Genomic DNA, 104,517 nt, shown 5'->3' on the forward strand with positions numbered 1-104,517 from the left:
AGTCCGGGTTCGGACACCACTACTCTAAATAACCCACATCAATATGAGGGGGAGCATTCAGCCCCGCTTTCCCGGATGCGGCTACGTCTAATCCGGGCCACTGCTCCAGGAAATTCTTTATATAACTGCAAAAATAAAAGTCAGAGAATTCCTGATGCCTATGACATGATCAAAACGGTTAACATGCATCGATAACTGTTTGCAGAGTTTAATTCAAAGAAGCTGAAACAGTTTCAGTTGTGGTTGAACCACAGCTACATTCCGCGCATAAAACTGAACGGGTTATAGCAAGAGCAAAGCCCTATTACTTACGCGATGAGGGATTATGTATGACGTGGGTGTATGAGCAGAGTACAGGAAACTTAAGCCACAATGGCAGCTATGTAGCAAAAGGATACGCAGGAAAAGGGGCTGGGAAAAATAATGCCCAGATGGAAGGAACGCCTGACACAGGTCCTCTTCCGCGGGGAAAATATTCAATAACAGGCCACCCGTTTCACCATCCACATACCGGAGCATATTCACTCCGACTGCACCCCAGCCCGGAAAATACCATGTATGGACGTTCAGGATTCCTGATCCACGGGGATAGTGTAAAGCACCCTGGCACAGCGTCTAATGGCTGTATCATCTTACCGCTGTTTATTCGCCAGAAAATATGGAGTAGCGGAGATAAGTCACTTGAGGTTATAAAATGAAAAAATACATCATCGGGCTGCTGGCTATTATGCCGCTCTCAGTACTGGCATCATCTCCGGACTGCCATTCATGGCCAATGAACATGGCGGAAGCATGGATGAAGAATGCTGGCATAGTTGACCTCGCTAACCTGGACGAATCAAAAACAGAAATAAAACAGTTGGCATCAGAGAAGAAGGGTAAGGATCTTTACACCCAAATTTATCACTTTGTCTTTCATGATAAATCAGGCGGTCAGTACGAAGTTATTACTCAAAGCGATGCTTCCAGTACTGAATGTTCAATCAGTGAAGTAAACAGTTTTTTGGTTACCAAAAAGGATTTAACTCACTAGCCTCAATAGAACCAGCAACATTTTCCATTACCGCTCCTTTCACCAGAGAGGAACGCAGGTGATTGGCTCCTTATCCCCCTCTCCCCCGGCCGGAAAATCGGTATGAGGGGGAGCATTCAGCCCCGCTTTCCCGGATGCGGCTACGTCTAATCCGGGCTACTGCTCCCCTATTTTAACTCTATAGACTCACCAAACATCCCATTCCCTCATCAATAAACCATATAAAAATCATGCCATTGTGGAAATATTTTTTAACATAAACTGTTTACATGGTAACGATAATTCATATCATCTTGATAATCACTATCACCGCTAAGGTGATGCGTTTGCGGCACAGGAGAATCAATGCCGCCGTACCTTTGATTAATCAGGATTATCACAATAATGAAACCTCGTAATTTTTGGACATTAAGTTCTTGTTTACTGATGATATTAAACGCTCATGCCGCAGCTGAAGGTCAAAAAGAAGAGACACTGGTGGTGGCCGCCAGCCGTGCGAATCACAGCATTACTGACATGGCGCAGACCACCTGGGTCATTGAACAAGCTGAAATTGAACAGCAGGTTCAGGGCGGGAGAGAGTTCAAAGAGGTACTGGCGCAATTGATTCCCGGTATGGATGTCAGCAGCCAGGGGCGCACCAATTACGGCATGAACATGCGTGGCCGTTCAATGATGGTCATGGTCGATGGCGTACGTTTAAACTCCTCACGCAGCGACAGCCGCCAGCTTGATTCGATCGATCCATTTAATATCGCCCGCATTGAAGTTATCTCCGGCGCCACCTCTCTCTATGGTGGCGGCAGTACCGGTGGTTTGATCAATATCGTGACCAAAAAAGGCCAGCCGGAAACAGAAGTCGAATTTCAGACTGGCATGAAGACGGGCTTTAACAGCCATAACGATAATGACGAGAATATCGCGGCGGCGGTCAGCGGCGGCAACGACAATGCCTCCGGTCGCCTTTCGGTGGCGTATCAGCGATTTGGCGGCTGGTATGACGGCAAAGGCAACGAGGTCAATATCGATAACACCCAGACCGGTCTGCAGTACTCAGACCGTCTGGATGTCATGGGCACCGGCACGCTGAATATCGACGATCATCAGCAGTTGCAGCTCACCACCCAGTATTACAAGAGCCAGTCCGACGGCAAGCACGGTCTGTTCCTGGGCGAGAATTTCTCGGCAGTGACCGGTTCCGGCAATGCCTACAACAAAAATAATCTCGACTCCGACCGCATTCCGGGCACCGAGCGCCACCTGATCAATCTGCAATATTCCAACACTGATTTCTGGGGGCAGGACCTGCTCGCTCAGATTTACTACCGCGATGAAAGCCTGACGTTCTACCCCTTCCCCACCCTCTCTGGCGGCCGTGTTACCAGTATTGGCGCATCGCAGCAAAAGACCGATTTCTACGGCGGCAAGCTGACCATCAACAGCAAGCCACTGGAGGATTTGACGCTGACATGGGGTGTGGATGCCGAACATGAAACCTTCGACGCCAACCAGCAATTTTTCGACCTCAACAAAGCGGCTGCCAGCGGTGGCATGAAGCTGGACAACGCTTATAACGTCGGGCGCTACCCGGGTTACAGCATCACCAACCTCGCCCCCTTCCTGCAAACCAGCTATGACATCTCCGCTATCACTCTGAGCGGTGGCGTACGTTATCAGTACACGGAAAACCGGGTCGATGACTTTATTGGTTACGCGCAACAACAGGCCATTGCCACAGGCAGAGCTACCTCGGCAGATGCGGTGCCAGGCGGGAAAACCGATTACAACAATCTGTTGTTTAACGCAGGTATCCTCGGTCATCTGACGGATCGCCAGCAACTGTGGTTTAACTTCTCACAAGGCTTTGAGATCCCGGATCTGGCGAAATACTACGGCTCCGGCACCTACCAGTTGAGCAATGGGCACTATCGCCTGGTCAACAGCGTGAACGTCAACGACTCAAAACTCGACGGTATCAAAGTCGATGCGTATGAGCTGGGCTGGCGCTACACCGGAGATAACCTGCGCACCCAGATTGCCGGTTACTACTCGCTTTCTGACAAAACCATCAACATCAATAAAACCGACATGACCATCAATATCGAAGATGACCAGCGTCGTATCTACGGTGTGGAAGGTCAGGTGGATTATTTCTTTACCGACAGCGAGTGGAGCACCGGCGCGAACTTTAATGCTATCAAATCGCAAACCCGCGTCGACGGCAAATGGGAAAAACTGACGGTCGATAGCGCCAGCCCGTCGAAAATGAGTGCCTGGGTCACCTGGGCACCGGGCGACTGGATGCTACGTCTGCAAAGTACCCAGACCTTTGATCTCTCTGACGAAGCGGGTAAACACATCGATGGTTATAACACCGTTGACCTGTTAGGCAGTTATCTTCTGCCCGTGGGTAAGCTGAGCTTTAGCGTCGAAAACCTGCTGGATGAAGATTACACCACCGCCTGGGGACAGCGCGCGCCGGGCCTTTACAGCCCAACCTACGGCGCTGAGAATCTCTATACTTACAAAGGCCGCGGTCGTACTTTCGGTCTGAATTACTCGGTCGCATTCTGATAGTCACTGCCGCCTGCACTGCGGGCGGCAGTGGTTGCGTATATGATCTTAAACCCCCGCCGTGCAGCCGGACAGGCGCTGAGTCTTTCGCAGAGCGCCATTTTCAGTCTGGCATGCACTGAGCATTGAGTGTCTCTTTGCACACCCAGCTTTTCAGCTATCTCCCTTACTCAAACACCTTATTACCCAGCGTCAGCGCCTTATCCAGATACGCCTTCCCGCTTCCCAGTTCCGATAGTAGCAGTAGCTCAGACGCTTTCACCTGTGCGCCGCAGTAATCAAAAATACCGTGGGCGATTTGTGCGTTAAAGGCTGCGGTAAAACCATGCCGGTCATAAGCACCCTGGCTTGCGGCACCAAGACCAATAATATGTACCGGCAGGTGCCCCAACTTTTTCACTATTTCCCCTTCGGCGGTCTCTTCATAGGCCCAGCCGTTGGTAAACACGCGATCAATCCAGCCCTTGAGCAGCGCGGGCATCGACCACCAATAGACAGGGAATACCAGTACCAGCGCGTCGGCCTTATCAATTCGCGCTTGCTCTGCGACAATATCCGCAGGGACGGGCGCGGTAAGCCTGAACGCGGCAAAATCTTGCGCGTTGAAGGTCGGGTTAAAACCTTCGGCGTGCAGGTCGACAATCTCTACAGTGTGTTGTGATTGAGCAGTGATCCCTTTCGCCACGGCGGCTGCGACGCTGTGGGTCAGAGAATGGGTATCCGGGTGAGAAACGACGATTAAAGCATGCATCTGGCGACTCCTGGTTGCGGGATAGCGTAAGGAAACGTACTCTTATATACCAAAGGTAACCTACTGGTAGTAAGTTACCTTTGGTATATAAGCATGTCAACGGAGAATTTCTACGATGAGCAGTCAGAGCACGCGCCAGCGTTTATCAAGGCAGGAACGTTATACCCAGCTGATTGAGGTGGCCTGGCAAATCATCCGGGAAGAAGGTACAGAAGCCCTGACGCTCGGCCACCTCGCAGAACGCGCCGGGATCACAAAGCCAGTGGTTTACGATCATTTCACCACTCGTTCAGGGCTGTTTGCCGCAATCTATCGGGAATATGATCTGCGTTCGACGGCGCGGATGGATGAAAAAATTAGCCAGACGGAGCCAGTACTGGAGAAAATCGCGGCGGTAATTGCCGATGCCTGGATTGAGTGCGTGTTGTTGTCCGGTCGCGAAATGCCAAGCGTTATTGCCGCGCTGAGCGGCACGCCGGAACTCGAACAACTACGCCAGGAGTACGCCACAGCGTTTATCGAAAAATGCCGGACGCTGTTTAGCCCTTTCTGTCAGGGCCATACGCTACAGACCCCGGCACTATGGGCGATGCTCGGTGCGGCTGAGGGGTTATCGTGGGCGGTGGTAATAGGAAAAATCAGCGCGCAACAAGCGAAGGATGAACTGGTTCAGGGGATCGTTTGCATGGTCAACGGGACTAAAGCGCGCGATTAACAGCAATCAGGCACTCATCATCCCCCTCACTATTAACAGCGAGGGGGAGGGTTTATCAGTCGTAGCTGGCAACCACTTCTATTGAGGCGTCTGCACGACCCGCCTGAACGGCGCCGGTAGTACGAATATAGCGGGCGGCCATGTTTATTAATTGAGACGTCGTTTGACCTGTATTACCGTAATTCGTGGTATTCACAATATTTGGTTGATTTAAGAGGACTTTACTTGTCGGATCACCTGTTGTTGGCTGTACCGACGCTGTGCCCCAGGCAAGTTGAATACCGTAACCTTCTGCGCCACCAGCCCGTAAACCAATAATGCCACGGCTGGAGTCAATAATTCCGGTACGTGGATATACCGTAATAATTAACCCAGAATTCGCTGTATTTGCGACTCGACTTATAACGGCATTAGGATTGGCAACATTCAAATTATCATAATAGGCGACGTTGGTTGTGCCCGACCCTCCATATCCCCACGTTGGAGGGCAATTTATTGTGAAACTGACGTCTTTCCAGGGCGAAGAATTCGGTATATCTGCGGCGTTAAACTTACCCAACTCCACTGTCTTATTAGCAAGGTCACACGTTCCAGGGTAAATAGTAAAACCACCACTTAAAGAAACTGAATTCGTGGTCCAGCTGTTTGCCAAAGGAGCTTCACCGTGGTTAGGCAGACCACTGGCCCAGGTATCCCCGGCGGTAAGAATTTGCAGAGCCTGAACCACCTTAATATCATCGAACTCAAGCATACCGCCGCCGTTAAGCTGGGCGGAATTGAATTTCCCTGGAATCTTCCACAGTTTTACCTTAACCGTAAAGAAGGCGCTCCAGGTAAAATTACTTGTCGATAATGTCCAGGTGCTTCGATTCAGTGCGCCTTCAGCATAGCCACCGAATGATTTTTGGGTAATATTAGTATCAATAAAGGAGATGCCTAAGCCATCGATTTTCGTAGGGAAAATATATTCATTACCGTATTTAATGGGTGTTTTCCCGGTAGTGCTATAGGCATATTCCATCCACCCCAGTTGCACACCGTTTGCACTGGCCCGGCAAGTCGTCCCGGAAACTCCCCACGCAAAATAATTGTAAGTATAAAGTTCCCGATACGTTGTCGTATCTCCAGAAAGGCCTGCGGTTATTTTATCCGATGCCGATGCGGGCAAAGTAAAGGATATGGGATTGACACCACCTGTGCATGTCACCACGCGAGCATAAGCAATATTAGTTAAAAACAGAAAAAATAAAACCAACAACCCTGTTCTGCGCATAATCGTCACCCTGACAATATTTTTCCCTCGGAATATATTAACTAAAAAACGCCTGTTGTCAAAAAAACATCCGTTTATTATAAAAACATTCATACAAATTATGAAAGCTTGATAATCAGCTCACCGAAATGATAAACAGAACAAATGAAAAAATAACCACCACCTTGATAAATATACATATTTTCCATCTTGCATGAAAGATGGATAAAATACACCTCACATAAATATATAATAAAAACATATATTACATTATTAATGCAACATGTACAAAATACATCAATTAAAACAAGTTAAATCATCACCTAATATATAGAATCATTTACTCATCCATTTGAAACATATTTTCTGAAATATGAAGAAGAGAGATGTCTCATTTCATGATTATCGATGTGATAAATTATGAAGACATTGACAGTGGAATAAACAAACTTGAAAAAAAACGTCAGGAAGATCGTACGCTCTAACCGAAAAAATATAACCACGTGAAAGAACCAGGTTGTTCCTTTACGTGGTTGCGGTGAAGAAAACTGCTGAATCAGCCAGCCGGTGTGGGGTCGATGTTTTTATTACGCAGGCGCAGAGTGGCCGGCAAAATTCGCTGCTGTTCGGTAGGTTCATTGCCCTCAATCAGTTGCGTGATGAGGTCAAAACAGTCGTATGCCAGGCGCGGGATATTCTGCTCGACGGTATCAATACTCAACGAAAGCGAGTCGTAGAGATAGTGATCGTCGAAGCTGGCGATGTGAATATCGCTTTGCAGTAAATGGTGCTGGCTCATATAACGCAGCACACCCTCAAGCAGCCCGCATGCCGCAGTAAACAAGGCTTTGGGTGGACGACCCAGTTTTGCACAGAGGGCGGCAAACATTTCGTAGCCGCTGCTGGGGTGATAGTTGCCATGAATAATCCACTCGGGGCGTAACGTCACCCCCGCTCTCTCCAGCCCTTGCGTGAAACCTGCCAGACGGTCTTTGGTTGGCGACAATCGCGGTTGCCCACCTAAAAAGTAGATTTCATCAGGATTCGCACGGGCCAGACGTTCAACCAGATCGGCGGTGGGTGTCACCGCATCGGTAATCACCAGCGGCAAAGGTGTGCTGTTCATGTGGCGGTCAAACAGTACTACGGGCAGTTGCTCGCTGAGTTTCAGGTAATCGGCGTCATTGAGCATGCTTGAGGCAACAATCAGCCCGTCCACCTGGCGGGAGACCAGATTGTTGACCACCACCGACTCCTGGCTGGCGTTTTCATCGGTGCAGGAGATAAGAAGCTGTAACCCCGCCTCGCGGCACAAGTTTTCCAGCTCATGAGAAAAAGCAGCAAAACCGTGGTTGGTTATCTCAGGAACCACCAGCCCCAGCGTGTGGCTGCGATCCTCGCGCAACAGCCGGGCATGAATGCTCGGCTGATAATGGTGCTGCTGAGCAAGGGAAAGCACACGTTGACGGGTTTCCTGCGCCACGCGTAACTCTTTACCTCGTCCATTGAGTACCAGACTGGCGGTGGCTTTTGAGACACCCGCCAGCGCGGCAATATCAGTGATGGTAACGCGTTTTGTTTTTCTCACGACAATGCATCGGTTAATGAAACAAGCCGCTATTCTACCATGCAAGGGCGTAACGACCAGTATTGCACCCGCAGTTCGCCACTTCCGCTAAAGGTTATTTGCGCAGGATGTGACGGGAAGTAGCGGCTGCTCATTACGCCAGCTCCCTCATTAATGAAGATCTCAACGCTGGAGCTGTCGCATAAAATCTGCAGCACATTTGCCTCTCCGTCCCAGTAACGGGAGAGCCATTCGCCATTTTCCAGGCTACGGCGGTCAAGGCGCAGCTGGTTTTTTTGCCAGTGCAGAATAAGCGTATCGCCAAAATTCAGCTTCAGCTCGCCTTTACTCTCGACCAGTAGTTCCAGGCTCCGGGCGTCAATCCCCGGCGCGTCATCCGCACGTCCTGCAAAACACTGCTCATCTTCGCGCAACGCCTGCAATTCCCTGATCGGCTGTTGATACAATTTACCGTTATGGGTGGAAAGCTCACGCACGCAGGTCATTTGATGGATCCAGCCCTGCGCTACCGTAGGCTGGCGCATCTCCTCGCCATCCGGCACCCCCATCCACCCCACCAGCAGACGTCGACCATCAGCGCTTAACGTGGTCTGCGGAGCGTAAAATTCAAATCCGGCGTCAAGTTCATGCAGCGCGCCATGTTTAAACGTTGCCTGTTCAAGGGAGAATGTCCCGCTCAGGTACGCGCTCGGGTGTGTATTGAGGAAACGGTGCGCGTCACGGGCAACCCCTTGCGGGCAACAGATGAGGAAGGTGTCTGCCCCCAGCGTGAACAGGTCCGGGCACTCCCACATGTACCCTGCCTCCCCTAAACCACCGAGGCCGCTCCCGGCGAGCTCACCGAGCAATTGCCAGTGATGCAGATCGTCGGAGCGTAGTAGCAGCACTTTACCGCGCTGCGCCAGATCCTGCGCGCCGAGCACCATGTACCACTGGTTTTCGTGCCGCCAGACTTTCGGGTCCCTGACGTGCCCGGTGTACCCCTCCGGCAACGGAATGACTGGCCCGAGCTTATCAAACCCGCCTTCGGCGTTCTGTACCGCCAGACACTGCCAGGCCGTGCGTCCGCCTTCGGCGAATTTCACATTACCGGTATAACACAACGTCAGTTCGCCCTGGTTATCTACTGCGCTGCCTGAATAGCAACCGCTGCGGTCATACTCTTCTTCCGGCATAAGCGCTACCGGCTCATGCTGCCAGTGCAGTAGATCCGCTGAACTCCAGTGTCCCCAGCATTTGTGATTATGCTGACAGCCGAGCGGGTTCCATTGATAAAACAGATGAAACCGCCCCTGAAAATGGATAAAGCCGTTAGGGTCATTCAACAGCCCCGTCGCCGGGGCCAGATGCCAGGCCGGATAGTGACTGTCCTGCAGTGCTTTCGGTTGGCCTTTCAGTACTGACAGTAAAATCTTCGGCAACAGGGTTGATGACGTCATTATTCTGAGTCCGTTTTGTATTTAAGCAGGTAAGAGATAACGAAGGCGACGCTGAACGCGATCACCATCCCGACAGCATAATTCAGTAACGAGCTGGCCTGCACTATCGCCATGCCCGGAATGCCTGTCAGCCCGACAGCGGTCATATAGACATGGACCGAAACCACCCAGGCACCGCCAGCCGCACCACCAATCAATGCCGCAATAAAAGGTTTTACAAAACGCAGGTTGATACCAAAAATCGCGGCTTCGGTAATGCCGAGGACCGCAGAAAATGCCGACGGTAAGGTAATGGCTTTGATTTTGGCATCTTTGGTTTTAAACCACACCGCCAGGCAAGCGCCACCCTGCGCGACGTTGGCCATCGCCCAGATGGGCAACAGGAAGTTCACACCAATAGACGGATTGCCCAATAACCCGGCTTCAATCGCATGGAAACTGTGGTGCACGCCGGTAATAACAATCACCGAATAGAGACCACCGAATAGCAGCCCTGCCAGCCATCCGGCATGGGTGATGAGAGTGCTCAGCACAAAGGAGATACCGTCACCCAGCGCCCGACCCGCCGGGCCGATGACCAGCAGCGCGACAAAACCAGTGATAATAACTGTCAAAAACGGCGTCAGAATCAGATCCAGCGCGTCCGGAATAACCCGGCGCAGCTGCTTTTCCAGGATGCTCATAAACCAGACGGCAAGCAGCACCGGAAAGACCGTACCCTGATAACCAATCATCGCCACTTCGATACCAAAAAAGTTCATGGTATGGAACCCGGCAGCCACGCCCCAGGCATTGGTCAGGGCCGGATGCGTCAGAATGCCGCCCAACGTCGCGCCCAGGAAGGGGTTACCACCAAATTCACGCGCTGCGGTGAAGCCAATCAGGATAGGCAGGATAATGAACGCCGCCGAGCTGAACATATCCAGCATGATGTAGAGTGCATTTTCCGGGTTCACCCAGCCGTAGGTTTTCACCATGCCCAGCAGGCCCATCAACAACCCTGAGGCCACGATGGCGGGGATTATCGGGACGAAAATATTCGACAACAAACGGGCCACGCGCTGGAACGGATTCAGTTTGCGGGCAGCAATAGCGGCAGCATCAGACTTACTCGTTTCGCCAATGCCCGCCTCTTTGATAAACGCCGCATATACTTTATTCACCACACCAGTGCCGAAGATAACCTGCAACTGTCCGGCATTGCGGAAGCAGCCTTTCACCCCCTCCACTTTGCCTATTGCCGTGGTGTCTGCTTTTGCATCTTCCGCCAGCACCAGCCGCAGGCGCGTGGCACAATGCGCAGCACTGACGATATTGTCCTTGCCGCCCAGCAGCGGTAAGAGCGACCGGGAAATCTGTTCAAAGTCCATATAAGCCCCTGTTTTATGGAAATTTGTAATAATTAGCGCGTTATGAAGCCCCGTTGCGGGGCTTCATTATCAGAACCAGGTTTCCATCTGCACGCCGAAGGTCCATTCGCCGCCAGATTTAAAGCCGTTGCTACCCAGAGCATCGTCGCTGGCATAGTTGTCCAGCTTGTGATCCCAGTCCATCCAGGAGGCGAAAAGACGCAGCTCCGGACGTTTCAGGAACTCACCCACATCACCCGCTTTCAATGTTGGCGCAACGGTGAGTTTGTAGAAGCTGCCGTTGACCGCGTTGCGGCTGTTGTAGCCCTCTGGTTTGAGATCCATGTACTGATAGCTGCCTTCATACTGCATCTCGAAATTCTGGGTCAGTGCCTGAATCAACCGCATGTTAACAGTCGCCCACTCGTAGCTGTCGCCTTTGACGTAACGGTCTTTGCTGCTTTGCGCCAGTACCGCAGGGGCAATGTGCCAGCCACCACCCAGCGGCGTCATACCATAGGTCGCCAGACGCCAGGTATCCGCCTGAGGTAACAGCGCGCCATCAGCCCCTACCGTTTTCACCTCGGCCCCCAGCCCATGACCGTAAAGTAGCGCCGTTTTCGACATCCCCTCACGCAGGCCATAGAAACTCTCGTTGTGCAGCCCTAACAGCGCATGGACACCGGTGTTAGCCGCATCGCTTTTCACTTTGTTGCCATCAAGATCGAGTCGGTCGTTGTTGTCTTTTGCACGCATACCGCTGACCATTGCCTGTACCGGGCCAAAGTAGTTGTTCAGCGTCAGGATGTAGTTTTGGGCATTATTTTCACTGTTTTCGATATCGCCAAACGTGCGGCCATAAAGTGAGAAGTTACTGCGCGCGTTATCGCTCCACTTCATGTCATAGATACCGGCCCCGGTTCCGGCGAGGAAAATTACGTCAGAATCGAGCCAGTGAATGTCGAAGTTATCGCGGTCAAAGCGTTTCCCGGCCCAGACGGTGGAATCTTTAAACGCACCGGTGAAGGTAGGCAGATGGCCCAGTTCGGTAAAAGCCTGACGCAGGTTAAGGTCGCTGCTGGATGCCGTCCAGTCGTTATAGCTACGCTGCCCGTCCGCCAGCATCACTTTAAAACGCGTGGTGGCACCGTTAGCCAGCGTCTGTTTATGTTCAAGGTTCATCTCGACGTAAGTATCCGGTTCGTTACCCAGACGCCCAACATGTCCACCCGTTTCACCGGCTGGCGTCATCCCTGGGCCACCCTGGGTTTTCGCTGCGGAGTCGCTCATCAGCAGTCCCGAACGGGCATAGCCATGGAACTCAAACCCACCTTCCTGTGAGGATTTCTGCTCCAGTTGCGTGGTGCGCTGCGCCACCTCTGCCGTAGTGGTTTGCGTCTTTTGCTGCTCAGTAGCCAGATTTTTTGCTTGTAACTCAGCGGCTTCTGCTCGTTTTTCAGCGTCCGAGGCCCGTTGTTCTGCGGCCTGCAGACGTTGTTCCAGCGCGGCAAGACGCGCCTCGATGCTACCGGTTCCCGCATCTGCCGCAAGGGCAGAACCCGACCCCATTAATAAACCGAGCGTGACCGCGAGTGTGCTTTTTCTCATTGTATTTGCGTCCCTAAGAAAGAGGTAAGAAGACTGAATATTTTGCTAAACCGGTTTAGTCGCGAATCATAATAGTGGTTAATTTCAACCTGCAAACAAAATAGCTAAACCGGTTTAGTGAATGTGAGGAGGGTCGCAAATCGTTCGGAAAATCAGTCCTGAGGAGCCATCAAAGCCGCCAGTTGGGGTAACGCGGTCATTGCCCCTTTCGCCGTGGTCGCCAGCGCACCGCATCGCTGCGCATACCTCAGGCCCGATGCCAGATCCACTTCACTTTGAGGTAAACCTGTTTGCGCCAGTTGCCACAATAGCCCGGCCACAAAGGCATCACCCGCGCCGGTGGTATCCACGCTTGCCACGGGCACGCTGGGGTAATGGAAAATGACGCCCTGCAATAGCGCCAGCACGCCGGCTTTACCCTGGGTAACAAGCAACAGTTTGATAGCAAAACGTTCTGCCAGTGTTTTCATAGCGATGCGTAAATCCGTGGAGGCCATCATAAAAGCCAGCTCTTCTTCCGAGAGTTTGACCACATCAGCCAGCGCGAATGCATGTTCCAGACACTGTTGCAGCATCTGCGGATCCTGCCAGAGATCGGTACGAATATTAGGATCAAAACAGACGAAACCACCTGCTTCGCGTATGCGCTGCATGGCGAGTAATGTAGTGGTCCGCGAAGGCTCAGCGGAGAGCGCAATAGAACAGCAATGTAACCACTCCTCCTGACGGAAGGCCGGCAAATCATCGGCCCGCAAGAAAAGGTCGGCGCTGGGGCGCACCATGAATGTGAAGGAACGCTCGCCTTCGTCATCGAGGGCAACGACAACGGTTGATGTACGCTGTGATTCGTCAAAGGTCATAAAATCTGTGTTCACCTTTTCCCGGCACAGCGTGTTGTACATAAATTTGCCAAAAGGATCCTGCCCCACCCGGCCAATAAAACCGCTTTTCCCTTCCAGTCTTGCAATGCCAACGGCGACATTAGCCGGGGCTCCGCCCGCGCACTGCATTAATCGCCCTTCACCCTCAGGCAATAGATCAACAACGGCATCACCCAGACACCAGACTTGAGCTGACATGACTTTCTCCCAGTAGAATGTATGGCTAAAATTTAATTAAACCGGTTTAGCAAAGCAAATCTATTCTATTGCCAATGCAAAATGAGTGCGCTACAGCAACAGCAAGGTCCCGGCTGGCGGTCTGTTTTGAAATTGGCTTTTTGGGCGGTTTAGCCGCTACCCCTGCCAAATTCATCAATTCCAGTGCCTCACGAAATCACATCCTGATATTCTCTTCTGTCATCGCAACCTTCACATCTGCCACAACATCGTGCTAACCATCAGGAGTCAACATGAGCCAACCGTTACATGCAAAGCCGCTGGTCTGGGGGCACGGCCCACGGACTTTCGAAGTATTCCTGGAACCCACCTGCCCGTTCTCCGTGCGCGCGTTTAATAAGCTGGATGCGCTGCTAAAAGAGGTGGGTGAAGACAAGGTGACGGTAAAAATTCGCCTGCAGTCGCAGCCATGGCATTTATTCTCAGGCGTCATTGTGCGCTGCATTCTTGCCGCCTCCACGCTGCCCAATGGACGCGATGCCGCGCATAAGGTGATGCAGGCGGTTGCCGATCATCGGGAAGAGTTTGAGTTTACCGACCACTGTAGCGGCCCGAATATGGATGCCACACCGCAGCAGATCATTGAACGTATTGAAAATTATAGCGGCGTGACGTTAAGCGAAGCCTTTGCGCGCCCGGAATTGCAGACGGAAATTAAATGGCACTGTAAGTATGCGCGCCAGAACGGTATCCATGTCTCCCCCACTTTTATGGTCAACGGACTGGTACAGGCAGATCTCGGCAGCGGTGATGATATCAGCGCCTGGGCGGCGCGTATCCTGGCCTGATAAGGACGGGGAAAATACGCCCCCATCCGACGGCTGCTACACTGCTTCAACACCTTAACGAAAAGGCAGGTCAACATGTCAGAAAACAACTATCAGCCCCCCAAAGTCTGGACGTGGGATAAGTCCGGCGGCGGCGCATTCGCCAATATCAACCGTCCGATTTCCGGCGCGACCCATGACAAAGAGTTACCCGTCGGTAAGCACCCGCTTCAGCTTTATTCGCTGGGTACGCCAAACGGACAGAAAGTGACCATCATGCTGGAAGAGTTACTGGCGAAGGGCGTAAAAGAGGCGGAATATGACGCCTGGCTCATCCGCATTGGTGAAGGCGATCAGTTCTCCAGTGGCTTCGTGGACGTGAACCCGAACTCCAAAATTCCGGCGCTGCGTGACCACTCAACCACCCCGCCAACGCGCGTGTTTGAGTCCGGTGCCATTCTTCTCTATCTCGCGGAGAAGTTTGGTCACTTCCTGCCCAAAGACCCCGCCGGGCGTACTGAAACACTGAACTGGCTGTTCTGGCTGCAAGGCTCTGCGCCGTTCCTCGGCGGCGGCTTTGGCCACTTCTACAATTATGCGCCGGTGAAAATCGAGTACGCCATCAACCGTTTTACAATGGAAGCCAAGCGCCAGTTAGATGTGCTCGACAAACAGCTCGCTAAATACAAATTCGTGGCGGGTGACGAATACACTATTGCCGATATGGCCATCTGGCCGTGGTATGGCAACGTGGTGCTGGGCAGCGTTTACAACGCCGCCGAGTTCCTTGAAGCCAGTGGCTACCAGAATGTTGTGCGCTGGGCCAAAGAAGTTGCCGGGCGTCCTGCCGTAAAACGTGGACGCATGGTTAACCGTACCTTTGGCGAACCAGGTGAACAGTTGCATGAACGCCACGACGCCAGCGACTTCGATACCAATACCGAAGATAAACGCAACGGCTGACCCCGCTTCCCGGACGTCAAACGTCCGGGAGTTTTCCCTTCCAATCCGGCCTGACACTGTTTTTCTCACTTCATATTTACATCCCCGCAGATAACCAGTAAGAATGCCTTTTATTTATCCAAGTCACGCCAAATGTCTGAAAATGCGCTAAAACAGCAAATCCAGAATCTGAAAAAGCATAACGCCCGTCTGGTGCGTATGGCGCGTGATGCCCGTAATAAGCTCAGCGCGGCGCTGGATGGCACCGGACTCTGTTTATGGCAACTTGATGTGCCAAGCGGAAAACTGATTATCTACAACCGTCGCTGGGGATCGATGCTTGGCTATCAGCCAAAGGAGCTTAGCGCCCACTTTGATGTCTGGAAAGAGCACTTGCATGAAGACGACCGCCAGCGCGTTCTGGATGCGTTTTACGATCACCTGCATGGCAAAACCCCATTCTATGAAGCACTGCACCGTATGCAGCATAAAAACGGCACCGTCACCTGGGTGCTGGACCGCGGACGTGTCACTGACCGGGACAGCGACGGCAAGCCGTTAAAGGTCACCGGCACCCATATCGACATGACCAAAGAGAAGCAGTACGAAGAGCAGCTTGCAGCCCTGGCGAACCACGACCCGCTGACCGGACTGGCGAACCGTCACGCACTCATCAACCACTTCGATATCCTCAAAACCGCAGGCCCGCTGTGTGTGGCGTTTATCGATCTGGACGATTTTAAAGTCGTTAACGATACCTTTGGTCACCGCAGCGGTGATGAATTGCTGATACAGTTAAGCCAGCGCCTGCGCGAGGCCTGCCCGGAAGGATCGGTGGTAGGGCGTCTGGGGGGCGATGAGTTTGTTCTGCTGCTGCCGTTCGCGCTCAACAGCCTGCTTACTAACAGCACTGCGCATAATTGCCTGCGCGCCGCGCTCACCCCGTTCGAACTGGACAATGGCGATGCCCGGGTAGGAGCCTCCATCGGCATTGATGAAGTGCAACGCGACGACGATTTTGTGAACGCGCTGCGGCGCGCTGATCAGTCGATGTACCAGATTAAGCATACCGGTAAAAATGGCGCAGCCATTGGCCACACGCTGCTATCCCTCTCGTACCGGCAGGCGGAGCCAACATGAAAATTACACGCCAGGCATCGTTAATTCAGCTACTGGCAGAACATGTGACATTGACCACCGACGCACTGGCAGACCGGCTTGGCGTCAGCAAAGAGACTATTCGTCGGGATCTTAAGGCTCTGCAGACTCAGGGGAAAATTGTCCGTCGCCACGGCCGGGCGCGCTTACTTCATACGCCGCAACAGAATGATGGCGAGCCGTTTTACACCCGCCGCAAAAGCCACTATGCCGATAAAGCCGATATAGCCCGCCACGCCCTGAACTGGATTGAGAAAGGGATGACGCTGGCCCTGGATGCCAGTTCGACCTGTTTTCATCTGGCGCGTCAGTTACCGGATATCCCGCTGACGGTATTTACCAACAGCCTGCCCGTTTGCCAGGAGATGGCGCGCCGCCAGCATATTAATCTGATTTGCTCCGGCGGACGGCTGGAGCGGCAGAATCGCTGCTACGTGAACCCGGCTCTGGTCGCGATGCTGAAATCGCTTGAGGTCGACCTGTTTATTTTTTCCTGCGAAGGGGTGGATGCCAGCGGGGAGATGTGGGATTCCACGAAATATAACGCCACCTATAAAGCGCACCTTCTGCGCCGGGCGAATCAGTCTTTATTGCTGATTGATAAGAGTAAATTTTACCGGGCCAGCGAAGCGAAAATCGGTAATCTGGCGCTGGTCACGCAGATGATTACCGATGCCAAACCCGGTATGGTTCATCTTTGAGGTTCGGTGAAGTCCATATCCAGTTCGCGCAGGGCTTCCAGCGTTGCCAGAGCCTCTTCCTCATCAATCACACTCATGGCAAATCCCACATGCACCAGCACCCACTGACCAAGCAGCGCGGCAGGTTCGCTTTCACACACCAGCATAATATTCACGTCACGGCGAACGCCGCAGACATCGACCTGCGCCAGATGATGAACGCTTTCACCGACGCTAACCACCTGGCCGGGCACACCAATACACATAGTTACTCCTGATCGACTTCGATACTTTTGATTTGCATGCCGCTGTCGTTTTCCCGCTGTAAACCGGGACTTTGGCAACGCGGGCAGACCTCTTCCCCGCTCACCTCAACGCTTTCATTACAGTTCCAGCACCAGGCCAGCGAAGGACGGTGTGACAGGTGCAACTGACACCCTTCTGCCACCGTTCCCCGACAGGTTATCTCAAAGCCAAAACGCAGCGCGCTCTCCTCGATACAGGCAAACGCCCCCAGCTCCAGCCAGACGCCCGTTACCCGCTTTGCCCCATGCTGCTGAGCCTGTTGTTCAAGAATCTCAACCAGGTTCTGGCACAGGGAAAGCTCATGCATACTCGCCGCCTTTAAGGCCGGCAAACAGGGCACGGCGGCTGAGTTGCGGGTCACGCACCGGCAGTGAAAGCACCATCCGCAGGCAGTCCTGGGCCAGTGCTTTTCCCTGTCCGACGGTGAGATCATGCGCCAGCGGCGACATCAACGAACAGGCGCAGTACTGGGATACCCCGTCCAGTTCACCGACGGTAAACATCATCTCACCAAAGGGAAGTTGCAGGCCCAGCTTCTCCCCCACTTTTCGCGCCGGCCAGGACTGTTCCGGGCCGGGAAAGATAGCAAGGCTCAACATCCAGGGCGTCAATACGCAGCCGATCCATTGCCCTTCAAACAGCGTAAAGCCGGGGACAAAAACCGGCATAGTCGGATGCAAAAAGGGCAAATCCTGCATCTCTTCTGCGGCAATACGCGAAAACGCAGCTTCCACCAGGCTATGCGGGGATTGTTGAAAACCGGAGAAATCACACATATGCACTCTCCCGCAATGCCGGGGTAACACCGGATTCGTGTAACGCCGCAAGCACCGCCTGTACCGCGGGCTCCAGACTTGCCTCAACGGTCGGGGTAAGTCCGATGTTGGGTTCCAGCGAGTGGGGAATGACCCCCACCAGCGTAATTTTGTCCGGGAATTCGCCCGTAAAGCGCAGGGCGGAAAGGACATCAGAAAGCCCCAATTGATGGGGCGAAATTTTATTGTTGAACAGCACGGGCACCTCTTCATCACGCAGGATAAGCAGCGCGCCAGGCTCGCTTTTGCGTGACACGATCGCATCAACGATGATCAGATGGGTGCGATTCGCCATAGCCTCCAGCAACTCCATGCCAGCAGTGCCGCCATCCAGCACCTCTACGCCTTCTGGCATAACATAACGCTGTTCCAGTGCTTCAATAACGCGAACGCCAATGCCTTCATCGCTCAGTAAAATGTTACCGACACCCAATACCAAAATACGCATCACAACACCTTCACCGAGACAACATCGTTGCCATCCGCATCGACTACATGCACCGCGCAGGCCATACAAGGGTCAAACGAGTGGATGGTACGCACGACTTCCAGCGGTTTGTTCGCATCCGCAATCGGGGTGCCAATCAGCGACTGCTCGTACGGCCCGACATCGCCATTCGCATTACGCGGACCGGCATTCCAGGTTGATGGCACTACCGCCTGGTAGTTGCTGATTTTCCCGTCTTTGATAACCATCCAGTGCGACAACATACCGCGCGGTGCTTCCAGGAACCCCACCCCTTTAAACTCTCCCGTTGCGGGAATGTCCGGCTTCACAAAGGTCACGTGGTCGCCTTTACCGATATTGGCAATCAGCGCGTTGTACTGGTGCTGCAGAATATGCTGTAGCTCGCAGGCGTGAACGGTGCGTCCAATTACCCGCCCCAGGGTGGAGTGCAGTTGTTCTACACCAAGCGTTTTCCCGGTGAGTTTCTGGTAAATAGCGATGATATCGTTAAGTTTTTCCCAGGTTGCTTCCCGTTTCGCGGCCAATTTATTGAGCATATTCGCCAGCGGGCCGACTTCCACCGTTTTGCCATAGAAGGTGGGAGATTTTACCCAGCTGTATTTGCCTTCGTCCTGCCAGCCCGTATAGGCAGGCACGGTCGTCCCTTCCCACGGCGCCTGCGGCTCCTCATCTTTATACCAGGCGTGTTTCGCGCTCTCCTGAATTCCCTTGATCAAGTATTCATCACTGTGGGAGGTGATTTCACGGCGGGTAGACAGGTCACCGTTAGCAATGTAGCCGCCGGGGAAAAGGAAGCTGCCATTGCGGGCATCGGTGGGGAATTCCGGCGCGCTCAGATAGTTAACCGCGCCTTTGCCCATTGTAAGCCATTCCGGGTAGAACGCCGCGATCACCGCCGTATCGACCTTGTAAACCTGCTCGACAAAGTCCTCAAGGCGGTCAATGAAAGTTTTGATGTACATCAGGCGCTCAAGATTGAGTACGCCCAGTCCATCGAGATTAATCGGGTTAGCCACGCCGCCAACAGCCAGGTTCTGGATATGCGGGCTTTTGCCACCGAGCAACGCCACCACGCGGTTGGCATCACGTTGACACTCCAGCGCCTGCAGATAGTGCGCCACGGCAATCAGGTTAATTTCCGGCGGCAGTTTCATCGCCGGATGTCCCCAATAACCGTTGGCGAAAATACCTAACTGCCCGCTGGCTACCAGCGTTTTGATTTTCTGCTGCACTTTGGCGAACTCTTCGGCGCTATTAAGCGACCAGCTCGAGATGCCTTTTAGCAATGCCGAGGCTTTTTGCGGATCGGCCTGCAGAGCAGAGGTGATATCTACCCAGTCGAGTGCGGAAAGCTGGTAGAAGTGCACGATGTGGTCGTGGGTAGTATGCGCCGCCAGAATAATATTTCGAATGTACTGAGCGTTCAGCGGCACATTGATTTTCAGTGCGCTTTCTGCCGCACGTACCGAGGAAATCGCATGGGTGGTGGTGCAAACGCCGCAAATGCGCTGCACGATCATCCACGCATCTCGCGGATCTCGCCCTTTCACAATCTCTTCCATTCCGCGCCACATGGTTCCCGATGCCCAGGCTCGGGAAACCACGCCGTTTTCAATTTCGCAATCAATGCGTAAATGACCCTCAATACGGGTCACCGGATCGATGGTGATACGTTGACTCATGCTTTACTCGCCTCATGGCTTTTTGATTGTTTTAACGGGGGAATTATGGGTAACAGGCGGATAAGTAGGATGTACGCGCAAATCTCCGTTGCCACAAAACCAATGGAAATGATCAGCTCTTCAGCCGTTGGGAAGTAGTGGTAGCCATCGCCGGGGTTGAATGCCAGCAACGAGTAGGACAACCGCCACAGCGCACAACCCAGCAGCATGCTCACGGCACCGGTAAACAGGAACCGGGCGTCGCTGCGCAGGCGTGGAACACGAAACACCACCAGCGGGAAAGTCAGCAGCAGTATTTCGGCCCAGAACATCAGGCTGTAACCATCCCCGGCAAACGCGAGTGACAGTTTGTTACGCCAGATAAGCTCGCCAAAGCGCGCCACCAGAAACAGTACCAGCAGCACGCTCAATGTACCGGTGAGCTTCGAGAACAGATGCCGTTCATCAGGCCCGTTGCCTTTCAACCCGGCCTGGAGCAGAGAGCCTTCAAAAATGAGGATTGAGAAGCCCATAATAAACGCCGTCAGCAATGAGAAAAGCGGCAGCATTTCATAGCTTTGCCACAGCGGATGCACTTTATGCCCGGCGGCAATCATCAGCGATCCCATAGAAGACTGGTGCATGGTGGGCAGCAACGCTCCCAGCGCAATAACGAAAAACATCACTTTATTGAGCCGTTTTAGCGACACCTTCCAGCCCAGGCGCTCCAGCAACGCGGGGGCAAATTCCAGCGCCATCACGCCGATATAAATCGTCATGCAGACTGCCGTCTCGAACAGCACCGAATTGACGTTAAAATGGCCCGGAATGTAGAAATATGGCAGGTTCCAGTAGCGACCAACGTCGACAGTAATGGACAGCCCCCCCAGCGAATAACCGAACAGGCTCGCCAGCAGCGCCGGACGCACCAGCGGGTGGTATTCGCCACGATTAAAGGCATAGACCATCCAGGCGAGCGCCCAGCCGCCGCAGGCGAAACCGGTGCCGATCAGCAAGTCGAAAGCAATCCAGATCCCCCATGGATAACCGCCATTCAGATCGGACACAGATCCCAGACCGAAAACCAGACGTTTGAGAATAAACAGCCCGCATAAAACGATTAGCGGCCCAAACATGTAAATCGGCTTACTGAGTAACTTTCCGCCAAGCGGCTGCGGATCATGATGCATCGTCATCCCCTCCCTTGTGGTCATCGCTTCGGGTATGGCGGTACACCAGCGTGGTCAAGCCCGCAAGCACGGCCAGCGGCAACATCATGCCCTTATACACCGTATGCTGAATGTTTTCTGAACGCGCACCGGTCGAAACATCATCCAGCTCCGGCAAACCCAGACAGGTATAAGGTACGCCCGTCAGTACCATAACCTGCGTCCCACCGCCTTCATGTTCACCATAAAGATGGGGGTGGTATTTTGGGACTTCGCGAACGTTAGGATCGTTGGTATTCAGTGTCTGGCGCGGGTATGAATATTCACTGCCGGGTTGCAGTTTCAGGCGCTTTTGCGCCTCGGCCATTAACGCTTCACGCGTACCGAAAATCACCGCGCCGGTCGGACAGACTTCGACACATCCCGGCAGCCCCCCTTTGTTGAGCCGCTCCACGCCCACCTGATTACAGAGTTCACATTTATGCAGCGCGCCAAAGGGATTGTCGTAGTCGTACTTGGGTACGTTGTAGGGGCAGGCAACCATGCAATAGCGACAACCGGTACAGACGCTGGCGTCGTAATGCACAATGCCGGTTTTGGGATCTTTTTTCAGGGCCGAAACCGGGCAGACAGAAACACAGTTAGGATCGACGCAGTGCATACACTGTTTTTTGATGTAGGCATAACCGTCTGTCGGCTGATCTTTATGCTGCGCCGTACCACTACGCCATACCTGGATAATATTGTTGGTATAGGGAGTTAGTTTGGCGTTATTAGACCAGGTCTGTTCGCCCTGCGGGTTACGCGCCGGGAAGTTGATGTCCTGACAGCGGGTGACGCACGCCTGGCAACCGACGCAGAGGGTGGAGTCGTACAACATTCCCCACGCGCCCGGTATTGCCGGACGGTTATGCACGGCGGCGGAAACGGGCAATGCTCCCCCCGCCAGTAGCGCTCCGCCTGAGGCCACCTTCAGAAAGTTACGTCTGTTCACGGTCACTCTCCCTGTGAGTCAGCGTTGTTTTTCTTTTGCTGGCGGCCCAGCTCGCGCACCGTCATTACCCCGACGCCTGCCAGTAATCCCACCACACCACCAAGCAGACCGACAGCGGAAGCCGACATCACGCCGCCTTCTTTACTGTTGACCTGTGGTTTATCAACACGAGGTGTTGTGTTCTCAACGTGCGCCAGTTGGTGGATGCCTTTGTGGAAGCCCACACCCTCTTCGTTGCAGCCATAGCAAGGGTGGCCAATGGAAACCGGCCAGACGCCGCCCACATCGCAAAATTGCAGTGTTGAACAGTTACCCCAGGTTTCCGGACCTTTACAGCCTAAATGGTAGAGACACCAGCCTTCACGATGCCCCTCATCGCCAAACTCTTTGGCAAAGCGTCCGGCGTCGAAATGTGGACGTCGTTCGCAATGTTCATGAATCAGGCGACCATAGGCAAAGAGCGGACGATTTTTCGCGTCGAGCTTCGGCGGTTTGCCAAAGGTGATGATGTGCGCCACGGTGGCGAGGAAATTGTGTGGGTTTGGCGGGCAGCCCGGAATGTTAATCACCGTTTTACCGGGCAGCACATCTTGCAGCCCCACCGCCCCGGTTGGGTTGACGCCGGCAGCGGCAACGCCGCCCCATGCCGAACAGGAACCAATCGCGATAATCGCCGCGGCATTTTCCGCCGCTTTACGGATATGGTCGATAATCGGCTCGCCCGCTACCATACAGTAAATACCGTTGTCTTTTAGCGGAATCGACCCATCCACCACCAGAACATACTGCCCTTTATAGGTTTCCAGAGCGTGATGTTTGTTCTCTTCAACCTGGTGACCAAACGCAGCACTCAGTACTTCGTGGTACTCCAGCGAGATGGTTTCCAGCACCAGGTTTTCAACGGTGGGATGCGTTGCGCGTAACAGTGATTCAGTACACCCTGTACACTCCTGCGCGCCAATCCAGACCACGGGTGGGCGCTTGTTCTGGGTAACGGCCTGCGCCATCTTCGCAGCAGCATTGCTGCTAAGCCCCATCGTGGCCGCCAGCGCGGTACAAAGCTTCATAAAATCGCGACGATTAATGCCGCAGGAGGTAAAAGACGTCAGTTGAGGAATTTCGTCAGCCATGCATTGTCATTCCTTTGCCAAAAATTAACCCTGCTTTTACCCTGTTTTTAGATAAGAGTTGTGCGTGTGCGATCAAGTAATCACACAAAAACTGGGGCTATATATAGAAAAAATTCAATATCGGAGCAACAGATCACATTGATTTGCGAAATGAAATAAAAAAAGCCGCATCCGGAGATACGGCTTCTTAAAAGAGGTAAATATGGCTGAAAGCATTCGGCAATGAGCTTAACGTTCGCCCCGATAACCCGCCATAAAGAAACGGATTACCGTGCTGGAATGACTCTCACGAAAAAAATCCATGATCATCTCTTTATCCAGCCCATAACGGCGCGTCAGCACACCTGCCTCCCAGGCGCTTAGCTGCCTGTCACCGGTTTTTTCGAACATGCGATGCGAAAAACCGAGCACAAAACCGCGTTTATAGTCAGAACAAAAATGCGCGACGCGACTGGCCTCATCCGCCTGTGTTGCCTTAAGCCCTGCCATCAAGCCTTTGCCAAAATGGTTTTCCATTCTTACTGCCCCCAATCGGTATATACATAACTATATAGCGATGTATTGAGCAGTGATAGCGTTATTTAAAACGCGACCCATTCATCTGCCGAAGCCGCGGCTTTCTTAGCGGTACCGCGCAGTGCAGGGGTTTTCACTGACGTCGGCGCTGCGACGTTAACCTGCTCATCAGCAGACAAACGGAACTGTTGTACAGAACGCTGCAACTCTTCTGTTTGACGCTCAAGCGCAGCCGCCGCAGCAGAAACTTGTTCTACCAGCGAGGCGTTCTGCTGGGTGACGCTATCCATCTGCGTGATGGCGGTGCCCACCTGAGAAATGCCTTTGCTCTGCTCGGCGGATGCGGCCGCAATCTGTTTCATGATGGTGGTGACTTCGCTAACCGCACGCAGAATACCTTCCATCGTCGTGCCGGTGTCATTGACCAGTTTGGCTCCTTTCTCCACGCGGCTGACGGAGTCCGCGATCAGCGACTCGATCTCTTTCGCCGCGCCCGCGCTTCGGCTGGCGAGGTTGCGCACTTCGCCTGCCACTACCGCAAAGCCACGCCCCTGCTCGCCCGCACGTGCCGCTTCAACGGCGGCGTTAAGCGCCAGGATATTGGTCTGGAAAGCAATGCTGTTAATGACCGTGGTGATTTCGGCAATTTTCTTCGAGCTTTGAGAGATACCATCCATCGTGCTGATAACTTCATCTACCAGCGCCCCGCCTTTGCTCGCCGTGGAGGAAGCGACATCGGCCAGTTCACTTGCCTGGCTGGCGTTGTCGGCGTTCAGTTTTACCGTCGCCGTCAGTTGTTCCATGCTGGCCGCCGTCTGTTCCAGCGCTGCCGCCTGTTCTTCGGTTCGGGAAGAGAGGTCATTGTTACCGCTTGAAATCTCCGCCGCACCGCGCCAGATATTTTCACTGCCGTTACGGATAGAGCTGACAGCATCACGCAGGCTATCCTGAGTCGCACGCAGTAAGGGCACAACACGCCCTACGCAATTGCGGCCAAAATCGGGGATTGGCTGGCTAAGGTCGCCCTGCGCCATTTTCGTGAAATGATCACGGATGGCATCCAATGGCCTCACCAGCATGGCCACCAGGTAGCGGTCAGTAAATAACAGAATCAGTAACCCCAGCACCATTGCCACGATAATAATCACACGGGTGATGTGGGTCTGGGTGTCAACCATCACGCGAGTTTCATCGAGACTGGCGCCAGCCGCTTTGTTAAAGCTGTCCGTGATGGCGCCAAATGCCCGGCTCAATGCTGGCGTCACGTTGTTTGCCTGCTGACGATAGGCTTCAACCGACCCCTGCTGGGCCGCCTGCATCTGCGGTGTGATGCCCTGATCAAGCAGCGCCTGCCAGGCCGCGATCACCTGCTCTGATACCTTCGGATCCATCGGTCCTGGCGAGATAGCTTTAAATTCGGTGAGTTTTTTCGCCATGTTTTCAAGCGACTGCTGCGCAGGAGCAAAATCGACTGCGCCGCCTGCTGTTTTTGTCTCCATCGCACGACTCAGGCGCGTCACAAAACGGAAGTATTGGTCATTACCCTGGCTAAGTAATGTCATTTGAGACACCAGTTGGCGATCGACTTCATTGCCATCTGATACTTTTGAAAGCGAGAAAACGCTATACAAACCGACACCGGACCACAGCAGGCCAAAAAGGCCCAGGATCACCAGCATGACGATTCGGATAGTAAAGTTTTGAAGCATACGCATAATTATTTCCTTGCAGTGAAGGGACATGCTTACTCGAAAGTGAGAGTTAATTCCTTTATCGGCACCGTTCAGGAAACATGTATGGTTCAAAGTAAAAAATTGATCACAAAATGTGCAATAATTATCCATATGAAAAGATGACTTCTTACTGCTTACGGATGTTATTTCTTGACAAGAAAAGGCGATTTATCTTTCATTTCTTAAGGTTAGCAACCTAACTACACCGCAGGTAACTGCTTTATATCATGAGAGAAATATATTTCCCCCCTCAGTTCTGCAACGTAGATTAAATTAACGCAATTTCCATAAATAAAATAAAAGCCTTCCACGATCACCTTTAAAAATTATAATAGCTGTCAGAAAATAAAGAAAAGCATGCGCCCCACAAGTGGATTAAAAATAAAAAAAAATGCTAAAAAAAATATAAAAATCGCATTAAATATGTCGCCAGAAATAATCAAAAAGGGGCATTAACTCCGCATTATGAATGCCGTAAAGGCATATTTTTATTAGCCGTCATAGTGACAAAATACGGTATTTACCGCAACGCCTGCAGTAAGCCATAACACGCTGATTAAAAAGAAATAAACTACATAGCACGCTGCGCTAAACGCGACACAAACCAGGCAGCATGGCGAGGCGCGTGGGATACAAAATGTTATTTCACACATATTCGGATAAATATACTTTATCGTTTATCCCTCTCACGGTTGCAGCGATTCCCGAACCCCATAATCTAAGAATTTTCTCAGAAAAGTTGCGCATCTTCCGGAAAAGCCCGTCGCCTGCATCATCGCCAGTGCTGGCGATATGAAGCATTTGCGCAAGTCTATTTTGCCTGACCGTGACGCTTTAAGCGCTATAATGCAGCGTAGGTCCGAGTTTCCTCACCGGTTTACGTTTCGACCATCCATTCACCACCTTATAATTTTGCAATGAAATTATTATCAGAAGCGAGGCTGACGAAGAGATTTATCACATCAGCCAGGCAAGGCATGCCGTCGTGTGCTTGCTCAACAATCATCCGCATTAAAAACACAAAGTCTTGTTGTGACACGGTGGCAATATAGAATAAAAACATTGTTTCAGCCCTACACCTACAAGAAAGGAGACACCATGTCCTGGTTTGCCAACCCTGCTCGCTATGAGCAGATGCAGTATCGTTACTGCGGTAAGAGCGGCCTGCGCCTGCCTGCATTATCGCTGGGTTTATGGCACAGCTTCGGCCATGTTCATGCCCTTGATTCCCAACGCGCCCTGTTGCGTAAAGCCTTTGATTTAGGCATCACCCATTTTGACTTAGCCAATAACTACGGGCCGCCTCCAGGTAGCGCAGAAGAGAACTTTGGTCGTTTGCTGCGTGAAGATTTCGCCGCTTACCGCGATGAGTTGGTGATATCCACCAAAGCGGGTTACGACATGTGGCCCGGTCCGTACGGTTCCGGCGGTTCCCGTAAGTACTTACTCGCCAGCCTCGATCAAAGCCTGAAACGCATGGGGCTGGACTATGTCGATATCTTCTATTCGCATCGTGTCGATGAGAATACACCGATGGAAGAGACCGCCGCAGCGCTGGCCCAGGCCGTACAGAGTGGTAAAGCGCTTTATGTCGGCATCTCGTCTTATTCAACGCCGCGAACCCAGACAATGGTCGCCTTGCTACGCGAGTGGAAGATCCCCCTGTTGATCCACCAGCCTTCTTATAATTTGCTTAACCGCTGGGTCGATAAAACGGGCTTACTGGAGACGCTCGAAGCCAATGGCGTTGGCTGTATCGCCTTTACCCCGCTGGCTCAGGGGTTGCTGACCGGAAAATACCTTAACGGCATCCCGGAAGGGTCGCGGATGCAGAAAGAGGGGAAAAAAGTTCGCGGCCTGTCGGAAAAAATGCTGACCGAAGCCAACCTGAGTAGCCTGCGATTGCTCAACGAGATGGCCAGCGCGCGTGGTCAGTCCATGGCGCAGATGGCGCTGAGCTGGCTATTGAAAGATCCTCGCGTCACCTCAGTATTGATCGGCGCAAGCCGTCCGGAGCAACTGGAAGAAAACGTCCTGGCGTTAAATAATCTGACGTTCAGTGAGCAAGAACTGGCACAGATTGATAAGCATGTCGCCGACGGTGAACTCAACCTCTGGCAAGCCTCCTCCGATAAGTAAAACAAGAAGGGGGCGCAGCTCCCTTCCTTTATTACCATTCAGGTGGTTTATGAGCGATAAAGAGAAAAATTCGCCATATTCACCCCGGCATTGACGCACTTTCAGCGGGTAACTCCCGTTATCCCGCTTTTTATCCCCGCTAATCACCGCATTGCCCTCTGGTTATTTATAGCATCATAAGTCATATCGACTGTATAACCAGAGGCATTCAGTATGTCGTTAACGTCAGAGCCGGAAGCTCAATCGTTGCCATTCCTGGGAATGGCGCCGTTTTTACGTATGAGCATCGCAGGTGTTGACTTCTCCTCAATGACACAAGAAATGATCGCTCTTGCGGAAAAAGCGCCGGAAGATGCGACCCTGTGGATGAACCTGGCCATCGCTATGATGAGCCTAAAGCACGAAGAGTCAGGTCTGCAAATTCAAAACCAGGCGCTGCAAATGCAACGCGTCTACCACTGGCATGCGCGTCAGCCGACGAAACTGCGCGTACTGCTGCTGATGGTGCCGGGTAATCTTTCGGCCAATATTCCGCTCGACTGCCTGCTTGAAGACAGCGACATCGATCTTATCCATTATTATGTTGATCCCGGTGCGCCGCACCCGTTGACCTCCCCTGTGCCGGAGCACGATCTGGTCATGGTGGCCATCGGCGCCAGCGACGAGCAAGCTGCCGTTTTACAGCGCCTGGAAAACGTACTTCACGACTGGCCGAAGCCGGTTCTGAACTCACCTCAAAATGTCCCCAATTCTGAGCGTCACAACGCCAGCATCCTGCTGCAAAACGTGCCCGGTCTGGTGATCTGCCCGGCGCTACATATCAGCCGCCAGTCCCTGCAGTCTGTGGCTGCGGGAGAAAAGTCCGTGTCTGATATCGCCGACGATCACGCATTCCCGATTATTCTGCGTCCTGTCGGCAGCCACGGTGGCCATGGTCTGCAAAAAGTGGATGACCGTGAGGCCGTCGCGTCCTATCTGCAGCACCACGAAGGCGATATGTTTTTTCTGTCGCGTTTCGTTGATTACAGCAATGACGACGGGCTGTTTCGCAAAATGCGCCTGGTGCTGATCGACGGCAAAGCGTATGCCTGCCATATGGGCGTGTCGTCCAACTGGATGATTCATTACGTCAACGCAGGCATGTACGAAGACGAAAACAAGCGCGCCCAGGAAGCTCGCTTCCTGAACGAATTCGCTGATTTTGCCGCACGCCACCATGATGCCCTGGAGGCAATTAGCCAGCGCACAGGCCTTGAGTATATCGGTATCGACTGTGCCGAGACGCAGAGCGGCGAATTACTGATTTTTGAAATCGATCCGGCGATGGTCGTACACGCCATGGACGACGAAGAGATGTTTCCCAACAAGCAGATTCATATGCATAAAGTCAAAACTGCGATGCGGGAAATGTTGTTACAACGAGCCGGTAAAACGCGCTAACCCATTTATGCTACACAGGTATGAACATGTCATTGAATCCGAATAACGCACTGAATTTCTCCGGCGGCCCGGGCGCGCTGCCCGAAGTGGTTTTAAACCAGGTCCAACAGGCGATCATTAATGTCCCTGAGGCGGGACTGTCCATTCTTGGTATCAGCCACCGGTCAGACTGGTTTGAAAATGTGGTGCGCGAAACCGAAAACAATATTCGCACGCTGTTGGGCCTGCCTTCTGACTACCACATCCTGTTCCTGCAAGGGGGGGCGACACAGCAGTTCTCTATGGTCCCGATGACCATGCTGCGGGGGAAAAAACACCCGGCAGAATATTTTGATACCGGCTACTGGAGCCGTAAAGTGGTGACCGAAGCCATGCGTGAAGGCCCGGTTCGCGTCATCTGGAGTGGCGAGCAGCATGGTTATCGCCGTCTGCCAACCGATGAAGAATTAGATTTTTCACCGGACGCGCCCTACATTCACTATGTCTCGAATGAGACGGTAGAAGGTCTGCAATTCAATCGCATTCTGGGTCGCGACGATGTGCCGCGTGTCTGTGATATGTCTTCTGACTTTTTGTCGAAGCCGTGTGAAGCGGATAAATTCTCGCTGATTTATGCCCATGCGCAGAAAAACATTGGCCCGGCAGGCGTTACCATCGTACTGGTTCGCGACAGCGTGGTACAAAACGCCCCGGATAACCTGCCGTCATTCCTGGATTATCGCCGCCAGGTTGAGTCTCATTCGAACTTCAACACCCCGCCGGTCTTCGCCATTTATGTTGTCTTGCTGGTCACCCGCTGGCTGCTCAATGAGGTCGGTGGGCTGGAAAACATGACGCAAATCAACCAGCAAAAAGCGAAATTGCTGTATGGCCTGATTGACGGTAGCAACGATTTCTACCGTCCGTGGGGTGAAGCGGCCTTCCGCTCTGATATGAATGTTGCATTCAATTTGCCGACCAAAGATCTGGAAGCGTTATTCCTGAATGAAGCAACGGCCGCCGGCTTCTCCGGCTTGGGTGGTCACCGCGCCATTGGCGGCGTGCGCGCCTCAATCTATAACGCGCTAACGCTCGGAGCGGTAGAGAAACTGACCGGTTTTATGGAAGATTTCCGTTTTAAACACCACGCGAAATATTAATCCCCCTTCACCACTGCTGCTCCGGCAGCAGTGGCTCGTCAGGGCGAGTTACACCTCTGCCGGGTCAATCTCCGGACGCTTATATTCTGGCCATACCAACACGACCAGTTCCGGGTAGGCTTCCATACTGAACTCGCGAAAACACTGGCGCAGGTTCAAAACGTCAAGGTCGGAGTACATCACTTTTTCGCCGTTTAAACAGCGCTTTTTAATATTGTCATAATACTTGTACACAGCGGAATTGAGATCGCTGCAACGGCGCTGTGCCTCAAATAACCCTGGTACGCTATTAAGTTCCGCCATGTTCATACGCTTAATCGTCGCATGAAGAAAATCGATATATTCGTGATTTACTCGCCAGTACCACACCGGGGTAATGGCATTCATTAGCATTGCGAAATGGTCTTCACCCTCCTCTTTGGACAGAGGCTTAGCTTGCTGGGCCAACGTTTCAGTTTCATCTACGGACGGCTTTTTATTGTTTTCGCGCATCAATAAAAGTACGCCGCCCGTTAACAGCAATAAAATGACAACAGAATAATAAATACTGTTCATGTGCAGGCTCCATTTTTTTTGATTTTAAAAGTGCGTCATGATATTGTCAACGAACCTCACGCCCAAACTTCGCCTACCTTATTGATATTTAAGGATATTAGAAATGCTCCCCGAGAATCTTGTCCCGGCTCGATTTCACATTTCTGTTACGGAAACAGAACCGGGAGAAGCAGAAAAAGATACTAATTTAACTCAGGGAAAAAGAACGCTCTCTGATTATGCCAGCGATATATTGGCGAACGCCAATCGTACCGGGCAGTCGCGGAATATGTTGCTTGAAGAGCGCGATCGTCATATAAAAGACCGATTATATCGTGTGGTAAAAATCGAAACTTTTGCCCGCCTGCTGAACGACTTGCAAGCCGAAGGCGAGATTGATGCTCAGGCATTAAGCCAAATAATTACCGAAAAGACCAAACAAATTAATGAAGCCGGAAATGAAATTTGGCTTAATCTCATTACCCGTGAAAAAGATACGCCTTTGTTTTATAAACTAGGGGATGAATGACGTGGAGAAAATAGATAATAACGACGTTTATTTGACTGTAGACAATCAACCCAGCGACGAATTTATCTTAAAGCAAAATATTGATGCACTCATTCAAAGTAAGAATGCCACCATCCAGCGTATTGCCCATGAGCTCATCTCCATCCCCGCAGCCCTTGTGCGGCTAAAGTGGCAAAATCGCCGGGAAATCTATGCTTTTCAGGTGAAAGAGGAGATCTACGGTGCGACCATCAACGCTATCGTGCAAGAGCGTCCTGAACTGCTGGAAAAAGTAATGGCCAGACTGGAAGCCAATTACCAGCATATTCTTGCCAGAGAGACAGCAACCCTGCGTATCAGCCGCAAACTTGCCGATGCAGAATACCGTACCGCGGTTGTGACTACCGTCGCGCCTGAGGAAAAAACCACGCCAGAAGACGCTGAAACGCCCCTTTCCTCAGAGCCTGCGCAAGCGCAGAAATAACCTTATAAGCCCTCCAGTTATTATCAATAATTATTCACCATATTTGATTATTTACTGAATAATCCCCACGTTTAACGTGTTCTAAAGTACAAATTAAACACTCCTAAAATAATGCGTTATATCGTTAGCTGAGCGGAATGCTTAAATGAAAAAGGCCGGCCCACAGGCCAGCCTTAATTAGCAAACGCGAGGGTTACTTCGCGGCGGCGGTCTCTTCTCCGACCAGCCCTATTTTGAGATATCCCGCGCGATGCAGGGTATCCATCACCTTCATTATGGTTTCGTAGTCAACGGTCTTATCTGCGCGGAAGAAAACCGTCGTATCCTTCTTGCCTTCGGTGACAGCATTAAGCTGAGTAACCATCGTTTCGTCGGTCACCGGCTCGTTACCAATGAACATGGTGTTATCCGCTTTTACGGACAGGTAAATCGGTTTTTCCGGGCGCGGCTGCGGCTGGCTGGTAGAGGCCGGCAGATTAACTTTCACATCTACCGTCGCAAGCGGCGCGGCCACCATGAAGATAATCAGCAGAACCAGCATAACGTCGATAAACGGCGTAACGTTGATTTCGTGCATTTCGCCGTTATCGTCGAGGTTTTCGTTAAGACGCATTGCCATGGGGCATCAACCTACTCGTAGTTTCTGGGCGGCGTGGACGGGTTTCGCAGAAGCGCTGGCAGCCAGGTCCAGGTCGCGGCTTTGCAGCAGCAGAACCTGTGCGGCAACATCACCCAGCGTCGCTTTATAACCGCCGATCATGCGGGCGAAGATGTTATAGATAACCACCGCTGGAATCGCGGCCACCAGGCCGATCGCGGTCGCCAGCAGCGCTTCCGCGATACCCGGCGCGACCACAGCAAGGTTAGTGGTCTGCGTCTGGGCAATACCGATGAAACTGTTCATGATACCCCATACGGTACCAAACAGCCCCACAAACGGGGAGATGGCGCCGATAGTCGCAAGGTAACCATTACCACGGCCCATATGACGGCCCGTAGCGGCAACGCGACGTTCCAGACGGAAACCCGTACGCTCTTTAATACCTTCGTTGTCTTCGCTACCTGCGGACAACTCCAGCTCATTTTGGGCTTCGTTAATTAACTGCGTACTCAGACTTCTGGCATGGAAAGAGGAGGCAATTTCACTGGCCTGATCCAGCGAACGGGCATCGGCCAATAATTGCTGTTCACGTTTAAGACGGCGTTTATGCGCAATCATCTCAGCGCTTTTACTAAAGAAGATTGCCCAGGTGACCACTGATGCCAGAATCAACCCGATCATCACAATTTTTACTACGATGTCGGCATGTTGATACATACCCCAAACGGAAAGATCCGCCTGCATCAAATTATTACCCACTGTGTATCTCCACGACGCATATCACAAAATCTGAGCATAATAATATCAAAACATCGTCGAATTGATAGTAGTTCTCATTAGTATTTACATACTGCCGCAATATCCCCGCGTTTTCCTTGCGCTCACGCAGTAAAAAAGTCTCATAGCTGAGTATTCATAAAATTTTATGCTTTATCAGAACGAGTATCGATGCATCACCTAGCATTCATGGTAGTCTGGACATCCAGACGTATAAAAACAGGTTAAGCGAACATGACGGCGAAGCATATTGATACTGCTCTGGTTAACGCGGGGCGCAGCAAGAAATACACGCAGGGTTCGGTGAATAGCGTTATTCAGCGAGCTTCCTCTCTGGTTTTCGATACGGTCGAGGCGAAAAAGCAGGCCACGCGCAACCGCGCGAAGGGCGAGCTTTTTTACGGACGTCGCGGCACGCTGACCCATTTCTCGTTACAGGAAGCCATGTGCGAGCTGGAAGGTGGCGCTGGCTGTGCCCTTTTCCCCTGCGGCGCAGCTGCGGTAGCCAATACCATCCTGGCGTTTGTCGAACAGGGCGACCATATCCTGATGACCAACACGGCCTATGAACCCACACAGGATTTCAGCACCAAAATCCTCGCCAAACTGGGGGTAACCACCAGCTGGTTTGACCCGATGATCGGCGCAAGCATTGTGCGTCTGATACAGCCCAACACCAAAATCGTATTTCTCGAATCACCAGGCTCGATAACCATGGAAGTCCATGATGTGCCGGCAATCGTGCAGGCGGTCAGAAGCGTTGCGCCCGAGGCGATCATTATGATCGACAATACCTGGGCTGCGGGCATTCTCTTTAAGGCGCTTGAGTTCGATATCGATATTTCTATCCAGGCAGCCACCAAATACCTGATTGGTCACTCTGATGGCATGATTGGTACCGCGGTTTCCAATGCCCGCTGTTGGGATCAACTGCGCGAGAATGCCTATCTGATGGGGCAAATGGTCGATGCTGATACGGCGTATATGACCAGTCGCGGCTTGCGTACCCTTGGCGTACGCCTGCGTCAGCATCATGAAAGCAGCCTGAAAATCGCACAGTGGCTGGCTTCGCACCCGCAAGTCGCGCAGGTTAATCATCCGGCGCTGCCAGGTAGCAAAGGACACGAGTTCTGGAAGCGCGATTTTAACGGCAGCAGCGGTCTGTTTTCCTTCATTCTGAACAAGCGCCTTAACAATGAAGAGATGGCGGCCTACCTCGATAATTTCTCGCTGTTCAGCATGGCCTACTCATGGGGCGGGTATGAATCATTAATTCTGGCAAATCAACCGGAACAGATCGCGGCTATCCGTCCTGACGGCGGCGTGGATTTTAGCGGTACGCTGATTCGTGTTCATATTGGTCTGGAAGATGTTGATGATTTAATTGAAGATTTGGCTGCAGGCTTTGAGCGCATCGTATAAATTGTTATCTGCTGGTTGAAAATTCTCATTACGCCAGCAGAATACTCTGTATTAATTGCGCCTGGGATCAAGGTGTTTCGGGCGATAAGCGGGTACAATAGCCTTCTCTAAGCGGTACCACAGGAAAGTCCATGGCTGTAATTCAAGACATTATCGCTGCGCTCTGGCACCACGACTTTGCAGCGCTGGCGAATCCACATATTGTTGGCGTCGTTTATTTAGTGATGTTTGCCACTCTCTTTTTAGAAAACGGATTGCTTCCAGCCTCGTTTTTGCCTGGGGACAGTTTGCTTTTATTGGCTGGCGCGCTGGTGGCGCGTGGTTGCATGGACTACCTGTCGACACTCGTAATCCTGACTTCTGCCGCCAGCCTGGGTTGCTGGTTGAGCTACCTGCAGGGGCGTTGGCTGGGGAATACCCGCGTGGTGAAGGGCTGGCTGGCGCAGTTGCCGGAGAAATATCATCAGCGGGCGACCTGCATGTTTGACCGACACGGTTTGCTGGCGCTGTTGGCTGGGCGCTTCCTGGCGTTCGTGCGCACCCTGCTGCCAACCATGGCCGGGATTTCAGGTTTATCCAGCCGCCGTTTCCAGCTTTTCAACTGGCTGAGCGGCCTGCTGTGGGTCGGCATGATCACCACGCTGGGCTACGCCATCAGCATGATCCCCTTTGTAAAACGCCACGAAGATCAGGTGATGACATTCTTGATGATTCTGCCGCTTTTCCTGCTGGTCGCCGGGCTGGTGGGAACACTGGCCGTGGTGATTAAGAAAAAATACTGCAGCGCCTGATACTTTTCCTCTTTTCCTTCTCCCAAAAGGAGAAGGAAAATCAGCCTCCCTGCATCATACGAATACGCGCCGCATCTTCCCCCGGCGTGACGCCAAAATAGCGTTTAAACTCGCGGCTGAATTGGGATGGACTTTCATAACCCACCCGAATGGCCGCAGCGCTGGCCTTCATACCATCGTGGATCATCATCATCCGTGCTTTGTGCAGACGGTAGCTTTTGAGGTATTGCAACGGCGAAGTGCTGGTCACCGATTTAAAGTTATGGTGAAACGCAGAGACGCTCATATTCGCCTCAGCGGCCAGTTCGTCGACGCTCAGGTTTTCTGTGTACTGGCTCTCAATGCGTTTAAGCACCCGGCTGATTAAGCTGAAATGGGTCTGGCGGCTGACCAGCGCCAGTAATGCGCCGCCACGCGGCCCGGTGAGCACGTGATAGAGCAGTTCACGAATGATCTGTTTACCCAGAATACGGGCGTCCAGCGGGCGTTCCATTACGTCGAGTAAACGTTCCGCCGCACACAGAATTTCCTCGGACAGGGTGGCTGAGTTGATACCACTTGCCGCCATCGCGGGCTGGAAAGATTCATCTTCGCCGATATCCATCAACAGTTCCTGTAACTGCAGAATGTCGACGTTAAGGCGTAATCCCGCCAGCGGAACTTCTGGCGTTGCATAGGTTTCGCACTCAAACGGTAAAGGTACGGTAAGGAGTAAATATTCATTGGTATCGTAGCGAAACACACGCTCATTGATATAACCAATTTTATGGCCCGAGAAGAGAAAAACGATCCCCGGCTGATACATCACCGGGGTACGGGTTCCCGGCTCAGTGCCGTAAAGCAAACGGATATCCGGAAGCAGCGTGCTGAGATAATTTTCATTATTTTTCAGTGTTTTTACTTTTTGCGTTAATACCTGGCAAATCTCGTCACGGTTCATAATTCGCCGCTCCTTCACTGTTTTTTGACCGCTACAGTGTGCAATCTTTTGTGCGGTTTCTCCAGTGACCTGGAGAAACAGGCAAGACATCGGCAGAAATGTGCATTGAGAGACAAGCCCGCCACGGCCACAATTAATGCCATCGGGCAGCATCCTGCCTGCTCTTCTATCACCCACCTAAAGGGAACGAGCAATGAACAACTTTAATCTCCATACCCCTACCCGCATCCTGTTTGGTAAAGGCGCGATTGCCGATTTGCGTGAACAAATTCCGACAGACGCTCGCGTACTGATTACCTACGGCGGCGGTAGCGTGAAGAAAAACGGCGTGCTGGATCAGGTATATAGCGCGCTGGAAGGTCTGGATGTACGGGAATTCAGCGGCATCGAACCCAACCCGTCTTACGAAACCCTGATGAAAGCCGTCAAAATCGCCAAGGATGACAACATCACCTTCCTGCTGGCGGTCGGCGGCGGCTCTGTACTGGATGGCACCAAATTTATCGCCGCAGCGGCCCATTACGCCGATGGCGTGGACCCGTGGGAAATTCTGCAAACCTACGGCGGCAAAATCACCAGTGCGATCCCAATGGGCTCCGTGCTGACCCTGCCAGCCACCGGTTCCGAATCCAACAAAGGCGCAGTTATCTCCCGTAAAACCACCGGTGATAAACAAGCATTTATGTCTGAACACGTTCAGCCGATTTTTGCCGTGCTGGATCCGGTATACACCTACACCCTGCCGCCGCGTCAGGTGGCAAACGGCGTTGTCGATGCCTTCGTGCATACCGTTGAGCAATATGTCACTTACCCGGTGAACGGTAAAATTCAGGATCGCTTCGCTGAAGGTATTCTGCTGACGCTCATCGAAGAAGGCCCGAAAGCGCTGAAAGAACCGGAAAATTACGATGTTCGCGCCAACGTCATGTGGGCGGCCACCCAGGCGCTGAACGGCCTGATTGGCGCGGGCGTGCCGCAAGACTGGGCGACCCATATGCTTGGCCATGAACTGACGGCAATGCATGGCCTTGATCATGCCCAAACGCTGGCGATAGTGCTCCCTGCTCTGTGGAATGAAAAACGCGACACCAAACGCGCCAAATTGCTGCAATACGCAGAACGCGTCTGGAATATCACCGAAGGTTCCGAAGACAGCCGTATTGATGCCGCTATCGAAGCAACCCGTGGTTTCTTTGAACAGATGGGTGTACCGACTCGCCTGTCCGGTTACGGTCTGGACGGTAGCTCCATCCCGGCGCTGCTGGCAAAACTGGAAGAACACGGCATGACAAAACTTGGCGAACATCAGGATATTACCCTTGATGTCAGCCGTCGCATTTACGAAGCGGCACGCTAAGCTTTTTACTCCGCTGCCTTTCGTTTTTGGACTTTTCGTCCAGACTTAATGCACACAACCTTACCGGGACGTGTCCCGGTAAGCTCATACAGGAGGAATGCATGACACATCCAACCGTGATTAAGCTTTCGGACGGCAACCTGATGCCGCAGCTGGGTCTTGGCGTGTGGAAAGCGGGCAATGAGGAAGTGGTTTCCGCCATTCACAAAGCGCTGGAAGTAGGCTATCGCTCTATCGATACCGCTGCCGCGTATAAAAATGAAGACGGCGTTGGCACGGCATTAAAAAGTGCAGGCGTTGCGCGTGATGATCTGTTTATTACCACAAAACTGTGGAATGACGATCAGAAACGCCCACAGGAAGCATTGCAGGAAAGCCTCGACAAACTCCAGCTTGATTATGTTGATCTCTACCTGATGCACTGGCCGGTCCCGGCTATCGATCACTATGTTGAGGCCTGGAAAGGAATGATCAAACTCCAGGAACAGGGCCTGGTGAAGAGTATTGGGGTGTGTAATTTCCAGATTCATCATCTGCAGAAGCTGATTGATGAGACGAACGTGACCCCGGTTGTCAACCAGATTGAGCTGCACCCTCTTTTGCAGCAGCGTCAGTTGCATGCCTGGAACGCCACGCACAAAATCCAGACCGAATCCTGGAGCCCACTGGCACAGGGCGGCGAAGGGGTATTTGATCAGAAAATTATCCGCGAACTGGCGGATAAATACGGCAAAACCCCGGCACAGATTGTGATTCGCTGGCATCTGGACTGCGGTCTGGTCGTGATCCCGAAATCCGTTACCCCGGCACGCATTGCCGAGAACTTTGACGTCTGGGATTTCCGTCTCGATAAAGACGAGCTGGCCGAAATCGCTAAACTCGATCAGGGTAAACGTCTTGGCCCTGACCCGGATCAGTTCGGCGGCTAATTCTTCCTACTCCTCCCAGCCCGGCGCCCCGTCGGGCTTTTTTTTGCCATGAAATCAGAAATATCAAGAAACAATTTAACCACAGTTTTAGTGCGTATTTATTCACATCTGAAGCGCAGCATAATTTATGCTGCAACGACATAATTACTCACGCTGATTATTGTTTCGCGATGTTTTATTTACATCATGTATAGGGATGACTTTATGGCTGAAAAAAATATGTCAGGGGTCCGATGGCTCCCTTTGATTATTATTGTTGTTATCGCCACCGGTCTCTGGCAGGTGGCGCCCCCGGAAGGACTCAGCGCCCAGGCCTGGCACTCCGCCATTGTCTTTGTCGCGACCATTGCCTCGATTGTCGCTAAGGTGCTGCCTATTGGCGCTGTCGGCATCATCGGCATCACCGTGTTCGCCCTCACTTACGCTGCCGGTGATAAAACGGCCAATGGTGCGATCCTCACGGCACTGAGTGAATTAAACAGTTCTCTTATCTGGCTTATCGTCGTCGCCTTTATGATCGCCCGCGGTTTTATCAAAACCGGGCTTGGCCGACGCATCGCACTACAAATGATCCGCCTGCTTGGTAAGCGCACGCTGGGGCTGGCTTACGGGCTGGCGTTTGCCGATCTGATCCTCTCCCCCGCCATGCCAAGCAATACCGCACGATGCGGGGGCGTCATCTACCCGATTGCCGACTCACTGGCTCGCAGCTTTGACTCCCGTCCGGAAGATGAATCGCGTAGCAAAATCGGTACCTTTCTCATTACCTGTATCGGCAACGTTAACGATGTCACCGCCGCGCTGTTTATGACCGGGTATACCGGCAACCTGCTGGCAGTGAAACTGGCGGCAAACGCTGGGGTGACATTGACCTGGGGCGGTTGGTTCATCGCCGCGCTGGCCCCTTGTCTGGTCTCCTTGCTGATGGTGCCGGTACTGGTTTACTGGATAACCCGTCCCGAAATCAAACACACTCCGGATGCGCCCGTCCTGGCACAGCGTGAACTGGCATTGATGGGGAAAATGAGCCGGGGCGAATGGCTGATGCTCGGCACCGTCCTGCTTCTGCTGATACTGTGGATCTTCGGCGATGCGCTGGGCGTAGATCCGACCACGGCATCCTTCGTCGGCCTGTCGGTGCTGTTACTTTCCGGCGTGCTGAGCTGGGAAGATGTAAAAAGCGAGAAAGGAGCCTGGGATACGCTAATCTGGTTTGCGGCGCTGCTGATGATGGCAAACCAGCTGAAAAAACTGGGCTTCACCACCTGGTTTGGCGGCGTGATTGGTGAAAGTATCGGTAACGCGATGGGCGGTACCAGTTGGGTGATAGTGCTGTTGCTGTTGAACGCGGCCTACTTCTACACCCACTACTTTTTCGCCAGCGGTAATGCGCAAATCGCCGCGCTGTATGCTGTCTTCCTCGGCGTAGGTATTCATCTGAGTATTCCCGCCGCGCCGATGGCGCTGATGCTGGCGTTTACCAGTAGCCTCTATTGTTCACTGACGCAGTACACCCACGCACGCGGCCCTATTCTGTTTGGCGCCGGCTACGTGCCAACCGGCATCTGGTGGCGAACAGGGTTTTTAATCAGCCTGTTCAACCAGGCCGTGTTTATGGTCATCGGCCTTGCCTGGTGGAAAATGCTGGGGCTGTACTGATTAGCCCTTTACGCCCGGCTTCACGGCCGGGCTGATTTGCGTAGTCTCACTCTGCCGCGCGGGATGCCAGCATATTTTTATACGGTACACGCTGGCAGATATCCGGCGTTGTGCCCTCTTTTTCTGTTGGCAGCTGCGCCTGAGGTAACGTACATAACACGCCCACTTCCGACGGCCCCGAACCGTAAGGCCCACTCAGCCCATATGAGAGCAAAACATCGTATTGCTGCCCCTGCGCGCTGATAAGCAACCGGGAAAGGTTAATCTTATCGATTGGCCCAATGGGTAAAAAGAACGACCATTCGTGCTCACCGGCAAAAGCGAAGAAACCTTTGCTATCGGTCACGGTGCTGGTGCCGGGACGATGACTTTTCAGCGTAATAGTGGCCGCAGGTATGGGTTTTCCTGAGCTATCCAACAGGCGGCCTTCCAGGGCAGGTTGAGACTGGGTGTAGGCAACGCACCCGCTTTGTAATAGCGCTAAAAGCGCGACACCCGGCCAGAATCGTGTTGCCATCACTCGCTCCTTGAATTCAGATGAACATCTCTTCGTATATCAAGACTTACGCCTGCGCAAAGGCAATGCTACTCTGGGTAGAGTGCCCCACAAGAAGAATCGACTATGCGAAAACTATTAGTATTGCTTTTTATTTGCAGCTTTTCCGCGTTTGCTGAGTCACCTCAGCGTAGCGTGGAATTGCTCTATCAGCACTATAAGGATAATCAAGCCGGCGTTATTTTTGATGCTTCCGGCAAAGATCAGGTGATTTCCAGTCGACTCATGAAAGAAGTCGCCGAAGATCAGCGGCTGACGGCTGAGGGGGATGTGGGCTATCTGAATTACGATCCTATCTGCAATTGCCAGGATTATGACAATCTGGTGCTGGAACAGGTCAATATCGTGCCCCATGATAGCCAGCACGTTGACGCCGTGGTCCGCTTCCGCCCGTTCAGCGATGGGCCGGAGACCGTGACACAGACGCTCTCGCTGGTGGATGAAAATGGCCGCTGGCTCATTGACGACATCGTCAATGAAACCCAGAGCTTATATCAGGGGATTAAAGAGTATAACCGGGAGCGGCAGCAGGAAGCGTTAAGCGATAAAGCGGATGATAAACATGCCGCCAGCACACCTTCTTCCCAGCCTACTCCCTAGCAGAGTGGCAGACACGTTGGCGCGTTCCCGGATGCGGCGCAAGCGCCTTATCCGGGCTATAGCCCCTCTCCCGAAGGGTAAGGGGCAGGTGAATCGTTAGCTCGCCTTACGCTTTACCGCTTTTTTCGCGTTATCGTTTTTCATTACGCTGCTTTTCACCGCACCACTCTTCACCGTTTCACTTTTCACCGCCCCCTTTTTCACAACGCCGCGCGTTGCGGTTTCGTTGCGTGGGGAGCCATTCTGACGCTGATGAGCAATCGGCGTGTGCTTGGTCAGCGCCGGACGGGTATTACGACTCTGACGGCGCGCTTCACGCATTTCATCCAGCGTCGGAGCGGGTACCAGGCAATCACGACGTGAACCAATCAGGTGCTTTTTACCCATCTCCTCCAGTGCCTGGCGGATCATTGGCCAGTTCGCCGGATCGTGATAACGCAGCAGCGCTTTATGCAGACGACGCTGTTTATCACCCTTCGGCACCACCACATCTTCACTCTTATAGCCAATCTTACCGAGCGGGTTTTTCCCCGTGTAATACATGGTCGTCGAGTTGGCGAGCGGAGACGGATAGAAGTTCTGCACCTGGTCGAGGCGGAAACGGTGCCGTTTGAGCCACAGCGCCAGGTTAACCATATCTTCATCACGCGTACCCGGGTGCGCAGAGATAAAGTACGGGATTAAATACTGCTCTTTACCGGCCTGTTTCGAGAAGGTATCAAACAGCTCTTTGAAACGGTCATAGCTGCCCATGCCCGGCTTCATCATCTTCGACAGCGGCCCTTCTTCGGTATGTTCCGGCGCAATTTTCAGATAGCCACCCACGTGGTGAGTTGCCAGCTCTTTGATATAACGCGGATCTTCTACGGCGATGTCGTAACGTACCCCGGAGGCGATCAGGATTTTTTTGATGCCTTTCAGATCGCGCGCACGGCGGTATAAATTGATCGTCGGCTCATGGTTGGTATCCATGTGCTGGCAGATATCCGGATAAACACACGACAAACGCCGGCAGGTTTGTTCCGCACGCGGCGACTTACAGCGCAGCATGTACATGTTGGCCGTCGGGCCACCCAGATCGGAAATAACGCCGGTAAAGCCCGGAACCGTGTCACGAATTGCTTCGATCTCATTAATGATCGAATCTTCCGAACGGCTCTGAATAATGCGTCCTTCATGTTCAGTGATCGAACAGAAGGAGCAGCCACCAAAGCAACCGCGCATAATATTGATGGAGAAACGGATCATTTCGTACGCCGGAATACGGCTGTTACCGTAGGCCGGATGCGGAACACGCTTGTACGGCAGGGCAAACACACTGTCCATCTCTTCGGTAGAAAGCGGGATCGCTGGCGGGTTAATCCAGATGTAGCGATCGCCATGTTTTTGCATCAGTGCGCGAGCACAGCCGGGGTTGGTTTCATGATGCAAAATACGCGAAGCGTGAGCATACAGTACTTTGTCGCTTTTGACCTTCTCAAAGGAGGGCAGCAGCACATAGGTTTTTTCCCACGGTTTCGGACGCGGCGGCTGAACAACAATCGCTTTCGCTTCGGCTTTCTTCGGTTCGACAGGCTTATTATCCGCGCACGGTAAATCTTCACCATAGGGATGCGGAATTGGGTCGATTTTACCCGGCATATCAATAATACGTGAATCCACGCCGCTCCAGCCTGGCAGCGCTTCTTTCACCATGATCGCGGTGTTACGGACATCGCGAATCTCTGAGATGGGCTCGCCCTGTGCCAGGCGATGCGCCACTTCCACCAGCGGACGCTCGCCGTTACCGAACATCAGCATGTCGGCTTTGGAATCCACCAGCACTGAACGACGCACGGTATCGGACCAGTAATCGTAATGGGCGGTACGACGCAGGCTCGCTTCAATGCCACCGAGAATAACCGGCACATCTTTCCAGGCTTCTTTGCAGCGCTGGGTATACGCGAGCGTCGCACGATCCGGGCGTTTACCCGCCACGTTATCCGGGGTGTAAGCATCATCATGACGCAGCTTACGATCCGCCGTATAACGGTTGATCATCGAGTCCATGTTGCCTGCGGTCACGCCGAAAAACAGGTTGGGTTTCCCCAGACGCATAAAGTCGTCTTTGCTGTTCCAGTCCGGCTGGGCAATGATGCCAACACGGAAACCCTGAGCTTCGAGCATCCGACCACAGATCGCCATACCGAAGCTCGGGTGATCGACATACGCATCGCCAGTGACCAGAATGATGTCGCAGCTATCCCAGCCGAGTTGATCCATTTCATCGCGGGACATAGGTAAAAACGGAGCCGGACCAAAGCAGGCCGCCCAGTACTGGGGCCATGAAAAAAGGTCGCGATCCGGCTGGATCAGGGATATTGCGCTCATCTTGCTTCCAAAAAAGTGGCAAAAAAATAAACAAAGGGCGTGGATTATACGCTGGATCAATACATGAAATGAAGGAATATGTGTGGGGCTTTCCCCCTCGCCCCGGCGGCGCTTCGCTTACCAGGGCTACGGTATGGTTTTCTCCTCTTCCCCTGTGGAGAGAGGGGGATTATGCCGCCGGATTCACCAGCAACTGACCAATCGAGCCGCGATCCGCCATCTCCAGCGTCTGACTGCCATACTGGAACGGGAAATGCGGCCATGACGGTTGCCCGTAATAGACCAACAGCTCCACCTGGCCATCAACCCACACGGTATCTTTCCAGCCACGGTCTTCCGGGAACGGCATGGCACCGTTGACGTTACGCACCTGGAACTGTACGCCTTCCATATGGAACGATTGCGGCATGTCGGCACGTACTGTCCAGCGCTCCCACGAGCCCTGCTGGGCGGTGATGTCGATACGTTGCGGATCCCACAGTTGCCCGTTGATCCCCGGATCGCTTCCCAGCGTAATATCGCGGCTACGCACTGGTGTGCCGGTCATGATGTCCGATGGCAACAGCCGCATCGGCAATGTATCGGTAACCAGCGGCAACAGTCCGGTAGGACGCAGCGTCAGCACGAGGGTGGAAATCAAAATACTGGAGGGCTCAAAAAAGCCGCGCAGACGATCCATGATGCCAGCGGCTTCACCGCAGGTAACCGAAACCTCATCACCATTGGTCATATCAACCAGGACTTCGCGCCGCTCACCCGGCGCCAGCGCCAGTTGTTTGATCGACACCGGAACCGGCAAAAACCCCTGATCGCCGGAGATCACGTGCAGAGGACGTCCATCGCTCATCTGCAACTGATAACGACGTGAGTTGGAGGCATTGAGCAGACGTAAACGTACCCAGCCGCGCGACACTTCGACAAACGGACTTTGCGCGCCGTTGACCATCAGGGTATCGCCCACGAAGCCGCCGCTGCCTGGCTCGCTGTATTCCGGCGTACCAAAATTATCCAGCCGTTTATCCTGGATAATGATCGGAAAATCATCCACACCGTAGTGGTTCGGGATGGGCAGAGATTTACTGACGTCATCTTCCACCAGCCACATTCCGGCGAGGCCATTGTAGACCTGCTGCGCGGTTCGGTTCGGCGTGTTGGCGTGATACCAGAGCGTGGCGGCGCTTTGCCGAATCGGCAACACCGGCGCCCAGTCGTTATTCGCGGTCATCATCCGCGCGGCGCCGCCAATCAGTGGCCCGGGCACCTGTAGCCCGCTCACCGTCATGGAGACATTTTCCGCCAGGCGGTTACTGTAAATCATTTTGACGTCATCGCCGCTCCAGACCCGAATCGTCGGTCCAAGATAACGCCCGTTTACTCCCCAAACCTGAGCGCGCGTTCCGGTGGCAAATGACCAGTGCGCGCGCTGGAGTGTCAGGAAAAGGGGCTGCCCGCGACGGGATTCAATTAACGGAGGTATCGGCAGCGGCGGCTGCTGCCCGGCGGCGTTCGCCCTCAGCGGTATCGCGCCTGCACAGAATGCAGCTCCGGATACCTGGATAAATTGACGCCGACTGAGTGACATAATTGCTCCGTGTAAAAACTGAATAAACCGCGCGGAAAATCATTTCCCGGCATCAATATAGCAAAAGGATTAGACCCGTCCCGTGGCCTCGCGCTCAGCCACTTCTTTGTCCAGTTCATCGATTTTCGTTTTCATCAGCTCATGGCAACGCGCGGCCAGTTCACGAATCTGATCTTTACCGTAGCCGGTGGTATCGATTGGCGGCAGCATTTCGACAATCACCAGCCCGTTTTTCAGGCGGTTAAGATTGATTTTATTCGACGTACCAGACACACAAACCGGGATGATCGGCACACCAGCGGCAATGGCCGCGTGGAACGCGCCCGTTTTGAATGGTAGTAAACCACGCCCACGGCTTCGGGTCCCTTCCGGGAACATCCAGACAGAAATATTGCGTTTCTGAATATGCTTTACCACCTGGGCGATGGTGCCGTGCGCCTTTGCCCGGTTATTACGATCAATCAGCAGATTGCCCGTTAACCAGTAAAGCAAACCAAAAAACGGCACCCACAGCAGGCTCTTTTTGCCGACGGTGACGGTAGGGGGTTGCACGATGTTAGACGCGGTGACCATATCGTAGTTGTTCTGGTGATTCGCGATATATATAGCCTTGCCATGCTGCTGGTAACCCTGCGGGAAACGCTTTTCAACCTTTAAGCCGAATACCGGCGCCAGCCGGCCGAACATATGCCCGAAGGTAGCAACATGCTTCGGATTACGCGGGCTGAACAGGCAGTAAAGAGAACCAAAGACACACACCAGAATGGAATAAATAACAACGATAATGAAGCGAACAATAAATAGCATAGCTACCTCGAAAACCCATCCCTATGTCCATAAACACTAGCCTGCAACGCTCAGGCCTGGTGAGATGCGGGGGCGTAAAAACGTATTGTTAATCGCAACTCTGGAATAAACAACGCTTTTACGGGAAAAATTAGTCATTCCCCCACGGATGAGCGGGGGATGAATGCAGAACGGTTACTCTTCGCTGTTTCCGGCGCTGGGGCGGGACGGCGAATCAATCTCAACGCGGTCGATACGCTGTAACCCGCGCATCAATGTCCCACGACGACCACGTTCCCCCTGCACTTTCTGCAGTTCTTCCGGGCGCAGTTTGATTTTACGTTTACCCACATGAATCGTCAGCGTGCTTTGCGGCGGCAGCAGATAGAGATGCGCCAGGCCGTCTTCGCCTTTTGCAGCTTCCGCCGATGGAATGCCGATGATCTTGTTGCCTTTGCCTTTTGACAACTGCGGCAGATCGCCCACCGGGAACATCAGCATGCGCCCTGCCGTGGTGATCGCCAGGAGCATATCCGCGTCGTTTTCAATTTCCAGCGGCGGCATCACACGAGCGTTGTCCGGGAGGCTGATCAGCGTTTTACCCGCACGGTTGCGCGCCACCAGATCGTTGAACGTGCAGACAAAACCATAGCCAGCATCGCTCGCCATCAGCAGTTTCTGGTCTTCGTTAGTCATGACCATGTGTTCAACCACGGCACCCGGCGGCAGGGTCAATTTACCGGTTAACGGCTCCCCTTGCCCGCGCGCGGAAGGCAGAGTAATGGGGTCAATGGCGTAACTGCGCCCGGTCGAGTCGATGAAGACCACCGGCTGATTGCTCTTGCCTTTCGCCGACGCCTTCCAGCTGTCGCCCGCTTTATAACTTAAGCCCTGCGCATCAATGTCATGGCCTTTGGCGCTACGCACCCAACCCATTTGCGACAGCACGATAGTCACCGGCTCAGACGGCTGCATATCGTGTTCGTTCATCGCCTTCGCTTCTTCGCGCTCATGCAGCGGTGAACGGCGGTCGTCGCCAAAGGCATCAGAATCCGCCTGCAACTCTTTCTTGAGCAGATTGTTCATCTTGCGCTCAGAGGCAAGGATAGCCTGCAGTTGATCGCGCTCTTTTGCCAGCTCGTCCTGCTCACCGCGAATTTTCATCTCTTCGAGTTTGGCGAGGTGGCGCAATTTCAGTTCGAGGATGGCTTCGGCCTGGGTCTCGCTGATGCCAAACCGCGACATCAGAACCGGCTTCGGCTCATCTTCGGTGCGAATGATATGAATCACTTCGTCAATATTCAGGAAGGCCACCAGCAGACCTTCAAGGATATGCAGGCGCTTGAGCACTTTCTCCAGACGGTAATTCAGGCGGCGACGTACCGTATCGCGACGGAATGTCAGCCATTCGGTGAGGATTTCCAGCAGGTTTTTCACCGCCGGGCGACCATCCAGACCGATCATGTTCAGGTTAATACGGTAGCTTTTTTCCAGATCGGTGGTGGCAAACAGGTGATTCATCACCTGCTCCATATCCACGCGGTTGGAGCGCGGCACAATGACCAGACGGGTCGGGTTTTCATGGTCGGACTCATCGCGCAGATCATCCACCATTGGCAGCTTTTTGTTGCGCATCTGGGCGGCAATCTGTTCGAGTACGCGCGCACCGGAAACCTGGTGCGGCAGCGCGGTAATTACCACTGCGCCGTCTTCTTTTTTCCACACCGCACGCATCCGCACGGAGCCACGCCCGTTCTCGTAAATTTTACGGATCTCAGTTCGCGACGTGATAATTTCCGCTTCGGTCGGATAATCCGGCCCCTGGACAATATCCAGCAACTGGTCAAGGGTGGTTTTCGGCTGTTCAATCAGGGCGATCGCCGCTTTTGCTACTTCGCGCAGGTTATGCGGTGGAATATCGGTCGCCATCCCGACCGCAATGCCGGTGGTGCCGTTGAGCAGAATGTTCGGCAGGCGCGCAGGGAGCATCTTCGGCTCCTGCAACGTACCGTCAAAGTTCGGTACCCAATCCGCCGTGCCCTGCCCCAGTTCACCCAGCAGCACTTCTGCGTATTTCGACAAACGGGATTCGGTATAACGCATTGCGGCGAAGGATTTCGGATCGTCCGGCGCCCCCCAGTTCCCCTGCCCGTCAACCAGCGGATAACGGTAAGAGAAGGGCTGTGCCATTAAGACCATGGCTTCGTAACAGGCGCTGTCGCCATGTGGGTGATATTTACCCAATACGTCGCCCACGGTACGAGCGGATTTTTTGAATTTGGCGCTGGCACTCAGCCCCAATTCAGACATAGCGTAAACAATGCGACGCTGAACAGGTTTCAGGCCATCACCGATAAACGGCAACGCACGGTCCATGATGACGTACATGGAATAGTTCAGATACGCGTTTTCCGTAAATTCATGTAGCGCAAGGCGCTCTGCCATATCGCTCATTAAGTGTGATTCCTCAACGTGTGCGTCCGCCTTTTCGGCGGCAATATTGCCGCAGATACTACCCTATCTGTGACGTTAAGGCATAGTGATGCGCATACAAAACCGATCGCGCCGGGGGACTTTTGTCTGGTCAGGAATCATTTAGCCATTTATCCACATGGCAGCGGCCGCCGAAGGCTGGCGACCGCGTTATGCTTATGCGAGGGGAAGATAAATATCGGTCTTGAGTTCGTGCTCAGGCACCTGATGCACAAGATTCAGATAATGAAAAAAAACCGGGAAGTCACGCACGGTTTCGCCACTCTCCGGCAGCCAGTGCCGATAGAGGTGATACACGCTCTCACCTACGGAATCGAGAGAGCCATGGTGACGGATGACCGCGCAGCGCCCGCCGGGGATCTCTCCATTTTCTACGCCAAACGTATTCGCCGGCACTGTCTGCTCCACGGCCGCGCAAATATCAAAGCGGAACGCGTCTGCAGGCACTGATGCGGGATCGTCCCACGCAATACCGTAAGTCGGATAACGCTCAACCGGCGAAAGTCCACTGCTTCGACGCCACTCAATAAATGTCGCCGCGCTGGCATTCACCCGTGCCGGGTCGCCCCGGTGTCTGAGTATTGCCACCGGCGTGGTCGGGAATACGACTATCTTGATCTCTTTCATCGTTCGCTCCTGTAAAACGTTTTTCGGTACGCGTCGGTGCCAGTTCACCCAGTCCGGTTCGAGACGGAACTGACGGGGGCTGGCGCCTAACGCCGTTTTGAAGGCGCGACTGAACGACTCCGGATTTTGAAAACCGGCATCCAGGGCAATATCGATAATTTTATCGTGCGGATTAAACGCCAGCCGCCATGAGGCGTGACGCAGCCGCAGCCACTGAATATAGCGATAAAGCGGTAACCCGCTCCAGGCCGTAAACATCCGGTGAAAGTGGAAAGGCGAGCAGTGCGCAATCGCACTCAACGCCTCCAGTGATAAAGGCTCATCCAGATGACGTTCAATATAGTGACAAACCATTCTGAAACGTGCTGAATAATCCGCCTTACGCGTGTCGTTCATCGCATCCTCCTGAGGCTCTACTTTGGCGATTCGGCAGACGTTAATCCTGACCGATCTTGCGTATTACGCGCGGTCGTTTCAGTACGACACCTGAGAACGATTATTGCTCTAAACGCAAAAGTCTTTGCACGCTTTGCCAATTTTGTCACCGACGGATGCGGGATAAAATAACCGGCATTAACGTTTCGCTAAGGACAAAAAAATGAGCAACATCCTGATTATCAACGGCGCTAAAAAATTCGCCCACTCCAAAGGCCAACTCAATGACACCCTTACCTCCGTCGCGGAAAGTTTCCTGCGCGACAACGGGCACGCTGTAAAAAGCGTACGTACCGACGGAGATTATGATGTTAAAGAAGAAGTGCAGAATTTTCTCTGGGCCGATGTGGTTATCTGGCAGATGCCCGGCTGGTGGATGGGCGCCCCCTGGACTGTGAAAAAATACATGGACGATGTGTTTACCGAAGGCCACGGCTCGCTGTACGCCAGTGACGGCCGTACCCGTTCTGATGGCGCGAAAAAGTACGGTTCCGGTGGTCTGATTCAGGGTAAAAAATATATGCTTTCTCTGACCTGGAACGCCCCGCTTGATGCATTTACCGATGAAGAGCAGTTCTTCCATGGCGTCGGCGTTGACGGTGTTTATCTGCCGTTCCATAAAGCGAATCAGTTCCTCGGGATGGAAGCCCTGCCGAGCTTTATCGCGAATGACGTGATCAAAATGCCAGATGTGCCGCGTTATATTGAGGAATATCGCAAGCATCTTGCGGAGATTTTTGCTTAACTGTGAAGCTGGACTTAGAAGGAGTTAACCATGTTGACAGTGATTGCTGAAATTCGTACCCGTCCTGGCCAGCACCATCGCCAGGCGGTCCTTGATCAATTCGCAAAAATTATCCCGACCGTGTTGCAGGAAGAGGGGTGCCATGGCTATGCGCCGTGGGTTGACCATGCCGCAGGCGTCAGTTTCCAGACGAGCGCACCGGACTCCATCATCATGGTGGAAAACTGGGAAAGCGTGGCGCACTTAGAAGCACATCTGCAAACGCCACATATGAAAGCCTGGAGCGAAGCCGTGAAAGGCGATGTTCTGGAAACGCATATCCGCATTCTGGAACAAGGGGTTTAATCCCCTCATGTACCCCGAACTTGTCTCGGGGTTTCCCGGATGTGGCGTAAACGCCATGTCCGGGCTACACAAGAGACAGGCCAGACGCCTTTACAATATCGCAAAAGCCACGTGCCCCGCCTTGCAATTACCCATGTCAAACGAAAGGTTAGAGATTTTCATTTCACAGGGGTAAATCACGATGACGGTATTACACATGCAGCATCGGAGCCAGTTTACCATCCGCAGACGTTGGTCTCTTCGTCTGATTCATAGCCACGCACGATATTAATCAGATCCTTGACCGCATCCGCTGCTACGGTGGCATCCTGCAACTCGGCCAGCGCAGAGAAATCTTTATCCACTGACACGCCGTTATTGTTATTGGTCACCGTCAGAATAAAACCCTGCTCGCTTGCGCTCTTGTCCGCCAATGTTTCAACCAGCTCTGCTACCGCCGTGACGGCGATATCCGGCACATAAAGCGCCATCGGTTTCAGATACACTTTCTCTGCGGTTGTTTTGCTGCCGCGGTTTGTGACGGCCAGAGAATAGCCTTTGTTTTCCGTTGTCATGACATCCACCTCACCCTTCAATCAGTACGTTGGGATCGACCCAAAAATCGACGTTGAATACCGTATCGTCTGATAGCGCTTCAATGCGATGCCACTTTTCTGCCGGAAATACGCCAAACTGACCGGCTTCGATGGTCAGCGTTTCCACCGGCAGCGGGCTGGTTTCGTCGGCATAGCCGTAATAGCGAATCGCCCCCTGCATAACACACAAGCGTGGATTTACCCCCTGTCGCGTCCCGGCATCCAGATGGCGTTGCCATATAGAGGCGGGCGCAGTCTCTTTAGTCCATAACGGTGTTGATCGCACGTGCACATAATGTGTCGGTATAACAATACGTTGCATGTTTCATCCTTAATAAAGTGAATGTCGGTTGAAACGATATATTGCAAATAAAATACACCTTTAAGGAGAGAATAAAAGCGTTGAAGCGGCGTTGTACAACATGAGGGGTAGAGAGGGGGTAGACCGGGAAGAAGAGAGTTAAAGGGGTATTAAAAAGCGCATCCGGGCCATCCGGTTGCGCCGTAACACGCCTTATCCAGGCGCCCCTGATTTCAGTATCACAGGGTTCTGGCGATGGGGTATCGCCAGTTTCAGAACATTACGCAGACTGTTTTTGTAACGCTTCCCACAGGCCCACCAGGTAAGTGACACCCAGTGCGCGATCGTATAATCCATAGCCCGGGCGCCCGGTCTCCCCCCAGATAAAGCGACCATGATCCGGGCGAATATAACCATCGAAACCATTGTCATGCAGCGCTTTCATCACATTGTACATATCCAGAGATCCGTACTGCGATGGATGTGCGCACTCATAAAAATCTTTATCTTTTATAAGCTTAATATTACGCACATGGGCAAAATGAATACGCTTGCGACGGGTAAATTCAGCCAGAATTTCGTAGACATTGTTTTCAGGGTCTTCTGCAATTGACCCCGTGCAAAGAGTGATGCCATTGGCTTCTGAATTCACGGCGTTGCAGAGCCAATCCAGATCCTGACGATTTTTGACCACGCGCGGCAGGCCGAAAATAGAGTACGGCGGATCGTCCGGATGAATAGCCATTTTGACGCCAACATCTTCACAAACCGGAATCACTGCCTTAAGAAAATAAACTAAATTTTCACGCAGTTTTTCGTCATCGACCTCTTTATAACTGGCAAATAATTTCTGTACCTGCGCCAGTCGTTCCGGTTCCCAGCCAGGCAGCGCAAAGCCGTTTGAATGACTGAGCACTTCACTGACCACCTCTTCCAGGCTTTTATCAATATCCTTCTTCTCAAATGCCATGGTCAGGGAGCCGTCTGGCAGAACATAGTTCATGTCAGTCTTCATCCAGTCAAAAACAGGCATGAAGTTGTAGCAAATGACTTTCACGCCATACCGCGCCAGATGTCGAATGGTTTGCTGGTAATTGGCTATGTAACGATCGCGGCTCGGCAGACCAATTTTAATGTCGTCATGAATATTAACGCTTTCGATAACCTCCATTTTCAGCCCGGCAGCACTGGCCTGGCCGACCAGCGCTTCAATCTTATCTTCGGGCCAGATTTCGCCTACCGGGACGTCGTACAACGCGCCGACTACACCTTCGACGCCCGGAACCTGGCGAATATACTCCAGAGAAACCTTGTCCTCTTTTGGCCCAAACCACCGCATTGTCATCTGCATAAAACAACCTCAACCCGAATGAATAAAAATATCTACCATACTAGTAGATGATGAGTGGTACAGTAAAACGACGAGCTTCAATAATCAATAGATTTTGTAAATCAATAAGCGAGGTTAAATAGATTAAGTAGTATGTTAAGCATCCGTTAATAACTAACCCGTAAACGCGATTAAAACACCATTTCAAAATTTGACCATCTTCACATAATTAAAAACTAATCTAGTATGGTAGTAGACTGAATGTTTTTTAGGTATACCGTAAATACAGCTCAGTTAATGCATCTCAAGAATTCCCTCAGGTAAAAATTTCAGGAGCAAGTCGGTCATGACGTTGATTAACGACGATTTTATGATTAACAGTCGCGCAGGAAAAATGCTATATACGCGCTATGCTAAGAAACAACCGATACTGGATTATCATTGTCACCTTGAAGCGAAGGATATTTTCGAAAACACCCCCTTTCGCGATATCACCCATCTCTGGCTTGAAGGCGACCATTACAAATGGCGAGCTATGCGCGCCAATGGCATTAAGGAAAAATATATTACAGGCAATGCTTCTGCTGAGGAAAAATTTGAGGCCTGGGCTAAAACAGTTGAATCCAGCTTTGGCAACCCATTATATCACTGGACGCACCTTGAATTAGCTCACTATTTTGATATTCACACTCCGCTAAGCCATAGCAACTGGCGCGAAGTAATGAATGAATGTAACAACAAATTGAAAACCAGTGATTTTACTCCGCGCAAACTTATTACGCGGTCGAATGTTGAGATTATTTGCACGACAGATAAACCTCTTGATGATCTGAAATATCACCAACTTCTTAAAAATGAGAAAGGATTCACAACGCGCGTTCTGCCGACATTTCGCCCTGATGAATTATTCGAAGCGGATCCCATCCGCTTTAGCCAATTTATTGATCAGCTCAGTGAAATAAGCTCAGTCACTGTTACGCATTTTTCATCGTTCATTGCTGCCATTGCCGGGCGTATCGATTTCTTTCATGAAGTTGGCTGCCGCATTTCCGACCATGGTCCGTTGGAAGTGAGCTATCAGCGCGTCAACGATGATCAGGCAGAGGCGCTTTTTGCAGCCCGTATGGCGCAACAGGCGCTTTCTCCTGAGGGGATGCAGGCATGGAACAGCATTATGCTGGTGAAACTTGCCGCCCTCTATAAGCAAAAAGAGTGGGCGATGCAGATTCATTTCGGTGCTATCCGCAATAACAATATGCCGCAATATCACGCCATTGGCATTAATAGCGGTTTTGATTCAATTGCCGACCAACAAAATCTGGCTGCTAATTTAAATGCCCTGCTCAACGCAATGGTGGAAAATGACGGCTTGCCTAAAACCATTATCTACAACTTAAATGCTGGCTACAACGATATTGTAGCATCCGCATTGGCTAATTTTCAGAGTGGCGAAGAAGGGATTAAATCACCCATGCAATTCGGTTCTGGATGGTGGTTTAACGATACCCAGCGAGGCATGCTCAATCAATTAACGACATTATCCGATCTAGGATTGCTTGCTAATTTCATTGGCATGCTTACTGATTCCCGTAGTTTTGTTTCTTATACCCGCCATGATTATTTCAGACGTATTCTTTGCAATCTTATAGGCGGTTGGGTGGACCGGGGCGAAGTACCAGAGGATATGGATATTTTATCCAGTATGGTCAAAGGGATTTGCGCTGATAACGCCCGTTCTTATTTCAATTTCTGATTTTACTATCGAGATAAAACATGAAAAACTCAGAAAGAAAAATCACCATCCCTGTCAGTATCGGTTATGGCCTTACCGATATCATGGGGGGTGGCGCATTTACCGTCATTGGCGCATGGCTATTATTTTATTACACAACTTTTGTTGGTCTCTCACCATTACAAGCGGCTTCCATCGTGGCAATAGCGCGAATTGTCGATGCAATAATCAGCTTGTTCATGGGATCATTCACCGACCATTTTTATAAAAATACACTTGGTAAGAAATTTGGCCGTCGCCGGTTTTTCCTGTTGATTGGTTCACCGTTGATGCTGGTTTATGCCCTTCTTTGGCTTAATGGCATGAACTATTGGTTCTATCTCAGCGTTTATCTCGCCTTTGAAATTATCGCTGCCATGGTGCTTATTCCGTGGGAAACACTCCCGTCTGAAATGACCAAAGATTTCAACTCCAGGACCAAACTTTCTACAGGGCGTATGTTTCTTTCCGCAACGGGCACCTTTCTCGCCACATTTATTCCGGGTCTGCTGATTGGCTACCTTGGTGAAAAGAGTGCGGAAGCCTACCTGATAAACGGCATTGTATTTGCCGTGGCTTTTATGGTTTGTGTATTTATCTCATGGAAAGTGACCTGGGAGCGCGAATTAACGCCGGAAATGCTTGCCGAACTGGAAAGCAACCGCTCAGCTTCACGGGTCAATATTTTGGGCCTTCCTGAGAAACTCCCGGTTCAAACACATAATTCAGGATCCTGCTGGAGAGAGTAACCCAGTGATTTTGCTCTTCGCTTAAGCCCATCTAGTACGCGACTACGGTAGCGCTCTTCATAATAATCTGCGCCAGGATCGACATATTTCTGTCCATACTTCAGGGCATTGTAGAACAGTATTGCCAGTTTTCTTGCCGTTGCAGTGACTGCTTTTGCTTTCCCGATACGGGATGATAATCGACGATAAAAAGCGCCCAACGCGGTATCGCTCCGGCCAATTGTTGTGGCTGCCAGTCTGAGTGCGGCAGCAATTCGACTGGATGAACGCCGTGTTTTCGAGGACAGCACTTTTCCACCGGAGATCTTATTTCCCGGGGACAAACATAGCCACGAGGTAAAATGGCTCGCATCCGGCCAGCGGTTCATGTCAGTACCGCATTCTGCAATGAATTTTAGTGCCAGATAAGGTCCGAACCCATGTATCTGTGTCAGATCTGCCCCTGTAATTTTCCAGAGTAATGGTCTGACATCAAAGGAAAGCTGATTGGGTTGTTTTGTACGATGTCTGGCGGAGGGCAATACCCCTTCCGGCTCTTCAATTCCGGTACTGAGCTGCAATAATGAGGTTTCGATTTGATCATCACATTCGCGGATCTTTTCCTGGTAAAAATCGAAAAATGCAACCGACTGTTCAAGTGCAAAAAGATGCTCAGGCTGCCAGTTCCCTGTCAGTGCCTGCCGAAGTACTTCTGGCGTCTTTTTACATCTCACATCACGATACTGGATCAACATTGAAGGATCGCGCTCACCACTGATGATAGCTCTGACGATTGAAAGACCGGTAACGCCAGTGATATCCGATACAGCATGATGTAATTGCACATTCATCTGCATCAGCGCCTTCTGCATATGCTGGATATGCGCAGCCCGGTATTCAGTCAGGCGTTCCCGTTGCCTCAGATAAGACCTGAGTACAGAAATGTCGTGTTCAGGTCTGAAACTGGCACGGAGAAGACCAAATGAATGCAGTTTCTGCAACCACTGGGCATCGTTGACATCGGTCTTGCGACCGGGAACATTTTTTGCGTCTCTGGCATTAACAAGGATCACCTTGAAACCCGCAGCTTCAAGGATCTCAAAAGCAGGCAACCAGTAAACGCCGGTGGACTCCATGGCGACGGTCGTAATGTGACAGGTTTTGAGCCAGTCAGACATCCGCTGAAGATCGCCAGTAAAACTTTGAAAAGTCCTGACTGGTTCGGTGTCAGCATCAGGCGGTACGGCGACAACGTGGAACTCAGCGCCAATATCAACGCCCGCAGCATGAGGATGGACAATAGACATTCGGGAGGATTTTTTCATGGAAATCTCCTTGCTCATTTTCGATGAACGAAGGAGGGGACGACGGAGAAATCACCTTCCTGAACGGGATCAAAGTCACCACTGTCGGATCCGCCACAGTCCCTGAACCATGTTTTTTTACGGGGTCATACCACCAAAAGGCCGACGGCTGCTTCCTTCGCTAAATTAGCCTGCCAACTTTTCCGGGGAGTTTCTGAGATTCAGGACGGGGTTTCACCCATAGACAGTTTTTAAGGATTACGTGTCAACGCTGAAAGTCAGAGCTTTCCGTAAACATCTGGCCATCTATCTGCTCTCCTTTACCGCTAAAGATATTTACAACACCGTTTTTGTATTTTTCTGTGTCTATTGCCTGCAAGTTTCTTCTGCATTTGCGGGAAGCCTGCTGTCGATGAGTATTATCGGTCTGCCCGTTACGCTGGTGGCCGGTTTCGGCATCATCAAATTTGGCCCGTCAAAATTGTATGTTTTTGCCTATAGCCTGATGATGCTTTGCCTTGGCGGCATTCTGCTGATTTATCTCTTCCCGACGGAACAAAAAGCCCTGTTACTGATTATCCTTGCCGGTTTGTACCAGGTGGGCCGCTGTGTTCTGGAATTCACGCCGTGGAACGTCTTTCCGTTTATTCCGGACATTGATGAGATGATTACGCGTCAGCGCCGTGAAGGCCTGTTTGCTGCGGTGATGACCTTCTCTCGCAAAACCACCGTCGCTATCGCGACCTTTATTGTCGGTTTTATTCTGCAGGAAGGCGGTTTTGTAAAAGGCAGCCAGGTTCAGCCAGAGCAAGCTGTTCATACCATTGCCACGACGCTGTTTATCGGTACCGCAGGCTTGCTGGTGCTCGCTTTATGGCAGGCATTGACCTTCCATCTGAATAAACAGACTCACAAAGTGTTTGTTGATGAAGTAGAAAGGTTGAAAAAGAACGGCTCACGTGCAGCCGTAACGGCTGAAACGCGCAACATTGTGGAAGATCTGACCGGGGTAAAATATGAAAAACTGTGGCCTGAAAGTGCCCCTGAAACAAAACGCCTTTCACCAAAACAGAAAGCGATAATGGACTAACTGAGGCAAACACTCTTCAGGCCACCCGGCCTGAAGAGTCTCAATTGTTTAAACTTCAATATCCGCCATATCGCCTTTTTCCTGTAACCAGTTACGGCGATCTTCCGAACGTTTCTTGGCCAGCAGCATGTCCATCATCGCATTGGTGCGTTGGTCGTCATCGTCACTGATAACCAGCTGCACCAGGCGGCGGGTATTCGGGTCGAGTGTCGTTTCGCGCAACTGCATCGGGTTCATTTCACCCAGGCCTTTAAAGCGCTGCACGTTCGGCTTGCCTTTCTTACGCTTAAGCTGCTCCAGGACACCCGTTTTCTCTTCTTCGGTCAGGGCATAGTAAACCTCTTTACCCAGATCGATACGATACAACGGCGGCAATGCAACGTAGACGTGACCGTTCTTTACCAGTGTCCGGAAATGTTTCACAAACAGCGCGCACAGTAACGTCGCAATGTGTAGTCCATCCGAGTCAGCATCCGCCAGAATACAAATCTTGCCATAACGCAATTGGCTCAGATCGTCACTGTCGGGATCAATACCGATCGCCACAGAGATATCATGCACTTCCTGGGATGCCAACACCTCATCGGAGGAGACTTCCCAGGTATTCAGGATTTTGCCTTTCAGCGGCATGATCGCCTGATATTCACGATCGCGTGCCTGCTTGGCAGAACCGCCCGCCGAGTCCCCTTCCACCAGGAACAACTCGGTCCGGTTGAGATCCTGTGCGGTACAGTCCGCGAGTTTACCTGGCAGCGCCGGGCCGCTGGTGAGCTTTTTACGCACCACTTTCTTCGCGGCGCGCAGGCGGCGCTGGGCACTGGAAATCGCCATTTCCGCCAGCATTTCTGCGGCCTGCACGTTCTGGTTGAGCCACAGGCTAAAAGCATCTTTCACCACGCCGGACACAAAGGCCGCGCACTGGCGCGATGACAGACGCTCTTTAGTCTGGCCGGCGAACTGCGGATCCTGCATCTTCACCGACAGCACATATGCACAGCGTTCCCAGATATCTTCCGCCGAGAGCTTCACGCCGCGCGGTAGGATATTGCGGTATTCGCAAAATTCGCGCATCGCGTCGAGCAGCCCCTGACGCAAACCGTTTACATGGGTACCGCCCTGCATGGTCGGGATCAGGTTAACGTAGCTCTCCGTCAGCAGCTCACCGCCTTCCGGCAGCCAGAGCAGCGCCCAGTCCACCGCTTCGGTTTCAGCAGCAAAGTTGCCAATAAACGGTTTTTCCGGCAGGGTCGGCAGGCCGTTCACCGCTTCGGCAAGATAGTCGTTCAGACCGTCCTGATAGCACCAGCGCTGTTCGGCGTTGTTCACCTCATCTTTGAAAGTGATTTCCACCCCAGGGCACAGCACGGCTTTCGCTTTCAGCAAATGGGTCAGACGAGAGACGGAAAAACGCGGGCTGTCGAAAAACTTCTCGTCTGGCCAGAAGTGGACGCTGGTGCCGGTCGCGCGTTTCGCACAGGTACCGACAACGCTGAGGTCGCTGACCTTCTCGCCATTTTCGAAAGCGATATTATAAATCTGGCCGTCACGCTTCACATTCACTTCCACGCGGCGAGACAAGGCGTTGACCACGGAAATCCCTACGCCGTGCAAGCCACCGGAGAACTGATAGTTCTTGTTGGAAAACTTGCCGCCCGCGTGCAGACGACAAAGAATCAGCTCGACCGCTGGCACGCCCTCTTCCGGGTGGATATCCACCGGCATACCGCGACCATCGTCAATGACTTCGAGAGATTGATCGGCGTGAAGAATGACATCCACGCGCTTCGCGTGACCTGCCAGCGCTTCGTCCACGCTGTTATCAATAACTTCCTGACCAAGATGGTTGGGACGGGTGGTATCGGTATACATCCCCGGACGGCGGCGAACCGGCTCAAGCCCGGTGAGTACCTCTATGGCATCAGCGTTATAGGATTGCGTCATGGTGTGTTCGTAGATAATGACCGCTTCGTTTCCCCGTTGGCTCAATGGAGCCCAAGGAAATCGACAATCTGTGTGAAATGATTCTCAAAGCCCACAAATGCATGGTTACCGCCCTCTTCAACCGTCTGACGACATGCGTCGTAATACGCCACGGCCTGGCGGTAATCCAGCACTTCGTCCCCTGTCTGTTGCAGCAACCAGATTAAATCCGGCGCGTCCAGCGGGTCGACTTGCATCACTTTGAGCTCGTAAATATGGCGAGACTCTAGCACATATTGCTCCCCGGTGTAGGGGTTCTCGTTGTTACCGAGGAACTCCGCCAGCAATTCAAACGGGCGAACGGCAGGATTCACCACCACCGCTGGCAGCGTAAAACACTGAGATAACCAGGTTGCGTAGTAGCCCCCCAGCGACGAACCGACAATACCCAGCGGTTGCCCGCCATGCTGCATCACTAACGATTCCAGCAATTCTGCTGCCTGCGCAGGGTAAGCGGGCAACTGGGGAACGACAACGTCGATATCAGGGTGATATTCAGCCAGCCAATGACGCAACTGCGTTGCTTTCGCAGAACGCGGCGAGCTGTTAAAACCATGCAAATAAAGAAGCGTGGCCATCAGTATCCTTCTGACGCGGTATCCGGATTGAACCGCGTGCTTTGCAAACGACAGACCTCAGTTTGCAGGCTTCCGTCCGGGTACAGATCCAGCCAGCGCCAGCCAGGCGCGATTGTGTCGAGAGTGAAGTTGGCACAATGCGGTTTAAACTGCACACAGGTTGATGGCGTCGCTAACAGGCGACGGCCATTCCAGTCGAGGTCCAGCTCCTGGTGAATATGTCCACATAACAGGTAGCGGACATGAGGGAAACGCGCCAGCACGTTATCCAGCTCTGCGGCATTGCGCAGGCTGTGTTGATCCAACCAGCTACATCCTGAAGGCAGCGGGTGATGATGTAACAATAGCAGCGTATGACGTTCAGGGCTGGCACTCAGTTTTTTTTCCAGCCAGTCGAGCTGAAATTCACTCAGTTCACCGTGTGGAACGCCAAACACCTGGCTATCAAGCAGGAGAATTTGCCAGTTATCGCCAGTGATTACCCGTTTGGAGGAGGAAATTCCTGCTTCCTGCAGTGCGGTATACATCGCCGGTTGAAAATCATGATTGCCTGGTAGCCAGACACAAGGCGCGCCAAATCTTGCGATGCCCTCAGCAAAATGCTGATAAGCCGCAGCGGTCTGATCCTGCGCCAGGTCGCCCGTGGCGACAATCAAATCACACTCACGCTGCTGGGCCTGAATGGCATCCAGTACGGCCTGATAGCTTTCCCAGGTATTCACACCTAACAGCGTTTCATGTTTTTCGGCAAACAGGTGAGTGTCAGTAATTTGTAATATCCTGACTCTGGCCCCACCAGCCAGAGGAAGGTTTAACAGGCTTTCCAAATGGTGTCCTTAGGTTTCACTACGCTAACAAACCGGAATCGCCATTGCTCCATGTGCTAAACAGTAACGTAGCCAGTCGGCCAGAAACTGATTAATTTGATGCTTTTCGTCGCGTTGATGCAACTTTTTATTCGGGTAATCATAACGCGCTTTAAAACGAAAGATCTGCTGACTCGAACACACTTCGGCTACCATCGCGTCGTGATACAGACGCACTGTCATTGACGGCAGGCTCCAGTAACTCACCGCGGGCAGGGTCTGTTCGATTTCCACAAGCGTAGTGTAGCGGGTGGATTCGACAATCGTTAACCGGTATTGCGCATTCGCCACCTGATAGCTCACTGTTTCGCCTGTCTCGTCGTTACGCGGCAGCAGGCGGCGGAGCTGTGCGAAATTGGTCTCGCACAGGCGCATCATTTCAGGGAAGTCAGGTGTATAACGCTTCATTTTTTCCACTCGTTTCGTAAGCTCTCATAATGCAGTTGCAGCCATTGCAGGGCGATGACAGACGCTGCGTTGTCGATTTTCCCCTCTTCTACTAACTGATAAGCCCGTTCCCGGCTCACCACATGAACACGAATATCTTCGTTTTCATCCACCAGGCCGTGAATACCTTCGGCCTGCGTGGCATCCACTTCGCCAACCAACAAGGATAAGCGCTCGCTGGTGCCCCCTGGGCTTGCCAGATAGCTCAACATCTTCTTCACGCGCCCCACGTTCAGCCCGGCTTCTTCTACCGCCTCGCGTCGAACGACATCTTCAACAGACTCGCCCTCTTCGATCATGCCTGCGACCATCTCGAGCAACCACGGGCTTTCGCTGGTATCAAACGCGGCAATACGAATCTGTTCGACCAACACCACTTCATCCCTTACTGGGTCAAAGGGTAGCAAGACTGCGGCATGGCCGCGTTCAAAAATTTCACGACGTACCTCACCGCTCATCTCACCGTTGAACAAACGGTGACGAAAACGGTAGAGATCGAGCGAAAAAAAACCGCGATAGAGCGTTTCCCGTGCAATAATTTCTACATCGTTTTTTGTGAAAGTCACAGCAGAGGTTTCTGGCTTACTCATGCGGATATCCTGTTATTAATTAATGTTGATTTTGTGGTTTTCAAGCCTGTTTGACTGCCGTTTCAACTGCCATGTGATAGATTGGGGCAAATTTACGTCGGATGGCACTTTACGCCAACCTTCAGCGGTGGCGCTCTCTGTTAGAATCGGCGAATATTTCTGAATTTAGATCAGCGCTATTCATGCTTCACAACAAGGAATGCAAATGAAGAAATTGCTCCCCATTCTTATCGGCCTGAGCCTGACAGGTTTCAGCGCTATGAGCCAGGCAGAAAACCTGTTGCAGGTTTATCAGCAGGCGCGTTTAAGCAACCCCGATCTGCGTAAATCCGCCGCCGATCGTGATGCAGCTTTCGAGAAAATTAACGAAGCGCGCAGCCCGTTACTGCCACAGCTGGGTTTGGGTGCGGATTACACCTACAGCAATGGCTACCGCGACAGCAATGGTGTGAACTCCAATGCCACCAGCGGCTCCCTGCAGCTTACGCAAACCTTGTTTGATATGTCTAAATGGCGTGCGTTGACGTTACAGGAAAAATCCGCGGGCATCCAGGATGTGACGTACCAGACCGACCAGCAAACGCTCATTTTAAATACCGCTACCGCTTATTTTAACGTATTAAGCGCGATTGACTCGCTCTCTTATACCGAAGCGCAAAAACAGGCTATCTACCGTCAGTTGGACCAAACAACCCAGCGTTTTAATGTGGGTCTGGTGGCTATTACTGATGTACAGAACGCCCGTTCACAGTATGACACGGTACTGGCTAACGAAGTGACCGCCCGTAACAACCTCGACAATGCCGTCGAGTCACTGCGTCAGGTCACCGGTAACTACTATCCGCAACTGGCATCCCTGAATGTTGATGGTTTCAAAACAGACAAACCGCAGGCGGTGAACGCACTGCTGAAAGACGCGGAAAGTCGCAACCTGACGTTGTTGCAGGCACGTTTGAGTCAGGATCTGGCTCGTGAGCAGATTCGCCAGGCGCAAGACGGTCACCTGCCTACGTTGGATTTGACCGCGTCCACCGCAGTATCAAATACGTCTTACAGCGGCTCCCGCACAAACAGCGCCCGGTATGACGACAGCAAAATTGGCCAGAATAAAGTGGGTCTGAGCTTCTCCCTGCCGCTGTATCAGGGCGGGATGGTGAATTCACAGGTGAAACAGGCACAGTACAACTTTGTTGGCGCAAGCGAGCAACTCGAAAGCGCGCACCGCAGCGTCGTGCAGACTGTCCGTTCCTCCTACAATAATGTGAATGCCTCCATCAGCAGCATCAACGCATATAAACAAGCCGTTGTTTCTGCACAAAGCTCACTGGATGCGATGGAAGCAGGTTACTCCGTGGGTACGCGTACCATTGTGGACGTACTGGACGCAACTACCACGCTGTATAACGCGAAGCAGCAGCTCTCCAGCGCGCGCTATAACTACCTGATTAACCAGTTGAATATCAAATCTGCTCTCGGCACACTGAATGAACAGGATCTGCTGGCGCTGAACAACACACTGGGTAAACCTGTCTCAACCTCGCCGGAAAATGTCGCCCCGGAAAACCCGGAGCAAGAAGCTCGCGTTGAGAAGATGGCAAACGGACAAGCGTCGCAGGCACAGCCAGCCAGCGTACGCAAAACAACGCGTTAATTCGTTTTTCCCGCATTATCGTTACGGGGGCACTTAGCCCCCGTATTTACGTAAGGCAACGTAAAGATCCCCCCTGCTGACCCGCAGCCTGCTTCATTTTCAGACACTCATCCACTATCCTGACCTTTTATTAATACCTGTGGGTCTCGGAAGACAAATATGAAACGGACAAAGAATATTAATCATGCGATGTTTCGCAAAAGCTGGGGCGCTCGTCACCTGACGCCCGTGGCGCTGGCCGTGACTGCCGTCTTTATGTTGGCAGGGTGCGAACAAAACGATGAAACGGTAAAAATGTATCAGAATGCCGATGACTGCTCTTCGGCAAACCCGGGCAAAAGCGCCGAATGCAAAACCACCTATGACAACGCGCTGAAAGAAGCAGCACGTACCGCGCCGAAATACGCATCTCGCGAAGACTGTGTGGCTGAATTTGGCGAAGGCCAGTGTCAGCAAGCACCAGCTCAGGCTGGCGTGGCGACGGAAAACCAGGCGCAGGCACAACAGTCTGGCGGTAGCTTCTGGATGCCGCTAATGGCGGGTTACATGATGGGCCGCCTGATGGGTGGCGGCGCGGGTTATGCCCAGCAGCCGCTGTTCAGCTCCAAAAACCCGGCCAGCCCGGCCTATGGCCAGTACACCGATGCCAGCGGCAAAAGTTACGGCGCTGCCCAGCCAGGGCGTAGTGCAACAGTTTCGAAAACCGCGATGGCGCCAAAACCGGCCACCACCACCACCGTCACACGTGGCGGCTTTGGCGAGTCGGTGGCCAAACAGGCTTCAATGCAGCGTAGCGCCAGCGGCACCTCAACCCGTTCAATGGGCGGCTGATGACCATGGAAAGAATAACTATTGCCGAACGGCCCGACTGGCGCGAGAAAGCCACCGAGTATGGTTTCAACTTTCACACCATGTACGGCGAACCATACTGGTGTGAAGACGCCTACTATAAACTGACGCTCGCCCAGGTCGAGAAACTGGAAGATGTTACCGCCGAGCTCCATCAGATGTGTCTGCAGGTTGTGGACAAGGTTATCGCCAGTGACGAATTGCTGGCGAAATTCCGCATTCCCAGGCACACATGGGGCTTTGTGCGCCAGTCGTGGAAAACCGGACAGCCGTCGCTTTATTCACGCCTGGATCTGGCATGGGATGGTACCGGCGAACCTAAGCTGCTGGAAAATAATGCCGATACGCCAACCTCACTGTATGAAGCGGCATTTTTTCAGTGGATTTGGCTGGAAGATCAGATAGCGGCGGGCAAACTGCCGGAAAGCTGCGATCAATTCAACAGCCTGCAGGAAAAACTGATTGAGCGTTTTGCCGCGCTACGCGAGCAATATGGCTTTAACCTGCTACATTTCGCTTGCTGTCGCGATACCGTCGAAGACCGCGGTACCGTGCAATACCTGCAAGACTGCGCCGCCGAAGCCGATGTGGCCAGCGAGTTTCTTTATATCGAAGATATCGGCCTCGGGGAAAAAGGACAGTTTACCGATCTGCAGGATCACGTGATCAGTAATCTGTTTAAGCTGTATCCGTGGGAGTATATGCTGCGCGAAGTTTTCTCAACCAAGCTGGAAGATGCGGGCGTACGCTGGCTGGAACCCGCATGGAAGAGCATCATTTCGAACAAAGCACTCCTGCCAATGCTGTGGGAGATGTTCCCGAACCATCCGAATCTGTTGCCCGCCTGGTTTGCCGAAGACGCGCATCCGGAAATGGACAAATACGTGCTTAAGCCTATCTTCTCTCGCGAAGGGGCGAATGTGTCCATCATCGAAAATGGCAAAACGGTTGAAAAAGTCGAAGGTCCATACGGTGAAGAAGGAATGATCGTCCAGCAGTTCTGCCAGTTACCCAGATATGGCGACAGCTATATGCTGATTGGCAGTTGGCTTATCAACGATCAACCCGCAGGTATTGGCATTCGTGAAGACCGGGCGTTGATCACTCAGGATCTGTCGCGCTTCTATCCGCATGTCTTTGTTGAATAATGTGCATCCAGAAGCCCTGGGCGCACTTACCCGGGGCTCCTGAGCCGTCGCCCGGATAAGGCAACCGCCGCATTCGGGAATATCCCGGGTACGCATACTGTACGCTTACCCGGCAACAAAGCCTTAGCCTATCTGCACCGACAACATACTGAGGCTGCCCATCTCAAGACCGTCTACCGGAATCGAGATACTCTCCACCCCATCCCACGCCCCCAGCACATAGAGCAGCGGCAGGAAATGGTCCGGTGTCGGGTTAGAAAGTGAACCGCCTTCATGTTCCAGATAATTAACCAACGGATGTTGCTCGGTCGGCCCTTTCCACGTCAGGTTATCCTTCACAAATTCATTGAAAGCGGTCGCCCACGGATAAGGCGAGCTATCGCCATGCCAGCGTGCCGTGCGCAGGTTATGCACTACGTTACCGCTCGCCACCAGCATAATGCCTTCATCACGCAGTGCTGCCAGCTTACGCCCCACTTCCATATGCCATGCCGCCGGTTTGGTACTGTCGATACTCAACTGCACCATCGGAATATCGGCATTCGGATACATTTTGATCAACACGCCCCAGGAGCCGTGGTCAAAACCCCATGCTTCTTTATCCAGAGTAACCGGCACGGGTGATAACAGTTCAACCAGATGCCGGGCCAGCGCAGGTGAACCCGGAGCCGGGTAATGGGTGTCGTACAGCGCCTGAGGGAAACCGCCAAAGTCATGAATTGTCTGCGGCGCTTCCATCGCCGTTACCCCGGTACCACGCGTAAACCAGTGCGCTGAGACAACCACAATAGCTTTAGGACGCGGCAATGTTTCGCCAAGCCGAGCCCAGGCGCGGGTATAAACGTTATCTTCCAGAACATTCATCGGGCTGCCGTGGCCCAAAAACAGTGCTGGCATGCGAGGTGCAGACATGATGATATCCTTACTGAGTGTGTCATATTTGATGAACACACATTACGCTTATTCCCCGGGTGATGAACTCAGATTAGCATGATGAAGATATTCAGAATTTTTGAATGTAAGGATTGCGTAAAGGTAACGCAACGGCCTCGCTTTGGCATCCATTAATATTTAACATTAATGAGAAGCATTATCATAAGGAGAGAGAGATGTCAGCCCCACTGATTCTGACGTTACTTGCCGGCGCTGCCACCTTTATCGGCGCCTTTCTGGGGGTTCTTGGCCAGAAACCGTCAAACCGTGTACTGGCATTCTCGCTGGGATTTGCCGCCGGCATTATGCTGCTTATCTCCCTTATGGAGATGTTACCAGCCGCACTGGCAACTGAGGGCATGTCACCCATGCTGGGCTACGGGATGTTCGTCATTGGCCTGTTGGGCTATTTTGCTCTTGACCGTATGCTCCCCCATGCGCATCCGCAGGATTTAATGCAGAGCGCGTGTTCACAGCACCCTGCCTCCCGCAAAATTCAACGTACGGCGATCTTATTAACGCTGGGTATCAGCCTGCATAACTTTCCGGAGGGCATCGCCACCTTTGTGACAGCCAGTAACGACCTTGAACTGGGTTTCGGTATTGCCCTGGCGGTAGCCTTGCACAATATTCCAGAAGGCCTTGCGGTTGCCGGCCCGGTTTATGCGGCAACTGGTTCAAAGGGCACGGCAATTTTTTGGGCGGGGATTTCCGGGCTTGCAGAAATTCTTGGTGGGGTTCTGGCCTGGCTGATTCTGGGAAGTCTGGTCTCCCCGATGGTGATGGCGGCGGTCATGGCGGCGGTTGCCGGAATTATGGTCGCGCTCTCTGTCGATGAACTGATGCCGCTGGCAAAAGAGATCGACCCCAACAACAACCCAAGCTATGGCGTGCTTTGTGGGATGTCAGTGATGGGTCTTAGCCTGGTTGCGCTACAAACAATGGGATTGGGTTAATACATACAGGCGTTGCTCGCGCCTATTGAGCAACGCCGCTTCCGGAGGCCGCCTCAGCTTTCACCTGCTCTTGCTCCTTTGCTTGCATCGACTGGATGATCTTTAACGCGCGCTGGTATCCTTCCTGTTGCGCATCACGATCCTGGCGAAATGCCCTGCAATTACGTCGCAAGCACATGATATGTGCGAACATCACGAACACAACGACCAAAAAACCGCACCAGTAAATCAGCATATCCCTTCCTTATCCCGCTGGTTATGCGAGCCATTACGTCATGGATACCACTTTATAAGTAGCAAGCCGATGTCGCCATTAGCGAGATCAACAAAGCGGAGAAATGAGATATTTTCAGCAAGGGACTAACAAGGAAATAAAAAAATCCGAAGCAGGCGGTCCGGCTTCGGATTCTTTGCAAAGCATAGCTATCGCTTAGCTTGCTTTACGCTCATGCTCCAGACGATAGGCCACCAGATCTTCAATAGTGACAACGGCCATGTTGTGCTCGCGTGCAAACTTGATACATTCCGGCGCGCGCGCCATGGAGCCATCATCGTTCGTCAGTTCACACAGCACACCAGCCGGTTTGAACCCTGCCAGGGAGACAAGATCAATCGTCGCTTCGGTATGGCCACCGCGAGTCAACACGCCACCCTGCTGCGCACGCAGCGGGAAAACGTGGCCCGGACGATTCAGGTCAGAAGGTTTAGCGCCATCAGCAATGGCAGCACGCACGGTGGTAACACGGTCAGCCGCAGAAACCCCGGTAGTAACCCCTGTAGCGGCTTCGATGGTAACGGTAAAGCCGGTACCGTAAGCGCTGGTGTTGTTTTCAACCATCATCGGCAGATCAAGTTGTTTACGACGATCTTCGGTGATGCACAGGCAAACAATACCGCTACCGTGACGGATGGTCAGCGCCATCTGCTCAACGGTCATGGTTTCAGCAGCAAAAATCATATCGCCTTCATTCTCGCGATCTTCATCATCGAGAACCATCACACCGCGACCTTCGCGCAGTGCAGTTAAAGCATTTTCAATACGTTCGAATGGCGTGCCAAAAGAAGAAAGCAGCGTCTGATTCATGGTAAAAGACCTCAATAAAGTTATGGTTACCAGAATCAGGGCAGTCTTAGGAGTATAAAAAAATAACGCGAGCGGGCCTCCAGGCCCAACTGAATCGTTACTCTCTCCCATCCGGACTTTAACCGTCGGCCCCGGAATTACACCGGATCTGCTGACCTTTCGATTTTCATCAAAAGCGCTCGCGGGCTTTCAGCGTAGGCTGATTTACCGCCGGTGGGGAATTTCGCCCCGCCCTGAGAATAAGCGGGATAACTATAACGCTATTGATTACCTTCGGCAACGCGAAACCTTCAAACAAATCTGGTTTATCGTTATGGCATATCACACTACAATAATTGTCAGAACCTATCCGAACAGGGAACTTACAAATGATTGACCCGAAAAAAATTGAACAGATTGCGCGTCAGGTCCACGAATCGATGCCAAAAGGGATCCGCGAGTTCGGGGAAGATGTTGAGAAAAAAATCCGCCAGTCCCTGCAGGCGCAGTTGACCCGTCTTGACCTGGTCAGCCGCGAAGAGTTTGACGTACAGACGCAGGTACTGTTGCGCACGCGTGAAAAACTGGCACTGCTTGAGCAACGTCTTAACGAACTGGAAAACCGCAATGCCTCAGCAGAGGTGAAACCGGCCCCGGCGATCCCTCCAGTTGATTCGTCGGAGACGGGCGCGTAAGCTCACGCCAGCGTCCCTGAGTCTTTGCCCGCAAAGGGGTAATCAATAAAGTGTCCTTGATTACCCCTACAATATTCCGGTAGTCCCTCTGCCTTTTTGTTACTTCCCCATTCGTGATATTATTGCCTTCGATACTAAAGGCCTTATTTGCCTTTATTAAAAATAATAACCCAAGGAGAATATATGGATATTTTTCCTGAATACTACTCACCTTACTTTTTCTCCCTCACATTGGTGGCGCTTATAGGTATCGTGGAAATTGTCTCGCTGTTCTTTGGGAATGTTATTTCTGGCGTCATTGACTCACATTTAGGTGATTATGACGGAGTCGCTTCCGGCCATTTGAATCAATTTTTCCATTACCTTAATTTTGGTCGCGTTCCCGCGCTGGTTGTCCTTTGCCTTATCGCCGGGTGCTTCGGACTGTCTGGTATTTTTTTGCAGCATCTGAGCGTCACACTGCTGCAGACCCCGCTTCCCAACATAGCCCTTATCCCATTTTGCCTTATTTTCTCAGGTATTAGCACACACTACACCGGCAAGTTTTTGGGGCGCTGGTTACCGGGAGATGAAACCAGCGCAATCACAGAAGATGATTTTATTGGTGCCATGGCCATTATCACAGGTCACAGCGCGGCACCTCAACGCCCCTGCGAAGGAAAATTTAAAGATAAATTTGGACAGGTGCATTATTTACTTCTGGAACCTGAAGAGGGAAAAACCTTTAAACGCGGTGATAAGGTTCTCATTATTTGTCGGTTGTCCGCCAGCCGTTATTTGGCGGAGTTGAATCCCTGGCCAAATGAATTGTAAAAACAAAAGGAAATATTATGGAAAATCTATTGAGTCTATTTCCCTCATGGATGAGTTATGCTCTGGCAGTCGTTTTTATCCTGTTGGTCATTGGGATTATTTTTGCCCGATTATATCGCCGGGCCTCGGCTGAGCAAGCGTTTGTACGAACCGGTTTAGGCGGACAGAAAGTGGTAATGAGCGGCGGCGCGATTGTGATGCCCATTTTCCACGAAATTATTCCAATTAACATGAATACCCTTAAGCTCGAAGTAAGCCGTTCTACGGTTGACAGCCTGATCACTAAAGACCGTATGCGCGTTGATGTGGTTGTTGCCTTTTTCGTACGTGTAAAACCGTCGATTGAGGGGATTGCCACTGCCGCACAGACGTTGGGTCAGCGTACATTGTCGCCAGAAGATCTCCGTGTGTTAATTGAAGATAAATTCGTTGATGCCCTGCGTGCTACAGCCTCCCAGATGACCATGCATGAATTACAGGACACCCGCGAAAACTTCGTTCAGGGCGTACAAAACACCGTGGCGGAAGATCTTTCAAAAAACGGCCTGGAGCTGGAGAGCGTTTCGTTAACCAACTTCAACCAGACGGAAAAGGTGCATTTCAACCCGAATAACGCCTTTGATGCCGAAGGTCTCACCAAGCTGACGCAGGAAACTGAGCGCCGTCGTCGTGAGCGTAACGAAGTCGAGCAGGATGTGGAAGTGGCGGTACGTGAAAAGAACCGCGATGCCTTAGCACGCAAACTTGAGATTGAGCAGCAAGAAGCCTTTATGACGCTTGAGCAGGAGCAACAGGTGAAAACCCGCACCGCCGAGCAGAATGCCAAAATCGCCGCCTTCGAAGCAGAGCGTCATCGTGAAGCCGAGCAAACACGTATCCTTGCGGAACGGCAAATTCAGGAAAGTGAAATCGAGCGTGAGCAGGCGGTACGTTCCAGAAAAGTTGAGGCTGAGCGTGAAGTTCGCATTAAAGAGATCGAACAGCAGCAGGTGACGGAGATTGCCAACCAGACGAAATCCATCGCCATTGCGGCTAAGTCAGAACTTCAGTCACAGGCGGAAGCAAAGGCCAATGACGCACTGGCGCAAGCCGTCCGTGCTCAGCAAAACGTAGAAACCACGCGGCAGACCGCCGAAGCCGATCGAGCCAAACAGGTTGCGCTGATTGCTGCCGCTCAGGACGCGGAAACCAAAGCAGTTGAGCTGACAGTGCGCGCCAAAGCCGAGAAAGAAGCGGCCGAATTGCAGGCCGCAGCCATCGTAGAACTGGCGGAAGCAACGCGCAAAAAAGGGCTGGCGGAAGCCGAAGCGCAGCGCGCGCTAAACGATGCGATTAACGTACTTTCCAACGAACAAACCAGCCTCAAATTCAAACTGGCGCTTCTGCAAGCACTGCCTGCTGTTATCGAAAAATCCGTTGAGCCGATGAAGTCTATCGACGGAATCAAGATCATTCAGGTGGATGGGCTGAATCGTGGTGGCGCGACTGGCGAAGTGAGCGCGGGAACCGCCAGCGGCGGGAACCTTGCGGAACAAGCGCTCTCTGCCGCCCTCGCCTACCGAACCCAGGCGCCGTTGATTGATTCGCTGCTTAATGAGATTGGCATTTCCGGTGGCTCGCTGGCCGCCATGGCAACGCCGTTAAATGCATCACCAGCGGTCGGGCCAAATGAAGAAATCGCGGTCACAACGATAAAAGAAGAAACGGTAAAAGAGGAATAGTTTCTTCCCGCCTTATGTAACCTCATCCCCGGCCCATAAAGCCGGGGATTTTTTATTCTGAACGCGTTTTTTCAGTGCGTAATGTTCGGAACGGGCCATTTTGCATGAACGATCCAGTAATAAAACATCCGAGGGGAAAAGCTCTTGTCCCTGTCGAGACACTCACCAACAATCGCGGGGTCAGCAAGGGGCTGAAACGGAAAAGCCCCTCGTGAGAAAGGGGCTTTAATAGGGAAAGGGTTATGATGAAGCACATCATCATACTGATTGTTCTGTTAACGATAAGTTTCGCAGCTTACTAACAGCCAATCAGAGGGGGAGAAATCCCCTCTCACCCTTGTTCCTTTAATTAGGTCGAAAAAGCAGCACCGTCAACAGCGAGGAGAGCGACATAACGAGATGTTCGATGCATCTCCCGCATTGCTTACTTCTCGCTGTCTTTCTGGATTTTCCTGATGATGTTGGTCGTCGAACAGCCATCTTCAAAGTTGAGTACCAGCACTTCACCGCCGTTGGCCCACACTTCTTCACTTCCGGCAATCTCTTCTGGCTTGTAATCCCCGCCCTTCACCAGCTTATCCGGCAGAACAGAGGCTATCAGACGCTGCGGCGTATCTTCTTCAAACGGCACCACCCAGTCCACGGCTTCCAGCGCACTCAGAACAATCATACGTTGCTCAAGCGGGTTTACCGGGCGCGAATCCCCTTTCAGACGTTTGGTGGATGCATCGCTATTCACTGCGACAATCAGACGATCGCCGAGCTTACGGGCATTCGCCAGATACGACACATGGCCCGCATGCAGGATGTCGAACACGCCATTGGTCATCACCACTTTTTCGCCACGTTTGCGTGCTGCAGCGACGGCGTCGCGCAGTTCTTCTTCGGTCATCACGCCAAAGCCCGTCTCCGAGCGTCCGCGCACTGCGTTTTCCAGTTCGATAGGTGAAACGGTAGAAGTCCCGAGTTTACCCACCACCACGCCCGCAGCCGCGTTTGCGAAGAAGCACGCTTCTTCCAGCGAATTACCTGCGGCAAGGGTAGCCGCCAGCACGCCAATGACCGTGTCACCCGCGCCGGTAACGTCATACACTTCCTGCGCCTGCGTCGGCATATGCAGTGGCGCTTTGCCCGGCTGTAGCAATGTCATTCCTTGCTCAGAACGGGTAACCAACAGCGCGGTCAGGTCGAAATCGGCAATCAACTTCATACCGCGTTCCACAATCTCGTCTTCGTCTTTACATTTGCCGACCACGGCTTCAAATTCGGAGAGATTCGGCGTCAACAGGGTCGCGCCACGGTAGCGTTCAAAATCGGTCCCTTTCGGGTCGATCAGTACCGGCACGCCTGCATCGCGCGCCAGCGCGATCATCTGCTGAACGCTTGTCAACGCCCCTTTGGCATAATCGGACAGTACCAGTGCGCCGATGCTGCTCAGCGCCTGATTAATACGCTCATGCAGCGGCTCAGGATCCACGCCATCAAAGCCTTCTTCGAAATCGAGACGAATCAGTTGCTGATTACGCGACAGTACGCGCAGCTTGGTAATGGTGGGATGAGTGGGAACAGAAACGAAGTCGCATTTCACGTTGACGTCCGCCAGCGCCTTGCTCAGTGCACGCGCCGCATCGTCAATACCGGTCAACCCGACCAGACGCGCGCCCGCGCCCAGAGAAGCGATGTTCATTGCCACGTTAGCCGCACCACCCGGACGCTCTTCAATGGTTTCGACCTTCACCACTGGCACCGGCGCTTCCGGTGAAATACGGCTGGTTGGACCATACCAGTAGCGATCCAGCATCACATCGCCTACGACCAGCACTCCCGCTTGATTAAACTCTGGCAGCGTTACTTTCATTCCTGTCTCCTGAGAGATACAAAATTTGCGCGCGATAATAGCACACTTACGCGTCCTCGCACGGCTCCACCAACCACTTGTTCCAGCAGGCTCGCACCATCGCGCGCTCAGCGACAAAACATGCCTCCGGTACATGACCCGGCAACTCCTGTAGCGCCAGATGGTGCAGCTCATCACGCAACGTTGTATAGGCGGTGGTAAGCGCCTGCGCTTCCTGCTCTTCCATAATGCCGTTTTGCGCCAGCCCTTCCAGAATGCGGACATTGTCCGACCAGCGCGTCAGTTTCGGTTTTGTATGGGCATAACGCAGCACCAGATACTGAGTGATAAATTCGATATCAGTGATACCGCCCTCATCGGCTTTGATATCAAAGCGATCTTTGTGCTTATTGCTCAAGTGGGCGCGCATTTTTTCGCGCATCTCGCGCACCTCGGTTTTTAACGTCGCGCCGTCACGTACGGTCATGGTGATATCGCGACGGATAGCATCAAATTGGGCGTTTAATTGCGGATCGCCATAGACCACGCGGGCGCGTACCAGCGCCTGGTGTTCCCACGTCCAGGCCTCAGTGCGCTGATAGTCGGCAAAGGATTCGGTTGACGTTACCAGCATTCCCGCCGCGCCGGACGGGCGCAAGCGTGCATCCACTTCATACAGAATGCCGGACGAAGTGCGCGTACTGAACAGATGCATCACACGCTGGGCAAGGCGCAGGTAAAACTGACGACCATCGATTTCGCGCTCGCCATCCGTCATCACATCCACCGGACAGTCATGAAGGAAAATCAGATCCAGATCGGAGCTATACCCCAGTTCCCAGCCGCCCAGTTTGCCGTAACCAACCACCGCAAAACCACGGCCTTCACGATCGCGTAAGTGTTTCGGTTGCCCGTAACGTGAAACCATCAGGTTCCACGCCTGCTGGACCACGGCTTCGATGATGGCTTCGGCAAGCCAGGTTAAGTGATCGCTCACTTTCATCACGGGGAGTGTGCCAGCGAGGTCTGCTGCCGCCACACGCAACAATTGCGCCTGTTTAAACTGGCGTAACGCCTCCAGTTGCTGCTCTTCATCATCATCCGGCACACGCAGCAGATACTGACGTAGTTCATCCCGGTAGGCATTCATCGCCGTGGGCTGATAAAGCGTATTTGGGTCGAGCAACTCATCCAGCAACAGCGGATAGCGCGCCAGCTTGCTCGCCACCATTGGCGAAGCGGCACAAAGTGAAATCAGATGCTTACGCGCACCGGGATATTCGCTGAGCAGTTCAAGGTACGTCGTACGCGTGACAATTCCCGTTAACAGCGGCGTCACGCGTGACAGCGGCACAGGGGCGTCCTCGCGGGAGCATACATCGCTCAATAGATGCGGCATCAGGTGATCGAGCACCTGGCGGCCTCGCGGGCCAATGGTGCGCTTATCCATCTCTTTGCGAAAATCAGCAATCATCGCCACCACACGGCGGCGATCATCGTCAGAAAGATGAGCCAGCACGGGCGTGCTATCATCTTCCTGGAACGCATCCTGCCACAATTCCCCCCATTGCCCCGAGAGCGCATCCCCCTGATCTTCGGCTTCATCATCGCCAATCAGGGTGTTGAATATGCCTCGTACGGCGGACATTTGCTTTTCCAGCTCAGCGGTCAGCATTTCCCAGTCGGGCACACGCATTCCCCAGGCCAGACGCGCCCGATTGAGTTCATCTGACGGCAGCGTCTGCGTTTGCTCATCATTAATGCTTTGCAACAGGTTTTCCAGGCGACGCAGATACAAATAGGCCGTGCGCAGCGCCGGTGCGTCGCCTGGCGGCAACAACCCCAGCTTATCGATAGCCTCCAGCGTCGGTAACAGTGCGCGGGACTGCAGCGAGGGCTCACGCCCACCGCGTATTAACTGGAACACCTGAACGATAAATTCAATCTCACGGATGCCGCCCGCCCCCAGCTTGATATTATCTTTCAGACCACGGCGACGCACTTCACGGGCAATCATCCCTTTCATATTGCGCAGAGACTGAATAACGCTGAAATCGATATAGCGACGGAAAACGAACGGCCGCAGCATCGCCCGCAATTCACTGGCGTAAGCATCGTCCTTATCGCCCATAATGCGCGCTTTCACCATCGCATAACGTTCCCAGTCACGCCCCTGCTCCTGATAATAATCTTCCAGCGCGGCAAAACTCAGTACCAGCGGACCACTGTCGCCAAACGGGCGCAGACGCATGTCTACGCGATAGACAAAGCCATCCTGCGTCGGCTGGTCGAGCACTTTGATCAGACGCTGTCCCAGACGAGTAAAGAACTGGGCGTTATCGAGTTCTCGACGCCCGCCGCGCGTTGAGCCGTTTTCCGGCCAGGCAAAAATCAGATCGATATCGGATGAAAAGTTGAGCTCCCCGCCGCCCAGCTTGCCCATGCCGAGGATCAGCAACGGCTGCGGTTCCCCCTGCTGATTGCACGGCGTTCCCCACTCGCGGCAGCAGGCATCATAGAGCCAGTCACGTGCAGCGACGATCAGGGTCTCCGCCAGTACGCTTAACTGCTGCAACGTCTCCTCTTCGGCCACCAGCGCCAGCGACTGCGCCCAGGCAATGCGCACCATCCTGTGACGTCGGAACAGACGCAGCGCACGCATTAATGATGCCTCATCTGCCACGCTCTCCAGCGATTCGCGAAGAGTTTGCGCATACTGCTTCCACTCGTCCGCCTGTGGCGGCGCACTTTCCAGTTCGGCCAGCCAGTCGGGATGCGCGGCAAGACTATCCTGCACGAAATCGCTGAAAGTAAGCACTAACTGCGCTTGTTCACTAAGCGGCGTTTCGCTGAACGACGCAGGCAAGCGGGCCTGTACAGTTTGCCAGTGCTGCTGGAGCTGTGGAGAGTGCGGCATCATCGATGGGTATCCTTGACCGGGTTAGCGTTGTCCACTGTGCAGCCAGAAGGGCTGCTGACAGATTGCTTCGTTACGGAAATGTTCGATCTCAATACGCTGGCGCGTCTCAATGGCGTGGAGCAATCCTTGCCAGTTTTCCAGCCAGGCATTGGCCTGTACTGCGTCGTAATAGCCAGCAAGCAACAGCACACTGTCTATTTCTCGTGCCAGACGCGGCAACTGGTCGCGATAACTGTCGCCCAGCGGATGCGCGAACGTACTTTTGAGTTCGGCGGCGCAGCGGGACAAATGGGTATCGGCAAAACGCTTGAAGGAGTCGGCAAATTTCGCCCGCGCTTTGTCATCCAGGAAGGTGCGCCAGCCCTGGGAAACCAGCCATTCTGTCAGCAACAGTTTCGCCGTTGCCGCCTCAGCGCTCCATGCGGCCGTCGCTGCGGAGACATCTGACGTCAGCGTCGCTTCCGCCTGGGTCAGCAAATCGCGCAGGCGAGCGCTCGCTTTGCGCGGCACAATGCCGCCGAACAACATGAGAGTATGACGAATGAGCGTAATCGCAGACTGGACATCCGCTTTTGCCCGGTTATCGCCGCGAACCCACAGTTCCTCATGATACTGCCATTGCGAAAGCCCCAGCTCCAGCGCGGCGGTAAAAGCCTGCTCCGTTGTGGCTTTCGCTTGAACCTTGAGTATTGGCGTCGGGCGACGATGGCGTTCGGCATTCCCCTGCGCCAGATGATAGCCGCGCGCCGCCTTACTCAGGCTTCCCTGACGCAGCCCTGAAAGCGTCACGAGCTGACGGGCCAGTTTGAGGATATCCGCCGGATCGCCGCTGAGCAGTTCAAGCTCAAGCTCGCAGATCGGTTCAGCCAGCTTGCCAGCTTTAATTTCCCCCAGGTCCAGCCCAATCTCAATACGGCTTTCCCCGGCATTAACCAGCCATTTCTCCCGATAAAAATCGGTGCTGAATAGCGGCTGTGCCTGCGTCTGGAGATCTTCTGGCAACACGCCGTCAGGCCAGACTTCCTGCGGGAAGCGAGCCAGGTCCAGCTCCGGCTTATCCAGCGCAATATTATATTCAGGGCGTTGATGTAACCCGCCGACCACGCGTCCGGCGATTTTCATCGTCATTTCGTACTGACCATCAAAGCCGCGTATACGCAGACCCATATCATGACGACGCAGCCAGTTATCCGCCGTTTCGTAATAGATGTTGAGTAACTGAGTGGGCGCTACGCGATCGTCGGTGAGCGAATGAAGATGGTTACGGAGCGTTTCAACGCTGTCGGGATGTACGTAAAATTTTAATTCGATTTCCTGAGCCATGGCTTTGCACTTATGGTTATGTCACATCAGTGAAAATTTCGGCGAACTAACGCGCCCGATGTTTGTCAGTAGATAGTATTTTGTGTCAGATTGCCATGCAATGCGCGATCTGATGGGTGTAAAAGTTCACTTATGCGCTTTGTTCGACCCGGATGATTCCGATTGATGCCGCCTGCCAGCTATCGTCAGACTGTTGGCACTGTTTTTATTCACGCTTAAAGATAATAACGACGCCTGATGCTTAAATTACGCCTGATTGGAATAACCTTATTTGCGCTTAGCGTTTCCACATTGGCTCACGCCGAAGAAAAACGTTACGTCTCTGATGAATTGAACACCTGGGTACGCAGTGGCCCGGGAGATAACTATCGCCTCGTGGGTACCGTAAACGCCGGCGAGGAAGTGGAACTGCTGCAAACCAATGAAGCGTCTAACTACGCTCAGGTTCGCGACAGCAGTGGCCGTACGGCCTGGATCCCGCTAAAAGAGCTCAATACTCAGCCCAGCCTGCGCACACGCGTGCCAGAACTGGAAAATCAGGTGAAAACCCTCACCGATAAGCTCAACAATATCGATAATACCTGGAACCAGCGCACGGCAGATATGCAGCAAAAAGTGGCCGGTAGCGATGGGGTCATTAACAGCCTGAAAGAAGAAAACCAGAAGCTTAAAAACGAGCTGATCGTGGCGCAGAAGAAAGTGAATGCCGCTAACCTCCAGCTCGATGACAAACAGCGCACCATCATCATGCAGTGGTTTATTTATGGCGGTGGCGTATTGGGCGCGGGCCTGTTCCTCGGTCTGGTGCTGCCGCATTTAATTCCGCGTCGTAAAAGCAAAGATCGCTGGATGAACTAAGCTGATTAGCCATCTTCTCTACACTTACGTATTATCTGTCGGCAAAAATAGAACCTGTCTTAATTCCGATAAGTCAGGTTTATGAAAAGTCACAGATGTGAGGAGTCAGGCGGCGTGAAGAGTTATCTGGTCGGTGGTGCAGTTCGCGATGCGTTGCTGGGTCTGTCGATCAAAGACAAAGATTGGGTGGTGGTTGGCGCCACGCCAGCAGAGATGCTTGACGCGGGTTACCAGCAGGTAGGCCGCGATTTTCCCGTGTTTCTCCATCCGCAAAGCCACGAAGAGTACGCGCTTGCCCGCACCGAACGAAAATCCGGTTTCGGTTATACCGGATTTTCCTGCTATGCCGCGCCAGATGTGACGCTTGAGCAAGATCTGCTGCGCCGCGACCTGACCGTCAATGCACTTGCGCAAGATGATGATGGCAACATTATCGATCCCTACGGCGGTCAGAGCGATTTGCATCACCGTTTGCTGCGCCATGTTTCCCCTGCATTTGCCGAAGATCCGTTGCGTGTTCTGCGCGTGGCGCGTTTTGCCGCTCGCTATGCGCATTTAAGTTTTCGCATTGCCGACGAAACTATGGCGCTTATGCGCGATATGACCGCCGCCGGTGAGCTGACGCATCTAACCCCTGAGCGTGTCTGGAAAGAGACGGAGAGCGCTCTCAAAACCCGTAATCCGCAGGTCTTTTTCCAGGTGTTGCGTGACTGCGGGGCGCTAAAAGTGCTGTTCCCTGAAGTGGACGCGCTGTTTGGCGTGCCCGCGCCGGCAAAATGGCATCCTGAAATAGATACCGGGCTCCATACCCTGATGACCGTGACCATGGCCGCCATGCTCAGCCCTGAGGTTGATGTGCGTTTTGCGACCCTGTGCCACGATCTGGGCAAAGGGTTGACGCCGCCAGAATTGTGGCCACGCCATCACGGGCATGGTCCGGCGGGCGTCAGGCTGGTCGAAGGCGTCTGTCAGCGTTTGCGCGTACCGAATGATATCCGCGATTTGGCAAGGCTGGTGGCAGAATTCCATGACCTGATCCATACCTTCCCGATCCTGCAACCAAAGACCATTATTAAATTGTTCGATTCGATTGATGCCTGGCGCAAGCCACAGCGGGTTGAGCAAATCGCCCTGACCAGCGAGGCCGACGTTCGCGGACGCGCGGGGTTTGAGGCGTGCGATTATCCGCAGGGACGCTTACTGCGTGAGGCCTGGGATGTCGCAAAAGCGGTCTCCAGCAAAGCGGTCGTTGAGGCAGGTTTCAAAGGCATTGAAGTGCGAGAAGAATTAACCCGTCGTCGCATTCAGGCCGTGACCGACTGGAAAGCACAACGCTGCCCTCAGCCAAAAGACTGAGGGCGCAGGTATACGCTAGATAAAGATGAAGTAAACCGCAGCGGCGACAATAAAGCGATAGATCGCGAAAGGGATAAACGAGATACGTTTGATCAACTCCAGGAAGGTTTTGATCGCAATAAGGGCGACGATGAAAGCCATCACAAAGCCGACGGCAAACATCGGGATATCGCCCACGGTCAAAAATTTCAGGCTCTTATACAAATCCAGTACTGTGGCTCCCATCATCATTGGCACCGCCAACAGGAACGAGAACTCCGAAGCCGCATAACGGCTTACGCCCATGAGCATACCACCTGAAATGGTCGCGCCAGAACGGGAGAACCCCGGCCAGAGCGCCAGGCACTGGAAGCAGCCAATCATAAATGCCTGGCGCAAGGTGATATCGTCCACCCCTTCTGCGCGCGGCACTTTCGGTTTGAGGCATTCAGCCGCTATCAGCAGCACCCCGCCCACCACCAGCGCATACATCACGTTAATGGGAGTAAAGAGAGATTTAATAGCATCGTGAAAAACCAGCCCCAGAACAACGGCAGGCACCATGCCCAGCAAGATATGAACGAGCGTCAGGCGCCCCGTGCCTGTGCCTTCATGCGGGGTACGGCCAAAGTGAATACCAATCAAACCAAACAGGCGACGCCAGAACATCACCACCACAGCCAAAATCGATCCTAACTGAATCACTACTTCAAAGGTTTTTGCGGTTTCTCCTTCAAAACCCAGCAAATGCCCCACAAGAATCATGTGGCCTGTACTGGAAACCGGTAAAAACTCCGTCAGTCCTTCGACAACACCCAATATTGCTGCCACCAGCAGCGAGTGCATATCGCTCATCAAATAAACCCCTAAACAGACATAAAAAACGGCTTACCACTGGGGAAGCCGCGTATGACCATGATATATGACCAGAAGACTAGCGCTTGGTTTAACAATTATGAATTTAAATAATTTTTTTCAGATTATTGCCACGCTCAATGATTACGCCGACATTGGCAGCCCGGGCGACGGCGCCTGGCTTACACAGTTTGATACGTACCCACGGAGAGTTAAAACGAGCCAGCAGTAACTCTGCGACCTCTTCGGCGACACGTTCTACCAGGGCAAAACGGCTTCCTTCGACGTGCGCAATGACGGTCTCTGCAATGTCCGCATAGCTCAGACAATCATTCACATCGTCACTCTTCGCCGCCTGACAGTTATCCCATGCCATTTCGATATCGAACACCAGCTTTTGTTCAATCGTCTGCTCCCAGTCATACACACCGATGGTGGTGATTACCGAAAGTTGCTCTATAAATACAATGTCCATCACGCCCCACCTGCTTTTTGGCTAACCTGGATACCACTTTCCATAATTTATGCGTATTATCCACTGATGCAGATAATAAAACGACATTTTCACAATGGAACAGCGTTATGAGTGCAATCGCGCCTGGAATGATCATCCTCGCGTATCTTTGCGGCTCAATATCCAGCGCCATTCTGGTCTGCCGCATCGCTGGTCTGCCTGACCCACGTGAGAGTGGTTCTGGCAACCCAGGGGCGACCAACGTATTACGAATTGGCGGCAAAGGAGCAGCCGTAACGGTACTGATTTTTGATGTGCTAAAAGGCATGCTGCCGGTCTGGGGAGCCTATGCGCTTGGCATTACCCCCTTCTGGCTTGGCCTTATTGCTATTGCCGCCTGCCTTGGGCATATCTGGCCTGTTTTTTTCCATTTCCAGGGCGGCAAGGGCGTTGCTACCGCCTTCGGCGCGATTGCGCCCATTGGCTGGGATTTAACCGGCGTGATGGCGGGTACCTGGCTGCTGACCGTCCTGCTTAGCGGCTACTCGTCGTTAGGCGCGATTGTCAGCGCCCTGATTGCGCCATTCTATGTCTGGTGGTTTAAACCCCAGTTTACCTTTCCGGTCGCCATGCTCTCCTGCCTGATCCTGATACGTCACCATGACAATATTCAGCGGTTGTGGCGTCGTCAGGAGACAAAAATCTGGCACAAGCTAAAGAAAAAAAAGTAGACACCATCCGCCCGGATAAAAAGTAGCGTAACCGGGAAAACGACCGGTTCATCCCCCAGATGGCCTGAATGGACTGAATTCTGCCGTTACGCCTGTATCGCATCAGGCGTAACGTCGCGCTAAGCCACGTCCCGCGCCCCTCCCCCATATCCTGATGATGTCGTCTATCCTTAACGCTCGATTAACTTTTTGAGCCAGGGGGCAATACAGTGACAAAAATGACCAGTGATTTTTTCATTGAGAGCCTGAAAGCCTGGGGTGTCAGCCGAATTTATGGCTACCCCGGTGATGGCATCAACGGTGTGCTCGGTGCGCTGCAACGCGCGAACAAAGCGGGCAATGGCATTGAGTTTATTCAGGTACGCCATGAAGAAATGGCGGCGTTTATGGCAGCAGGACATGCCAAATTCACCGGCGAGTTGGGCGTGTGTCTCTCGACCGGAGGCCCTGGCGCCACCCATCTGCTGACCGGCCTGTATGACGCGAAAATGGACCATGCTCCGGTGCTGGCCATCGCCGGTCAGGCAGAAGCTACCGCTCGCGGCGCCAGTTATCAGCAAGAGTTAAACCTCGATCGTGTTTTCGCTGATGTGGCGAACTTTGTACAAGAAGCCGCCTCGCCCAGCCAGGTTCGCCATCTGGTTGATCGTGGAATTCGCATCGCCGTGGCGCAAAATGGTGTAACGGTACTGATCTTGCCGAAGGATATTCAGGACGAGCCCTGGCAGGCGCCGCCGCATACCCATGGTTTCACCCACTCAGGAGCGGGATATCAGCGTCCGAAAATGGCGCCTTATGAGGCAGACCTGCAACGTGCAGCGGATATTCTTAATAGCGGAAAGAAAGTCGCTATCCTGGTCGGGGCAGGCGCACGCGGCGCGGCGCTCGAAGTGGTGCAACTGGCCAATCTACTCAGTGCTGGCGTGGCAAAAGCGCTCCTCGGCAAAGATGTACTACCGGATGACGCGCCTTTTGTCACCGGCGCAATCGGTCTGCTGGGTACGAAACCGTCTTACGACATGATGATGAATTGCGACACGCTGCTGATGATCGGCACCGGTTTTCCGTGGACGGAATTCCTGCCGAAAGAGGGGCAGGCACGCGCTGTGCAAGTCGATATCGATCCGGCAATGCTGGGGCTCCGCTATCCGGTTGAAGTCAATCTTCATGGCGATGCAGCGGAAACCCTGCGCGCACTGCTGCCGCTGTTAACCCATAAAACGGACCGTAGCTGGCAAGAGGAAATTGCCAGAGGGGTGAAATCATGGTGGGAGACCCTTGAGGAACGAGCGATGGCCGACGCCAAACCGGTTAACCCGCAACGCGTCGTCTGGGAAATGTCACCGCTGCTGCCGGACGATGCCATCGTCACGTCCGATTCCGGCTCGTGTGCCAACTGGTTTGCACGCGATTATAAAGTGAAGCAGGGCCAACGCGCCTCACTGTCTGGCGGCCTTGCCTGTATGGGTGCCGCTGTACCTTACGCCATCGCCGCAAAATTTGCCTATCCGCAGAAAGTGGTGGTCGCGCTGGTCGGGGATGGTGCCATGCAAATGAACAACATGGCAGAACTGATCACCATTCAGAAATACTGGCAAGGCTGGAGCGATCCGCGTCTGATCATTTGCGTCTTCAATAATCAGGACCTTAACCAGGTGACCTGGGAGCAACGCGTGATGGAGGGCAATCCACGGTTTGAGGCAACCCAGGATATTCCCGATGTGGGTTATGCCCGCTTCGCGCAATCGCTGGGGCTCAAGGGTATTTTCGTTAATGATCCACAGCAGTTACCGCTTGCCTGGCAGCAAGCATTATCAGCAGAACGCCCTGTCGTGCTTGAAGTTAAAACCGATCCGGAGGTGGTGCCGCTACCGCCGCATATCACCCTGAAACAGGCAAAAGCCTTTATGGCCTCAATGGCCAAAGGGGATCGCTCTGCCGGGAAAATTTTCGCCGATACAGCAAACCAGTTGATGAGTGAAATATTGCCGGGCAAAAAATCGTAGCGACAAAAAACAGGCCGGGGGTGTCAGAAGCCCGGCCTGCCGGAGGGTTAGTGCGAAGGCAGCAATTCCGTTTTAATCCACCCGGTTTCACGCTTATCAAAATGTTGATAAGCGGATACCACATCTGACAATGGCTCCACCTGAGTCAGCACCTGGGTGGGGTCGATAGCCCCCACGCGCACCAGTTCCAGCAGGTGCGGAATAATCGCGTGGTGATTACAGTTACCCATTTTCATGGTCAGATTCTTATTCATCGCCATCCCAATGGGAAAGGTCTGCGCGGCGGGAGGGTAAACGCCGATAATGCTCAGTGTCCCCGCTTTTTTCAGCCCCTGAATCGCCCATTCCAGCGCCTGGCTCGGCGCATCGCCCGGAACCCAGTTATTGTCCTGGACATGCTGATGCTCCGCATTGTCCGGCGCCACCTGTTGCACTTCCTGACGGTATTGCTCTGCTTTCTGTTCGGCTTGCTGAGCCGCCGGGCCATGGTGAGCGTGCTCGCTATCAACACCAACGGCGTCAATAGCAATATCAACACCCAGCCCACCGGTGAGTAATGCAATGGCTTCCAGCGGATCTTCTTTATCGAAATTGACGGTAAAGGCCCCCTGTCGGCGCGCCATCGCCAGTCTGTCATCATGTGAATCGACGGCAATGACACGTCCGGCGCCCATCAACAGTGCGCTGGCAATCGTAAACTGACCAACTGGCCCGCAGCCAAACACCGCCACCGTGTCGCCGCGCGTAATGTCTGCTATCTCCGCGCCAAACCAGCCCGTCGGAAAGATATCGCTGACAAGAATCGCCTGTTCATCACTGACCTCCTGCGGGACTTTTACCAGCGTATTAGAGGCAAAGGGTATACGCGCCTTTTCTGCCTGTAAGCCGTTGACAGGACCGGTCGCTTGCGGGCCGCCAAAGAAACAGGTACCGGCCTGTGGGCCGTTCGGATTGGCATTATCACACTGCGCGGTGTTACCGCTGCGACAGGGAGGGCAGTAGCCACAAGAGAGCGTCGAGCAAACCACCACCCGATCGCCGACATCAAAATTACGCACCTGGTCGCCCAGTTGCTCAATAATGCCGACGCCTTCATGGCCGAGGATGGTGCCCGCTTTCATATCGCTAAAGGTGCCACGGATAAAGTGCAGATCGGTACCGCAAATGGCCGAGGCTGTAAGACGAATAACAGCATCAGTGGGTTGTTCAATCTGTGGTTCGGCGACGTCATCAAGACGAATATCGCCAGTAGCGTGCCAGACGAGAGCTTTCATAATGTCTCCTCTTTCGGTGATGTAGAAGAGGCGTCATAACTGAACATCCCTGCCGGCTATGGCAGCCGATTTTGACTCGCAAAGGGGAAAGTATAGTCAGTGATCTGTGGAGATGCGGACGATAGCGGCAAGGAAATGGGAAGATAAAAAGAGGGAAACCAAACGATAACCCCGGTAAGCGTAGCCACCGGGGGAAGAGATTACGCAGCGGGTAATTCCGCCAGCGGCCAGCGCGGGCGCACAGTCACGCCAAGTCCGGCAACGCCACCGGCTTTCAGGCGCACCATCCCGGCGTAGGCAATCATTGCGCCATTATCAGTACAAAATTCCGGGCGAGCATAGAATACTTCACCACGGCGCTTTTTCATCATTTCAGCCAGTTTTGCGCGAAGCGTACGGTTTGCGCTAACGCCCCCCGCCATGACCAGACGGGTAAATCCGGTTTGGTCCAGCGCACGCTTACATTTGATCATTAGCGTATCGACCACCGCGTCTTCAAATGCACGCGCGATATCGGCGCGCGTTTGCTCATCCGGTTCATTTTCACGAATGGTATTTGCCGCGAAGGTTTTCAGACCAGAGAAGCTGAAATCAAGACCAGGTCTGTCCGTCATAGGACGCGGGAAAACGAAACGCCCTTCCGTCCCCTGTGACGCCAGTTTCGATAACATAGGGCCGCCGGGGTAATCAAGACCGAGCAATTTGGCCGTTTTGTCAAATGCCTCGCCGGCAGCGTCATCAATAGATTCGCCAAGCAACTGGTACTCGCCAATCCCCGTCACGCTAATCAGCTGAGTGTGGCCGCCGGAGACCAGCAGCGCCACAAACGGGTATTGCGGCGGATTATCTTCCAGCATCGGCGCCAGCAGGTGGCCTTCCATATGGTGAACCGGAATAGCCGGAACATCCCAGGCAAATGCCAGCGCCCGGCCGACTGTTGCGCCGACCAGCAGCGCGCCAACAAGACCAGGACCGGCGGTATAGGCAACCGCATCGATATCTTTTGCCATCAGCCCCGCCTCTTTCAGTGCCGCCTGAATCAACGGTACGGTTTTACGTACATGATCGCGGGAGGCCAGTTCAGGTACGACGCCGCCATAGTCGGCATGCAGTTTTACCTGACTATACAACTGGTTGGCTAACAGGCCGTTCTTATCGTCATAAATAGCGATGCCGGTTTCATCGCAGGATGTTTCAATTCCCAGTACACGCATGGCTGTTTTTTTACCTCGCTTCAATGCCGCGCAGTGTAGGATCAATGCCCCTTGTTGTAAACTTTACTCACTCCCTTGAAGGAGTTCGTGTATACTCCCCACCCTTACAAAAGTCCCTTTCAAAAAAGGCAGCGGTGCTTTACAAAGCAGCAACTGTTGAAGTAAAATTCCGCACCATTTTGAAATAAGCTGGCGTTGACGCCAGCGGCAAACCGAATTTATCAAAGGTGAGAGGCACATGCCGGTAATTAAAGTACGTGAAAACGAGCCGTTCGACGTAGCACTGCGTCGCTTCAAGCGTTCCTGCGAAAAAGCAGGTGTTCTGGCGGAAGTTCGTCGTCGTGAGTTCTATGAAAAACCGACTACCGAACGTAAGCGCGCTAAAGCTTCTGCTGTGAAACGTCACGCGAAGAAACTGGCTCGCGAAAACGCACGCCGCACTCGTCTGTACTAAGATTTTTGAGAGTTTAGCTCTCAATTTCAGACCGAGTTGTAGTTGTAAGGCCGTGCTTCCGAAAGGAATGCGCGGCTTATTTTCGTTTATGAATTGCTAAAAATGAATGGGGCATATGGCTGGACGAATCCCACGTGTTTTTATCAATGACCTGCTGGCTCGCACCGATATCATCGATGTGATCGATGCGCGGGTGAAATTGAAAAAGCAGGGCAAGAACTGGCACGCATGCTGTCCATTCCATAACGAAAAAAGTCCTTCCTTCACTGTAAACGGTGAAAAACAGTTTTATCACTGCTTCGGCTGTGGGGCGCACGGCAACGCGATCGACTTTCTCATGAACTACGACAAACTCGAGTTCGTGGAAACCGTCGAAGAACTGGCCGCCATGCATAACCTGGAAGTGCCCTATGAAGCAGGCAACGGGCCAAGTCAGATAGAGCGCCACCAGCGGCAAAGTCTCTATCAGTTGATGGATGGCCTGAGTGCGTTTTATCAGCAATCCCTGACGCAACCTGCGGCTGAACCGGCGCGCCAGTATCTGGAAAGACGCGGTTTAAGCAGCGATGTCATCGCCCGTTTTGCGATTGGTTACGCCCCTCCCGGCTGGGACAACGTGTTAAAGCGTTTTGGTGCAAACCAAGAAAATCGTCAATCTCTGATTGATGCGGGCATGCTGGTCACTAACGATCAGGGACGCAGTTATGATCGTTTTCGCGAAAGGGTAATGTTCCCTATCCGCGACAAGCGTGGTCGGGTAATGGGATTTGGTGGCCGAGTGTTGGGCAATGATACGCCCAAGTACCTCAACTCCCCGGAGACCGATATTTTCCATAAAGGCCGCCAGTTATACGGGCTTTATGAAGCGCAGCAGGACAATGATGAACCGCAGCGGCTTTTAGTCGTGGAAGGTTACATGGATGTGGTTGCGCTGGCGCAATATGGCATTAACTACGCCGTTGCGTCACTCGGCACCTCGACCACAGCAGACCATATTCAGCTGTTGTTTCGGGTAACGAAAAACGTCATTTGCTGTTATGACGGCGACCGCGCGGGCCGCGATGCCGCATGGCGTGCGCTGGAAACCGCATTGCCGTACATGAGCGACGGGCGTCAGCTACGCTTTATGTTCCTTCCGGACGGCGAAGACCCGGATACACTGGTCCGTCAGGAAGGTAAAGCCGCGTTTGAAGCGCGGATGGAGCAGGCGATGCCGCTCTCCACGTTTTTGTTTAACAGCTTACTGCCGCAGGCAGACTTGACCACCCCGGATGGGACAACGCAACTTGCCGCGCTGGCGCTGCCGTTGATTTCGCAGGTGCCGGGTGAAACGTTACGTATCCAGCTCAGGCAGTTACTGGGCAATAAAATTGGCATCTTCGACGACGCGCAGCTTGATCGTTTGATGCCAAAACAGGCGGAAAATGCCACGGCCCGGCCGGCGCCTCAGCTAAAACGCACAACCATGCGTATACTGATAGGATTGCTGGTCCAGAGCCCGGAACTCGCGCCGTTAGTGCCTCCGCTGGAGGGGCTGGATAAATCCAGAATGGCTGGGCTTGGCTTATTTACAGAACTGGTCAACACTTGTTTGTCACAGCCTGGATTAACCACAGGGCAGCTTCTGGAACAGTATCGCGGAACAAAAGAGGCCGCAACCCTTGAAAAACTGGCGATGTGGGACGATATAGCAGATAAAGACATTGCAGAAAAAACGTTCAACGACGCGCTCAATCATATGTTTGATTCGATGCTTGTACAGCGGCAAGAAGAGTTGATAGCTCGTGACCGCACCCATGGTTTAAGCAGCGAAGAACGCCGGGAGCTCTGGCAACTAAACCAGGAACTGGCGAAGAAATAAAAAGACAAAATCATTCAGGTTGTATCAAAGCGGCATGAGAACGCAGCTAACGCAGAGACAATGTGAAGGATGAAGTATTCAACGGCTTAAATGCCGATAATCGTTCGGGAAGCACCCGACAGCCGCATTGAAGGGCAGCGGCAAAAATATAAGTAAGCCCTCGTTAGACCAAGTTGGCGGTTTTTAATTTCGCTAACCGACACCAACCCTCTTGAATTAAGTGTGGATACCGTCTTATGGAGCAAAACCCGCAGTCACAGCTGAAACTTCTTGTCACCCGTGGTAAGGAGCAAGGCTATCTGACCTATGCCGAGGTCAATGACCATCTGCCGGAAGATATCGTCGACTCCGATCAGATCGAAGACATCATCCAAATGATCAACGACATGGGCATTCAGGTGATGGAAGAAGCACCGGATGCTGATGATCTGATGCTTGCTGAAAACACCGCGGACGAAGATGCTGCCGAAGCCGCCGCGCAGGTGCTTTCCAGCGTGGAATCTGAAATCGGTCGTACGACCGACCCGGTGCGCATGTACATGCGTGAAATGGGTACCGTTGAGCTGTTAACCCGTGAAGGCGAAATCGACATCGCCAAACGTATTGAAGACGGCATCAACCAGGTACAATGCTCCGTTGCTGAGTACCCGGAAGCCATCACCTATTTACTGGAACAATACGACCGTGTCGAAGCGGAACAGGCTCGCCTGTCCGATCTGATTACCGGTTTCGTCGATCCGAACGCTGAAGAAGATCTGGCGCCTACGGCGACCCATGTCGGTTCTGAGCTCTCTCAGGAAGACCTGGACGATGATGACGAAGAAGACGAAGACGAAGATGGCGATGACAGCAGCGATGATGACAACAGCATCGACCCTGAGCTGGCGCGTGAAAAATTTGCTGAGTTGCGTACTCAGTATGAAGTAACACGTGACACCATTAAGGCAAAAGGCCGCAGTCACGCAGCAGCGCAGGAAGAGATCTTAAAGCTATCCGAAGTCTTCAAACAGTTCCGTCTGGTACCGAAACAGTTTGATTACCTGGTAAACAGCATGCGCACCATGATGGACCGCGTACGCACCCAGGAACGCATTATCATGAAGCTGTGTGTTGAACAGTGCAAAATGCCGAAGAAAAACTTCATTACGCTGTTCACTGGCAACGAAACCAACGAAACCTGGTTCAATGCAGCCCTGGCAATGAACAAGCCGTGGTCTGAAAAATTGCATGAGGTCTCTGAGGACGTTCATCGCGGCCTGCAAAAACTGCAGCAGATTGAAGAAGAGACTGGCCTGACTATTGAGCAGGTGAAAGACATTAACCGTCGTATGTCCATCGGTGAAGCGAAAGCGCGCCGTGCGAAAAAAGAGATGGTTGAAGCGAACCTGCGTCTGGTTATTTCAATCGCCAAAAAATACACCAACCGTGGTCTGCAGTTCCTCGATCTGATTCAGGAAGGCAACATCGGTCTGATGAAAGCGGTAGATAAGTTTGAATACCGTCGCGGTTACAAGTTCTCCACCTATGCAACCTGGTGGATCCGTCAGGCAATCACCCGCTCTATCGCGGATCAGGCGCGCACCATTCGTATTCCGGTGCATATGATTGAGACCATTAACAAGCTCAACCGTATTTCCCGTCAGATGCTGCAAGAGATGGGCCGTGAACCGACGCCTGAAGAGCTGGCCGAGCGCATGCTGATGCCGGAAGACAAAATCCGTAAAGTGCTGAAAATCGCTAAAGAACCAATCTCCATGGAAACGCCAATTGGCGATGATGAAGATTCGCATCTGGGTGATTTCATCGAGGATACCACCCTTGAGCTGCCGCTGGACTCTGCCACCACCGAGAGCCTGCGTGCCGCCACCCACGACGTTCTGGCTGGCCTGACCGCCCGTGAAGCGAAAGTCTTGCGTATGCGTTTCGGTATCGATATGAATACCGACCACACGCTGGAAGAAGTGGGTAAACAGTTCGACGTTACCCGCGAACGTATCCGTCAGATCGAAGCGAAAGCGCTGCGTAAACTGCGCCACCCGAGTCGCTCTGAGGTTCTGCGTAGCTTCCTGGACGATTAATTCGCCTGCATTTCGCGTCTCGTCAGACGCCATCCTTCGGGATGGCGTTTTTTTTACCCGAATACATCAAAAGACCCAATTAGTTTACAATAACAATTATTTCATTTTCATCTAAATGAATTATTTACACGAATATATAAGCGATATTATGTTGATGGAATAAATGATAATCTTCGATGAAATATTAATTTATTAAGTACTTGTAATTATTAAAGAGAAATTGAGAATAAATGTTCTCAACTTTCAAAAAGGAGATATAAGGCATTTTCTTCTGCCGATATCATCATCCGGTTTATAGTACAAGCTATTAATTCTGGTATCACCAAACTCGTTGAGGTTGTGTATAAGTGCCGCTTGTGCTAAAAAGCAGGAAAATAAAAAAACAGTCCTCGACTTCGCAAGTTTCAAATGTACCCCATAAAAGCCACCCCACGGTGACAGGGTATTTTTTTGCATTTCTAAAAACGGCTGGCGGCTGAGTGGCGTATATCCCATCGGTTGCTGTGACGGTGCGCCTGTTAATGTGTTTTGGATACCGTCACGTAGAGATTACCAACAGGAAAAAAAGATGGATTTTAACTTGAAGACGGAAACAGAAGAGCAGACGCTGATTACCAGTGTTCGCAACACGTTGACGGAGCAAGGTGATGCCCTCCGCCATCTGGCAGAAGTAATCGATGCAGAAGAGTACAGTATCGCATTAAGATTGATTGTGGGCTGTAAAGGTCACGTGATTGTCTCTGGTATGGGTAAATCAGGGCATGTCGGACGTAAAATGTCTGCCACCCTCGCCTCAACCGGTACCCCAAGCTTTTTCATTCACCCGGCAGAAGCCTTCCACGGCGATTTGGGGATGATTACCCCCTACGACGTGCTGATCCTGATCTCTGCCAGCGGTGAAACCGATGAAGTCCTGAAACTGGTACCTTCATTAAAGAATTTTGGCAATAAAATCATTGCCATCACTAATAATGCGCACTCAACGCTGGCAAAACATGCGGATGCCACCCTTGAGCTGAACATGGCCAGTGAAACTTGCCCGAACAATCTGGCACCGACAACCTCCACGACGCTGACAATGGCGATTGGCGATGCACTGGCGATAGCTCTGATTCACAAGCGCCATTTCAAACCCGATGACTTTGCCCGTTATCATCCGGGTGGATCGCTGGGCCGCCGCCTGTTAACGCGCGCGGTGGATGTTATGCAAGCACACGTCCCCACAGTGGATGTGAATGCCTCTTTCCGCCAGATCATTCAGGAACTCACCAGCGGTTGCCAGGGTATGGTCGTGGTGAAAGAAAATGGAAAATTGGTCGGTATCATCACCGACGGCGACCTGCGTCGCTATATGGAAAGATGCGAAGAGTTCGTCAACGGCACAGCCGCAGACATGATGACACGCAATCCGATTACCATGCCGCAAGACACCATGATTATCGATGCAGAAGAGAAGATGACAAAACACCGCATTTCGACCCTGCTCATTACAGATAGCACTCAGGATGTAATTGGTTTGGTTAGAATTTTTGACTAAATCCACGCCTGTTTATACAGAAAAATAAGTCATCCCCTCAGCGGGTTCCGCCGGGGGGAATAACGTGAAAGTGACATGTCTACACACAAAGTAAAGTTGCTGGCTTCCTCGTTACGCGCGCGTACGGCCAAATTTAATCTTGCCTGGATCCAGCAGCACCTTGCTTGGATTGTTATTGGTGCCCCGATGGCGCTGCTCATCATCTATCTGGTGATCTTCAGTCAGCCTCGCTACATGAGCGAATCCAAGGTCGCGGTAAAACGCCCGAGTGATATCGAAGGCTCAAGCCTGAACGTGGGTTTGTTACTTGGCGCATCGAACCCTAGCTCCACAGAAGACTCGCTGTACCTGAAAGAGTACATCAACTCAGCAGATATGCTGAAAGCGCTTGATAAACAGCTCAATTTTCGTGAGGCATGGAGTAAAAGCGGGCTGGACTTTATTTATCATCTGCCTAAAGACACGACAACAGAGCAATTTTTGAATTATTACCGGGACCGTGTCTCAGTAGTATTCGATGATAAAACAGGCTTGCTGACAATTCAGACTCAGGGTTTTACCCCAGAGTTTTCACAGCAATTTAATAAAGCGGTCCTGAAAGAGTCAGAGCGTTTTATTAACGAACTCTCGCATAAAATCGCGCGTGACCAGCTGAATTTTGCCCAGGAAGAATTGCAGCAAGCACGCATTCGTCTTGATAAAAGCAAAGCAGAATTACTGACTTACCAGAATCAAAACAATATTCTCGACCCCGAAGCCTCTGCAACGGCCGCCACATCGCTGGTGATGACATTGCAGGGTAAGAAGGTTGAACTGGAAGCTGAGCAGCGCAATTTGCTGAGTTACCTGCGCGAAGATGCACCGCAGGTGATCAGCTTGCGTAACTCGATAAAAGCACTGCAGTCGCAGATTGACGCAGAGCAGAGCAAAATCACCGCGCCGGGCGATAAGAAACTCAACAGCATGGCGGCCGATTTTGACGAAATCAAAGCGCGTGTCACGTTTGATACCGAAATCTACACAATGGCAATCAAAGCCATTGAAAAAACACGCCTGGAAACGGCACGCAAGCTCAAAGTGTTGTCGGTAATCAGTTCACCACAGTTGCCGGAAGAGTCCAGCTTCCCGAGTAGTGGTTATCTATTGGCAAGCTGGCTGTTAGTGTGCTGCCTGCTGTTCGGCACCATCAAATTGCTGCTGGCTGTGATTGAAGATCACAAAGACTAATTTTGGACGCACAGTGAATTTTACAGAGTTGAACATGAAATTATTAAAATCGGCACTGCTCCTTCTGGTCTGCCAGGCGGCATACGCGGCAGGCCCGACAGGCATTACCGCCGATCCGAATTTGACAGGGGCTGCGCCCCTGCCGTCGATTATTTCCGGAAAAACGGAAGAAACGCAGGAAGCATCAGGTTTTGATAACACGCCGCCGCCGATTGCGGCAGCCCTCCCCAGCCGGATGTTTGGTGCACAGCTGTTTACCTCCATCAGTGCAGCATCGGGCGCGGGCCTGGGCTTCAACCCGGGTTATGTCATCGGCCTTGGTGATACCATCCAGATTCGCCTGTGGGGCGCATTCCAGTATGACGGCGCGCTGACCGTTGACCCGAAAGGTAATATTTTCCTGCCCAATATTGGCCCGCTGAAAGTCTCCGGCATGACCAACGCGCAGTTGAACAATACGGTTACCAACAAGATCAAAGAAGTCTACACATCAAACGTCAACGTCTATGCCTCTCTGCTGCAGGCCCAACCGGTGAAAGTCTTTGTGACGGGCTACGTGCGTAGCCCCGGCTTATATGGCGGCGTCGCGTCTGACTCCCTGCTCTCTTATCTGAGCAAAGCTGGTGGCGTCGACAGTGAACGCGGCAGCTATGTTGATATCATCGTCAAACGCGGCAAATCGGTTATTTCACGCGTGAACCTGTACGATTTTCTGCTGAACGGTAAGTTGGGCCTCTCGCAGTTTGTGGATGGCGATACCATCGTCGTTGGTCCACGTCAGCATACATTCAGCGTAGAAGGTGATGTGTTTAACAGTTACGACTTTGAGTTCGCCAACAGCACCATTCCGGTAACTGAGGCACTCAGTTGGGCGCGCCCGAAACCAGGTGCGACGCACATGACCATTATTCGTCAGCAGGGCACAATGAAGCGTAGCGAGTACTATCCGCTCAGCTCCGCTGCGGGTCGTTCCTTGCAGGATGGCGATCGCCTTATTGTGAGCTCCGACCGCTATGCAGGCACCATCCAGGTACGTATTGATGGCGCACATTCTGGTGAGCATGCCGTGGTGCTGCCATACGGTGCCACTATGCGTCAGGTACTGTCACAGATTCGTCCAAACAGCATGTCGCAGATGAAAGCCATTCAGCTTTACAGAACATCCGTTGCGACCCGGCAGAAAGAGATGCTGGATCTGTCACTGCAAAAACTGGAAGAAGCGTCCCTTTCTGCCCAGTCTTCAACGCAAGAGGAAGCCCGTCTGCGTATGCAGGAAGCGCAACTGGTCAGCCGCTTCGTCAATAAAGCACGTAATGTTGTGCCGAAAGGACAAGTGGTACTTAATGAGAGCAATATTGACTCGGTACTGTTGGAAGATGGCGATGTCATCATGATCCCGGAAAAAACCTCGCTGGTTATAGTACACGGGGAAGTTCTGTTCCCGAACGCCGTCACCTGGCAGGACGGGATGGATGCGGATGATTACATTAAAAAATGTGGTGGCCTGACACAGAAATCCGGTAACTCGAAAATTATCGTGATCCACCAGAATGGCGAGTCAGTTGACGCTGAAGATGCAGGAAAACTGCAGCCCGGTGATGAAATCATGGTTCTGCCGAAATACGAATCGAAAAATATCGAAGTTACACGTGGTATTTCGACCATTCTTTACCAGCTCGCCGTTGCCGCCAAGGTTGTGCTGACAATATAATTGGTGCACTACACGCTTTCCCTGGATTTTCAGGGAAAGCGACACAAATGGCAGTAACACGTTTTCTTTTTTTAATTGACGCATTGATATTGATAGGACGAATGAGAAGCATATTGGGTATTTACTCTGGGGGTATCTGGCGCATTCCTTATCTGGGAAGTTTATTGCCTGGGGAATGTGTGCGGCTTTCGCCTTTTAAAGCCATCCCAGAGCAAGTCAATGCTATAGCCGTATGGGGTCATCGCCCCAGCGCGCAAAAACCTGTTGCCCTGGCGGAAGCTGCCGGCTTACCTGTCATTCGCCTTGAAGATGGCTTTATCCGTTCGTTGGGATTAGGTGTTCAGGACTGTCCCCCTCTTTCCATTGTTGTTGATCATCTTGGCATTTACTACGATGCCTCAGCGCCGAGCACGCTCGAACAGTTGGTACAAGACAGAGCAGGCAATCAGTCGCTTGCTGGTGAAGCAGAAGCGATGATGCACGCCATCGTGGATAACGATCTGTCGAAATACAATCAGGCGCCACCGTTTGTCGCGCCTGACAATATGCCAGAAGCCGTTCTGCTGATTGACCAGACATTTGGCGATATGTCGGTTACCAAAGGCAATGCCAGTCCGGAAAGCTTCCAATTGATGCTGGAGACAGCAAAACAGGAAAATCCGAACGCCGAGATTTGGGTGAAGGTCCACCCGGATGTGCTGTGCGGCAAAAAATCGGGGTATTTCGCGCACCTGAAATCCGACAGCCGCGTGCGTTTGTTCGCCGAGGATGTCAGCCCGCAATCGCTGCTGCGCCACATGCAAAAGGTGTATGTCGTTACCTCTCAGTACGGCTTTGAGGCGCTACTGGCGGGGAAACCCGTTATCTGCTTTGGTCAGCCCTGGTATGCAGGCTGGGGACTGACTGACGATCGTCATCCTAAAGCCAGTGAGCTTGCCGCGCGCCGACAACCCGCCACACTTAACGACCTGTTTACCGCCGCCTATCTGCGCTACTGCCGTTACCGGCATCCGGTGAGTGGTCAATCGACAACGCTGGCCAGCGTTGTTGACTGGCTGGTTTTACAGCGCCAGCATAGCCTGACACGCCGTGGCATGCTGTGGGTGCCGGGGTTAAGTCTGTGGAAAACAGCCATTCTTAAGCCGTTCCTGAAAACCACAGAGAACCAGGTGCGTTTTGCGAAACGATGCCCGCAAGCCAGCGCCCTTATCGCCTGGGGCACGCGCGGAGAAGCAAAATGGCAGGCTCAGGCAGACGCCCAGCATATTCCACTGTGGCGTATGGAAGACGGGTTTATCCGTTCCTCCGGTCTGGGCTCCGATCTGCTCGCCCCCTTGTCTTTAGTGCTGGATAAAACCGGTATTTATTACGATGCCTCAAGACCCAGCGATCTGGAAAACCTGCTGAATACCAGTAGCCTGAATGAGCACCAACGGGAGCGCGCTCAGGCACTGCAACAGCAGCTCGTACGCAATAAGGTGAGTAAATACAACCTCGGTCTGGACTGGCATTTACCGCCGGAAGCGACAGGCAGCAAAGTGATTCTTGTACCGGGTCAGGTAGAAGATGATGCGTCTATCAAGACCGGAGCGCTGTCAGTTAACACCAACCGGGATTTGCTGCGTACCGTACGTGAACGCAACCCAGACGCGTTTATCGTCTTTAAACCGCACCCGGATGTGCTGGTTGGCAACCGCGAAGGGCACGTGGCGGCAGAAGATGTCGCCCGCTGGGCCGATTGCCAGGCGCTGGATGCCGACATCATTCAGTGCATTCAGCACGCCGATGAATTACACACCATGACCTCCCTTTCCGGCTTCGAAGCACTGATGCACGGGAAGCGAGTATTTTGCTATGGCATGCCGTTTTACGCGGGTTGGGGACTCACACAAGATGAGCACCATATTTCCCGCCGGGCACGCCAGCTCAGCCTGGAGGATTTGGTCTGGCAAACGCTTATTGCGTATCCGACCTATATCCATCCGCAGCGGCTGGAACCGATGCTGGCAGAAGAAGCAGCACTTTGGCTAAGCGCCGCCCCTCGCGGTGCAATGAAAATAACGAAAAAGAATATTGGCCGTTTAGCCAGACAGTACCGCAAGTTGTTGATGTTTTATAAAGTTCGCTTTGGTTAGTGTTAACTCTGGATACATGGAAGATGATGCAAAACAATACCGTTAAGAGATTGCTTGCAGGGAAAAAATACCTGCTGTTGCAAGGACCGATGGGGCCTTTCTTCAATGATGTCGCGAACTGGCTGGAAACGCTGGAACGCGAAGCGGTAAACGTTGTTTTTAATGGCGGCGACAGGTTTTATTGCCGTAACCGCCATTACCTGACTTATACCCAGACACCGAAGGAATTCCCCGCCTGGTTGAAAGAGACCTGGAAGGATTATCCGTTCGATACCATCTTGTGCTTCGGCGACTGCCGTCCATTGCACAGGGCGGCGCACGCCTGGGCTAAAGCAAAGGGCATTCGCTTCCTGGCCTTCGAGGAAGGTTATCTGCGTCCTCACTTTATTACAGTGGAAGAAGGCGGCGTTAACGCCTTCTCCCGCCTGCCCCGTGACCCTGATTTTTATCGCAGCTTGCCGGATGCCGCACCTGCTCAAATCCAGCCACTAAAACCCTCTTCAGGCCGTCGCTATATCCATGCGACATGGTATTACCTGGTTGGCTGGCGCTATCGTCACGAATTCGCTCGTTATCGCCACCATAAATCGTTCTCGCCGTGGTATGAGGCAAAATGCTGGGTGCGCGCGTGGTGGCGTAAGCAATGGTATGGCTGGAAGCAACGTGGTGTGCTGGAGACGCTGCAAACAACGCTCGATCAGCGCTACTACCTGGCCATTTTGCAGGTCTATAACGACAGCCAGATTCGCAATCACAGCCCCTACGCGGACATACGTGATTACATCAACGATGTGATGTTCTCTTTCTCGCGTAAGGCGCCGCTGGACAATGTTCTGGTCATTAAGCATCATCCCATGGACCGTGGCCATCGCCTGTATGGGCCGTTGATTAAACAGTTAGGTAAGAAGTATGGCGTGGCCAGCCGTGTGATTTACGTGCACGATCTGTCGATGCCAGAATTGCTGACGCATGCCAAAGCGGTAGTGACGATAAACAGTACGGCAGGGATTTCAGCGCTGATTCATAACAAACCGCTGAAGGTGATGGGTAATGCCCTGTACGACATTAAAGGGATGACGTATCAGGGACATCTGCACCAGTTCTGGACGGCGGACTTTAAGCCGGATATGAAGTTGTTCAAGAAGTTCCGTGGGTATTTGTTGGCAAATACCCAGATTAATGCGGTGTATTTCAATTCATCAACAATGAACCACTGGTATAGCACCGTACAGCAAGAATCTGAAATTACTAATACGATTGAAACTGCAACTTTTTACATAAAATAATCTCAACAATACAGAAATAATGGCTTATAACTCTTTAATATTGAAGCCATCCTCAATCTCAAGTCATCAGAATGTAAGAAAGACTATTTTAATTCTATTCACTTTTTGAGGTACCCGTTTTACCACTGACTCGAAATCAGTGCAGTGCTAACTGAGAGATCGTTAACACCACAAACACTGATTACATATACTGTTCTTTTGAGATAAATACAGAGCAAAGACCGCACAAGCGGTCCTAACGAGAGCGCTGCAATAATTCCAAATCTCTTTAAAATTACTCTATTGTTACGACAAACTTCCCGGCAACAGAAGTGAGGTTATTCAGATACAAACAATCTGTTCTGTTGAAAAAATTGAGATTTCTTGTCGCTCCCGCAGTTCCTGATGGTGTATCAATACATAGTGATACACCGGAACAACCGACGGATAAAATGGGTTCTATGTAAACATCCCCGCGAAGCGCCCGATTCACCTTTAGAGAGCTTCCAGCATTAATCTCTGATGCGGTAACCCCTACCGATCGTTCTCGAGTATAAGGTCTCTACTTTCCGCCGTAGAAACTGACAGTATAGTTTATGTTGAATACTATGCTGAGAGACGTTGTAAATAAAATTGACAATTTTCCGCTTTCACGAATTTTTATGAGGTAGAGATATGCATGCCTGATTCACTGAAGAAATCGGGCTCAATCCGTTTTAAGACTATGCACGGCTTTGAAATGGCTGCTAACAGTATAATAACCATTATATGGCACGATCGCTTTGGAAAAATCAACTAAATTGGTATGGTATCTAATCCCGTTACGCATTTGATACTGAACTATGGCTCTATCACGACGAGGTCTTTTGAGCAAGACGCTATTCTCAACTCTCTTTGCATTATTTTACGGTGAGAAAGCTCTTGCGAATCCTATTGTTGGAAAAGAAGGAGGAGCGCAAAACAAAGGCGCCCTAACGAGTGCTAATTCGCAGGATGTGGATGTGGCAGGTAAGAACACGTCAGTTGGACATGGCGATGAGGCATCCCGTGAAAAGCTTTCTTATCCTGAAGAGTCCACTCGTGTTAGAGAGGGGAATTACGCAAATATCAGAGCATATTCTGGTTCCGAAAACAGGATTTATTGCAATGGCCGTGTAATTGATCGCGATGGTGGTGCTGGTGTATTTGTGCGGGATGATACTGATACAATCACTGATGATAATGGCGGTACAGTTTTAGTTGATGTGAAGGGCCGTAGATGGAAGCGCGTTTACGAAGGCGACGTACTCCTTTTGTGGTTTTGCAGTCATGGCGATGGAGTTACTGATTACACACTCCCTCTTCAGGTTGCATCTCAACTGGCGGTGGACGAGAGCCGAAGGTTGGTGTTTGGTCAGGGGACATACAACTATACAGCAATCGAGATTAAGTCTTCGACGAAAACACAGAGTGTTACGGAATGGATTGCCATAGGGAAGGTTAATTTGGTCAGCACCAAAACCCACCCGAATGCTAATAATTACGATGCTGACTATGCAATTCGAGTAAGCGGAGTTTTTCTCAAAAAGGTTAAACTAGTTATTGATGTTTCTAGAAATGCTGATGCAGTAATTTTGTCTGATACTACTGGGATTGAAGTTGGGGATCTCGTATGCCTGCAGACATCCCGCCTTATTCAGACTGACAATCGAGGTCAGGCTCGCGAGGGACAAGTATGCAAAGTACACTCAATTAATCACGATAAAAGACTTGTCAGACTTTTCAATACACTACGCTATGCAGCCCCTGCTTCTGCGAAACAGACTGGGGTTGTGGTAGGTGCAACCAGCGGAGCATCATTTACGGTTTCAGGTGTTAACCTCACCCGCGCAAATGCCAATGTCAGAATCACATTTACTTCCGGTGCTAATTCCGGAAAGTCTCGCTACATCTCTGGATTTAGCGGAAATACGCTTAAGATTGGTGGTCGACAATCTGCATTCCCTAACACGCCCATGGTGGGGGATTCATTCATCATGGAGTGGGCTACCATGGTCACCATCGCCAAGCCTATTACTTTCAGGATGTCGGGAGAATTTGTCATCTCGCGTGCGTTGACCAGTAATGCAATAGCTGGCGCTACAGGTTTTCGTGGTCTGGATGTCATATTTTCTGTCGACACATTAATAGAAGGGGCAACAATTAATGGTTTTTCTGATACATGCTTGCGAATTCGAGGATCTTACCAACCTACGTTGAGAAACATAACTGCTACTGACGCTAACCGTGGCTATAATGTATTTGATGGTACTGGTTACGGAATTAGTATCAACCAGTGCTTTGGAGCAACAGTCGATAATGCTAAAACGTATCGCTGCCGTCGAGGAATCGACATTATTGGCACGCAGATGATTAGCTGGGAGACGCAGATAATTAACTGTACAGCATCAGGTGGTGGTGTTGATTACCAAGGAAATGCATTCTGGCCTGTGGGCACTACTCAAAACTCCGGAATTGGTTCTCATGGTGCCGGGTATAGCTCCAGCTACACTAATTGTCTTGTTGTGGACTGCTGGCTGCCGTACGCATTTCGGGGGTTACGTGAAACACTTAAGGATTGTCGTGTAAACGGTAATGTTGCACGTTGTTGTGCTCGCCTGACTTACGGTGGTGCTCTTACCATTGACGGACTTATTTATGACGATACATTCAGCGAAATTGGGGTTAATTACGCTGACAGCTATAACGAGGATCCTAAACCAGACCTGAGAGCAATTGGTTTACTAGAATTGTTTTGTGGTATCGATGATGGTTACATACGATCACTGCCTGTAACCATAAAAAATTGTATCGGAAAGAAAGTGACCCTTGGCTGCATTATTGCATCCGGTAAAGGTGACGACTTGACCTTAGAGAACCTTATTCTTGGTGGAAACGTTGTATACGTTTCTTCTGAAAATACGAGGAATAATGAGTTTTCTTTTATACGTTGCGAAGATCGTAAGATACTTAAAAATATTTCCGACCTTGGTGGAAATCGGTTTTACCTCGATGGTGGCAGTGAAAACCAATTCAGCATGTACGATCTGTTTTCATCGCAAATAATCCCAGCAGGAAAATATGTCAGGCTTGGAGAGAATAAATTATTCGCCACTTTGGACGACGACCAGGCGTTACGAATTCCTATTTCGACCAAAACTAAGACGGCAATAGTTTCAGTTATTGATCACGACCACAATAGTAAATACAAGGCCATTGGCATGATTTTAGGTGCAGCATCTGCAACCGACAGTGCACCAAACTCAAAAGAGAACAAACAGAACATTGAACTTAGCCTAATTCCACTAACAGGAACTACAGGAACAAAAGGAAAGTTTACGATTTCCTTCTTGCCAACTGATGGCGCGGGTTATCTCTACCTTGAGAACCGCATCGGTTCGGTAATTCGGCCTTGCATTTTTATTGAAACGGTACAATTCTGATGTACAATTTCCGTAGGTACCACTGAGATGTAAATTTATTTTATAGGTTTGAAGTAGCGGGGTGTCACCCCGCCGTTATCAAAGAAGGTTTTTCTTCCAGTCCAATTTTTTGAATGCTGCGACATCCCAACTTTGCATATCTGTCGCAAAATGCGAAAGTTTAGGTATTATCTTGTTAATAACAGGGCTTCTATTTTTATAAGCATCTGGTACTTTTTTATCCACCCAAGTGAAAGGGGAATTATACTTCATGGATCTTTCTCTTATTTTACCCACAACGCCAGTAAATTTATAATCTATATTGGTGAAGCAATATTTCAAAGAAGCCATGAAGTAAAGATTCTTTCTCTCATCGCCATTAGCAAAGTTGATCACAGCAGGTGAGTTATTGAATCTTTCAATTTCTTGTTCAGATAATTGTTCATTAAATAAAGCCCACTTATAAATAGATTTCCTGAAGCATTTAAGACATTTCATACACGGTTTCTGAAAATCACCAAACTCACATGCAGAAGATATTTCTAAAAAACCATAGGATTTCGCGATTTTGGTTGTTATTAACTCCGACACTCCATTACACGGATAGTCTAGATTTATGCCGATACTTGAGAAAAAAGGTTTAGCTCTTGATTCAAGATCGCTACTGTAGATACTCTCATTTGCAGTAAATGCAGCGAGGATGTCCCCGGTAATCAAATCACTTATGCCAAGCTGACCAGATAAAAGCACCGCTGGTATTGTGAATGCATATGAGTCCGGGTATAAACAGAATTTTCCATTAGTGCTCAAATATGGGAAGTCAGAATATACTAATATTTTTTTGTAAGTATACGGCATGTATTGCAGGGTTTTTATCTGAGCCTTTGGGTTATTCCAAGACTCAAATGCGCCAACCTCTGGGTGTAAAGTTCTTGCCATCATGATTAGGGGGCTATCTTCCCCAAGCAATGCAGCAACTGCTATACTATCAACCCCACCAGAAAATGAAATTGCGCTACTATTTTTCTCTACTGATGCTGCCGACCGCAATCCTTCATCAATATTTATATTTTGTATTTTAGGGTATGTTTTTTTTATGGCAGAGGCTAAATCTTGAGATATCCCCTTGTCCATGGTCAGGGTGCTTCCAATATATGGACTAATGATCTTAATTGCAGCGAAAGCACACAAATCAGGGTGTGGAATTTCGATATCAAAAGGGAAATAAAAATGGCAATAGTTTGACATTAGCTGAATTTTTCCACCACCAGCATTGGTCCCCGCTGACTCTGTCAAATCATCAGAGTCGAGAGCGAAATCAAATCTTAATCCACTTATCCCTAAATCACTGGAAAAACCTTTTATTTTTGTAACGCTAACTCTCATTTTTCACGCCCAGTAGCTACCATAAAACTTCGCATTAATAAAGAATTAACATCAAACTACATTTTATTCAGAAAATCAACTGACCTGCTCCCCGTTGATTAATACACACCGATGTTAGTAATGTCTTCATAAGCCACATGAGGACATCCCCATGAAGAAGCGTTTTTCCGACGAACAGATCATCAGTATTCTCCGCGAGGC

General features: G+C 52.0%; 90 protein-coding genes, 2 pseudogenes and 1 riboswitch. Of the genes and pseudogenes, 45 read left to right on the top strand and 47 right to left on the bottom strand.

Annotation, left to right across the window (positions count from 1 at the left end; all coding sequences use genetic code 11):
• Positions 1 to 329 precede the first annotated feature (329 nt).
• The 3 genes from AAIG39_RS18935 (at position 330) to AAIG39_RS18945 (ending at position 3,607) form a co-directional block, all read left to right on the top strand.
• Positions 330 to 698, top strand: a complete 369-nt coding sequence (locus AAIG39_RS18935; RefSeq protein ID WP_090083379.1) for a tlde1 domain-containing protein — start codon at positions 330 to 332, stop codon at positions 696 to 698.
• Positions 695 to 1,033, top strand: a complete 339-nt coding sequence (locus AAIG39_RS18940) for a hypothetical protein (protein ID WP_090083378.1) — start codon at positions 695 to 697, stop codon at positions 1,031 to 1,033. Before AAIG39_RS18935 ends, AAIG39_RS18940 begins: the two co-directional genes overlap by 4 nt.
• Before the next feature lie 384 nt (positions 1,034 to 1,417).
• Positions 1,418 to 3,607 carry a TonB-dependent siderophore receptor gene (locus AAIG39_RS18945; protein ID WP_343194490.1) on the top strand — a complete coding sequence of 730 codons (2,190 nt, stop codon included), beginning with the start codon at positions 1,418 to 1,420 and terminating at the stop codon, positions 3,605 to 3,607.
• A 166-nt stretch (positions 3,608 to 3,773) separates the two neighbouring features.
• Here the strand turns inward: AAIG39_RS18945 and AAIG39_RS18950 are convergent, their stop codons facing one another.
• Positions 3,774 to 4,358: an NAD(P)H-dependent oxidoreductase gene (locus tag AAIG39_RS18950; protein ID WP_343194491.1), complete on the bottom strand. Its 585-nt coding sequence runs from the start codon at positions 4,356 to 4,358 to the stop codon at positions 3,774 to 3,776.
• Between the two features lie 115 nt (positions 4,359 to 4,473).
• Here AAIG39_RS18950 and AAIG39_RS18955 point away from each other — a divergent pair, with 115 nt between their 5' ends.
• Positions 4,474 to 5,073, top strand: coding sequence for a TetR/AcrR family transcriptional regulator (locus tag AAIG39_RS18955; protein WP_090083373.1), 600 nt, complete (start codon positions 4,474 to 4,476; stop codon positions 5,071 to 5,073).
• 55 nt (positions 5,074 to 5,128) lie between these two features.
• Here AAIG39_RS18955 and AAIG39_RS18960 read toward each other — a convergent pair whose 3' ends face one another.
• The 6 genes from AAIG39_RS18960 to AAIG39_RS18985 form a co-directional block, all read right to left on the bottom strand.
• Positions 5,129 to 6,346: a fimbrial protein gene (locus tag AAIG39_RS18960; protein ID WP_343194492.1), complete on the bottom strand. Its 1,218-nt coding sequence runs from the start codon at positions 6,344 to 6,346 to the stop codon at positions 5,129 to 5,131.
• Between the two features lie 535 nt (positions 6,347 to 6,881).
• Positions 6,882 to 7,913 (bottom strand): substrate-binding domain-containing protein, encoded by a 1,032-nt coding sequence (locus AAIG39_RS18965; protein ID WP_343194493.1) that lies wholly within the window; start codon positions 7,911 to 7,913, stop codon positions 6,882 to 6,884.
• 29 nt (positions 7,914 to 7,942) lie between these two features.
• A complete protein-coding gene (locus AAIG39_RS18970) occupies positions 7,943 to 9,352 on the bottom strand; it encodes a sucrose-6-phosphate hydrolase (protein WP_343194494.1) in 1,410 nt (469 codons plus the stop codon).
• A complete protein-coding gene (locus AAIG39_RS18975) occupies positions 9,352 to 10,722 on the bottom strand; it encodes a sucrose-specific PTS transporter subunit IIBC (RefSeq protein ID WP_090083367.1) in 1,371 nt (456 codons plus the stop codon). The genes AAIG39_RS18970 and AAIG39_RS18975 overlap by 1 nt, the downstream gene beginning before the upstream one ends.
• Before the next feature lie 69 nt (positions 10,723 to 10,791).
• Entirely contained in the window at positions 10,792 to 12,309 is a 1,518-nt protein-coding gene (locus AAIG39_RS18980) for a carbohydrate porin (protein WP_343194495.1), read from the bottom strand.
• A 152-nt stretch (positions 12,310 to 12,461) separates the two neighbouring features.
• Entirely contained in the window at positions 12,462 to 13,388 is a 927-nt protein-coding gene (locus AAIG39_RS18985; protein WP_343194496.1) for an aminoimidazole riboside kinase, read from the bottom strand.
• Positions 13,389 to 13,660: 272 nt separating this feature from the next.
• Here AAIG39_RS18985 and AAIG39_RS18990 point away from each other — a divergent pair, with 272 nt between their 5' ends.
• The 4 genes from AAIG39_RS18990 (at position 13,661) to fucR (ending at position 16,995) form a co-directional block, all read left to right on the top strand.
• Positions 13,661 to 14,215, top strand: a complete 555-nt coding sequence (locus tag AAIG39_RS18990) for a DsbA family protein (protein WP_090083363.1) — start codon at positions 13,661 to 13,663, stop codon at positions 14,213 to 14,215.
• A gap of 75 nt (positions 14,216 to 14,290) precedes the next feature.
• Positions 14,291 to 15,157, top strand: coding sequence for a glutathione-dependent disulfide-bond oxidoreductase (gene yghU / locus AAIG39_RS18995; protein ID WP_343194497.1), 867 nt, complete (start codon positions 14,291 to 14,293; stop codon positions 15,155 to 15,157).
• A gap of 132 nt (positions 15,158 to 15,289) precedes the next feature.
• Positions 15,290 to 16,276, top strand: coding sequence for a sensor domain-containing diguanylate cyclase (locus AAIG39_RS19000; protein WP_090083360.1), 987 nt, complete (start codon positions 15,290 to 15,292; stop codon positions 16,274 to 16,276).
• Positions 16,273 to 16,995: an L-fucose operon activator gene (gene fucR, locus AAIG39_RS19005; RefSeq protein WP_090083358.1), complete on the top strand. Its 723-nt coding sequence runs from the start codon at positions 16,273 to 16,275 to the stop codon at positions 16,993 to 16,995. Before AAIG39_RS19000 ends, fucR begins: the two co-directional genes overlap by 4 nt.
• On the opposite strand, the gene hybG is transcribed toward fucR, so the two are convergent.
• From hybG to AAIG39_RS19055, 10 genes are all read right to left on the bottom strand, one after another.
• Positions 16,986 to 17,240, bottom strand: coding sequence for a hydrogenase maturation factor HybG (gene hybG, locus AAIG39_RS19010; RefSeq protein WP_090083357.1), 255 nt, complete (start codon positions 17,238 to 17,240; stop codon positions 16,986 to 16,988). The two genes, fucR and hybG, sit on opposite strands and share 10 nt — an antisense overlap.
• 2 nt (positions 17,241 to 17,242) lie before the next feature.
• On the bottom strand, positions 17,243 to 17,587 hold the full coding sequence (gene hypA / locus AAIG39_RS19015; protein WP_090083355.1) for a hydrogenase maturation nickel metallochaperone HypA: 345 nt from the start codon (positions 17,585 to 17,587) through the stop codon (positions 17,243 to 17,245).
• On the bottom strand, positions 17,580 to 18,056 hold the full coding sequence (gene hybE, locus AAIG39_RS19020; RefSeq protein ID WP_090083354.1) for a hydrogenase-2 assembly chaperone: 477 nt from the start codon (positions 18,054 to 18,056) through the stop codon (positions 17,580 to 17,582). Before hybE ends, hypA begins: the two co-directional genes overlap by 8 nt.
• The gene (locus AAIG39_RS19025; protein WP_090083352.1) at positions 18,049 to 18,543 is read right to left on the bottom strand and encodes a HyaD/HybD family hydrogenase maturation endopeptidase; all 495 of its coding nucleotides are present in this window, start codon (positions 18,541 to 18,543) and stop codon (positions 18,049 to 18,051) included. Before AAIG39_RS19025 ends, hybE begins: the two co-directional genes overlap by 8 nt.
• Positions 18,543 to 20,246 carry a hydrogenase 2 large subunit gene (gene hybC, locus AAIG39_RS19030; RefSeq protein WP_090083351.1) on the bottom strand — a complete coding sequence of 568 codons (1,704 nt, stop codon included), beginning with the start codon at positions 20,244 to 20,246 and terminating at the stop codon, positions 18,543 to 18,545. The genes AAIG39_RS19025 and hybC overlap by 1 nt, the downstream gene beginning before the upstream one ends.
• Positions 20,243 to 21,415, bottom strand: a complete 1,173-nt coding sequence (hybB, locus tag AAIG39_RS19035) for a Ni/Fe-hydrogenase cytochrome b subunit (RefSeq protein ID WP_090083349.1) — start codon at positions 21,413 to 21,415, stop codon at positions 20,243 to 20,245. Before hybB ends, hybC begins: the two co-directional genes overlap by 4 nt.
• Positions 21,405 to 22,388 (bottom strand): hydrogenase 2 operon protein HybA, encoded by a 984-nt coding sequence (gene hybA / locus AAIG39_RS19040; RefSeq protein ID WP_343194498.1) that lies wholly within the window; start codon positions 22,386 to 22,388, stop codon positions 21,405 to 21,407. The genes hybB and hybA overlap by 11 nt, the downstream gene beginning before the upstream one ends.
• Before the next feature lie 2 nt (positions 22,389 to 22,390).
• Positions 22,391 to 23,518: a hydrogenase 2 small subunit gene (gene hybO / locus AAIG39_RS19045; protein WP_343194499.1), complete on the bottom strand. Its 1,128-nt coding sequence runs from the start codon at positions 23,516 to 23,518 to the stop codon at positions 22,391 to 22,393.
• A gap of 228 nt (positions 23,519 to 23,746) precedes the next feature.
• Positions 23,747 to 24,034, bottom strand: a complete 288-nt coding sequence (locus tag AAIG39_RS19050; protein WP_103278086.1) for a DUF2623 family protein — start codon at positions 24,032 to 24,034, stop codon at positions 23,747 to 23,749.
• A gap of 65 nt (positions 24,035 to 24,099) precedes the next feature.
• On the bottom strand, positions 24,100 to 25,749 hold the full coding sequence (locus AAIG39_RS19055; RefSeq protein ID WP_343194500.1) for a methyl-accepting chemotaxis protein: 1,650 nt from the start codon (positions 25,747 to 25,749) through the stop codon (positions 24,100 to 24,102).
• Positions 25,750 to 26,865: 1,116 nt separating this feature from the next.
• Between AAIG39_RS19055 and AAIG39_RS19060 the strand changes: the two genes are divergently transcribed.
• The 3 genes from AAIG39_RS19060 to AAIG39_RS19070 all read left to right on the top strand — a co-directional run bounded on the left by AAIG39_RS19060 (position 26,866) and on the right by AAIG39_RS19070 (position 30,485).
• Positions 26,866 to 27,906, top strand: a complete 1,041-nt coding sequence (locus AAIG39_RS19060; RefSeq protein ID WP_343194501.1) for an aldo/keto reductase — start codon at positions 26,866 to 26,868, stop codon at positions 27,904 to 27,906.
• A 213-nt stretch (positions 27,907 to 28,119) separates the two neighbouring features.
• A complete protein-coding gene (locus AAIG39_RS19065) occupies positions 28,120 to 29,346 on the top strand; it encodes an ATP-grasp domain-containing protein (RefSeq protein ID WP_103278089.1) in 1,227 nt (408 codons plus the stop codon).
• A 26-nt stretch (positions 29,347 to 29,372) separates the two neighbouring features.
• Positions 29,373 to 30,485 carry a phosphoserine transaminase gene (locus tag AAIG39_RS19070; protein ID WP_343194502.1) on the top strand — a complete coding sequence of 371 codons (1,113 nt, stop codon included), beginning with the start codon at positions 29,373 to 29,375 and terminating at the stop codon, positions 30,483 to 30,485.
• A gap of 48 nt (positions 30,486 to 30,533) precedes the next feature.
• Here AAIG39_RS19070 and AAIG39_RS19075 read toward each other — a convergent pair whose 3' ends face one another.
• Positions 30,534 to 31,040, bottom strand: coding sequence for an ESA_00282 family adhesion-associated protein (locus AAIG39_RS19075; protein ID WP_047373113.1), 507 nt, complete (start codon positions 31,038 to 31,040; stop codon positions 30,534 to 30,536).
• 103 nt (positions 31,041 to 31,143) lie between these two features.
• Between AAIG39_RS19075 and AAIG39_RS19080 the strand changes: the two genes are divergently transcribed.
• Together AAIG39_RS19080 and AAIG39_RS19085 are read left to right on the top strand one after the other, a co-directional pair.
• A complete protein-coding gene (locus AAIG39_RS19080) occupies positions 31,144 to 31,548 on the top strand; it encodes a hypothetical protein (RefSeq protein WP_103278090.1) in 405 nt (134 codons plus the stop codon).
• A 1-nt stretch (position 31,549) separates the two neighbouring features.
• Complete coding sequence (locus AAIG39_RS19085) at positions 31,550 to 32,011, top strand: cytoplasmic protein (RefSeq protein WP_343194503.1); 462 nt, start codon at positions 31,550 to 31,552, stop codon at positions 32,009 to 32,011.
• 193 nt (positions 32,012 to 32,204) lie between these two features.
• Here AAIG39_RS19085 and exbD read toward each other — a convergent pair whose 3' ends face one another.
• Entirely contained in the window at positions 32,205 to 32,630 is a 426-nt protein-coding gene (gene exbD, locus AAIG39_RS19090) for a TonB system transport protein ExbD (RefSeq protein WP_103278092.1), read from the bottom strand.
• Between the two features lie 6 nt (positions 32,631 to 32,636).
• A complete protein-coding gene (gene exbB / locus AAIG39_RS19095; RefSeq protein ID WP_103278093.1) occupies positions 32,637 to 33,371 on the bottom strand; it encodes a tol-pal system-associated acyl-CoA thioesterase in 735 nt (244 codons plus the stop codon).
• Positions 33,372 to 33,623: 252 nt separating this feature from the next.
• On the opposite strand from exbB, the gene metC reads away from it, so the two are divergent.
• Together metC and yghB are read left to right on the top strand one after the other, a co-directional pair.
• Positions 33,624 to 34,811: a cystathionine beta-lyase gene (gene metC / locus AAIG39_RS19100; protein ID WP_343194504.1), complete on the top strand. Its 1,188-nt coding sequence runs from the start codon at positions 33,624 to 33,626 to the stop codon at positions 34,809 to 34,811.
• A 131-nt stretch (positions 34,812 to 34,942) separates the two neighbouring features.
• Positions 34,943 to 35,602 (top strand): DedA family general envelope maintenance protein YghB, encoded by a 660-nt coding sequence (gene yghB, locus AAIG39_RS19105; protein WP_103278095.1) that lies wholly within the window; start codon positions 34,943 to 34,945, stop codon positions 35,600 to 35,602.
• A 40-nt stretch (positions 35,603 to 35,642) separates the two neighbouring features.
• Here yghB and AAIG39_RS19110 read toward each other — a convergent pair whose 3' ends face one another.
• Positions 35,643 to 36,542, bottom strand: coding sequence for an AraC family transcriptional regulator (locus AAIG39_RS19110; protein WP_103278096.1), 900 nt, complete (start codon positions 36,540 to 36,542; stop codon positions 35,643 to 35,645).
• 193 nt (positions 36,543 to 36,735) lie between these two features.
• Here AAIG39_RS19110 and yqhD point away from each other — a divergent pair, with 193 nt between their 5' ends.
• The 3 genes from yqhD (at position 36,736) to AAIG39_RS19125 (ending at position 40,487) form a co-directional block, all read left to right on the top strand.
• On the top strand, positions 36,736 to 37,899 hold the full coding sequence (gene yqhD, locus AAIG39_RS19115) for an alcohol dehydrogenase (protein WP_343194505.1): 1,164 nt from the start codon (positions 36,736 to 36,738) through the stop codon (positions 37,897 to 37,899).
• A 101-nt stretch (positions 37,900 to 38,000) separates the two neighbouring features.
• Positions 38,001 to 38,828, top strand: coding sequence for a 2,5-didehydrogluconate reductase DkgA (dkgA, locus tag AAIG39_RS19120; protein WP_103278098.1), 828 nt, complete (start codon positions 38,001 to 38,003; stop codon positions 38,826 to 38,828).
• Between the two features lie 204 nt (positions 38,829 to 39,032).
• Positions 39,033 to 40,487, top strand: a complete 1,455-nt coding sequence (locus AAIG39_RS19125; RefSeq protein WP_343194506.1) for a DASS family sodium-coupled anion symporter — start codon at positions 39,033 to 39,035, stop codon at positions 40,485 to 40,487.
• Between the two features lie 46 nt (positions 40,488 to 40,533).
• Here AAIG39_RS19125 and AAIG39_RS19130 read toward each other — a convergent pair whose 3' ends face one another.
• Positions 40,534 to 41,004, bottom strand: coding sequence for a carboxypeptidase-like regulatory domain-containing protein (locus AAIG39_RS19130; RefSeq protein WP_103278100.1), 471 nt, complete (start codon positions 41,002 to 41,004; stop codon positions 40,534 to 40,536).
• A gap of 105 nt (positions 41,005 to 41,109) precedes the next feature.
• Here AAIG39_RS19130 and AAIG39_RS19135 point away from each other — a divergent pair, with 105 nt between their 5' ends.
• On the top strand, positions 41,110 to 41,643 hold the full coding sequence (locus AAIG39_RS19135; protein WP_343194507.1) for a DUF3828 domain-containing protein: 534 nt from the start codon (positions 41,110 to 41,112) through the stop codon (positions 41,641 to 41,643).
• 96 nt (positions 41,644 to 41,739) lie between these two features.
• Here the strand turns inward: AAIG39_RS19135 and AAIG39_RS19140 are convergent, their stop codons facing one another.
• From AAIG39_RS19140 to AAIG39_RS19160, 5 genes are all read right to left on the bottom strand, one after another.
• Positions 41,740 to 44,013, bottom strand: a complete 2,274-nt coding sequence (locus AAIG39_RS19140; protein ID WP_343194508.1) for a YgiQ family radical SAM protein — start codon at positions 44,011 to 44,013, stop codon at positions 41,740 to 41,742.
• A 169-nt stretch (positions 44,014 to 44,182) separates the two neighbouring features.
• Positions 44,183 to 45,595, bottom strand: coding sequence for a cell division protein FtsP (gene ftsP, locus AAIG39_RS19145; protein ID WP_085005776.1), 1,413 nt, complete (start codon positions 45,593 to 45,595; stop codon positions 44,183 to 44,185).
• Positions 45,596 to 45,664: 69 nt separating this feature from the next.
• Complete coding sequence (locus AAIG39_RS19150; protein ID WP_103278102.1) at positions 45,665 to 46,402, bottom strand: 1-acylglycerol-3-phosphate O-acyltransferase; 738 nt, start codon at positions 46,400 to 46,402, stop codon at positions 45,665 to 45,667.
• Positions 46,403 to 46,576: 174 nt separating this feature from the next.
• Positions 46,577 to 48,835, bottom strand: coding sequence for a DNA topoisomerase IV subunit A (gene parC / locus AAIG39_RS19155; protein WP_047373100.1), 2,259 nt, complete (start codon positions 48,833 to 48,835; stop codon positions 46,577 to 46,579).
• Positions 48,836 to 49,030: 195 nt separating this feature from the next.
• Positions 49,031 to 49,897 (bottom strand): AraC family transcriptional regulator, encoded by an 867-nt coding sequence (locus tag AAIG39_RS19160; RefSeq protein ID WP_343194509.1) that lies wholly within the window; start codon positions 49,895 to 49,897, stop codon positions 49,031 to 49,033.
• Positions 49,898 to 50,099: 202 nt separating this feature from the next.
• Between AAIG39_RS19160 and AAIG39_RS19165 the strand changes: the two genes are divergently transcribed.
• Both AAIG39_RS19165 and AAIG39_RS19170 read left to right on the top strand, forming a co-directional pair.
• The gene (locus AAIG39_RS19165; protein WP_047373098.1) at positions 50,100 to 50,681 is read left to right on the top strand and encodes an NAD(P)H-dependent oxidoreductase; all 582 of its coding nucleotides are present in this window, start codon (positions 50,100 to 50,102) and stop codon (positions 50,679 to 50,681) included.
• 30 nt (positions 50,682 to 50,711) lie between these two features.
• Entirely contained in the window at positions 50,712 to 51,026 is a 315-nt protein-coding gene (locus tag AAIG39_RS19170; RefSeq protein ID WP_039078088.1) for a putative quinol monooxygenase, read from the top strand.
• Between the two features lie 215 nt (positions 51,027 to 51,241).
• Here the strand turns inward: AAIG39_RS19170 and AAIG39_RS19175 are convergent, their stop codons facing one another.
• The 3 genes from AAIG39_RS19175 to uxuA all read right to left on the bottom strand — a co-directional run bounded on the left by AAIG39_RS19175 (position 51,242) and on the right by uxuA (position 53,253).
• Positions 51,242 to 51,580: a DUF1869 domain-containing protein gene (locus tag AAIG39_RS19175; protein WP_103278105.1), complete on the bottom strand. Its 339-nt coding sequence runs from the start codon at positions 51,578 to 51,580 to the stop codon at positions 51,242 to 51,244.
• A gap of 10 nt (positions 51,581 to 51,590) precedes the next feature.
• Positions 51,591 to 51,923, bottom strand: a complete 333-nt coding sequence (locus tag AAIG39_RS19180) for a TehB family protein (RefSeq protein ID WP_103278106.1) — start codon at positions 51,921 to 51,923, stop codon at positions 51,591 to 51,593.
• Positions 51,924 to 52,182: 259 nt separating this feature from the next.
• Positions 52,183 to 53,253: a mannonate dehydratase gene (uxuA, locus tag AAIG39_RS19185; RefSeq protein WP_343194510.1), complete on the bottom strand. Its 1,071-nt coding sequence runs from the start codon at positions 53,251 to 53,253 to the stop codon at positions 52,183 to 52,185.
• 325 nt (positions 53,254 to 53,578) lie between these two features.
• Between uxuA and uxaC the strand changes: the two genes are divergently transcribed.
• Together uxaC and AAIG39_RS19195 are read left to right on the top strand one after the other, a co-directional pair.
• Positions 53,579 to 54,985, top strand: coding sequence for a glucuronate isomerase (uxaC, locus tag AAIG39_RS19190; RefSeq protein WP_343194511.1), 1,407 nt, complete (start codon positions 53,579 to 53,581; stop codon positions 54,983 to 54,985).
• A gap of 20 nt (positions 54,986 to 55,005) precedes the next feature.
• A pseudogene (locus AAIG39_RS19195) lies at positions 55,006 to 55,668 on the top strand (MFS transporter); the annotation flags it as partial.
• A 47-nt stretch (positions 55,669 to 55,715) separates the two neighbouring features.
• Here the strand turns inward: AAIG39_RS19195 and AAIG39_RS19200 are convergent.
• Positions 55,716 to 57,056 carry an IS110 family RNA-guided transposase gene (locus AAIG39_RS19200; protein ID WP_343194512.1) on the bottom strand — a complete coding sequence of 447 codons (1,341 nt, stop codon included), beginning with the start codon at positions 57,054 to 57,056 and terminating at the stop codon, positions 55,716 to 55,718.
• A gap of 226 nt (positions 57,057 to 57,282) precedes the next feature.
• Here AAIG39_RS19200 and AAIG39_RS19205 point away from each other — a divergent pair.
• A pseudogene (locus AAIG39_RS19205) lies at positions 57,283 to 58,125 on the top strand (MFS transporter); the annotation flags it as partial.
• Positions 58,126 to 58,173: 48 nt separating this feature from the next.
• Here AAIG39_RS19205 and parE read toward each other — a convergent pair.
• Genes parE through nudF form a run of 5 tightly spaced genes read right to left on the bottom strand, consistent with a single transcriptional unit; the run spans position 58,174 to position 62,586 of the window.
• Complete coding sequence (parE, locus tag AAIG39_RS19210) at positions 58,174 to 60,066, bottom strand: DNA topoisomerase IV subunit B (RefSeq protein ID WP_103281530.1); 1,893 nt, start codon at positions 60,064 to 60,066, stop codon at positions 58,174 to 58,176.
• A gap of 41 nt (positions 60,067 to 60,107) precedes the next feature.
• A complete protein-coding gene (gene yqiA, locus AAIG39_RS19215; protein ID WP_343194513.1) occupies positions 60,108 to 60,683 on the bottom strand; it encodes an esterase YqiA in 576 nt (191 codons plus the stop codon).
• Positions 60,683 to 61,510, bottom strand: coding sequence for a 3',5'-cyclic-AMP phosphodiesterase (gene cpdA / locus AAIG39_RS19220; protein ID WP_047373090.1), 828 nt, complete (start codon positions 61,508 to 61,510; stop codon positions 60,683 to 60,685). Before cpdA ends, yqiA begins: the two co-directional genes overlap by 1 nt.
• Before the next feature lie 24 nt (positions 61,511 to 61,534).
• Positions 61,535 to 61,957: a DUF1249 family protein gene (locus tag AAIG39_RS19225; protein ID WP_047373089.1), complete on the bottom strand. Its 423-nt coding sequence runs from the start codon at positions 61,955 to 61,957 to the stop codon at positions 61,535 to 61,537.
• Positions 61,954 to 62,586, bottom strand: coding sequence for an ADP-ribose diphosphatase (nudF, locus tag AAIG39_RS19230; protein ID WP_047373088.1), 633 nt, complete (start codon positions 62,584 to 62,586; stop codon positions 61,954 to 61,956). The genes AAIG39_RS19225 and nudF overlap by 4 nt, the downstream gene beginning before the upstream one ends.
• A 205-nt stretch (positions 62,587 to 62,791) precedes the next feature.
• On the opposite strand from nudF, the gene tolC reads away from it, so the two are divergent.
• The 3 genes from tolC to AAIG39_RS19245 all read left to right on the top strand — a co-directional run bounded on the left by tolC (position 62,792) and on the right by AAIG39_RS19245 (position 66,234).
• The gene (tolC, locus tag AAIG39_RS19235) at positions 62,792 to 64,237 is read left to right on the top strand and encodes an outer membrane channel protein TolC (RefSeq protein WP_343194514.1); all 1,446 of its coding nucleotides are present in this window, start codon (positions 62,792 to 62,794) and stop codon (positions 64,235 to 64,237) included.
• A gap of 159 nt (positions 64,238 to 64,396) precedes the next feature.
• The gene (locus tag AAIG39_RS19240) at positions 64,397 to 65,068 is read left to right on the top strand and encodes a DUF1190 family protein (protein ID WP_103278111.1); all 672 of its coding nucleotides are present in this window, start codon (positions 64,397 to 64,399) and stop codon (positions 65,066 to 65,068) included.
• 5 nt (positions 65,069 to 65,073) lie between these two features.
• A complete protein-coding gene (locus AAIG39_RS19245; protein ID WP_343194515.1) occupies positions 65,074 to 66,234 on the top strand; it encodes a glutathionylspermidine synthase family protein in 1,161 nt (386 codons plus the stop codon).
• Positions 66,235 to 66,357: 123 nt separating this feature from the next.
• Here the strand turns inward: AAIG39_RS19245 and ygiD are convergent, their stop codons facing one another.
• A complete protein-coding gene (gene ygiD, locus AAIG39_RS19250) occupies positions 66,358 to 67,146 on the bottom strand; it encodes a 4,5-DOPA-extradiol-dioxygenase (RefSeq protein WP_103278112.1) in 789 nt (262 codons plus the stop codon).
• Positions 67,147 to 67,343: 197 nt separating this feature from the next.
• Here ygiD and zupT point away from each other — a divergent pair, with 197 nt between their 5' ends.
• Positions 67,344 to 68,123, top strand: a complete 780-nt coding sequence (gene zupT / locus AAIG39_RS19255; RefSeq protein ID WP_343194516.1) for a zinc transporter ZupT — start codon at positions 67,344 to 67,346, stop codon at positions 68,121 to 68,123.
• Between the two features lie 22 nt (positions 68,124 to 68,145).
• Here zupT and AAIG39_RS19260 read toward each other — a convergent pair whose 3' ends face one another.
• Together AAIG39_RS19260 and ribB are read right to left on the bottom strand one after the other, a co-directional pair.
• Positions 68,146 to 68,358: a hypothetical protein gene (locus tag AAIG39_RS19260; protein ID WP_343194517.1), complete on the bottom strand. Its 213-nt coding sequence runs from the start codon at positions 68,356 to 68,358 to the stop codon at positions 68,146 to 68,148.
• 195 nt (positions 68,359 to 68,553) lie between these two features.
• Positions 68,554 to 69,207 (bottom strand): 3,4-dihydroxy-2-butanone-4-phosphate synthase, encoded by a 654-nt coding sequence (gene ribB / locus AAIG39_RS19265; RefSeq protein WP_047373081.1) that lies wholly within the window; start codon positions 69,205 to 69,207, stop codon positions 68,554 to 68,556.
• 95 nt (positions 69,208 to 69,302) lie between these two features.
• A riboswitch (FMN riboswitch) is annotated at positions 69,303 to 69,452 on the bottom strand.
• Positions 69,453 to 69,575: 123 nt separating this feature from the next.
• Between ribB and ubiK the strand changes: the two genes are divergently transcribed.
• From ubiK to AAIG39_RS25735, 4 genes are all read left to right on the top strand, one after another.
• Positions 69,576 to 69,881 carry a ubiquinone biosynthesis accessory factor UbiK gene (gene ubiK / locus AAIG39_RS19270; protein ID WP_103278114.1) on the top strand — a complete coding sequence of 102 codons (306 nt, stop codon included), beginning with the start codon at positions 69,576 to 69,578 and terminating at the stop codon, positions 69,879 to 69,881.
• A 183-nt stretch (positions 69,882 to 70,064) separates the two neighbouring features.
• Positions 70,065 to 70,694, top strand: a complete 630-nt coding sequence (locus AAIG39_RS19275; RefSeq protein WP_115464826.1) for an OB-fold-containig protein — start codon at positions 70,065 to 70,067, stop codon at positions 70,692 to 70,694.
• Positions 70,695 to 70,711: 17 nt separating this feature from the next.
• On the top strand, positions 70,712 to 72,415 hold the full coding sequence (locus AAIG39_RS19280) for a flotillin family protein (protein ID WP_343194518.1): 1,704 nt from the start codon (positions 70,712 to 70,714) through the stop codon (positions 72,413 to 72,415).
• A 242-nt stretch (positions 72,416 to 72,657) separates the two neighbouring features.
• Complete coding sequence (locus AAIG39_RS25735) at positions 72,658 to 72,717, top strand: type I toxin-antitoxin system Ibs family toxin (RefSeq protein ID WP_115464832.1); 60 nt, start codon at positions 72,658 to 72,660, stop codon at positions 72,715 to 72,717.
• A 122-nt stretch (positions 72,718 to 72,839) separates the two neighbouring features.
• Here the strand turns inward: AAIG39_RS25735 and hldE are convergent, their stop codons facing one another.
• From hldE to AAIG39_RS19295, 3 genes are read right to left on the bottom strand one after another with little or no spacing between them, the layout of a single operon-like run.
• A complete protein-coding gene (gene hldE / locus AAIG39_RS19285; RefSeq protein WP_115464825.1) occupies positions 72,840 to 74,273 on the bottom strand; it encodes a bifunctional D-glycero-beta-D-manno-heptose-7-phosphate kinase/D-glycero-beta-D-manno-heptose 1-phosphate adenylyltransferase HldE in 1,434 nt (477 codons plus the stop codon).
• A gap of 46 nt (positions 74,274 to 74,319) precedes the next feature.
• Positions 74,320 to 77,172, bottom strand: coding sequence for a bifunctional [glutamate--ammonia ligase]-adenylyl-L-tyrosine phosphorylase/[glutamate--ammonia-ligase] adenylyltransferase (glnE, locus tag AAIG39_RS19290; RefSeq protein ID WP_343194519.1), 2,853 nt, complete (start codon positions 77,170 to 77,172; stop codon positions 74,320 to 74,322).
• A 21-nt stretch (positions 77,173 to 77,193) separates the two neighbouring features.
• Positions 77,194 to 78,495 (bottom strand): CYTH domain-containing protein, encoded by a 1,302-nt coding sequence (locus tag AAIG39_RS19295; RefSeq protein ID WP_115464823.1) that lies wholly within the window; start codon positions 78,493 to 78,495, stop codon positions 77,194 to 77,196.
• Between the two features lie 237 nt (positions 78,496 to 78,732).
• Here AAIG39_RS19295 and AAIG39_RS19300 point away from each other — a divergent pair, with 237 nt between their 5' ends.
• Together AAIG39_RS19300 and AAIG39_RS19305 are read left to right on the top strand one after the other, a co-directional pair.
• Positions 78,733 to 79,353, top strand: a complete 621-nt coding sequence (locus tag AAIG39_RS19300; RefSeq protein WP_343194520.1) for a TIGR04211 family SH3 domain-containing protein — start codon at positions 78,733 to 78,735, stop codon at positions 79,351 to 79,353.
• A gap of 114 nt (positions 79,354 to 79,467) precedes the next feature.
• Positions 79,468 to 80,709 (top strand): multifunctional CCA addition/repair protein, encoded by a 1,242-nt coding sequence (locus tag AAIG39_RS19305; RefSeq protein ID WP_343194521.1) that lies wholly within the window; start codon positions 79,468 to 79,470, stop codon positions 80,707 to 80,709.
• Positions 80,710 to 80,724: 15 nt separating this feature from the next.
• On the opposite strand, the gene bacA is transcribed toward AAIG39_RS19305, so the two are convergent.
• Positions 80,725 to 81,543: an undecaprenyl-diphosphate phosphatase gene (bacA, locus tag AAIG39_RS19310; protein WP_103278120.1), complete on the bottom strand. Its 819-nt coding sequence runs from the start codon at positions 81,541 to 81,543 to the stop codon at positions 80,725 to 80,727.
• A gap of 106 nt (positions 81,544 to 81,649) precedes the next feature.
• Positions 81,650 to 82,018: a bifunctional dihydroneopterin aldolase/7,8-dihydroneopterin epimerase gene (folB, locus tag AAIG39_RS19315; protein ID WP_343194522.1), complete on the bottom strand. Its 369-nt coding sequence runs from the start codon at positions 82,016 to 82,018 to the stop codon at positions 81,650 to 81,652.
• 107 nt (positions 82,019 to 82,125) lie between these two features.
• On the opposite strand from folB, the gene plsY reads away from it, so the two are divergent.
• Complete coding sequence (gene plsY / locus AAIG39_RS19320; protein WP_039078113.1) at positions 82,126 to 82,728, top strand: glycerol-3-phosphate 1-O-acyltransferase PlsY; 603 nt, start codon at positions 82,126 to 82,128, stop codon at positions 82,726 to 82,728.
• A 209-nt stretch (positions 82,729 to 82,937) separates the two neighbouring features.
• The gene (locus AAIG39_RS19325; RefSeq protein ID WP_343194523.1) at positions 82,938 to 84,734 is read left to right on the top strand and encodes a thiamine pyrophosphate-requiring protein; all 1,797 of its coding nucleotides are present in this window, start codon (positions 82,938 to 82,940) and stop codon (positions 84,732 to 84,734) included.
• A gap of 47 nt (positions 84,735 to 84,781) precedes the next feature.
• Here AAIG39_RS19325 and AAIG39_RS19330 read toward each other — a convergent pair whose 3' ends face one another.
• Entirely contained in the window at positions 84,782 to 86,008 is a 1,227-nt protein-coding gene (locus AAIG39_RS19330; RefSeq protein ID WP_343194524.1) for a zinc-dependent alcohol dehydrogenase, read from the bottom strand.
• A 200-nt stretch (positions 86,009 to 86,208) separates the two neighbouring features.
• Positions 86,209 to 87,222: a tRNA (adenosine(37)-N6)-threonylcarbamoyltransferase complex transferase subunit TsaD gene (gene tsaD / locus AAIG39_RS19335; RefSeq protein WP_115464821.1), complete on the bottom strand. Its 1,014-nt coding sequence runs from the start codon at positions 87,220 to 87,222 to the stop codon at positions 86,209 to 86,211.
• Between the two features lie 238 nt (positions 87,223 to 87,460).
• Here tsaD and rpsU point away from each other — a divergent pair, with 238 nt between their 5' ends.
• The 9 genes from rpsU (at position 87,461) to AAIG39_RS19380 (ending at position 102,951) form a co-directional block, all read left to right on the top strand.
• Positions 87,461 to 87,676, top strand: coding sequence for a 30S ribosomal protein S21 (rpsU, locus tag AAIG39_RS19340; protein WP_001144069.1), 216 nt, complete (start codon positions 87,461 to 87,463; stop codon positions 87,674 to 87,676).
• 115 nt (positions 87,677 to 87,791) lie between these two features.
• Positions 87,792 to 89,537, top strand: coding sequence for a DNA primase (gene dnaG / locus AAIG39_RS19345; protein WP_343194525.1), 1,746 nt, complete (start codon positions 87,792 to 87,794; stop codon positions 89,535 to 89,537).
• Between the two features lie 236 nt (positions 89,538 to 89,773).
• Positions 89,774 to 91,615, top strand: coding sequence for an RNA polymerase sigma factor RpoD (gene rpoD, locus AAIG39_RS19350; RefSeq protein WP_103278124.1), 1,842 nt, complete (start codon positions 89,774 to 89,776; stop codon positions 91,613 to 91,615).
• Between the two features lie 568 nt (positions 91,616 to 92,183).
• Positions 92,184 to 93,152 (top strand): KpsF/GutQ family sugar-phosphate isomerase, encoded by a 969-nt coding sequence (locus AAIG39_RS19355; protein WP_249572803.1) that lies wholly within the window; start codon positions 92,184 to 92,186, stop codon positions 93,150 to 93,152.
• Between the two features lie 75 nt (positions 93,153 to 93,227).
• Positions 93,228 to 94,379, top strand: coding sequence for a KpsE/RkpR family capsule polysaccharide export protein (locus AAIG39_RS19360; RefSeq protein WP_249572804.1), 1,152 nt, complete (start codon positions 93,228 to 93,230; stop codon positions 94,377 to 94,379).
• Positions 94,380 to 94,413: 34 nt separating this feature from the next.
• The gene (locus AAIG39_RS19365) at positions 94,414 to 96,090 is read left to right on the top strand and encodes a polysaccharide biosynthesis/export family protein (protein ID WP_249572805.1); all 1,677 of its coding nucleotides are present in this window, start codon (positions 94,414 to 94,416) and stop codon (positions 96,088 to 96,090) included.
• Between the two features lie 110 nt (positions 96,091 to 96,200).
• Complete coding sequence (locus AAIG39_RS19370; protein ID WP_249572806.1) at positions 96,201 to 98,225, top strand: capsular polysaccharide biosynthesis protein; 2,025 nt, start codon at positions 96,201 to 96,203, stop codon at positions 98,223 to 98,225.
• A gap of 26 nt (positions 98,226 to 98,251) precedes the next feature.
• A complete protein-coding gene (locus AAIG39_RS19375; protein ID WP_343194528.1) occupies positions 98,252 to 99,511 on the top strand; it encodes a capsule biosynthesis protein in 1,260 nt (419 codons plus the stop codon).
• A gap of 845 nt (positions 99,512 to 100,356) precedes the next feature.
• A complete protein-coding gene (locus tag AAIG39_RS19380) occupies positions 100,357 to 102,951 on the top strand; it encodes a hypothetical protein (RefSeq protein ID WP_343194526.1) in 2,595 nt (864 codons plus the stop codon).
• Between the two features lie 78 nt (positions 102,952 to 103,029).
• Here the strand turns inward: AAIG39_RS19380 and AAIG39_RS19385 are convergent, their stop codons facing one another.
• Complete coding sequence (locus tag AAIG39_RS19385; RefSeq protein ID WP_343194527.1) at positions 103,030 to 104,316, bottom strand: DUF6395 domain-containing protein; 1,287 nt, start codon at positions 104,314 to 104,316, stop codon at positions 103,030 to 103,032.
• Between the last annotated feature and the right edge of the window lie 201 nt (positions 104,317 to 104,517).

It is taken from the genome of Phytobacter palmae (assembly GCF_039409775.1).
Classification (GTDB): Bacteria; Pseudomonadota; Gammaproteobacteria; order Enterobacterales; family Enterobacteriaceae; genus Phytobacter; species Phytobacter palmae.

What these genes read in the sequence shown, in the direction of transcription:
- AAIG39_RS19360 (WP_249572804.1), top strand. Translation starts at nt 93,228, where the DNA reads ATGTCTACACACAAAGTAAAGTTGCTGGCTTCCTCGTTACGCGCGCGT.
- AAIG39_RS19170 (WP_039078088.1), top strand. Translation starts at nt 50,712, where the DNA reads ATGTTGACAGTGATTGCTGAAATTCGTACCCGTCCTGGCCAGCACCAT.
- AAIG39_RS19150 (WP_103278102.1), bottom strand. Translation starts at nt 46,402, where the DNA reads ATGCTATTTATTGTTCGCTTCATTATCGTTGTTATTTATTCCATTCTG.
- AAIG39_RS19300 (WP_343194520.1), top strand. Translation starts at nt 78,733, where the DNA reads ATGCTTAAATTACGCCTGATTGGAATAACCTTATTTGCGCTTAGCGTT.
- AAIG39_RS18950 (WP_343194491.1), bottom strand. Translation starts at nt 4,358, where the DNA reads ATGCATGCTTTAATCGTCGTTTCTCACCCGGATACCCATTCTCTGACC.
- AAIG39_RS19280 (WP_343194518.1), top strand. Translation starts at nt 70,712, where the DNA reads ATGGAAAATCTATTGAGTCTATTTCCCTCATGGATGAGTTATGCTCTG.
- dnaG (WP_343194525.1), top strand. Translation starts at nt 87,792, where the DNA reads ATGGCTGGACGAATCCCACGTGTTTTTATCAATGACCTGCTGGCTCGC.
- AAIG39_RS18945 (WP_343194490.1), top strand. Translation starts at nt 1,418, where the DNA reads ATGAAACCTCGTAATTTTTGGACATTAAGTTCTTGTTTACTGATGATA.
- metC (WP_343194504.1), top strand. Translation starts at nt 33,624, where the DNA reads ATGACGGCGAAGCATATTGATACTGCTCTGGTTAACGCGGGGCGCAGC.
- AAIG39_RS19245 (WP_343194515.1), top strand. Translation starts at nt 65,074, where the DNA reads ATGGAAAGAATAACTATTGCCGAACGGCCCGACTGGCGCGAGAAAGCC.
- bacA (WP_103278120.1), bottom strand. Translation starts at nt 81,543, where the DNA reads ATGAGCGATATGCACTCGCTGCTGGTGGCAGCAATATTGGGTGTTGTC.
- AAIG39_RS19075 (WP_047373113.1), bottom strand. Translation starts at nt 31,040, where the DNA reads ATGAACAGTATTTATTATTCTGTTGTCATTTTATTGCTGTTAACGGGC.
- rpoD (WP_103278124.1), top strand. Translation starts at nt 89,774, where the DNA reads ATGGAGCAAAACCCGCAGTCACAGCTGAAACTTCTTGTCACCCGTGGT.
- AAIG39_RS19055 (WP_343194500.1), bottom strand. Translation starts at nt 25,749, where the DNA reads ATGCGTATGCTTCAAAACTTTACTATCCGAATCGTCATGCTGGTGATC.
- dkgA (WP_103278098.1), top strand. Translation starts at nt 38,001, where the DNA reads ATGACACATCCAACCGTGATTAAGCTTTCGGACGGCAACCTGATGCCG.
- AAIG39_RS19365 (WP_249572805.1), top strand. Translation starts at nt 94,414, where the DNA reads ATGAAATTATTAAAATCGGCACTGCTCCTTCTGGTCTGCCAGGCGGCA.
- AAIG39_RS18985 (WP_343194496.1), bottom strand. Translation starts at nt 13,388, where the DNA reads ATGTCAGCTCAAGTCTGGTGTCTGGGTGATGCCGTTGTTGATCTATTG.
- AAIG39_RS19110 (WP_103278096.1), bottom strand. Translation starts at nt 36,542, where the DNA reads ATGAACCGTGACGAGATTTGCCAGGTATTAACGCAAAAAGTAAAAACA.
- AAIG39_RS19070 (WP_343194502.1), top strand. Translation starts at nt 29,373, where the DNA reads ATGTCATTGAATCCGAATAACGCACTGAATTTCTCCGGCGGCCCGGGC.
- hypA (WP_090083355.1), bottom strand. Translation starts at nt 17,587, where the DNA reads ATGCATGAGCTTTCCCTGTGCCAGAACCTGGTTGAGATTCTTGAACAA.
- AAIG39_RS19225 (WP_047373089.1), bottom strand. Translation starts at nt 61,957, where the DNA reads ATGAAGCGTTATACACCTGACTTCCCTGAAATGATGCGCCTGTGCGAG.
- yqiA (WP_343194513.1), bottom strand. Translation starts at nt 60,683, where the DNA reads ATGGCCACGCTTCTTTATTTGCATGGTTTTAACAGCTCGCCGCGTTCT.
- ftsP (WP_085005776.1), bottom strand. Translation starts at nt 45,595, where the DNA reads ATGTCACTCAGTCGGCGTCAATTTATCCAGGTATCCGGAGCTGCATTC.
- AAIG39_RS19355 (WP_249572803.1), top strand. Translation starts at nt 92,184, where the DNA reads ATGGATTTTAACTTGAAGACGGAAACAGAAGAGCAGACGCTGATTACC.
- parC (WP_047373100.1), bottom strand. Translation starts at nt 48,835, where the DNA reads ATGAGCGATATGGCAGAGCGCCTTGCGCTACATGAATTTACGGAAAAC.
- AAIG39_RS19000 (WP_090083360.1), top strand. Translation starts at nt 15,290, where the DNA reads ATGTCTGAAAATGCGCTAAAACAGCAAATCCAGAATCTGAAAAAGCAT.
- plsY (WP_039078113.1), top strand. Translation starts at nt 82,126, where the DNA reads ATGAGTGCAATCGCGCCTGGAATGATCATCCTCGCGTATCTTTGCGGC.
- hybB (WP_090083349.1), bottom strand. Translation starts at nt 21,415, where the DNA reads ATGCATCATGATCCGCAGCCGCTTGGCGGAAAGTTACTCAGTAAGCCG.
- parE (WP_103281530.1), bottom strand. Translation starts at nt 60,066, where the DNA reads ATGACGCAATCCTATAACGCTGATGCCATAGAGGTACTCACCGGGCTT.
- AAIG39_RS18960 (WP_343194492.1), bottom strand. Translation starts at nt 6,346, where the DNA reads ATGCGCAGAACAGGGTTGTTGGTTTTATTTTTTCTGTTTTTAACTAAT.
- AAIG39_RS19080 (WP_103278090.1), top strand. Translation starts at nt 31,144, where the DNA reads ATGCTCCCCGAGAATCTTGTCCCGGCTCGATTTCACATTTCTGTTACG.
- AAIG39_RS19125 (WP_343194506.1), top strand. Translation starts at nt 39,033, where the DNA reads ATGGCTGAAAAAAATATGTCAGGGGTCCGATGGCTCCCTTTGATTATT.
- AAIG39_RS19330 (WP_343194524.1), bottom strand. Translation starts at nt 86,008, where the DNA reads ATGAAAGCTCTCGTCTGGCACGCTACTGGCGATATTCGTCTTGATGAC.
- hybG (WP_090083357.1), bottom strand. Translation starts at nt 17,240, where the DNA reads ATGTGTATTGGTGTGCCCGGCCAGGTGGTTAGCGTCGGTGAAAGCGTT.
- AAIG39_RS19240 (WP_103278111.1), top strand. Translation starts at nt 64,397, where the DNA reads ATGAAACGGACAAAGAATATTAATCATGCGATGTTTCGCAAAAGCTGG.
- AAIG39_RS19200 (WP_343194512.1), bottom strand. Translation starts at nt 57,056, where the DNA reads ATGAAAAAATCCTCCCGAATGTCTATTGTCCATCCTCATGCTGCGGGC.
- AAIG39_RS19135 (WP_343194507.1), top strand. Translation starts at nt 41,110, where the DNA reads ATGCGAAAACTATTAGTATTGCTTTTTATTTGCAGCTTTTCCGCGTTT.
- AAIG39_RS19130 (WP_103278100.1), bottom strand. Translation starts at nt 41,004, where the DNA reads ATGGCAACACGATTCTGGCCGGGTGTCGCGCTTTTAGCGCTATTACAA.
- AAIG39_RS19160 (WP_343194509.1), bottom strand. Translation starts at nt 49,897, where the DNA reads ATGAACGACACGCGTAAGGCGGATTATTCAGCACGTTTCAGAATGGTT.
- AAIG39_RS19295 (WP_115464823.1), bottom strand. Translation starts at nt 78,495, where the DNA reads ATGGCTCAGGAAATCGAATTAAAATTTTACGTACATCCCGACAGCGTT.
- AAIG39_RS18980 (WP_343194495.1), bottom strand. Translation starts at nt 12,309, where the DNA reads ATGAGAAAAAGCACACTCGCGGTCACGCTCGGTTTATTAATGGGGTCG.
- yghU (WP_343194497.1), top strand. Translation starts at nt 14,291, where the DNA reads ATGTCAGAAAACAACTATCAGCCCCCCAAAGTCTGGACGTGGGATAAG.
- AAIG39_RS18975 (WP_090083367.1), bottom strand. Translation starts at nt 10,722, where the DNA reads ATGGACTTTGAACAGATTTCCCGGTCGCTCTTACCGCTGCTGGGCGGC.
- uxuA (WP_343194510.1), bottom strand. Translation starts at nt 53,253, where the DNA reads ATGCAGATGACAATGCGGTGGTTTGGGCCAAAAGAGGACAAGGTTTCT.
- ubiK (WP_103278114.1), top strand. Translation starts at nt 69,576, where the DNA reads ATGATTGACCCGAAAAAAATTGAACAGATTGCGCGTCAGGTCCACGAA.
- folB (WP_343194522.1), bottom strand. Translation starts at nt 82,018, where the DNA reads ATGGACATTGTATTTATAGAGCAACTTTCGGTAATCACCACCATCGGT.
- AAIG39_RS19375 (WP_343194528.1), top strand. Translation starts at nt 98,252, where the DNA reads ATGCAAAACAATACCGTTAAGAGATTGCTTGCAGGGAAAAAATACCTG.
- AAIG39_RS18955 (WP_090083373.1), top strand. Translation starts at nt 4,474, where the DNA reads ATGAGCAGTCAGAGCACGCGCCAGCGTTTATCAAGGCAGGAACGTTAT.
- hldE (WP_115464825.1), bottom strand. Translation starts at nt 74,273, where the DNA reads ATGAAAGTAACGCTGCCAGAGTTTAATCAAGCGGGAGTGCTGGTCGTA.
- hybC (WP_090083351.1), bottom strand. Translation starts at nt 20,246, where the DNA reads ATGAGTCAACGTATCACCATCGATCCGGTGACCCGTATTGAGGGTCAT.
- AAIG39_RS19385 (WP_343194527.1), bottom strand. Translation starts at nt 104,316, where the DNA reads ATGAGAGTTAGCGTTACAAAAATAAAAGGTTTTTCCAGTGATTTAGGG.
- AAIG39_RS18990 (WP_090083363.1), top strand. Translation starts at nt 13,661, where the DNA reads ATGAGCCAACCGTTACATGCAAAGCCGCTGGTCTGGGGGCACGGCCCA.
- AAIG39_RS19275 (WP_115464826.1), top strand. Translation starts at nt 70,065, where the DNA reads ATGGATATTTTTCCTGAATACTACTCACCTTACTTTTTCTCCCTCACA.
- AAIG39_RS18940 (WP_090083378.1), top strand. Translation starts at nt 695, where the DNA reads ATGAAAAAATACATCATCGGGCTGCTGGCTATTATGCCGCTCTCAGTA.
- glnE (WP_343194519.1), bottom strand. Translation starts at nt 77,172, where the DNA reads ATGATGCCGCACTCTCCACAGCTCCAGCAGCACTGGCAAACTGTACAG.
- exbD (WP_103278092.1), bottom strand. Translation starts at nt 32,630, where the DNA reads ATGGCAATGCGTCTTAACGAAAACCTCGACGATAACGGCGAAATGCAC.
- AAIG39_RS19260 (WP_343194517.1), bottom strand. Translation starts at nt 68,358, where the DNA reads ATGCTGATTTACTGGTGCGGTTTTTTGGTCGTTGTGTTCGTGATGTTC.
- AAIG39_RS19165 (WP_047373098.1), top strand. Translation starts at nt 50,100, where the DNA reads ATGAGCAACATCCTGATTATCAACGGCGCTAAAAAATTCGCCCACTCC.
- nudF (WP_047373088.1), bottom strand. Translation starts at nt 62,586, where the DNA reads ATGAGTAAGCCAGAAACCTCTGCTGTGACTTTCACAAAAAACGATGTA.
- hybO (WP_343194499.1), bottom strand. Translation starts at nt 23,518, where the DNA reads ATGGCTGACGAAATTCCTCAACTGACGTCTTTTACCTCCTGCGGCATT.
- AAIG39_RS19060 (WP_343194501.1), top strand. Translation starts at nt 26,866, where the DNA reads ATGTCCTGGTTTGCCAACCCTGCTCGCTATGAGCAGATGCAGTATCGT.
- AAIG39_RS18935 (WP_090083379.1), top strand. Translation starts at nt 330, where the DNA reads ATGACGTGGGTGTATGAGCAGAGTACAGGAAACTTAAGCCACAATGGC.
- hybE (WP_090083354.1), bottom strand. Translation starts at nt 18,056, where the DNA reads ATGTGTGATTTCTCCGGTTTTCAACAATCCCCGCATAGCCTGGTGGAA.
- AAIG39_RS18970 (WP_343194494.1), bottom strand. Translation starts at nt 9,352, where the DNA reads ATGACGTCATCAACCCTGTTGCCGAAGATTTTACTGTCAGTACTGAAA.
- rpsU (WP_001144069.1), top strand. Translation starts at nt 87,461, where the DNA reads ATGCCGGTAATTAAAGTACGTGAAAACGAGCCGTTCGACGTAGCACTG.
- AAIG39_RS19140 (WP_343194508.1), bottom strand. Translation starts at nt 44,013, where the DNA reads ATGAGCGCAATATCCCTGATCCAGCCGGATCGCGACCTTTTTTCATGG.
- AAIG39_RS19025 (WP_090083352.1), bottom strand. Translation starts at nt 18,543, where the DNA reads ATGCGTATTTTGGTATTGGGTGTCGGTAACATTTTACTGAGCGATGAA.
- tsaD (WP_115464821.1), bottom strand. Translation starts at nt 87,222, where the DNA reads ATGCGTGTACTGGGAATTGAAACATCCTGCGATGAAACCGGCATCGCT.
- yqhD (WP_343194505.1), top strand. Translation starts at nt 36,736, where the DNA reads ATGAACAACTTTAATCTCCATACCCCTACCCGCATCCTGTTTGGTAAA.
- ribB (WP_047373081.1), bottom strand. Translation starts at nt 69,207, where the DNA reads ATGAATCAGACGCTGCTTTCTTCTTTTGGCACGCCATTCGAACGTATT.
- AAIG39_RS19175 (WP_103278105.1), bottom strand. Translation starts at nt 51,580, where the DNA reads ATGACAACGGAAAACAAAGGCTATTCTCTGGCCGTCACAAACCGCGGC.
- AAIG39_RS19065 (WP_103278089.1), top strand. Translation starts at nt 28,120, where the DNA reads ATGTCGTTAACGTCAGAGCCGGAAGCTCAATCGTTGCCATTCCTGGGA.
- tolC (WP_343194514.1), top strand. Translation starts at nt 62,792, where the DNA reads ATGAAGAAATTGCTCCCCATTCTTATCGGCCTGAGCCTGACAGGTTTC.
- AAIG39_RS19180 (WP_103278106.1), bottom strand. Translation starts at nt 51,923, where the DNA reads ATGCAACGTATTGTTATACCGACACATTATGTGCACGTGCGATCAACA.
- uxaC (WP_343194511.1), top strand. Translation starts at nt 53,579, where the DNA reads ATGACGTTGATTAACGACGATTTTATGATTAACAGTCGCGCAGGAAAA.
- yghB (WP_103278095.1), top strand. Translation starts at nt 34,943, where the DNA reads ATGGCTGTAATTCAAGACATTATCGCTGCGCTCTGGCACCACGACTTT.
- fucR (WP_090083358.1), top strand. Translation starts at nt 16,273, where the DNA reads ATGAAAATTACACGCCAGGCATCGTTAATTCAGCTACTGGCAGAACAT.
- ygiD (WP_103278112.1), bottom strand. Translation starts at nt 67,146, where the DNA reads ATGTCTGCACCTCGCATGCCAGCACTGTTTTTGGGCCACGGCAGCCCG.
- AAIG39_RS19050 (WP_103278086.1), bottom strand. Translation starts at nt 24,034, where the DNA reads ATGGAAAACCATTTTGGCAAAGGCTTGATGGCAGGGCTTAAGGCAACA.
- zupT (WP_343194516.1), top strand. Translation starts at nt 67,344, where the DNA reads ATGTCAGCCCCACTGATTCTGACGTTACTTGCCGGCGCTGCCACCTTT.